Genomic DNA, 115,343 nt, shown 5'->3' with positions numbered 1-115,343 from the left:
GCGCTGCTGGCCCTGCTGCTCGATGGCGTGGTCACCCTCGCCAGCCGTCTCTGGCTGGAACGCGGTTTGCGCCCGTCTTGAGGCTTTGCGAAGGAATTTTTATGAAAAGACTTAGTTTGATTCTGGGCTGCGTGCTGCTCTTCGCAGGGATCGCCCAAGCCGCCGAAAAACCGGTGATTCGCCTCGGCGCCCGAGTATTTACCGAGCAAACCCTGCTCGCGGAAATCACCGCGCAATACCTGCGCAGCAAAGGCTACGACGCGCAGATCACCGGCGGTCTGGGCAGTAACCTGGCCCGCAGCGCCCACGAAACCGGACAACTGGACATGCTCTGGGAGTACACCGGCGTGTCGCTGGTGGCCTACAACCATGTCACCGAGAAACTCGACAGCGCACAGTCCTACGCCCGGGTGAAAGAACTCGACGCGAAAAAAGGCCTGGTCTGGCTGACACCGTCGAAATTCAGCAACACCTACGCCCTCGCCCTGCCGAAAACCGTGGCCGAGGAATATCCGCAGATCCACACCATCAGCCAGTTGAACGAAGTGCTGCGCGCTGAAGCCAAAACTAATCATCTGGTGGCGCTGGACACCGAGTTCGCCAACCGCTCCGACGGTCTGGACGGCATGGTCAAGCTCTACGACATGAACCTGACCCGCAAGAACATCCGGCAGATGGACGCGGGGCTGGTCTACACCGCGCTGCGTAACGGTCAGGTGTTTGCCGGTCTGGTCTACACCACCGACGGTCGCCTCAACGCCTTCGGCCTGAAGCTTTTGGAAGACGACAAGCATTACTTCCCGGACTACACCGCCGCACCGGTCGTGCGTCAGGCCTACCTCGACGCGCACCCGCAACTGGCGGAGCAACTCAAGCCGCTGGCCGAGCTGTTCGACGACGAAACCATGCGCCAGCTCAACGCGCGGGTCGATGTCGATCACGAGAGCCCGTCGAAAGTCGCTGCCGACTTCCTGCGCCAGCATCCACTGAACTAAAGGAGGAAAAGCCATGGAATTCCTGAACGCCTTTTCCCACCTCGACTGGCAGCAGGTGATGCACCTGACCTGGCAGCACATCACCCTGGTCGGCATTGCCGTCAGCCTGGCAATCCTCATCGGCGTGCCGCTGGGCATCCTGATGACACGTTTCCCGAGCCTCGCCGGCCCCTTGCAGGCCAGCGCCACGGTGCTGCTGACCGTTCCGTCGATTGCCCTGTTCGGCCTGCTGCTGCCGTTCTACTCGAAATTCGGCCAGGGCCTCGGCCCGATGCCGGCGATCACCGCCGTGTTCCTTTATTCACTGCTGCCGATCATGCGCAACACCTACCTCGCCCTGACCGGCGTCGAGCCGGGCATTCGCGAAGCCGCTCGCGGCATCGGCATGACCTTCGGCCAGCGCCTGCGCATGGTCGAGTTGCCGATCGCCGTGCCGGTGATCCTCGCCGGCGTACGCACCGCCGTGGTGATGAACATCGGCGTGATGACCATCGCCGCGACTATCGGCGCCGGCGGCCTCGGTGTACTGATCCTCGCTTCCATCAGCCGCAGTGACATGTCGATGCTCATCGTCGGCGCGCTGCTGGTCAGTCTTCTGGCGATCTTCGCCGACCTCATTTTGCAGTGGCTGCAACGTTCGCTGACTCCAAAAGGACTCCTCAAATGATCGAACTTCAAAACCTCAGCAAGACCTTCCAAAGCAACGGCAAAGATGTGAAAGCCGTGGACTCGGTAAGCCTGACCGTCAATGAAGGCGAAATCTGTGTGTTCCTCGGGCCATCGGGCTGCGGCAAAAGCACCACGCTGAAAATGATCAACCGCCTGATCAAACCGACCTCGGGCAAGATCCTGATCAACGGCGAAGACACCACCGACCTCGACGAGGTGACGTTGCGCCGCAACATCGGCTACGTGATCCAGCAGATCGGTCTGTTCCCGAACATGACCATCGAAGAGAACATCGTCGTCGTGCCGAAACTGCTCGGCTGGGACAAACAGAAATGCCATGACCGCGCCCGCGAACTGATGAGCATGATCAAGCTTGAACCCAAGCAGTATCTGCATCGCTACCCGCGTGAGCTGTCCGGCGGCCAGCAGCAACGGATCGGCGTGATCCGTGCGCTGGCGGCGGATGCACCGCTGCTGCTGATGGACGAACCGTTCGGCGCGGTGGACCCGATCAACCGCGAGATGATCCAGAACGAGTTCTTCGAGATGCAACGCGCACTGAACAAGACCGTGATCATGGTCAGCCATGACATCGACGAAGCGATCAAGCTCGGCGACAAGATCGCGATCTTCCGCGCCGGCAAGCTGTTGCAGATCGACCATCCGGACACCCTGCTCGCTCATCCGGCGGACGATTTCGTGAGCAACTTCGTCGGTCAGGACAGCACCCTCAAACGTCTGCTGCTGGTGAAAGCCGAAGACGCGGCGGACAACGCGCCGTCGGTGAGCCCGGAAACCCCGGTGACCGACGCGCTGGAGTTGATGGACGAACATGACCGTCGCTATGTCGTCGTCACTGACGCTGAGAACAAGGCACTGGGTTATGTGCGCCGTCGTGACCTGCACCGTCAGACCGGCACCTGTGCGCAGTTCCTGCGCGAGTTCAACGCCACGGCTGCCTACGACGAGCATTTGCGCATCCTGTTGTCGCGCATGTACGAGTTCAATCGCTCATGGCTGCCAGTGATGGATGCCGAGCGGGTGTTCCTTGGCGAGGTGACTCAGGAGTCAATTGCCGAGTATCTGAGTTCGGGTAAATCCCGAGGGGGCAAGACCAGCATCGTGTCGCCGGCGGAAGTTGCGTTGACGTGAAGAACGGTCTGTAAAAAAGGGCGGTGCTTGTGGATAAGCACCGCCCTTTTTTGTTCAGGAGGAAATGGCCTGATCGGCGGGGATGTACTGGAATGTCGCGTCGGCTGCTGGCGTCTGTGGAAGGGTTATCCGAATCATTGGAATCCAGATACCGGTTTGCGTCTTGAAATCACGCTGATCATATTGTGCACCGGCCTTGCCTGTATCGTTGAGGTAGAACACCGCTTCTATCGGCAAAGTCGCTCCCAGATTCTGCCCCCACTTTTCCAGCCGAAACTCGTTTTGCGTGTTGAACGCGAAGGTTCCACCTTGCCCTTGTGCTTTCACCGCTTCATTGAAAGCAGTCGTCGCGCCCTGATTCAGATAGTCGCGCACATCGAATCCACACAGGGTGTGGTATTTGCTCGGCAGACTGTTGTAATGAGCCAGGTATTGCACAGCCGTATTTATATTCTGCGATTGGCATGGAGCGCTGGTGGGAAACCCAGGGTAAGTCCCGCACCCTTTGTCTGCACGGAGGGTCGTTGCACCGTCCACCGGAAAAAAACACAGGATTTCCGGTTCGATCTTGCCCGCAGGTTTAAAAAAATAAGGATAAAAAATAAAGCCGTTATTATACCCGAAGACTAACTTTCCGAACTTTGCATCCGCACGCAGCCAGGAAAAAGAAACACCGGTAGAGCTTGGGTTAGGATTCCAGAAATGAAACCCTGTGGAGTTCTGGGTCGCTCTCAGCAATACCCCGCTGCACAGGAACGGTGGCGCGCTGGGATTGGCACGACACATGTTTATCTTGTTGTGATAGGCCTCGGTCAAATACCCCGCGATCTCGGGCCCTGTAGCCAGAGTTCCAGTGTCAGCGGATTGAACACCGGAGGTACCTTGATCAGAGTCAACCTTGGGCGAAAGTTCGTGAGTAGCGCACCCTGACAGCAATAATACAAACATCCATAAAATTATTCGCTTCATCTCAATCACCCTCTACAAAACCAAGTTGCCTGCTGCAGACTCGCAACTTCCTTACATGCAGGTAGATGCCTGAAAATTGAAATTTTCAGAACTGACACTTCAACTCATTTCAGCGTGATGGCTGTGCATTCACCCTAATAACAATCACGAAATTAAGCACCTGTCATAAATGACAGTAGGTGACGCTACGGCGATATTTTTTCGGAGTTAAAACGTGCAGGGTTATAGGCGGACTGCGCATGCAATCCACCGGAAAGTGACGACAAGGGGAACATCAGCCTGTCATGCAGGTCGGTTACACCAGTGACTGAGCGGCACCGCACGACGGAAGTGTGCAGAAACGCGACATTTTTTGTTGATCTCAGGCCCCTCACGCCCTAAAGTTCGCGCCGAACGTCCATGCTGGAAACGATCCATCCGGCTCAAGTACTGACGACGAGACAGCAAGGCCAAGGGCACGCCGCTTCCCATGGCCTTTTTGCTTTCGGCGACATGCCTTGGGAAGTAGGCGAACCAAAGTGGGGATACGGAGGACGTTCATTTGCACCCATTGATTAACGACGTTTGCCACTAGGAGTCCCAAGTATGTCGATCCAGGTCGAAGACTATTTCGCGCGCGAAACCTTTCAGAAAATGAAGGCGTTCGCCGACAAACAGGAAACCCCGTTCGTGGTGATCGACACCGCGATGATCGCCCAGGCCTACGATGACCTGCGCGCCGGTTTCGAATTCGCCAAGGTCTACTACGCGGTCAAGGCCAACCCGGCCGTCGAGATCATCGACCTGCTCAAAGAGAAAGGTTCGAGCTTCGACATCGCCTCGATCTATGAGCTGGACAAAGTGCTGAGCCGTGGCGTCAGCCCGGACCAGATCAGCTACGGCAACACCATCAAAAAGTCCAAGGACATTCGCTACTTCTATGAGAAGGGCGTGCGTCTGTTCGCCACCGACTCGGAAGCCGACCTGCGCAACATCGCCAAGGCCGCACCGGGCGCCAAAGTCTATGTGCGCATCCTGACCGAAGGCTCGACCACCGCCGACTGGCCGCTGTCGCGCAAATTCGGCTGCCAGACCGACATGGCCATGGACCTGCTGATCCTCGCCCGCGACCTGGGCCTGGTGCCATACGGCATCTCCTTCCACGTCGGTTCGCAACAGCGTGACATCAGCGTCTGGGACGCCGCCATCGCCAAGGTCAAAGTGATCTTCGAGCGCCTGAAGGAAGAAGACGGCATCCATCTGAAGCTGATCAACATGGGCGGTGGCTTCCCGGCCAACTACATCACCCGCACCAACAGCCTGGAAACCTATGCCGAAGAAATCATCCGCTTCCTCAAGGAAGACTTCGGTGATGACCTGCCGGAAATCATTCTGGAGCCGGGCCGTTCGCTGATCGCCAACGCCGGCATCCTGGTCAGCGAAGTGGTGCTGGTCGCGCGTAAATCCCGCACCGCCGTCGAGCGTTGGGTTTATACCGATGTGGGCAAGTTCTCCGGCCTGATCGAAACCATGGACGAAGCGATCAAGTTCCCGATCTGGACCGAGAAGAAAGGCGAGATGGAAGAAGTCGTGATCGCCGGCCCGACCTGCGACAGCGCCGACATCATGTACGAGAACTACAAGTACGGTTTGCCGCTGAACCTGGCGATCGGTGATCGCCTGTACTGGCTGTCGACCGGTGCGTACACCACCAGTTACAGCGCGGTAGAGTTCAACGGCTTCCCGCCGCTGAAATCGTTTTACGTGTAAATAGTACTGCGGTAAGCAAAAGCCCATGACGTGTCATGGGCTTTTTTGTGGCTGCGATTCAGGTGTCCTGTAACTCGGCGCAACGGCGAGCGTAGGCCTGCGCCAGTACCTGGATTCGCGGATCGGTTGCGCTTGCCAACGTCTGGCTGGCCACGCGCAGGAAATTCAGGTTGCCGCCGGTCAGCGCTTTCTCCAGCCAGGCCAGCGCCTCATCGACGCGCCCCTCAGCCGCCAGTACTGCCGCGTGGCTGAACTGCCCGCGAAAGTCTCCGCCTTCGGCCGAACGTCGATACCAGTCACGGGCCGCTGCCGGATTCGCCGGGCACACTTGCCCCTCTTCCAGATAACGCCCGAGCAGGTTCATCGACTTGGCATGCCCGGACTCTGCCGCGCGCTGATACAGCGCCATGGCCTGAAGATGATCGACCGCAACACCGCGCCCGGTTGCCAGCAGGTTGGCCAGGTTATACATCGCCCAATCCAGCCCGGCATCCGCTGCAACGCGATATTGCTGGGCGGCAATCGCTGCGTCGGCCACACAACCCCATCCGTGCTCATGGCAGCGACCGAGCATGTTACGCGCCATCAGATGACCTTGCCCTGCGGCGATTTCAAACCAGCGCAAGGCCAGCGGCTGATCCTGAGCAATCCCGTGACCATCGATCAGGATCTGCCCAAGCAGCGCCTGCGCTTCCAGCACGCCCTCACCCGCCGCGATCAGAATCGCCTGAGCCGCGCGGGCAGGGCTTTCTTCGAGCATGGCCGTGAGGCGTTCGCCGTCGAGGACTTCCTTGCGGCGCAACCGAAAGTCCGCCACTTATACCTCGACCCAGCGACGCAGCAGGTTGTGATAGGTGCCGGTGAGGCGGATCAGCGAAGGGTGATCGGGCATGTCCTGGGTAAGCTGCTGGATCGCACCGTCCATCTCGAACAGCAACGCGCGTTGGCTGTCCTCGCGCACCAGGCTTTGAGTCCAGAAGAACGAGGCATAGCGCGCACCGCGAGTCACCGCGTTGACCTTGTGCAGGCTGGTGCCGGGGTACAGCACCATATCGCCGGCGGGCAGTTTTACCCGCTGGGTGCCGAAGGTGTCCTGGATTTCCAGCTCGCCGCCGTCGTAGTCCTCCGGCTCGCTGAAAAACAGCGTGGCCGACAGATCAGTGCGTACCCGCTCGATGCTGCCCTTGGGCTGGCGTACGGCATTGTCGATGTGAAAATCGAAACTGCCGCCCGCCGTGTAGCAGTTGAGTAACGGCGGAAATACTTTGTGCGGCAGCGCGGCAGACATGAACAACGGATTTTTCCACAGCCGTTCGAGCATCGCCGCGCCGATTTCCTTGGCCAGCGGATGACCTTCGGGCAGTTGCAGATTGTGCTTGGCCTTGGCCGATTGATAGCCGGCGGTGATCTTGCCATCGGCCCAGTCGGCCTGTTCCAGCGCCTCGCGAATACGCTGCACTTCGTCTTTCTCGAACAGCGCGGGGATGTGCAGGAGCATGGCGACGTCACCAGATGGCAAAAGGATGCCAATGGTATTGATTCTTATTGACTGTGTAAAACCCGCTAGACGAATGAACTGGTAAAAACCGTAAGGTTAAATTGTAAAGAATGTAAATTTGTCGCGAATAGTAATGTTTCGCAATTGATACGAATACCTGTTTACCCTATATTCCGCCGCCTCAAATCCTTGGGGAGGGGAATAAAAATGGCACGTCAACCAGCACAAGTACCGGTCAGTTCACCACGTCTGCTCGCTTCCGCCATCGGCGTGGCGATCACCGCCGGCTCCGCAGGCCACATGGTGTTCGCCGCCGAAAAAACCGACAGCAAAGCCACCGGCAATGCCATCGCCCTGGACGCCACCGCCATCACCGGCGAAGCCCAGGACTCGACCTCCTACCAGGTCGAGAAAGCCTCCTCGCCCAAGTACACCGCGCCGCTGGTCGACACGCCGCGCTCGGTCACCGTTATCCCGCAACAAGTGCTGAAAGACACCGGCGCCCTGAACATGCAGGACGCACTGCGCACCGTGCCGGGCATCACTTTCGGTGCCGGTGAAGGCGGCAACCCGCAGGGCGACCGTCCGTTCATCCGTGGTTTCGACGCCCAGGGCGACACCTACCTCGACGGCGTGCGCGATACCGGCTCCCAGAGCCGCGAAATCTTCGCCGTGGAAAACATCGAAGTCAGCAAGGGCCCGAACTCCGCCATCGGCGGTCGTGGCGCAGCCGGCGGCAGCATCAACCTGGTGAGCAAGAAAGCGCACTTGGGCAACTCGTTCGACGGTGGCTTCACCTGGGGCTCCGACCAGACCCAGCGCTACACGATGGATGGCAACTACCAGTTCAGCGACACCGCTGCCGGCCGTCTGAACCTGATGAGCCACGAGAGCAACGTCGCCGGTCGCGACAAGGTCGACTACGACCGCTGGGGCATCGCGCCATCCCTGGCCTTCGGCCTGGGTACCGACACCCGCGTCAACCTCGATTATTACCATCTCGAAAGCAACGACACGCCGGATTCGGGCATCCCTTACACCATTCCGGCCGGCGGCTCGGCGGCGCGCACCAAGTCCAACCCGGACAAGCCGTACGCCGGCGGCGATCACAGCAATTTCTACGGTCTGGACCGCGACTTCCGCAAGGGCCGCACCGACACCGCGACCTTCGCCATCGAGCATGACCTGAGCGACTCGCTGACGATCAAGAACACCCTGCGTCACGGCACCAGCATGCAGGATTACATCCTGACCCAGCCGGACGACAGCAAGGGCAACGTCAACAACGGCAGCGTCTGGCGTCGTGCGAACACTCGTGTGAGCAACACCGAGACCACCACCAACCAGACCGACCTGTTCGGCAACTTCTACGTTGCCGGCTTCAAGAACAGCTTCTCCACCGGTGTCGAGTACACCCGTGAGGAAAGCAGCAAATCCTCGTACAACGTCAACACCGACACCACGCCGCGCACCTCGGCCGTGACCACCAACTGCAATCCGGCTCTGATCGGCGCTGCCAGCGGCTACAACTGCACCTCGCTGTCGAACCCGAACCCGAACGATCCGTGGAACGGCGCGATCTCGCGCAACTACGCCGGCACCGACACCCAGTCCGATACCTACGCGCTGTATGCGTTCGACACCCTGGAGCTGTCCGAGCAATGGCTGGTGAACATGGGCCTGCGTTACGACCACTTCGAAACCGGCTACAAGACTTACAACAACGCTGGCCGCACCACCTCCAAGGGTGCTGACACCAGCGAGTTCGTCACCGGTCAGTTCGGCATCGTCTACAAACCGGCAGAGAACGGCAGCATCTACGCGTCCTACGCCACCTCCGCCACTCCGCCGGGCAACACCCTGGGTGAAGGTCAGGAAGGCAACCCGCTGGGCGGCACGCCGGATCGCAATGGCAACCTGCTCAAGAGCGACATGGAGCCGGAAACCACCAAGAACTACGAAATCGGTACCAAGTGGGATTTGCTGAACGATCGCCTGTCGCTGACCGCCGACATCTTCCGCACCGAGAAAGAAAACGCGCGTGTCCAGGTCGATACCACCTCGTACGAAAACGCCGGCAAGACCCGTGTACAAGGTATCGAGTTGTCCGCCAGCGGCAAGATCACCGACAAGTGGCAAGTGTTCGCCGGCTACGCCTACATGGACAGCGAACAGGTAGACGGTGGTGACCTGCCGGCCAACAAGGCCAACAACGGTAACGAGCTGCCCAACACGCCGAAAAACAGCGCCAGCCTGTGGACCACTTACCAAGTCACGCCGAAGCTGACCATCGGTGGCGGTGCGTTCTACGTGGATGACGTGTTCGGCAACGTGGCCAACACCACCATGGTCGATTCCTACGTTCGCTACGACGCGATGGCGGCGTACAAGCTGAGCAAGAACGTCGACCTGCAATTGAACGTGCAGAACCTGACCAACGAGACCTACTACGACAAGGCCTTCTCGACCCACTTCGCCAACCAGGCGGCGGGCCGTACGGCATTGCTGAGCACCAACTTCCACTTCTGATCGAAGAGGGAAGTACCGAGCCCCGTTCATTCATTTGAGCGGGGCTTTTGTGCGTAATAAAGAACGTTTCTCGATAAGCCACGGCATAATGCACGCCGTGAACACAACCTCCGAACGGACAAGGCAAGCAACGTGTTGAAGAAAACCCTGTTCCAGTTGCACTGGTTTTTTGGCATCACTGCCGGGCTGGTGCTGGCCCTGATGGGCATCACCGGCGCTGCCTATTCGTTTCAGGACGAAATTCTCAAAGCCCTCAACCCTTCGGTGTTACAGGTCGAGAAGCAGGTCGCCGGCGTGCTGCCGCCCGCCGATCTGGTGGCGCACATCGAAGCGGCCTCGGGCAAGAAAGTCTCGATGCTCTCGGTCGAAACCGAAAGCGGCAGCGCCGGACGCGTCTGGTTCACCCCGCCCAAAGGCGAACGCCGGGGCGAGATGCGCTACTTCGATCCCTACACCGCCGAGTTCAAGGGCGACGCTACCGGCCAGGACTTCTTTGGCCTGATGCTGCAACTGCACCGGTTCCTCGCCATGGGCGATACCGGCCGCAACATCACCGGCGCCTGCACCCTGATGCTGCTGTTCTTCTGCCTGTCCGGCCTGTACCTGCGCTGGCCGCGCCAGTGGCACAGCTGGCGCGTCTGGCTGACTCTCGACTGGAAGAAAAAGGGCCGCAGCTTCAACTGGGATCTGCACTCGGTGTTCGGCACCTGGTGCATGTTGGTGTATCTGCTGCTGGCACTGACCGGACTGTCCTGGTCCTACGAGTGGTACAACAAGGGCCTGACCCGACTGCTTTCCGATGCACCGCAAAACGAGCGCGTGCGCGGCGGTCGTGGCCCGGCCCCTGAAGGTCCGGCGCCGACTGCCGATTACGCCGCCATGTGGCTCAGCATCTACAGTTCCGCAGGTCCCGGCCTCGCCGCCTACAACATCCGCATGCCGCCAGTGGCCGGTCAACCGGCGACCGTGTTCTACCTGCTCGACAGCTCGCCCCATGACCGCGCGCTGAACCAGATCACCCTCGACCCGGCCACCGGCGTGGTCAAGCGCGTCGACCGCTACGCCGACAAAAGCTTCAAGGCGCAATTGCTGACCAGCATTTACGCGCTGCACGTCGGCAGCTATTTCGGTCTGGTCGGGCGGATCATCGTCACCGTCGCGGCCGTCTTGATGCCGCTGTTCTTCATCACCGGCTGGCTGTTGTACCTGGATCGCCGGCGCAAGAAAAAACAGATCAAGGATGCCCGCAAAGGCCTCGACCAACCGGCCGGCGATACACCGGCGTGGCTGATCGGTTTCGCCAGCCAGAGCGGTTTTGCCGAGCAACTGGCGTGGCAGACCGCCGGGCAATTGCAGGCCGCCGGATTGCCGGTGAAGGTGCAGCCGCTGGCGAATGTCAGCGAGCAGGATCTGCGCGAATCGAACAACGCGCTGTTCGTGGTCAGTACCTTCGGCGACGGCGAAGCGCCGGACAGCGCGCGCGGTTTCGAACGCAAGGTATTGAACAACGCCTCGACCCTCGACAGCCTCAACTACGCCGTACTCGGCCTCGGCGATCGGCAGTATCAACACTTCTGCGGTTTTGCCCGACGCTTGCATCAATGGCTCGGCGAACACGGCGGCAAGACCCTGTTCGCCCCGGTCGAAGTCGACAGCGGCGACCCTTACGCCCTGCGTCACTGGCAGACCCAGCTCGGCCTGCTCACCGGGCAAGCACCGGTCGACACCTGGCAGGCACCGAGCTACGAGAACTGGACACTGGTGCGCCGCGAGCTGATGAACCCGGACAGCGCCGGCGCACCGGTCTATCTGCTGGGTCTGACCGCACCGACCTCCCGCAGCTGGCTGGCCGGCGATCTGGTGGAAGTGCTGCCGCGCAATTGCCCGTGGGCCATCGAGCATTTCCTCGATGGCCTCGGCATCCGTGGCGAAACCAGCGTCAAGGTCAACGGCCTGCAAGAGTCGCTGGAAGTGGCCCTCGCCAGCCGCCAGTTGCCCGAGCACCGCGCCCATCTGGTGGGCCTGCACGCCCAGGCGCTGGTCGATGCGATGGTGCCGTTGGCAATGCGCGAATACTCGATCGCCTCGATTGCCGCCGACGGCGTACTGGAGCTGATCGTGCGTCAGGAACAGCATGCCGATGGCAGCCTCGGCATCGGCTCCGGCTGGCTGACCGAGCATGCGCAGATCGGCGGCAGCATCAGCCTGCGGGTCCGCCGCAACAGCGGTTTCCATCTGCCGAGCGCTTCGGTGCCAATGATTCTGCTGGGCAACGGCACCGGCCTTGCCGGGCTGCGCAGCTTGCTCAAGGCACGGATCGCCGACAACCAACAGCGCCACTGGCTGTTGTTTGGCGAACGCAATCGCGAGCACGACTTCCTCTGCCGCGCAGAGCTGGAAGAGTGGTTGATCAACGGTGATCTGGAACGCCTGGATCTGGCGTTCTCGCGTGATCAGGCCGAGAAGATTTACGTGCAGGATCGTCTGCGCGAATCGGCTGGTGAGTTGAAGAAATGGCTGGCGGACGGTGCAGTGATCTACATCTGCGGCAGCCTTCAGGGGATGGCTTCGGGGGTGGATCAGGTGCTCAATGAAGTGCTGGGCGCCGCCGAAGTCGACCGCCTGATCGAACAGGGTCGTTATCGTCGCGACGTTTACTGATTCGCCTTGGGTAACTGTGGGAGCAACCGTGCTCCCACAGGTTCAGCACTGGATTCAGACTGGCTGCAGCTTCTGCTCAAACACCGCCACCCCCTCCAGATCCCGCAACACCACGCTCATCTCCCCGCTCTGCCCCTCGATGTTCACCTCGCCGAAAAACTGAAACCCGGCAAATGGCGAGGCGTTCTGTACCGCCGGCGCCTTCTCGAACACCACTTGCGGTCCAAAGGTCTTGTCCAGCGGATTGGGGCCGAAACTGCCGGCGTTCAACGGTCCTGCGACAAACTCCCAGAACGGTTCGAAATCCTGGAACGCCGCGCGCTCCGGGTGGTAATGATGCGCCGCGCAGTAATGCACGTCCGCCGTCAGGAACACGAAATTGCGCACCTGATGTGCCCGCAGGAACCCGAGCAATTCGGCCACTTCCAGTTCGCGCCCCTTAGCCGGACCAGGGTCGCCGTTGGCCACCGCTTCCCAGCGCGCAACACCAGGACTGACTTCGCCGTCGGGCACGCCGAGACCGATCGGCATGTCGGCGGCAATCACTTTCCACTGGGCTTTCGAGGCCTTCAATCCACGCTTGAGCCAGTTCAGTTGCTCGCGTCCGAGGAACGGTTTTTCCGCCCCGAGATTGTCGTCGTTGGCCCCGCGATAACTGCGCATGTCGAGCACAAACACATCGAGCATCGGCCCATAACTGAGCTTGCGATAAATCCGCCCGCCGCCATCGGCGGCCTGCAAACGCATCGGCGCATATTCGAGCCAGGCCTGACGCGCACGGCCGACCAGGGTGTGGATATTTTTTTCCTGATAACGCTCGTCGAGCTGCTTGCCCGGCGACCAGTTGTTGACCACTTCATGGTCGTCCCACTGCCAGATCTGCGGCACTTCGGCGTTGAAGCGACGGACGTTTTCGTCCATCAGGTTGTAGCGGTAATTGCCGCGATAATCGTCGAGGGTCTGGGCGACCCTGCTCTTGGCTTCCGTGGTGAGGTTGCGCCAGATCCGGCCACCCTCGGTGGTCAGCTGCGCCGGCACCGGGCCGTCGGCGTAGATGGTGTCGCCGCTGTGGATAAAGAAGTCCGGCAGGCGCATGCGCATCGCTTCATAAATGCGCATGCCGCCGATATCGGGGTTGATGCCGAAGCCCTGGCCGACGGTGTCGCCGCTCCAGACGAAGCGGATATTGCGCCGCGCCGTCGGTGCACTGCGCAAGTGGCCGAGCCACGGCTCGCTGGCAACGCCGGTGCGGGCGTCCTTGAAATACACGCGGTAGAAAATCGCCTGATCGGCGGGCAACCCGGTGAGTTCGACGCGGGCGGTGAAATCGCTGCGGGCATCGGCCAGCGCCGAAACCACGCGGCGCGGATGGCGGAACTGGCTGCGGGTGTCCCACTCCACCACCATCTGTGCCGGGCGGTCGGCACGGCTCCAGATCATCGCCCGGTCGCCCTGCAGGTCGCCGGATTGCACGCCGTCAGTGAGTTGCGGTCGATCCTTGACCGACGCGATCACGGCCGGCGCCAGCCCCGGCATCAGCAGTCCGGCGCCGACGGCTTGCATCACGCGCCGGCGACCGGGATTGAAATCGCTCATGGTGTTCTCCCTGAAAAAAGGAAAACTTAAGCACTGCTAGATGAAAAGGGTGTGACATCTCACGCCTTCGCGGGCTCCAGCGCCAGTTCCACGGCTTCCGGCCGCTTGACCAGCGCATACACCACCGCCGTCAGCAGACTGCCCGCGACAATCGCCAGCAGGTACAACAGCGCATGGTTGATCGCATTCGGAATCGCCAGCACGAACAGGCCACCGTGGGGCGCCATCAGTTTGCAGCCGAAGTACATCGACAGCGCACCGGTCAGTGCACCGCCGGCGATGCTCGCCGGGATCACCCGCAACGGGTCTTTCGCGGCAAACGGAATCGCCCCTTCGGAGATGAAGCACAACCCGAGCACCAGCGCCGCTTTACCGGCCTCGCGTTCGGTCTGGGCGAACTTGCGCCGGGCGATGAACGTGGCGATGCCCAGACCGATCGGCGGCACCATGCCGGCGGCCATGGTCGCGGCCATCGGTGCATAACTCTGCGAGGCCAGCAGCCCCACCGAGAACGCATAGGCAGCCTTGTTGATCGGCCCGCCGAGGTCGACGCACATCATGCCGCCCAGCAGCACACCCAGCAGGATCGCGTTGGTGGTGCCCATGCTGTCGAGAAAATGCGTCAGCGCCGCAAGCATCCCGGCCACCGGTTTGCCGACCACGTAAATCATCACCAGCCCGGTGAACAGACTGGCGAACAACGGGATGATCAGAATCGGTTTCAGCGCTTCGAGACTTTGCGGCAGCGCCACATAGCGACTGATCGCCTTGGCCGCATAGCCTGCGATAAACCCGGCAACGATCCCGCCGATGAAACCGGCGCCCAGGGTGCTCGCCAGCAAACCGCCGATCATCCCCGGCGCGAGTCCGGGACGGTCGGCAATCGACCAGGCGATGTAACCGGCCAGCAGCGGCACCATCAATTTGAACGCGGTCTCGCCACCGATCTGCATCAGCGCCGCCGCCAGCGTGCCCTCTTCCTTGAACGCGGTGATGCCGAACACGAACGACAAGGCGATCATCAGCCCGCCCGCCACCACCATCGGCAGCATGAACGACACACCGGTCAGCAGGTGTTTGTAGACGCCGCTTTTTTCCTGCTTGGCCGGGGCCTTGCCGTCGCCGGCAGCGCTTTCCACGACACCTTCGGCCAGGGCTTTTTTCAGCGTGGCTTCGGATTGCTTCAACGCAATCCCGGTGCCGCAGCGGTAGATTTTCTTGCCGGCGAAACGCTCGGTGGCGACTTCAATGTCAGCCGCCAGCAGCACCACGTCAGCCTCGGCAATCGCTGCCGCGCTCAGCGGATTTCGCGCGCCGACCGAGCCCTGGGTTTCGACTTGCAGGTCGTAGCCCAGACGCTTGGCGGCTTGCTGCAAGGCTTCGGCAGCCATGAACGTGTGGGCGACGCCGGTCGGGCAGGCGGTGACGGCAACCAGACGCGGCGCTTGGGCACTGGCAACCACGGGCGGCGTTTCGTCAGCGACGTAAACCTGCGCCTCGACGGCGCCACGCCGCAGCACGTCTTCAACATCCTGCAGGGCTTGCGCCGGCGCAATCCGAAAGACTTTCTTGCCGATGAACCGGGTCATGTCCAATGGTCCCGTGGCCACCAGCAACACCCACTCGGCGGCCTCGATGGTGGCCGCCGACAACTCGCGTTCCGGGTGCGCGGCATCCACCACTTCGACGCTGGTGCTCCAGCCCTGACGCTGGGCCGCGGCATCCAGCAGCCGGGCGCACAGCACACTGGTGACCATGCCGTTCGGGCAGGCCGTGACAATGGCTAACTTCATGACAAACCCTCTTATTGTTCTGTCAGGGGGCGCACGCGCACACCCTGTTCGAGCTGCGTCAGTTGCGCAGCATCGTGAATACCGAATCCGATCTGGGTCACCGCCTGCGCCGCAATCGCGGTGGCCGTGCGCAGGGTCTGTTCCGGCGTGTCGGCGCTGAGCAGACCGTGGAGCATGCCGGCCAGCAGCGAATCGCCGGCACCGACCGTGCTTGCCACGCTGACCTTCGGCGGCGTCGCATGCAGCGCCGAGCCGACGCTGTACCAGTTCACACCCTCTGCGCCATGGGAAATCACCACATGCTCGATGCCCTGGGCGTGCAGCCGATTGGCCGCTTCGACCTGAGACGCGTGGGACACCACTTCACAACCCAGCGCATCGGCCAGTTCTTCGGTGTTCGGCTTGATCAGCCACGGACCGGCCTTGAGCGCCGCGCGCAAGGCATCGCCGCTGGTGTCCAGGGCGACTTTCAGGCCCAACGTTTTCAAGCGCTCGACCAGTTCGCGCAACCACTGTGCAGTGACGCCACGCGGCAAACTGCCGGCGACCACCACCGCGTCATGCCCCGGCGCGATCTGCACCAGTCGATCCAGCAACGCCTGTTGCGCCACCACGCCGACCATCGGCCCCGGGCCGTTGATGTCGGTGATGCGTCCATCCTGTTCCGCGACCTTGATGTTGCTGCGGGTCTCGCCGGGCACCCGGATAAACGCATCGGTGAAACCGCGCTTGGCGAACAGGGTTTCGAACGCTTGCAGATTGTCTTCGCCGAGAAAGCCGCTGACCGTCAGTTGATGACCGAGGTCGGCCAGCACCTGCGCGACGTTGACGCCCTTGCCGGCAGCGTGGGTCTGCATCTCGTCGCTGCGATTGACCTGACCGGCCTCCAGACGTGGCAACTGCACCGTGAGGTCCAGCGCCGGGTTGAGGGTCAGGGTGAGAATCTTGGCCATTACAGGGCCTCCACTAATGCGCGCACTTCGTTGGCGCTGCCCACGGCCAGGGCTTGTTGAGCAAGGGTTTGCGTCTGGGTCAGGCTGAGTTCGCGGATGCGTGCCTTGACCTCGGCGATGCTGCGCCCGGAGACGCTCAGTTCATCCACGCCAAGGCCAACCAGCACCGGCACCGCCAGCGGATCCGCCGCCAGTTCGCCGCACACACCGACCCATTTGCCATGGGCATGGGCCGCGCGCACGGTGATGTCGATCAGTTGCAGCACCGCCGGGTGCAGGCCGTCAGCCTGGGCGGACAGGGTCGGATGACCCCGGTCGATCGCCAGCGTGTACTGAGTCAGGTCGTTGGTGCCGACGCTGAAGAAGTCCACTTCCTTGGCCAGGACCGGCGCCAGCAGTGCGGCGGACGGCACTTCGATCATGATCCCCAGTTGCAGGTCGGCGACCGGGATTTCCAGGCGCAGGCGTTCGGTCATGTCGCGGGCCTGACGCCACTCTTCGACGCTGCCGACCATCGGGAACATGATCCGCAATGGACGGTTGTCTGCAGAACGCAGCAAGGCGCGCAACTGCGCTTCCATGATCTGCGGACGCTGCAAGGTCAGGCGAATCCCGCGCACGCCGAGGAACGGGTTTTCTTCCTTGGCGATCGGCCAGTACGGCAGCGGCTTGTCGCCGCCGACATCGAGGGTGCGCACCACCAGCGGCCGGCCGGCGAGGCCGTCGAGGACGCGGCGGTATTCGGCTTCCTGCGTCGCCTCGTCCGGTGCCTGTGGATGAGCCATGAAAATCAGTTCGGTACGCAGCAGGCCGATGCCTTCGGCGCCCTGCTCCACCGCACTGATTACACCGGCGCTTTCGCCGATGTTGGCGAACACTTCCACGACGTGGCCGTCGGTGGTGTGCGCCGGTTGATGGCGTTGTTCGGCGGCGGCTTTCAAGCGTTGTTCGCGGGTGTCGCGCTCTTCGCTGGCGCGCTGCAGGGTCGCGGCATCCGCGTCCACATGCAGGCGACCGCGCTGACCATCGAGCAGCAACGGCGTGCCCGGTTTCAGCAGCAACACCGCAGCGCCCGCGCCGACCAGCGCCGGAATCCCCAGCGCGCGAGCCACGATGGCGCTGTGAGCGGTGGCGCCGCCACGGGCGGTAAGAATCCCCGCGACCCGCGCCGGATCCAGCCGCGCAACGTCGGACGGGCCGACCTCATCCATCACCAGAATGTACGGTTGCTCGGGCTCGGCGGGCGTCTGCACACCACACAGTTGCGCCAGCACCCGGCGACCGATGTCGCGCAGGTCGGCGGCGCGTTCGGCGAGCAACGCGTCCTGCAACGATTCCTGTTGTTTTGCGGCGGCCTCGATCACGGCCATCCACGCCGCTTCGGCGCTTTCGCCCTGCTTGAGGCGGGTGTCGACTTCGTCGGTGAGTTCCGGGTCGTCGAGCATTTCCTGGTGGGTGATGAAAATCTCGCGGATCGCCTTGGCCTTGCTGCGCTCAATCAGGCCCTGAATGTCCTGACGCACGTCGGCCAGCGCTTGCTTGAGACGTTCGCGCTCGATGGCGGCAGACTCGCCGCGCAACGGGTAATCGATGGCTTGCTGGACCTGAATGTGCGCCGGGCCGATAGCGATTCCAGGGGCGGCAGGGATCGCTTGCAGCAGACTGCCGGAGGCCGGGGCGGTCAGGACTTCTGCAATGTCCGTAATCACTTCGCGCTGTTGACTGACTGCGGGCAACGGTTCGACTTCTTCGCCGAGGCCTTCTTCGATGGCGGCGAGCAAAGCCGGCAAGGCATCGGCGGCAATGCTCGGCTCGGCGATGATTTCCAGCACCTGGCCACGACGGGCGCCGAGGCTCAGCAGTTTGCTCAGGCTTTTCACCGATACGGCGCTGTCCTGACTGTCGACGATGCGCACACGAATCTCGCCGTCAAAACTTTTCGCCAGTTGCGCGAGGATCTTCGCCGGCCGCGCATGCAGACCATGGGCGTTGGCCAGTGCGATACGTGCGCTCGGCCAGTCGGCCGGCAACTCACCGCCAAGCACTTCGAGGACTTTACGGCTGCTGGTGGCGCGGCCCAGTTCATGGCCGCGACCTTCGATCAGCAACGCGCACAAACGCTCGAGCAACGCCTGATGCGCTTCACCGAGGCTGGCCAGACAGAACAGACCGCTGAGCGGCTGGCCGAGGTAACGCATCGGTTTGTCCGGGGTGACGAAGGCCAGGCCCGGACGCTTCACGGTCTGTTCGCTGTGCAGCCACCACAGGCCATCGCCCAGCGGCAGCGCTTCGACTTGCTGCAGCACGCCGGCGAAACCGTTGCTCACGCAATCGGCCTGGCGCAGCAGACGCGCACCACGCCAGACCAGTTCTTCGAAATCGTCGGCGGAGACCCCGAGGCCGATCATCTGCGCATCCAGCGCCAGCTCTTGCGGCGCACCTTGCAGCAGTTTCAGCAGTGCTTCCGGCGAACTGGCGCGGCGCAGGGCCTGGCCCAGATCGGTCTCGCCGAGGGCGCGGGTCAGCAGTTGCAGCAGGCGCAGGTGTTCGTCGGATTTGGCGGCGATGCCGATGGCCAGATAAACGATCTGGCCATCGCCCCAGTCCACGCCGTCAGGGAACTGCATCAGGCGCACGCCGGTGGCGAACACCTGATCACGGGTTTCAGGGGTGCCGTGGGGAATCGCAATACCTTGGCCGAGGAAGGTCGAGCCCTGAGCCTCCCGGGCCTGCAGGCCGGCGAGGTAGCCGTCGGCGACAAGTCCATCGGCGACCAGATGACTGGCCAGCAATTGCAAAGCGGCGGGTTTATCCACAGCCGACTGGCCCATGGATATCTGCTCTACAGTGAGCTCGAGCATGCGATCTCCTTTTTGGCGTCGTTTGACGCCAGGTATTGTTTTGAATGGTTGCAGCTTAGGCGCTGTAGGCCATCCTTTTCAGGAGGCAGTTTTGGCGGTTTCACGGCAGAACCGGCCAAAGGCGTCTAAAACGTAGAAAATACGCTTGCTGAAACGTTTAATCTAGATTGATCGGCACGTTACTCGATAATGTCCCATCCTTGAAGTCCAACTTGTCGGATGCGCTGAGACAATGGTCGCCTGCCTGAATCGGGTAGGATTGGCGAAAATGTCGCGGCAAGCTCGAAAAAACAAGGAAATCCCGGGTTGAAACTCAGTGATATCGCGCGGTTGGCCGGAGTGTCCGTGACCACCGCCAGCTACGTCATCAACGGCAAGGCCGAACAGCAACGCATCAGCAACGCCACCGTCGAGCGGGTGCGGGCGGTGGTCGATCTGCACGGCTTTACCCCCAATCCACAGGCGGCCGGTTTGCGCAGTCGGCATACCCGAACCCTGGGCTTTATCCTGCCGGATCTGGAAAACCCCAGTTACGCGCGGATCGCCAAACTGCTGGAGCAAGGCGCCCGGGCGCGGGGCTATCAGCTGCTGATCGCCAGCTCCGACGATGCGCCGGACAGCGAGCGACAACTGCTGCAACTGTTCCGCGCTCGACGCTGCGATGCGTTGATCGTCGCCAGTTGCCTGCCGGCCGGTGACGACAGTTATCGTCAGTTACAGGCCAAGGGCTTGCCGATCATCGCCATCGACCGGGTGATGGATGCCGAACATTTCTGCTCGGTGGTCAGCGACGACCGCGAAGCCAGCCTGCACCTGACCGAAAGCCTGCTCGACCCGCAGCCGAAGCAGATCGTGCTGCTGGGCGCCCGCCCGGAACTGAGTATCAGCCAGGAACGTGCGGCCGGGTTCAAGCAAGCCCTGGCCGGGTTCAAGGGCGAAGTGCTGATCGAGCACGCCGAATCCTTCAGCCGCGAGTGCGGCAAGCAATTGATGGAAGAACTCCTGCAACGTCTCGGGCATTTGCCGGATGCGCTGGTGACCACGTCCTACGTGCTGCTGCAGGGCGTGTTCGACGCGCTGCATGACTTCCCGCTCAAATCGCGCCCACTGCGTCTCGGCACATTCGGTGACACCCAGTTGCTCGACTTCCTGCCTCTGCCGGTCAACGCCATGGCCCAGCAGCACCAGTTGATCGCCGATAAGGCGCTGGAACTGGCACTCGCAGCCGTCGAGCAATCGGACTACCAGCCTGGCGTGCAAGCCATTGCCCGTACCTTCAAGCAGCGTATTCACCGGGACTGAGCCGTGGAGCTGATCGACAGCCACACCCATCTGGACTTCCCCGACTTCGACGCCGACCGCGCGGCGCTGCTGAGCGAAAGCCGCGCCCTCGGGGTGCGGCGAATGGTGGTACTCGGGGTCTACGAGGGTAACTGGCAACGGGTGTGGGATCTGGTGCAAAGCGATGCCGATCTGTACGCGGCCTTCGGTTTGCACCCGGTCTATCTCGAACAGCATCGGCCGCAAGACTTGCTGGCACTGGGCGACTGGCTGACACGGCTAAAGGGTCATCGGCAGCTGTGCGCGGTCGGTGAAATCGGCCTGGATTACTTCATCGAAACCCTCGACCGCGAACGCCAGCAGGCGCTGTTCGAAGCGCAGCTGCAACTGGCGGCGGATTTCGAATTACCGGCGCTGATCCACGTACGGCGCTGCCATGCAGCGGTGATCGCCACGCTCAAGCGCTTCAAGCTCAAACGCGCCGGCATCATCCACGCCTTTGCTGGCAGCCGTGAAGAGGCGCGGGAATACATCAAGCTCGGTTTCAAACTTGGCCTCGGGGGTGCACCGACCTGGCCGCAGGCGTTGCGCATGCACCGGGTGCTGGCCGACTTGCCGCTGGATTCGGTGGTGCTGGAAACCGACTCACCGGACATGGCGCCCGCCATGTACCCCGGCGTGCGCAATACGCCGGCGCATCTGCCGGCGATCTGCGACTCACTGGCCACTTTGATGAACATCAGTGCGCAACAACTCGCTGCCGCCAGTACCGCCAACAGCTGCGAGGTGTTCGGCTGGTAGTCAGTCGGCGTGGGCCTTGGCCGCGTCGAGAATCAGCGTCAGGTGCTGACGCTGCCGGGTATAACGAATCACCGCGAAGTACACGAAAATCGCGACCAGCGATCCGTTCAACTGCTCGGTGACGCTGAGCAGACCCACCCATTCCATCACCAGGGCCACCAGCAGTGCGGTGCACACCGTCACCAGCGCACTGGCGCGCAGCAGGCCAAGTGAATCGAGCGAACGGAAACGTTTGATCTGCTTGGGGCAACGCAATTCCAGGCTTTTCTGGCAATTCGCACAGGTGAACGCTTCGTGGATCGAAATGGCATTCAGTTGCCAGGGCTTGAGCACCAGCGTGGTCTGGCAGTGGGCGCAGCGGCCCTGAACGCCCAGGGTTGCGACGAACATGTGCGATCTCCTCCAAGTGGTCAATGAGTTGATCTTGGTTCATTGAAGCCGAAAAACCAGCGCCTGGAGGAAAACAGGATTGGGCTTACAGATGCAGGCAAAAAAGTACTACAAGCCATTCCGAAAAAACCTGCCTCACAGGAAGCAGGTCGCTTCAAACCCGGAAGGCGCTGATCAATTGCTTCAACTCAACCACCTGCGCTGACAACGCACGGCTGGCGTCTTCGGTCTGGTGTGCACCTTCTGCGGTGCGCTCGCCGGCTCGGTTGATCTCGACGATGTTCTGGTCGATATCGTGGGCCACGGCGGTCTGCTGCTCGACGGCGGCGGCGATCTGCTGGTTCTGGTCGACGATCATGCCGACAGCGCCGAGGATGTTTTCCAGCGCCTGCTGGACTTTCTCCGACTGCCCCACCGTGCCGTTGGCCATCTGATGGCTGACGCCCATGGCCTTCACTGCCGCGCCGACGCCGCCATGGAGCTTGGCGATCATCTGCTCGATTTCTTCGGTCGATTGCTGAGTGCGCTTGGCCAGCGTGCGGACTTCGTCGGCGACCACGGCAAAACCGCGCCCCTGCTCACCGGCCCGCGCAGCCTCGATCGCGGCGTTGAGCGCCAGCAGATTGGTCTGTTCGGCGATGCTCTTGATCACTTCCAGAACGCGACTGATCGACTGACTGTCGCTGGCCAACTGGTTGATCACCAGCACCGATTGATCGATTTCGCTCGCCAGTGCCGCGATGCTGCCCTGCTGCGATTCCACCAATCCGCGCCCATTGATGGTTTCATCGTTCACGCTGTGGGCGCTGCTGACCGCTGCCGCCGCACTGCGTGCCACCTCCAGCGACGTTGCCGACATCTGGTTCATCGCCGTCGCCACTTGTTCGATCTGTGTGCGTTGCCCGGCGACCGCCTGATTGCTTTGCGCCGAGACGTTTTCCACCTGCCCCGCCTGCCGCTCGACCTCGCCAACGGTGTGGCCGACCCGTTCGATCAGGTCATGGATTTTCCTCACCGTACCGTTGAACACTTCGCCCAACTCGCCGAGTTCATCGCGGCTGTTGGCGTGGAAATTCACCGTCATGTCGCCCGCCGCGACTTTATCCATCATGGCGCCGAGGTTTTTCAGGGTGGCGCGGGTCGAGGCATAGAAGCCACCGTAGAGATAGAAAATCAGCACGAACACCAGCGACAACGCCGCGGCTTGCAGCACCATGTGCGTACGGTTTTGCCCCAGGCGCTGTTGCAATTGGGTGTCGAGGAATTTCAGGGTGGCGTCGTTGAGCTGATAGGTCTGGTCCATCAGCCCGGTGAGCTGGTCGTAAAAACCCTGCCATGGGGCGTCGAGGGTTTCGGCCATCACCACTTGTTCTTCGATCAGGGTGCCGGCCTGTTTCAGCGACGCCTTGCTGGCATCGGCCGGGGCGCTCAGGGAGTCACGGGCGGCTTTGCTCGAACCCAGCGCATCCTGCAATTTCAGGCCATATTCGGCCTGAAGCTTTTCGATCTGCACCAGCAACTCGTCGAAACGGGTGCTCGACGAACTGTTGAGAAAGCCCTGGCCCAATGAATACGAGCCCATCGCCCGACCTTCGCCCAAGGCCTGGGTGACGGCCGGCGTGATCGCGGTGATCAGCTCGCTGAGCTGGCGTATGTCGCTCTGGTTGTCGCGACTCAATCCGGCCTGACTGGCCACGATCTGGCTGAAAATCTGTGCATTGCCGAGCAATTTGCCAATCAGCGCACTTTTGCTTTGCAGAGAGTTTTCCGCCTGCTGGGCCTTGAAAGCGGCGATCATTTCATCGCGCTTGGCCTCGAAGAATTTGATCTGCTCCGGATCCTCGGTCATGGGCGTCAGCCCTTGCAGGCGCGCCAGAACGTTTTGCTCAAGACTGGTGATCTGCGCCTCGACATTGCCGGCCTTTCCGGACTGGCCGAGGGTGACATTGATCTGCACCAGATTGTTGAGGGTTTCCAGATCCCGGCGCAGGGTCAGGCTGCTGCCCAGCAGGTCGAGGCTCTGCAGCTCCACCCGGGTGCCCTGGAATTCGCGGTAGGAATCGCGCACCAGATAGAAATTGGTCACCAGCATCGGCACCAGGAACAGCACGCTGATCAGGCTGAACTTCATGCCGAAGCTCAAGCGGTTCATCAGCGAGACGGCGGGATAGAGCAAGCTCTTCACTGGAAGTCTCCCTTGGTTTTTTCTTGTTTTTATTGGCAGGCGCGGGGCGACAGCAGATAGCCACTATCGGGCGCTATCTCTGTATAGCTCAAATCGAAGGGAGGTTTTGTAACTTAAGGTTAACGAGGGGGATTGCCCCCCTCATTACTCGAACGGCCTACGCCAGCACTGTCCACAGGGCAAATCCGGCATACCACAGCACTGCCGCCCGCAGCAGCAACTCCCACAGGCAGTCGAGGGTGTTGATGCCTTCGGGGCCGACAGCGGCCGGCGGGATTTCCCCGGCCGCGAGCCCGACCCTGTTGATCAGTTGCGCGGCGCTGATGTTCCAGTTCAGCAGCTCGTGCAGCATCACCCGACTGACCGCGACGAAATTGCCGACCAGGGCGAGGCTCGCCGCCAGCAGGCGCACCGGCACCCAGTCGAAGGCATGACGCAGTTGCCCTGCCCGTTCGGCCACTGCCGGGTTCTGGGCGTTTTCCTCCGCCAGCGCCAGCAAGCGGTAACTCAGTGCCGCGACCGGACCGAGCAGGAAGTACCAGAAAATCACCGCAAAAAAGCTCTGGTAAGCCTGCCACAACAGATGCCGCTGCACTTGCTCCAGCAATTGTTCGCCGCTTTCGGCGCAGATGTTCAGATCACGCTTGGCCACATGGGCGGCGGCCTGCAGGTCCTCGCGGCGCCAGGCGTCGCGAAACGGCCCGAGCTCGCCGAGCAGGTCACCCCGCCCCAGGCTGTAAATCACCACCAGCAAATGCACCGGCAATGCCAGCAGACCATAGGCCACCGGCTCCAGCACCAGCAGCAACAAGCCCAGCAATGCCACCGGCAGCAGCACCAGAACAATCAGCACCAGCCACGGCTGTTTGGCCAGCCCACCGGTTTCAAGCTTGTGCAGTTCGCGGATCCATCCGCCATCGCGTTGCACCCGTTGGCGCAGAGCCGAGAACTTCTCGATCCATACCGCCAGCAGTAACACCAGAAAACTCATTGTCCTTCCTCTTGTGCCAGGGCGGCGCGGTAGCGTGCCCAGTCGAATGCGGGTCCGGGGTCGGTCTTGCGTCCGGGGGCGATGTCACTGTGCCCGCAGATGCGCTCGACGGTGATTGCCGGGAACGCCGCCTGTATCTGCCGGGTCAGCACGGTCAACGCCTGGTACTGCGCATCGGTGAACGGCAGATCATCGGTGCCTTCCAGCTCGATGCCTACGGAAAAATCGTTACAGGTTTCCCGTCCCTCGAACACCGAAACGCCGGCATGCCAGGCGCGCTCAAGACAGGAGACAAACTGGGTGACCTTGCCGTCACGTTCGATCAGAAAATGCGCCGACACGCGCAGGTCGGCGATCCCCGCAAAGTAGGGATGTTCCGTGACATCCAGACGATTCTGGAAAAATTCCTGGACCTTGCCGGTGGCGAACTGCGCCGGTGGCAGGCTGATGTTGTGGATGACCAACAGGGAGACTTCGCCCGCCGGGCGCTCATTGAAGTTGGGCGAAGGGCAGACCTGCACCCCGTGACACCACCCGCTTGCGGGATCCAACTGCATACCGATTCCTTCAACGCCGACTGTGTTGGCGACCAGTATGCCGTGATCGGCCCCCGGCGCGCGATCACTTGCCGCGATTGAGCCGCCGCAGATTGCCGAGCACCGACTCCAGCGCCCGGTCGAACAGCAAGGTGTCGTCCAGCGCCCGCACCGCGCCGCGACAAAACGCCAGGGCCAGTTCCGTGCGGTCGCGCTCCAGCACTTTCATGCCGGTGCGGTCGACGAACACGTACTTGCCGGTAGCCTCGATGATCGCCGCCAGCTTGCAGCGCAGAGTGTGTTCTTCGTCCTCCTCGAACGCCACCCAACTGCCCAGACGCAACTGTTCGACCTGGCGCAGACCGACATCGTCGGCTGGCAAGCGCGCTGGCGTGCGTGGCTTGAGACCGTCGTCGGCCATCTGCAGGACAATCGTCTGCGACACTTCGATCATTTCCGGCAGCACGGACTGATCCGGTGCGCCGAACGGTTCGAGCAGCCGCACATGCAGCGCTTCCAGCTCACTGAAAAAACCGCTGGTGGCAAACGGATCGAAGGCCGAAGTGCTCAGGCCGTCGCGCAATGACTTGAGCAACCCCGGCACCAGCGCCAGCAGACGCAGACCGGCTTCGGCGTCGTCGTGGCGCTGCACGCTCCAGATCAATTGCTCCATGGTCTGCACGTCGGCCTGCCATTCGGCGGACTGATCGCCGTGCTTGAGGCAGGTCAGCAGCAACACCTTGCTCCAGGCGTCTTGCACGAACGTCACCACCGACGGTGGCAGGACCTTGCCCAGCAAAGCCTGATTGAGCGCCTGCTCGACCCGCTGACGAGCCAGTTCGGTTTTCGCCCGGCCCTCTTCGGCATCGCGCAAACGCTGTTCAAGCAATTCGCTGCGACGGCGCTCGTCACTGGTGAAGGCGAGGAAGTCCGCCAGCAACTCGGAAAAAATCGCCGGGTCATCGACGAAATCCGTCAGCAGGCGCTGCACCACTTGCTCGATGCGCAGGTACAGGCTGTCGCGCGCATTACCGTCGCACTCGCCCCAGCCCATCGCCGCCTCGGCGATTTCGTTGAGCAGGCGGCGCGCCGGGTGGCTGCTGCGGCTGAAGAAGCTTTTGTCGATCACCGCGACCTTCAACATCGGGATCTGCAACCGGGCAATCAGCGCCTTGAGGGAATCCGGCAGGTTGCGATCATCGAGGATGCAGTCGAAGACCATGGCCACCAGATTGATCACGTCCTCGTCAGCCCCGCCGACAATTCGCGACTTGCCGCTGCGCACGCTGACCCGGGTCAGCAGTTGTTCAAGTTGATGACGCAGATCGAAGTCGTCCTGCACCGCCAGCGCCGGCACGTATTGCTGCAGGTGCGAGAGCAGGCGCAGCAGGTCGCGGGTGGAAATTGGTTGGGCGGGAGCGCTGGGTTCCAGGGTCGGCGCAACGGTACCGCGCACATGCAGCAGCAACTCCTGCAACGCGGCGAAGACCTCCTGCACGCCCGCATCCGTCTGAGGTTTGTCGACGCCCCTGAATTCATTCTGCACGCTGGCCACGGCCTGATCGATGGCACGACGGGCCGGTGCCGGCTTGAGTTCGGGCAACACGCCCGTGGCGATCAGCAGTTGGTTGGCTTCGGCGTAGAGTTGATCGGTATCGGCCAGCACATAGCGCTCGAACAGTTTGAGCAGGATCAGTTTGACCTTGATCTCCACCCCCAGATTGCGCCCGGCCTGCAGGAAGTACTCGCAAAGCATCGCCGGGCCCAGCGGGTTGTATTGATCGCCCAGAGTCTTGCCCAACAGCGCATTGAATCGCGCAGTCAGTTGGTCGAGGGCGAAGCCGTCGCGATTGAGTACGCGGCCGACCATGGTTTCGACCGCGACGCTGCGCTCCATGTCATCAGTGCGCGCCGAGGTGTCCCCATATTGCAAGGCATGAGACAGGACGGTGGGAACGGGATCGAATTGAGTGAGGCCGACAAAGGCTTCGAAGAATTGCTCGAGAAAACCGCGTTCGATGTTCTTGCGCTTGAGGCGCAGGTCGCGCATGGCTTCGAAAAAGATGTTCTGCTCGACGTCGTTACGCGCCCGGTCGGCCATTTCGAACAGGGTGTCGTCGGCGTTATCGAACAGCTCCTGCAAACCGTTGCGCAGGCGCTGGGCAGCCTTGTCGCGAACCTGAAGCAGAATCACAGGCAGGCGGGCGAGCGGCGAGTGAGTCGCCTGATCGGTAGTGGCCTTGTGCAGAGGCACTACATTCCCGTCGTTGTGCATCCAAGCCTCCTGAAACGGTGATTTGCCGACGTCAAAGCTATGGCGTCAAATGCAAGGCGGATTATCTTGCAAAAGATGTCCCCGGCGCCAGAGCCGTCAGGGTTTCCCCTATGCGCCGACACCTTGAAGTGACCACGACAGAAACGGGTTTACTCAAAGAAAATCGACCGGATGCAGCGCTGCGTGGCGGTTCTCGCCTTGGGTTGGCCGACGCCATGCCCCTATAATCGGACCACTTAGTTTGTGGAGCCCGTTATGCCGAATCTACGTCTCGCCGATTTGACCGCCGAAATCGAAGCCAACGTGCGCCGTGCGTTGCTCGAAGACATCGGCAGCGGCGACATCACCGCGCAACTGATCCCGGCCGAACGCCTGGCCAAAGCCACCATCATCACCCGTGACGCCGCCGTCATCAGTGGCACGGCCTGGGTCGATGCGGTGTTCCGCCAGCTCGATCCGCGGGTGGCGGTGCATTGGCAGGTGCGCGATGGCGAACGGGTTTCGCCGAATCAGCCGTTGTTTCATCTGGAAGGCCCTGCCCGCTCGCTACTGACCGGCGAGCGCAGCGCCCTGAACTTCCTGCAATTGCTGTCGGGCGTGGCGACCCGCGCGCAGTACCTGGCGGACTTCGTCGCCGAGACCTCGGTAAAACTGCTCGACACCCGCAAGACCCTGCCGGGCCTGCGTCTGGCGCAGAAATACGCGGTCACCTGCGGCGGTTGCCATAACCATCGCATCGGTCTCTACGACGCGTTCCTGATCAAGGAAAACCACATCGCTGCCAGCGGCGGCATCCCGCAGGCCATTGCCGCTGCGCACAAGATCGCCCCGGGCAAGCCGGTGGAAATCGAAGTGGAAAGTCTGGAAGAGCTGAAGGAGGCGCTGGCCGCCGGTGCCGACATCATCATGCTCGATGAACTGAGCCTCGACGACATGCGCGAAGCCGTGCGCCTGAACGGCGGCAAGGCAAAACTGGAAGCCAGTGGCGGCATCAACGAAAGCACGCTGCTGCCGATCGCACAGACCGGGGTGGATTACATCTCGATCGGCGCGATGACCAAGGACGTGAAGGCCGTGGATCTGTCGATGCGCCTGAGCATCTGAGTCGATCACGCAATAAAAAACGCCAGCCCTTTCGAGGCTGGCGTTTTTGTTTCAGACCACCAGATTGTTCATCTCGCAGTACTCTTCCCACTCGACGCCCAACACTTCGGCCGCTTCCTTGTGCAGTTCCAGGCGCTTGGCCTCGAACTCCTCAGGCGTGCTGGTGTACTTGAGGGTCAATTCCCACGGCTGCAGGCCCTGGGCTTCGGCTTCATCTTCGAACGCCCACTGAATCTGGTCTTTCTGATCATCGGGACTCAGGTCCTTGATCTCTTCCTTCAGATCCGGAACATCCAGGATGTATTTTCTAAGCGCTTCTTCGTGACGTTGCTCTTGAGTTAATTCGGTCATGGCGTTCTCGCTGATCATAGGAATGGAGGATGGATCTGGATCATCAAGGATCTCTCTGACGCGGACTGTCCGGCCTTCGGAACCATTCGGGATCATCTGAAAACTGCTAAGCGATGCTCATGCAGGCACCGAATATAGGACGTTTGCATGACGAATTACACGGCTCTTTACATCTCTCCCACAAAAAGTTGACCTGTGAAACATAAATGCCGGTTCAAAAGGATAAGGGAGAGGTGGTGCCCGAGACAGGAATCGAACCTGCGACCTTCGCGTTACGAGTGCGCTGCTCTACCGGCTGAGCTACACGGGCGGTGGGCTAAACCTAGCACCGGTCTTGCAGGTCGGCAACTTCGCCGAATGACTCGATATTTCACGGACAAAAAAATACCCCGCCGTTTTCACGGCGGGGCATTTTCATTGCGCTGGAGCTGCGGGGTGATTAAACGCCCGAAGCCTTCGCAGCGGCCACGTCTTTGATGGACAGCTTGATACGGCCGCGGTTGTCCACGTCCAGTACCAGCACTTCCACTTCCTGGCCTTCTTTCAGGATGTCGGTCACTTTCTCCACGCGAGCGTCGCTCAGCATCGAGATGTGAACCAGACCGTCCTTGCCCGGCAGGATGTTGACGAATGCGCCGAAGTCGACGATGCGCTCAACCTTGCCGACGTAGATCTTGCCGATCTCGGCCTCTGCGGTGATACCCAGAACGCGCTGACGTGCTGCTTCAGCCGCTTCCTTGGTTTCGCCGAAGATCTTGATCGAACCGTCGTCTTCGATGTCGATCGAAGCCTTGGTCTCTTCGCAGATCGCACGGATGGTCGCGCCACCCTTACCGATAACGTCACGGATCTTGTCGGTGTCGATCTTCATCGCGATCATGGTCGGAGCGTTGGCCGACAGTTCGGTACGCGACTGGCCGATGATCTGGTTCATCTGGCCGAGGATGTTCAGGCGCGCTTCCAGGGCTTGGCCCAGAGCGATTTCCATGATCTCTTCGGTGATGCCCTTGATCTTGATGTCCATCTGCAGCGCGGTCACACCTTTGGCGGTACCGGCTACTTTGAAGTCCATGTCGCCCAGGTGGTCTTCGTCACCCAGGATGTCGGTCAGGACGGCGAACTTCTCGCCTTCTTTAACCAGACCCATGGCGATACCGGCAACCGGTGCCTTCATCGGAACACCAGCGTCCATCAGGGCCAGGGAAGCGCCGCAAACGGAAGCCATCGAGCTCGAACCGTTGGATTCGGTGATTTCCGATACCACACGGATGGTGTACGGGAACACGTCAGCGGCAGGCAGCATGGCCGAAACCGAACGACGGGCCAGACGGCCGTGACCGATTTCGCGACGACCGGCGCCACCCATGCGACCACACTCGCCCACCGAGAACGGAGGGAAGTTGTAGTGCAGCATGAACGGGTCTTTTTTCTCGCCTTCCAGGGTATCCAGCAGTTGCGCGTCACGGGCGGTGCCCAGCGTCGCGACAACCAGAGCCTGGGTTTCGCCACGGGTGAACAGTGCCGAACCGTGAGTCTTCGGCAGAACGCCGACTTCGATGTTCAGCGGACGTACGGTGCGGGTGTCGCGACCGTCGATACGTGGCTTGCCGTTAACGATGTTTTCGCGAACGGTGCGGTATTCGATTTCACCGAAAGCGGCTTTGACGTCGGCAGCCGAAGGCTGGCCTTCCTCACCGGAAAGCTTGGCCACAACCTGGTCACGCAGCTCGCCCAGACGCGCGTAACGGTCGGCCTTGATGGTGATGGTGTAAGCCTGGGAGATCGCTTCGCCGAACTCGGAACGGATAGCGGCGAGCAGCTCGGTGGCTTCTGGAGCAGGTGCCCAGGTCCAGGTTGGCTTGGCAGCTTCGGCAGCCAGTTCTTTAACGGCGTTGATTACGACCTGGAACTCGTCGTGAGCAAACAGTACTGCGCCCAGCATCTGGTCTTCGGTCAGCTCTTTGGCTTCCGATTCAACCATCAGTACGGCGTCCGAAGTACCGGCAACGACCATGTCCAGGCTCGAGGCAGCCTGCTGCTCGTAGGTCGGGTTCAGCAGGTAGCCGGTGCTTTCGTGGAAAGCAACGCGAGCGGCGCCGATCGGGCCGTCGAACGGAATGCCGGAGATCGCCAGGGCAGCCGAGGTACCGATCATCGCAGCGATGTCCGGATCGGTCTTCTTGCTGGTGGAAACGACGGTGCAGACAACCTGCACTTCGTTCATGAAACCTTCCGGGAACAGCGGACGGATCGGACGGTCGATCAGTCGGGAAGTCAGGGTTTCTTTCTCGGAAGGACGGCCTTCACGCTTGAAGAAACCGCCAGGGATCTTACCGGCAGCGTAAGTCTTTTCCTGGTAGTGAACGGACAGAGGGAAGAAGCCCTTGCCCGGATCGGCTTGCTTGGCACCGACTACGGTCACCAATACGCTGACGTCGTCGTCAACGGTGACCAATACTGCGCCGGAGGCCTGACGGGCGATACGGCCAGTCTCGAGGGTAACGGTCGACTGACCGAACTGGAATTTTTTGATTACCGGGTTCACGGTGTCCTACCTTCTTTGTGGCTCTTGGGGGAACTGGTTTCTTGCGAAATTCTTGGGCAATGCCGGGAATCGGCCCGACGCCTGTCCAGGGTAAAACGTGTATCCAGATAAAACTTGAGGCTGGGAGCCTGCCGGACGCCGGCGGAAACCCGCTGACGTCTGACAGACAACCAACCTCATAGCGCAATCGCTGATTAGCGACGCAGACCCAGGCGAGCGATCAGAGCGCTGTAACGGCTCACGTCCTTGCCTTTCAGGTAGTCCAGCAGCTTGCGACGCTGGTTAACCATGCGGATCAGACCACGACGGGAGTGGTGGTCTTTACCGTTGGCCTTGAAGTGACCTTGCAGTTTGTTGATGTTGGCGGTCAGCAGTGCAACTTGCACTTCTGGCGAACCAGTGTCACCAACAGCTTGCTGGTAGTCGGCAACGATTTGAGCTTTTTCTTGAACGTCGAGAGCCATGAGGCAATCCTTTTATCAGGAAACTGTTTCAAAAACAGTTTCAACAGGCCAGGGACAAATCCCTGTATCTATAAATGAGTAGTGACCGTGCCTGTTGACAGCCACACTCGCCGGCCTGTTTTTACACAGACCGGTTTCCGGTCATTCTGACCGAATCAGTCGACGCGGCGCGATGCGCCCGTCTTCGCTCACTTCACCGATACCGATGAAGCGACCGTTGTGATCCTGTACCCGCACCATGCCGAACTTCGGAGCATCCGGGGCACGTACCGGCTGGCCGTTGAGCCAGTAGAACGCGCTCGCTTCCGAGAACTGCAGCAACGGCCAATCCTGCAGGCCGCTGTCCGATGGCATCAGGAAGCGGTCGACCGCTTCGTTGCCGCCTTCGGCATGTACCGCTTCCAGCTCTTCGAGGGTCACGGTCTGCGCCAGGGTGAAAGGCCCGGCCTGGGTACGACGCAGTTCAGCGACGTACGCACCACAACCGAGTTGCTCACCGATATCCTCCACCAGGGTGCGAATATAGGTGCCCTTGCTGCAATCCACCGCGAGTCGCGCAGTATCGCCTTCGAAGGCCAGCAATTCCAAGCGCGCAATAGTAACAGAACGCGGTTCGCGCTCCACTACTTCGCCTGCACGGGCCAACTTGTACAGCGGCTGGCCATCACGCTTGAGAGCGGAGTACATCGGCGGTATCTGACTGATTTGCCCACGAAATTTCGGCAGAACCGCTTCAATGTCGGCCTGACCAACGGTCACCGGGCGCTCCTGCAAAACCTCACCTTCGGCGTCCGCCGTGGTGGTGGTCTTGCCCAGTTGCGCCAGGGTTTCATACCCCTTGTCGGAATCGAGCAGGTACTGCGAGAACTTGGTCGCCTCACCGAAGCACAGCGGCAGCACGCCGGTAGCCAGTGGATCGAGACTGCCGGTATGACCGGCCTTCTCGGCGTTGAGCAGCCAGCGAACCTTCTGCAACGCGGCGTTGGAGGTGAACCCCAACGGCTTGTCGAGCAGGATGATGCCGCTGACGTTACGACGGATACGTTTGACCTGAGCCACCGAGTTACTCCTTGGTGTCTTCGGGTTCTGCCGCAGCCACGTGCTGATTGTCCTCAGCCACGGCGCGCTCGATCAGGGCCGACAGGTGCGCACCCCGCACGACGCTTTCGTCGTAGTGGAAGTGCAATTGCGGCACGCTGCGCAGCTTCATTTCGCGGGCCAGCTGCATGCGCAGGAAACCGGCGGCAGCGTTGAGCACCTTGATGCTTTGCGCGATGTCTTCGGCGTTGTCCTGCCCCATCACGGTAATGAAGATCTTCGCGTGACCGACGTCACGGCTGACTTCCACAGCGGTAATGGTGACCAGGCCGACGCGCGGGTCTTTGACTTCACGACGGATCAGCTGGGCCAGCTCACGCTGCATCTGATCGCCGATACGTTGGGTACGGCTGTATTCTTTTGCCATGATTTGTTACCTGTTACTGCCCTGCGGTGAAACCCGCAAGGTCTGAAAGCGGCAAACGCCCGGCCTGACAAAAGCCAGACCGGGCGTTGCGTTTAGAGTCCTGACGCCGTGCCGCGCACTTGCATGCGGCGGCCCGACGTGGCCCTTGAAGTGCGCGAGTCAGAGGCTGCGAGCAACCTGAACCTTCTCGAAGACTTCGATCTTGTCGCCGACTTTGACGTCGTTGTAGCTCTTCACGCCGATACCGCATTCCATGCCGGCACGTACTTCGGAAGCGTCATCCTTGAAGCGGCGCAGGGATTCCAGCTCGCCTTCGAAGATCACGATGTCTTCACGCAGTACACGGATCGGACGGTTACGGTGCACAACACCTTCGATCACCATGCAACCAGCGATCGCGCCAAACTTCGGCGAACGGAACACGTCACGGACTTCGGCCACACCGAGGATGTTCTCGCGAACGTCGCTACCAAGCATACCGGTCAGGGCTTTCTTGACGTCTTCGATGATGTCGTAGATCACGTTGTAGTAACGCATGTCCAGACCTTCCTGCTCGACGATCTTCCGTGCGCCGGCATCGGCACGCACGTTGAAGCCGAACAGTACAGCGTTGGAAGCCAGTGCCAGGTTGGCGTCGGATTCGGTGATACCACCGACACCGCCACCGACCACGCGCACTTGCACTTCGTCGTTGCCCAGGCCATTCAGAGCGCCCTGCAAGGCTTCCAGCGAACCACGGACGTCGGATTTGAGGACGATGTTGAGCGTCTTCTTCTCTTCCTGGCCCATGCTTTCGAAGATGTTTTCCAGCTTGCCGGCGTGAGCGCGAGCCAGTTTGACTTCGCGGAACTTGCCTTGACGGAACAGAGCCACTTCACGGGCTTTCTTCTCGTCGGCAACCACGCTCATTTCGTCGCCGGCGTCAGGCGTACCGTCCAGGCCGAGGATCTCGACCGGAATGGCCGGACCCGCTTCCTTGATCGGCTTGCCGTTCTCGTCGAGCATGGCGCGCACGCGGCCATAGTTCGAGCCGACCAGCACCATGTCGCCTTGACGCAGCGTACCGTCCTGAACCAGAACGGTGGCTACCGGACCACGGCCCTTGTCGAGGCGCGACTCAACCACGACGCCACGGCCAGGAGCCGAAGGAGTAGCGGTCAGTTCGAGAACTTCGGCTTGCAGCAATACAGCTTCAAGCAGTTCGTCGACGCCGGTACCCATCTTCGCGGAAACCGGAACGAATGGAGTGTCGCCACCCCAGTCTTCAGAGGTCACGCCGTGAGCCGACAGTTCGCTGCGGATGCGATCGAGATCAGCACCCGGCTTGTCGATCTTGTTCACCGCAACCACCAGCGGAACGCCAGCAGCAACAGCGTGCTGAACGGCTTCGATGGTTTGTGGCATCACGCCGTCGTCCGCCGCAACCACCAGGATCACGATGTCGGTCGCCTTGGCACCACGGGCACGCATGGCGGTAAACGCGGCGTGACCAGGGGTGTCGAGGAAGGTGACCATGCCGCGTTCGGTTTCAACGTGGTATGCACCGATGTGCTGGGTGATACCGCCGGCTTCGCCAGCAGCTACCTTGGCACGACGGATGTAGTCGAGCAGCGAGGTCTTACCGTGGTCAACGTGACCCATTACGGTCACGACCGGCGCACGAGGAACCGCTTCACCTTCGAACTTCAGGGACTCGGCCAGGGAATCTTCCAGGGCGGTGTCGCTGACCAGGGTCACTTTGTGGCCCAGTTCTTCTGCGACCAGCTGGGCAGTTTCCTGATCCAGTACCTGGTTGATGGTGGCCGGGGTGCCCAGCTTGAACATGAACTTGATGATTTCGGCAGCCTTGACCGACATCTGCTGGGCGAGATCGCCAACAGTGATGGTTTCGCCGATCTTCACTTCACGCACGACAGGGCCGGTCGGGCTCTGGAAACCGTGGGCGTTGCGTTTCTTCAGCTTGGCCTTGCCGCGACCGCCGCGACGGAAGCCATCGCTTTCTTCGTCGGTAGTGCGTGGCGCCACACGTGGAGCCGGAGCCTTTTCCTTGACCGATGCGCGATGCGGAGCGTTTTTGCGCTCGCCATCACCACCGCCACGACGGTTGTTGTCGTCAGCACGTGGTTTGTCCGGACGGCGCTGTTCGTCACGCTTGCGAGTGTCGGCAGCTGGCGCAGCAGCCACAACCGGCGCGGCTTCGCGCACGGGTTCGGCCACTGGCGCAGGGGCAGCGACGGCTTCGGCAGGAGCGGACGGCGCAGCAGGCTGGCGACGCGCTTCTTCTTCGGCGCGCACGCGGGCTTCTTCTTCAGCCTTCTGACGGGCAGCATTTTCTACTGCGCGACGTTCATCCAGTTCACGCTTGCGCTCGGCTTCGATTTCTTCCGGGCTACGCTGTACGAAAACTTTCTTCTTGCGGACTTCAACGCTGATGCTTTTGCTGCCAGCCACACGCAGGGTGCTGGTGGTTTTACGCTGCAGCGTGATCTTGCGTGGTTCTTCCACTTTCGCCTTGTGGCTGCTTTTCAAGTGGGTCAGCAGGGATTGCTTCTCACTGTCAGTCACATTTTCTTCGGCGGCGGTGTGCGGCAGACCTGCCTCACGCATCTGCTGCAACAGGCGCTCTACCGGTGTTTTGACCTCATCGGCCAGTTGTTTCACCGTGACTTGCGTCATGCACTTCTCTCCTCAGGCCGCGCCTAATTACTCGAACCAGTGGGCTCGGGCGGCCATGATCAACTTGCCGGCACGATCATCGTCAATGCCGTCGATGTCGAGCAGATCGTCAATAGACTGCTCGGCCAGGTCTTCGCGGGTAATTACGCCGCGCACCGCCAGTTCCATCGCCAAATCCTTGTCCATACCCTCAAGCGAGAGCAGGTCTTCGGCCGGATGGGCGTCTGCCAGCTTTTCCTCAGTAGCGATGGCTTTGGTCAACAAGCGATCCTTGGCACGAGCGCGAAGCTCGTTGACGATGTCCTCGTCAAAGCCGTCGATGTTGAGCATTTCTTCCAACGGTACGTAGGCAATCTCTTCCAGGCTGGTGAAGCCTTCGTCTACCAGCACCTGAGCCAGTTCTTCGTCGACTTCCAGCTCGTCGATAAAGTTGCGCAGGATGTCGCCGGTTTCCGCTTGTTGCTTAGCCTGGATGTCCGATTCGGTCATCACGTTCAGGGTCCAGCCAGTCAGCTGGCTCGCCAGACGCACGTTCTGACCACCACGACCGATGGCCTGAGCCAGATTGTCTGCGCCAACGGCGATGTCCATGGCATGGGCATCTTCGTCAACGATGATGGCCGCCACTTCTGCCGGCGACATGGCATTGATCACGAACTGCGCCGGGTTGTCGTCCCACAGGACGATATCGACACGCTCGCCACCCAACTCGCCCGACACGGCCTGGACGCGCGAACCGCGCATACCGATGCACGCGCCCTGCGGGTCGATGCGTTTGTCCTTGGAGCGGACAGCGATCTTGGCACGCGAACCCGGATCACGGGAGGCGGCCATCACTTCGATCAGGCCTTCAGCGATTTCCGGCACTTCGATACGGAACAGCTCGATCAGCATTTCCGGCGCGGTACGCGACAGGATCAGCTGAGGGCCGCGGTTCTCGGTGCGGATTTCCTTGAGCAGCGCACGCAGACGCACGCCAACACGGAAGGTTTCGCGAGAGATGATGTCTTCACGGGCCAGCAACGCTTCAGCGTTATTACCCAGGTCGACGATCACGTTGTCGCGGGTCACTTTCTTCACGGTGCCGGAGATGATTTCTCCCAGGCGCTCGCGATAAGCGTCAACCACTTGAGCGCGCTCGGCTTCGCGCACTTTCTGCACGATGACCTGCTTGGCGGTCTGCGCAGCGATGCGGCCGAACTCGATGGACTCGATCTTTTCTTCAACGACGTCGCCAACCTTGGCGCCAGGGTGCGTTTCAGCAACCTTGCTCGGCCAGGTTTCGATGGCCGGATCATCAAGATCATTCTCTTCGACGACCGTCCAGCGACGGAAAGTTTCGTAAGAACCGGTGTGGCGGTTGATTTCCACACGCAGATCAACTTCGTCTTCAAAACGCTTTTTGGTAGCAGTGGCCAGAGCCAGCTCCAGCGCTTCAAAAATTACGCTTGCCGGTACACCCTTTTCATTGGATACCGACTCAACAACCAGCAGTACTTCTTTGCTCATCGTACGCCTCGCCTTTCGCAAGCCATTGGATCCGCGGGATCCGCGTCTCAGTCAAAACTGGGAATAATGTTGGCCTTGTCGATCATATCGATCGGCAACAGGAACTCATGGTCATCTACCTGCACCACGACGTCCTGTTCTTCTACACCGCGCAGAAGGCCCTGAAAGTTGCGTCGACCTTCAAAAGGCGAGCGCAGCTTGATCTTCACTTGTTCACCGACATATTTGGCAAACTGCTCAAGAGTGAACAGTGGGCGTTCCATGCCTGGCGAGGAAACTTCAAGGGTGTATTCAACGGAGATCGGATCTTCAACATCCAGCACACCGCTGATCTGACGGCTGACGATGGCACAATCGTCCACCAGTACGCCGCCTTCCTTATCGATATAAACGCGCAACATTGAGTGGCGACCTTGAGCCGAAAACTCAATACCCCAGCATTCATAGCCTAGGGCCACGACCACCGGGGCCAGCAAGGCCTGCAACTCTTCTAGCTTGCTCGACACCTGAACCCCCTCGTGCATGTATGTGCATGCTATGCAAAATAAAAAAATGGGCGAAACGCCCATCCTTGAAACGCCGTCGAACAGCGGCGTTGAAAGTGTCCAGCTAACAAAAAGCCCCTTAAAAGGGGCTCCTTAAACTGGTTGCGGGGGCCGGATTTGAACCGACGACCTTCGGGTTATGAGCCCGACGAGCTACCAGACTGCTCCACCCCGCGACAAAGCTGGGGCGGAAGTATACGACCGATCCCTTTTAGGGTCAATGTAACCTTCCACCTGCAAGAAAGCCCGCAACAGCGGGCTCTCCTGACTAATTGGTACCGAGAAGGGGACTCGAACCCCTACACCCTATGGGCACAACCACCTCAAGGTTGCGTGTCTACCAATTCCACCACCTCGGCAATACTACGTTTGAAACCCTTCTTACTTCTGCTCTTGAGCTGGAGGTACGTCAGTCGCTGGAGTAGCCGACTTTTGCTCTTGAAGCACCGGGACATCATCAGAAGCCGGTTGTTGCTTTGGAACTTCCAACACTGCCGGGTTTGGCAAACCTGCTTGAGTCAGCTGATGAGCCTTCTCTTTAGCAAAGTATCCTAACCCCAAGCTGGTTATGAAGAAACCGGCGGCAAGTATAGCAGTAAACTTACTAAGAAAGGTAGAGGAACCTTGGCTTCCGAACACAGTATTTGAAGCACCTGCTCCGAAAGACGCGCCAGCGTCCGCACCTTTACCCTGCTGCAGCAAAACCAGAGCAACTACGCCCAATGCACCCAGCAGATGAAAAACGACTACGACTGTTTCCAGCATTTTTTCAGTTTCCCGCGGCGCGACAAATCGCACCGAACTCATCTGCATTCAGGGAAGCTCCACCAATGAGCCCCCCATCGATATCCGGCATGCCGAACAGTTCGACCGCATTGGCCGCCTTCACGCTGCCGCCGTATAGAAGCCGCACACCTCGTGCCACTTCAGAATTCTCTGCCGCCAACTGCTCGCGAATGGCTTTATGCACATCCTGAGCCTGTTGCGGCGTTGCAGTCAGCCCGGTACCAATCGCCCAGACCGGCTCGTAAGCGATCACTGCGTTGGCAAAAGCACCGACACCCAGCTCCTCGATGATACTGCCCAGCTGACGCCCGACAACCTCAAGAGTCTTTCCGGCTTCGCGCTGCTCCAGGGTCTCCCCTACACACAACACCGGAATCAAGCCACATGCCTGTGCCGCTGCGAACTTGCGATTCAGCATTCCGTCTCGCTCACCCATGATCTGGCGGCGTTCGGAGTGCCCGACAAGCACCAGGGAACAACCTGCATCCACCAACTGACTCGGCGCAATCTCGCCTGTCAACGCACCTTGCATGGACTCCACCGCAGAATTCTGCGCACCGACCGAGATCGATTTGCCTTTCAAGCCATCAATCACTTGATTGATATACAAGCAAGGCGGGAATACCGCGACATCAACACCGCTTGGCAAGGCCAGATGACGAAGGCCGTTGATCAGCTCAGCGACGCTGGCGCGGGTACCGTGCATCTTCCAGTTACCAGCTACCATAGGGCGACGCATGCTGTACCTCGTCGGTCAAAGTGGGCGCAGATGTTACCCAACACAATCATGGCTGGCAAGCCGAATCAGGCAGAAACTTCAGTTACCAGTTTTGCCAGTTCTTCGGCATAGCCACGAACCTGGATTTCGTCCTCGCCTTCGACCATCACACGTACCAGAGGCTCTGTCCCGGACTTGCGCAAAAGCACACGCCCGCGCCCCGCCATAGCCTGGGTTACGCGTGCGCTCGCCTCCTTGACAGCCGGGTGCTCCAGCGGGCTGTCGCCACCGCCGAAGCGCACGTTGATCAGCACTTGAGGACACTTACGCAGGGCCTGACGAGTTTGCGCCAGACCTTCGTTGCGTGTTTTCAATGCCATCAGCACCTGCAACGCCGCAATGATCGCATCGCCAGTCGTCGTGTGGTTGAAGCAAACGACATGTCCGGAGTTCTCGCCCCCGACCAGCCAATCGCGCTCCAGCAATTCGGCAATCACATAGCGGTCGCCGACATTTGCACGCAAAAAAGGAATACCCAGATCCGCCAGAGCCAACTCCAGACCCAGATTGCTCATCAGCGTACCGACCACACCGCCCTGCAATTTGCCTCGCTCATGCAGATCGCGCGCGATGATGAAAATCAGCTCGTCACCATCGACTATCGCCCCGGTGTGGTCGACCATCAGCACCCGATCACCATCACCATCGAAGGCGATACCCAGATCCGCATGCTCGGACAACACCGCCGCCTGCAATTGCCCCATGTGCGTGGAGCCACAGTTGTCATTGATGTTCAGACCGTTCGGCTGAGCCGACAGAACGACGACCTCGGCACCCAGCTCACGGAAAACACTCGGCGCAACTTTATAGGTGGCACCGTGCGCGCAGTCGATGACAATCTTCAGTCCGGAAAAACTGGTGCCGGTCGGCACAGAGCTCTTGCAAAACTCGATATAGCGACCGGACGCATCATTGATTCGCGACACCTTGCCAATCTTGCTCGACTCCACAACAGTCATTGGCGTATCGAGCAATTCCTCGATCATCAGTTCCAGCTCATCGGGCAGCTTGGTGCCCTTGCCGGAGAAAAACTTGATGCCGTTATCGTCATGCGGATTGTGTGATGCACTGATCACGATTCCGGCCTCAGCCTGGAATGTACGCGACAGGTAGGCGATGGCCGGAGTCGGCATCGGACCGAGCAGCATTACATCGGCGCCCGCAGATGTCAGACCAGCCTCAAGTGCCGATTCGAACATGTAGCCGGAAATCCGCGTGTCCTTGCCGACCAGCACCTTGCAGGCACCCATCTTGCGAAAGGCCATACCGGCAGCCCAGCCGAGCTTAAGCATGAAGTCCGGAGTAATCGGGTATTCCCCGACGCGACCACGAATCCCGTCGGTACCAAAATATTTCTTGCTCATAAGTGCTCCATCATTCTTATTCGGCTGATTCCACGGCTGCGAGCATTCGCACCACGTCCACCGTTTCCGCCACATCATGGACGCGCAATATACGCGCGCCTTTCACCGATGCCAGTGCAGCCAGTGCCAAACCGCCATACAGACGCTCACCCACGGGGCGATTCAATGCATGGCCGATCATGCTTTTGCGCGAAACGCCCACCAATAGCGGCCGCCCCAACGCATGCAGGGCTTCCATATGCTTGAACAAGCTTAAATTGTGCTGCAGGGTTTTGGCGAAGCCGAAGCCCGGATCAAGAATGATCCGCTCGGCCGGAATGCCTGCCTCCTCGCACTGAGCCATGCGTTCGGCAAGAAATTCGCCCACTTCCCGGGTGACATCCTGATAACGCGGATCATCCTGCATATCGCCAGGCTCGCCGAGCATGTGCATCAGGCACACGGGCAATCCCGTGGCCGCCGCCGCATCAAGCGCGCCATCCCGCCGTAGCGAACGAACGTCGTTGATCAAGCCAGCACCCAAACGCGCTGTTTCGCGCATGACCGCCGGAGTGGACGTATCGACCGATATGACCACATCCAGTTCGCGATTGATAAGCTCGACGACGGGAGCGACACGTTCCAGCTCCTCCAACGGAGAAACCGCCCGCGCGCCCGGGCGGGTCGACTCGCCGCCCACATCGATCAGCGTTGCACCCGCCGCAACCATGGCTTCGGCATGACGCAAGGCCGCGTCGAGCTGGCTGTATCGGCCACCGTCGGAAAAAGAATCAGGAGTGACATTGAGAATGCCCATGACATGCGTCCGGGCCAAATCAAGAACCCGGTTGCCGCAAGGCAACCGGGTCAGGGACTGTACAGAAGTCATTTCAAACCTTAAACGTCGGCAGCCGGACCGCCAATCGGTGTTTCCGGACGCTCACCCTGAATGACAGGCGGTGTGCCAGTACCGGTGCCGCCCGACCAATCGCGAGGCTCGCGAGGTGTACGACCAGCCATGATGTCGTCGATCTGCTCGGCATCGATCGTCTCGTACTTCATCAGTGCATCCGCCATGGCATCGAGCTTGTCGCGGTTGTCCGTGAGGATCTGTTTGGCCGTGCCGTAGCACTGATCGATGATGCTGCGTACTTCAGAGTCGATCAGCTTGGCTGTCTCACCGGAGAAGCTGGCATTCTGACCGCCACCGCCGCGACCGAGGAATACTTCCCCCTCTTCTTCGGCGTACATCAACGGACCGAGTTTTTCCGACAGACCCCACTTGGTCACCATGTTCCGCGCAATCTGACTCGCACGCATGATGTCGTTGGAAGCACCAGTCGTCACACCGTCAAAGCCCAAAGTCATCTCTTCAGCAATACGGCCGCCGTACAGCGAGCAGATCTGACTGATCAGCGCACGCTTGGACAGGCTGTAACGATCTTCTTCCGGCAGAAACATGGTCACACCCAACGCACGACCGCGGGGGATGATCGACACCTTGTAGACAGGATCATGCTCGGGCACGACGCGACCGACAATGGCGTGGCCTGCTTCGTGATAAGCGGTGTTCTGCTTTTCCTTCTCGGACATGACCATGGATTTGCGCTCGGCGCCCATCATGATCTTGTCTTTGGCCAGTTCGAATTCTTTCATTTCGACGATGCGCTTGCCGGCACGGGCAGCAAACAGCGAAGCCTCGTTGACCAGGTTCGCCAGGTCGGCGCCGGAGAAACCCGGAGTACCACGTGCGATAACAGCCGGAGCAACGTCATCACCCATTGGCACTTTACGCATGTGAACCTTGAGGATCTGCTCGCGACCACGGATGTCCGGCAAGCCGACCACCACCTGACGGTCGAAACGACCCGGACGCAGCAAAGCAGGGTCCAGCACGTCAGGACGGTTGGTCGCGGCGATGACGATGATGCCGTCATTCATTTCGAAACCGTCCATCTCGACCAGCAACTGGTTGAGAGTCTGTTCGCGCTCGTCGTGACCGCCGCCCATACCGGCGCCACGATGGCGACCAACGGCGTCGATCTCGTCGATGAAGATGATGCATGGTGCGTGTTTCTTGGCCTGTTCGAACATGTCACGAACGCGGCTGGCACCGACACCGACGAACATTTCGACGAAGTCGGAACCGGAAATGGTGAAGAACGGCACCTTGGCTTCACCGGCAATCGCCTTGGCCAGCAAGGTTTTACCGGTACCCGGAGGACCAACCATCAGCACGCCGCGAGGAATGCGGCCGCCCAGGCGCTGGAACTTGCCCGGATCACGGAGGAACTCGACCAGTTCACCCACTTCTTCCTTGGCTTCGTCGCAACCGGCAACGTCAGCCAGTGTGGTTTTCACCTGATCTTCGGACAGCAGACGCGCCTTGCTCTTGCCGAAGCTCATCGGCCCGCCCTTGCCGCCAGCGCCGCCCTGCATCTGGCGCATGAAGAACATGAACACCGCGATGATCACCAGGATCGGGAAGCTGGCTACCAGAAGCTGGGTCCAGATACTTTGCTGCTCAGGCTGCTTGCCTTCGACCACGACGTGGTTGTCGACCAGGTCGCCGATCAAGCCATTGTCCTGGATTGCCGGACGAATGGTCTTGAAGCTGTCGCCATCGTTGCGCTTGCCGGTAATCACGTAGCCGTCGACGGCCACGCGCTCGACCTTGCCATCCTTGACCTGCTGGATGAAGTCGGAATAGTTGAGGGTCTGCGGCTCGTTAGGGCTGGAGAAGTTGTTCATCACCGTCACCAAGACTGCCGCGATGATCAACCACAGGATCAGATTCTTTGCCATATCGTTCAATTAACTACCCTCTGAAGCAAGCTCCGCTACTGGCGCGCGCTTCGCATGATATTCACCGGCCTAACTTACTACATTACCTACAGCTCTGGCAGGCGCCGTCTGTAACCCTTTGTGAAACACTTTCTACACAATATTCGCTTATGCGCGCGGGGCGAAATACGAAAAACCTATCACCCCGCCAAAAAACCTCGTTTTACTCGCTACGACCGCGGTAGCCCCATGCCAGCATATATTGCTCACGAGAGCTGCCACGAGAGGAGTCCGGCTTGATCATCTGGATCTTGTCGAACTTCTTGCGAGCATCCTTCAGGTAGACATCGAACCCTTCGCCCTGAAAAATCTTGATCACGAAATTGCCACCCGGCTTGAGTATCCGTTCCGCCAGATCAAGCGCCAGCTCGCAAAGGAACATGGCTTTTGGCATGTCCACTTCAGGCGTACCACTCATATTGGGGGCCATATCGGAAATCACAAGGTCCACCTGCGAATTACCCACAGCCTCAAGGATCTGAGCGAGCACTGCATCCTCGGTGAAGTCACCCTGGATGAAAGTCACGTCCGGGATGCTGTCCATTTCCAGGATGTCCGAGGCGATCAGTCGCCCCTGACCACCGATCAGCCGGCTGGTGACCTGCGACCAGCCGCCAGGCGCCGCGCCCAGGTCGACGACGTTCATGCCCGGACGGATCAGTTTGTATTTCTCCTGGATCTCCAGAAGCTTGTAACTCGCACGCGAGCGGTAGCCATCCTTCTGCGCTTGCTTCACATAGGGATCATTGACATGTCTTTTCAGCCAACCAAGGCTTGTCTTGGAACGCGCCATTGGGCACCTCGTTGATTAGGGTCGTGATTAATTGGGCGGATCCACGAGCCCTCGGGTAAAATGGCCGCCATTTTACAGAATCCAGACGAAAGGGTCAGATTATGCCGCTCACTCCAGAGCAGAAGAAACAGTACAAATCCATTGGTCACCACCTGAAACCAGTTCTGACTGTGGCTGACAACGGTTTGACTGAGGGTGTTTTAGCCGAACTCGAACGCGCATTGGCAGATCACGAACTGATCAAGATCAAGCTCAACATCCTCGATCGCGAGGCGCGCCTGGCGTCCGTTGCAGAGCTGTGCAAGACCGGCAAGGCCGATCTGGTTCAAGTCATCGGCAAGATGGCACTGATTTACCGCAAGAACTTCAGCGTCAACAAGCAACTGTCGAACGTCCATCGCTTCAAGTGATGGCAAGGGTCAAGGGTGTGCTTCGCGCACCCTGCCACTCCATCCCGGCACCGGCTGCAATACCAGCACCAACCCGGAAAAACCCAACACAAGAAAGCTGAACACCTGCCAGCGATGCGCATCCGGCCAGCCGACACGCACTGCGACAAACATCGCACACGCATACAACGCCATCAGCAACACCTGCCCGCGAAAATCCCGCCATAGACTGGCAAGGCCCTCGGCCTGTACCAGCACCAAAGCCTGAAATATCACGCACGCGACGGCAAAACCCACTACCGCCACTTCAAACGTACTTGCAACCTCATCGATCAGCAGCGGAGCCAGGCCAATCTGACCCAGCACCGGCCGCAGACCGAGGTGTACCAGCCACAGGCCGCCGACCCACAACATCTGGGCCAGTTGCCAGAGCATCGCGCCCGCACGCAACGGGCGCCCACCCTCAGATGTGACGGACTTCGACAATCTCGTACTCGATATCGCCACCTGGCGTTTTCACGACGACCGTATCGCCCTCTTCCTTGGCAATCAAGGCGCGGGCGATTGGCGAACCTACCGAAATCTTGCCGAGCTTGATGTCCGCTTCGTCCTCACCCACGATCTGGTAAGTGACGCTTTCATCAGTCTCGACGTTGGCGATTTCGACGGTGGTGCCGAAAATCACTTTGCCGGTGTGCGGAATGGTCGTCACATCAATGATCACCGCGTTCTGCAGGCGACCTTCGATGTCACGGATCCGCGCTTCGACCATGCCCTGCTGTTCGCGGGCGGCATGGTATTCAGCGTTTTCCTTCAAGTCACCCAACTCGCGGGCCGTACCGATGTCCTGGCTGAGCTTCGGACGAACGACCTTGGTCAGGTGAGCATGCTCTTCTTCCAGGGCCTTGGAGCCCTGGACGGTCATTGGGTATTTATTCATGCCTTCAATCCTGCGTGTAGATCCTGCAAGCGGCGTACGGTCTTCTCGGGACCGAACTTCAGCGCTTCACAGATAGCTTCGCCAGCAGCAATGGTGGTGGTGCAGTAAATCTTGTGCTGCAAGGCGTTACGGCGAATGGAATAGGAATCGGCGATCGATTGACGACCTTCGGTGGTGTTGATGATCAGAGTGACTTCGTCATTCTTGATCATGTCGACCACATGCGGACGCCCCTCGGTCACCTTGTTCACGCGACGCACTTTCAGGCCTGCGGCTTCGATCAGCTTGGCAGTGCCGGCGGTGGCGACGACTTCGAAGCCCAAGTTGATCAGATCACGGGCCACGCCTGCAACCAGTGGCTTGTCATCATCGCGGACGCTGATGAACGCGGTACCGCCGGTCGGCAGCACTTCGCTGGCGCCCATCTGGGCTTTGGCGAAGGCTTCGCCGAAGGTGTCGCCGACGCCCATCACTTCACCGGTGGACTTCATCTCAGGGCCGAGGATCGGGTCAACGCCAGGGAATTTGGCGAACGGGAACACCGCCTCTTTCACGCTGTAGAAGTTCGGAATGATTTCCTTGGTGAAGCCGATTTCCTTCAGGGTTTTACCGGCCATCACGCGAGCCGCGACCATTGCCAGGGAAATACCGATGCACTTGGACACGAAAGGTACGGTACGGGAAGCACGCGGGTTGACTTCGATGACGTAGATGTCTTCGCCTTGCAGCGCCAACTGAACGTTCATCAGGCCGACCACGCCCAGTTCCAGGGCCATTTTCTTGACCTGTTCACGCATTTCGTCCTGGATGTGCGCCGGCAGCGAATACGGCGGCAGCGAGCACGCGGAGTCACCGGAGTGAACGCCCGCCTGTTCGATGTGCTGCATGATCGCGCCGATCACGACGTCCTTGCCGTCGCAGACCGCATCCACGTCCATCTCGATGGCGCAGTTGAGGAAGTGGTCGAGCAGCACCGGGCTGTCGTTCGACACTTGCACCGCGTCACGCAGGTAACGCTTGAGCTCTTCTTCCTTGTAGACGATTTCCATCGCCCGACCGCCCAGTACGTAGGACGGACGCACCACCAGCGGGTAACCGATCTTCGCAGCGGCGCGAACAGCTTCGTCTTCGCTGCGCACGGTGGCGTTTGGCGGCTGACGCAGGTTCAGGCGCTCGACCATTTGCTGGAAGCGCTCACGGTCTTCGGCGCGGTCGATGGCATCAGGGCTGGTGCCGATGATCGGCACGCCGGCTGCTTCCAGGGCGCGAGCCAGCTTCAGAGGCGTCTGGCCGCCGTACTGGACGATCACGCCTTTCGGCTTCTCGACGCGGCAGATTTCCAGCACGTCTTCCAGGGTCACCGGCTCGAAGTACAGACGGTCGGAAGTGTCGTAGTCAGTGGAAACGGTTTCCGGGTTGCAGTTGACCATGATGGTCTCGTAACCGTCATCGCGCAGCGCCAGTGCCGCGTGAACGCAGCAGTAGTCGAACTCGATGCCCTGACCGATACGGTTCGGGCCACCGCCGAGGATGATGATCTTGTCGCGACCGGACGGCGCGGCTTCGCACTCTTCCTCGTAGGTCGAGTACAGGTAGGCGGTGTCGGTGGCGAACTCGGCCGCGCAAGTGTCGACGCGCTTGTAGACCGGGAACACTTCCAGCTTGTGGCGGTGAGTACGCAGGTTCTTCTCGGTGACGCCCAGCAGCTTGGCCAGACGCTGGTCGGAGAAACCTTTACGCTTGAGCTTGTACATCAGATCGCGGTCGATAGCGGACAGACCGAGGGTCTTGACCTTCTCTTCGTCCTTGATCAGATCTTCGATCTGCACCAGGAACCACGGATCGATCATGTTCATGCCGAAGATTTCTTCGACGGTCATGCCGGCGCGGAAGGCGTCCGCCACGTACCAGATACGCTCGGCGCCCGGCACGGTCAGCTCGCGCTTGAGCACGCTCATGCTTTCCGGGTTGCTCAGATCGACCTTCTCGTCCAGACCGCAAACGCCCACTTCCAGACCGCGCAGGGCTTTCTGCAGGGATTCCTGGAAGGTACGGCCGATGGCCATGACTTCACCGACCGACTTCATCTGAGTGGTCAGGCGCGCGTCAGCGTTGGCGAACTTCTCGAAAGCGAAGCGCGGCAGCTTGGTCACGACGTAGTCGATGGACGGCTCGAAGGACGCCGGGGTACGGCCGCCGGTGATGTCGTTCTGCAATTCGTCGAGGGTGTAACCGACGGCCAGCTTGGCCGCGATCTTGGCGATCGGGAAACCGGTGGCTTTCGAGGCCAGAGCCGACGAGCGGGATACACGCGGGTTCATCTCGATCACGACCATGCGGCCGGTGTCCGGGCAGATACCGAACTGAACGTTGGAACCACCGGTCTCGACGCCGATCTCACGCAGTACCGCCAGCGAGGCGTTACGCAGGATCTGGTATTCCTTGTCGGTCAGGGTCTGAGCTGGAGCAACGGTGATAGAGTCACCGGTGTGCACGCCCATCGGGTCGAAGTTTTCGATCGAGCAGACGATGATGCAGTTGTCCTTTTTGTCGCGGACAACTTCCATTTCATATTCTTTCCAGCCGATCAGCGATTCGTCGATCAGCAGCTCTTTGGTTGGCGACAGGTCCAGACCACGGGCGCAGATTTCTTCGAACTCTTCACGGTTGTAAGCGATACCGCCACCAGTGCCGCCCATGGTGAAGGACGGACGGATGATGCACGGGAAGCCCAAGCGCTCGAGCACCGCGTTGGCTTCTTCCATGCTGTGGGCGATACCCGAACGCGGGCATTCCAGGCCGATGGCTTTCATCGCCTTGTCGAAACGCGAGCGGTCTTCAGCCTTGTCGATGGTGTCGGCATTGGCACCGATCATCTCTACGCCGAACTTCTCCAGAACGCCTTCGCGCTCCAGGTCCAGGGCACAGTTCAGAGCAGTCTGGCCGCCCATGGTTGGCAGCACGGCATCCGGACGCTCTTTTTCGATGATCTTGGCAACGGTCTGCCACTTGATCGGCTCGATGTAGGTGGCGTCGGCCATGTCCGGGTCGGTCATGATGGTGGCCGGGTTGGAGTTCACCAGGATGACGCGGTAACCCTCTTCGCGCAGGGCTTTACAGGCCTGGGCGCCGGAGTAGTCGAATTCGCAGGCCTGGCCGATAACGATCGGGCCAGCGCCGAGAATCAGGATGCTTTTAATGTCTGTACGTTTTGGCATGGGTTTGTCACTCAAATCCGCAGGTCAGTCGGCAAGCCGTCTTGATCGATTTCTGAAGTCCCGAGGGGGCCGCCGGTTCCGGGGCCGCCCTCGAGGGGCTTCTCGCTACAGTCTCAAGGCGAGCGCTTAGCGTCGCTTGGCCATCTCGTTGATGAAGCGGTCAAACAGGGGGGCCACATCGTTCGGGCCCGGGCTCGCTTCAGGGTGACCCTGGAAGCTGAACGCGCTCTTGTCGGTACGCTCGATGCCTTGCAGGGTGCCGTCGAACAGCGATTTATGGATCGCGCGGACGTTGGCTGGCAGGGTCGCTTCGTCAACCGCAAAACCGTGGTTCTGGCTGGTGATCATCACGACGCCAGTGTCCAGATCCTGAACCGGGTGGTTGGCACCGTGGTGGCCGTGGCCCATTTTCAGGGTCTTGGCGCCGGAGGCCAAGGCCAGCAGCTGGTGACCGAGGCAGATGCCGAAGACCGGAATTTCGGTTTCCAGCACTTCCTTGATGGCCTTGATCGCGTAGTCACAAGGCTCCGGGTCACCAGGGCCGTTGGACAGGAACACGCCGTCCGGCTTGAGAGCCAGTACGTCGGCAGCCGGGGTTTGCGCCGGAACCACGGTCACGCGGCAACCGCGCTCGACCAGCATGCGCAGGATGTTTACCTTGACGCCGTAGTCGTAGGCAACCACGTGATATGGCAGCTCGGAGGCTTCGATGGTCGCGTGGCTGTCGGTTTTCAGATCCCAGACAGTGGAGCGCCATTCGTATTGGGTCTTGGTGCTGACGACTTTCGCCAGGTCCATGCCCTTCAGGCCCGGGAAGCCTTGCGCAGCGGCGATGGCCGCCTCTTCGGAAATGTTGTCGCCGGCCATGATGCAGCCGTTCTGTGCGCCTTTTTCACGCAGGATGCGGGTCAGGCGGCGGGTGTCGATGCCGGCGATCGCCACAACGTTGTTGGCTTTCAGGTAATCGGACAGGGACATCGTGTTACGCCAGTTGCTCGCAACCAGCGGCAGGTCACGGATGACCAGACCAGCGGACCAGACGCGGTCGGACTCGGCGTCTTCCGGCGTCGTGCCGGTGTTGCCGATGTGCGGGTAAGTCAGGGTAACGATCTGCTGGGCGTAGGAAGGATCGGTAAGGATTTCCTGATAGCCGGTCATTGCGGTGTTGAACACCACCTCACCAACGGTCTGACCGTCGGCTCCAATGGCTTCGCCGCGAAAAATGCTGCCATCAGCAAGGGCGAGTATGGCTGGCTTAGTCAAGAAGACCTCCCGTAAATAACGCATGAAAGGGCAATCGCAGGTTGTAAAAAAGCGGAGTGACGTATGGACACGTCACCCCGCTTCTTCACTGAATTATTCTGCGCGCTTTTAGTGGACACACTAAAGCTGTAGCTTACAGAAAAAGGGATTTTTGGTCTACCGCCAATGAGCCTGAAAGGCCGGAGAATGCGACAGGGCGTCGCTCAGCGGATTGAAACCGGCACAAACAGGGCGTTTGCGCCGGATTCATAACATCTCAATGCAGGTCGAGCACGTCCTGCATGTCGTACAAACCAGGCTCGCGAGCATCCAGCCACAACGCCGCACGCACCGCGCCCTTGGCAAACGTCATGCGACTCGAAGCCTTGTGCGTGATCTCCAGACGTTCGCCTTCGCAGGCAAACAACACCGTGTGATCGCCCACTACATCACCACCGCGAACAGTGGCGAAGCCGATGGTCTCACGCTCACGGGCACCGGTGTGGCCTTCACGACCATAGACCGCAACCTTCTGCAGATCACGATCCAGCGCATTGGCGATCACTTCACCCATGCGCAGGGCCGTGCCCGATGGCGCATCGATCTTGTGGCGGTGATGGGCCTCAATGATTTCGATGTCCGCATCTTCCGCCAACACCCGTGCCGCCATGTCGAGCAGCTTCAGCGAAAGGTTGACGCCGACACTGAAGTTGGCGGCGAACACGATCGGAATATCCTTGCCCGCCTCGGCCAGCAACTGCTTCTGCGCAGCATCCAGCCCGGTCGTGCCGATCACCATCGCCTTGCCCGCCTTGCGGCAGAAGGCCAGGTTTTTCAGCATCACTTCCGGCAAGGTGAAGTCGATCAACACATCGAACTCTTCCGCCACCGACTCCAGATTCCCGGACAGCGGCACGCCGATTCGACCGAGCGAAGCCAGCTCACCGGCATCCACACCGATCAGCGTACTGCCAGGGCGGACAATCGCAGCCGTCAAACCGGTCAGCGGCGCGCGCTGCTGCACCGCCTCGACCAGAATCTTGCCCATGCGCCCGGCAGCGCCCATCACAGCTATACGTCGCATGCCGACTCCTTACAGATCGCCGAAGAAGCGTTTCACACCGTCGAACCAACCGGTGGTTTTCGGGGAGTGGCTGTTGTCGTCCGCCAGGGAACTGCGGAACTCTTCCAGCAATTCACGCTGACGACGGTTCAGATTGACCGGCGTCTCGACGGCCACACGACACATCAGGTCGCCCGCACCACCGCCACGCACTGGCGCCACGCCCTTGCCGCGTACGCGGAACTGCTTGCCGGTCTGCGTCCCTTCCGGAATCTTCAGTTTGACGCGACCGTCGAGGGTCGGAATTTCCAGCTCGCCGCCCAGGGCCGCGTCGACAAAGCTGATCGGCACTTCGCAGAACAGGTGCTTGCCGTCACGCTGGAAGATGTCGTGTTCGCGGACGTTGATCACCACGTACAGGTCGCCGGTCGGACCACCCTGAGTGCCCGCCTCGCCTTCGCCGGAGAGACGAATGCGGTCACCGGTATCGACACCGGCCGGCACTTTGACGGAAAGGGTTTTGTACTCTTCGACGCGACCGTCGCCGTGGCAGGAATCGCACGGATCGGAAATGATCTTGCCCTGGCCATGACAGCGCGGGCAGGTCTGCTGCACCGAGAAGAAGCCTTGCTGCATACGCACCTGACCGATGCCGCCGCAAGTCGGGCAAGTCGATGGCGACGAGCCTTTCTTGGCGCCCGAACCGTCGCATGGTTTGCAATTGACCAGCGTAGGAACGCGGATATTCACGGTCGTACCGCGTACCGCTTCTTCCAGGTTCAGCTCGAGGGTGTAACGCAAATCGCTGCCGCGCTGAGCGCCGCCACGGGAACCGCCGCGACCGCCACCGAAGAAGTCACTGAAGACATCACCGAAGATGTCGGAGAAGTTCTGACCGCCGAAGCCTGCACCGCCGCCACCCATGCTCGGGTCGACGCCGGCATGACCGTACTGATCGTACGCTGCACGCTTGCTGGAATCGGACAGCACTTCGTAGGCTTCGTTGGCCTCCTTGAACAGATCTTCCGACGCCTTGTCACCGGGATTACGGTCCGGGTGGTGCTTCATCGCCAGACGGCGATAGGCCTTTTTCAGGTCTGCTTCGCTTGAGCCGCGCTCAACACCCAACACTTCGTAATAGTCACGCTTAGCCATAAGTTCTTCATACTCTTGAGGACGTTCGGCAAATCCCTCCTGAGCTTCGCCAAACTCGTTGAGCCCCAATACAGGCCCGGACCCAACTCACGTCAATTCAACGATCCTGGTCTTTGGTTCATGCGGTATTTGCGGCGCGAAAAGCAGGAGCATTCCCGGCCATACCGCCAGCACCCGAACCTTGTCGCATGCTGTAAAAATTCGCGTATTCCAGATACGCCAACGCGGGAGCAAGCTCCCGCGCGGCGACATCCTACCAGTCACCGCCGCAAGGCAGTCAACCGGGCGACCAACAACTTACTTGTGGTCTTTGACTTCTTCGAACTCGGCATCGACAACATCGTCAGCCTTTTCAGCTTTCTCGTCGTGCGGTGCCGCGCCTTCAGGCTGAGCCTGTTCGGCGTACATCTTCTGGGCAACCGGCGCAGAGACTTTCGACAGCTCTTCAACCTTGGCGTCGATGGCAGCCTTGTCGTCGCCTTTGACGGCAGCTTCCAGGGCAACCACGGCCGCTTCGATTGCAGTCTTCTCTTCTGCAGTCACTTTGTCGCCAGCGTCAGCGATCATCTTGCGAGTCGAGTGAACCAGTGCATCACCCTGGTTACGGGCAGCGGCCAGCTCTTCGAACTTGCGGTCCTCCTCGGCGTTCAGCTCGGCGTCGCGCACCATTTTCTGGATTTCTTCATCCGACAGACCAGAGTTGGCCTTGATGGTGATCTTCTGCTCTTTGCCAGTCGCCTTGTCCTTCGCACCTACGTGCAGGATGCCGTTGGCGTCGATGTCGAAGGTCACTTCGATCTGCGGAACGCCACGTGGAGCTGGTGGAATGTCGGCCAGATCGAACTTGCCCAGGGACTTGTTCTGTGCGGCTTGCTTGCGCTCGCCTTGCAGGACGTGAATGGTCACGGCGCCCTGGTTGTCGTCGGCGGTCGAGAACACTTGCGATTTCTTGGTAGGAATCGTGGTGTTTTTCTCGATCAGCGCGGTCATCACGCCACCCATGGTTTCGATACCCAGGGTCAGCGGGCTGACGTCAAGCAGCAGAACGTCTTTCACGTCACCGGCCAGAACGGCGCCCTGGATCGCAGCACCCATGGCAACAGCTTCGTCCGGGTTCACGTCTTTACGTGCTTCTTTACCGAAGAAATCGGTAACTGCCTTCTGCACCAGTGGCATACGAGTCTGACCACCAACCAGAATGACGTCGTCAATTTTGCTGACGTCGATACCGGCGTCCTTCAGAGCAATACGGCATGGCTCGATGGTACGGTTCACCAGATCTTCGACCAGCGACTCGAGCTTGGCACGAGAGATCTTCACGTTCAGGTGCTTAGGACCAGTCGCGTCTGCTGTGATGTACGGCAGGTTGACGTCGGTCGACTGCGAAGAAGACAGCTCGATCTTGGCTTTCTCAGCGGCTTCTTTCAGACGCTGCAAGGCCAGAGGATCGTTCTTCAGGTCCATGCCGGACTCTTTCTTGAACTCGTCGACGAGGTAGTCGATCAGGCGCATGTCGAAGTCTTCACCACCCAGGAAGGTGTCACCGTTGGTGGCCAGCACTTCGAACTGGTGCTCGCCGTCAACTTCAGCGATTTCGATCACGGAAACGTCGAAAGTACCACCACCCAGGTCGTAAACGATCACGGTGTGATCGCCCTTGGCCTTGTCCATGCCATAAGCCAGAGCGGCTGCGGTTGGTTCGTTGATGATACGTTTTACGTCCAGACCGGCGATGCGACCAGCATCTTTAGTCGCCTGACGCTGACTGTCGTTGAAGTAGGCCGGAACGGTGATCACCGCTTCGGTCACCGCTTCGCCGAGGTAGTCTTCGGCGGTCTTCTTCATCTTTTTCAGGACTTCGGCGCTGATTTGCGGCGGAGCCATCTGCTTGCCGGAAGCCTCGACCCAGGCGTCACCGTTGTTGGCCTTGACGATCTTGTAAGGCACCAGCTTGATGTCTTTCTGTACGACTTCTTCGTCGAAGCGGCGGCCAATCAGGCGCTTCACTGCGAACAGTGTGTTGTGCGGGTTGGTCACAGCCTGACGCTTGGCGGACTGACCTACCAGAATTTCACCATCATTGGCGTAAGCAATGATCGACGGCGTTGTACGCGCGCCTTCGGCGTTCTCAATAACTTTGGCCACGCCGTTTTCCAGCACGGAGACGCAGGAGTTGGTAGTCCCCAGGTCGATACCGATAATTTTGCCCATGTTCACTCTCCCGAAACTTTGGATTTTTTTGCCGCAGCAGTGGTGGCTAACTGCGGTAATACTTAAACGCTTGACTTCTAAATGGGGGCCTTGCGGCTAATTTCAAGCCTTCTCGTCAATCGAAGGCGAAACTGGCGCCGGCGCCTTGCTGACCACGACCATCGCCGGACGCAGCAGGCGACCGTTGAGCTGGTAGCCCTTCTGGAACACCTTCAGAATGCTGTTCGGCTCCAGGACATCACTTTCCTGCATGGCCATTGCCTGATGTTCCACGGCGTTGAACGGTTCGCCTTCCTGCGGGCTGACAGCTACAAGCTGATAACGCGTGAGGGTGTCGTGAAACATTTTCAGGGTCAGCTCGATGCCTTCGCGCATCGGACGGATGCTTTCGTCATCCGGGCTCGACAGCTCGAGGCCGCGCTCCAGGCTGTCGACGATCGGCAGCAGGTCGCCGGCGAATTTTTCCAGCGCAAACTTGTGCGCCTTTTCGACATCCTGCTCGGCACGGCGGCGGACGTTCTGCAGATCGGCAGCTACGCGCAGCGATTGATCCTGCGCGGCGGCCAATTGCTCTTCGAGCACTTGTACACGGGTCGCCAGGTCATCACCCGAAGTCTCGGGCGCCTGATTGGCTTCTGGGTTTTGCGTATCTACTGTCTGTTCGTCAGCCATAGAATTCTCCTTTCAATATCGTCCGCGAGTTCGATTCGCGCTTCTGCCCCGGTATATGGGGCCGCAAAATCAGGCTTCAAGGGCTGACAACGATTAACCCTACAAAAAAGTGCTGCATTGGCATTCTTGCGCGCGACAAGCATTTGATCGGATCTTCTCCATTGAGCTGAGCGAGGGCATTGTCAGCCCGAAACAAAACACTGTATAAATAACCAGACCTGAAGCCTGGGAGCGGCCTTTATGCTGGTGCACCTGTCCGTACACAACTACGCCATCGTTGAACATCTCGATCTCGAACTCGATCGCGGCATGAGCGTGATTACCGGGGAAACCGGCGCCGGCAAATCGATCATGCTCGACGCCCTGGGCCTGACGCTCGGTGATCGCGCCGACAGCGGCGTGGTGCGACCGGGCGCCGACAAGGCCGATATCCTGGCGACCTTCGATCTGGCGGATATTCCCGAGGCCAGTGCCTGGCTGGCGGAACGCGACCTGGAAACCGACGGTCCGTGCATCCTGCGCCGGGTCATCACGTCCGAAGGTCGCTCACGCGGCTATATAAATGGCACGCCCTGCCCGCTCGGTGACCTCAAGGCACTCGGCGAGCTGCTGATCGATATCCACAGCCAGCACGAACACCAATCCCTGCTCAAGACCGACACCCACCGGCGCCTGCTCGACGAATACGCCGGGGCCACCGATCTGGCACGCCAGGTTCACCTGGCCGCCCAGCGCTGGCGCCAGACCCGTCAGGAGCTGGAACGCCTGTCCAATTCCGGCGACGAACAGCGTGCACGCCATCAATTGCTCAGCTACCAGCTCGAGGAGCTGGAAAACCTCGGCCTCGGCGAAAACGAACTGGAAGAACTGGAGCAGGAACACAAGAACCTGACCAATGCCGAAACCCTGCTCGGCATCTGCCGACAAGTGGTCGAGCAATGCAGCGAAAGCGACTCCGGCAACGTGCTGAATGCCCTGACGGCCAGCCTCAATCGACTGTCGAGCGTGAACAATTCGGTCGGCGCGCTGGGTGAAGCGAGCAGCTTGCTGACCAGTGCGCAGATCCAGGTCGAAGAAGCCGTCGGCGAACTCAATCGCTTTCTCGACAATTTCGATGCCGACCCGGCGCGCCTGCAATATCTGGAAGAACGTCTGGACTCCATTTACACACTGGCACGCAAACACCGCATTCAGCCGACTGAAGTGGCGGAGATGCAACAGAAGCTGCTCGACGAAATCGAAGCCCTCGACGCCAACGATGAATCCATCGAACGCCTCGCCGAGGAACTTGCATCCTATGCCCGCCATTATCAGGAAAAGGCCCAGGAGCTGAGCGAGCTGCGTCATCAGGCAGCCGGCAGCCTGGCAAGCGCGGTGGAGCAGGAGATTCAACGCCTGGGCATGCCCGGCGGTCGCTTCACCATCGAATTGCGCGCCAACAACAGCAGCGAACTGCAACCCAATGGCCTGGAACAGGTCGAGCTGCTGGTCAGCGCCAACCCGGGCCAACCGTTGAAGGCCCTGGCCAAAGTGGCGTCCGGCGGTGAGCTGTCACGGATCAGTCTGGCCATCCAGGTGATTACCGCCCAGACCTCTCGCGTACCGACATTGGTATTCGACGAAGTGGACGTGGGGATTGGCGGTCCAACGGCTGAAATCGTCGGCCAGTTGCTGCGTCGCCTCGGGGATCGCGGACAGGTACTGACGGTTACGCACTTGCCGCAAGTCGCGGCTCAGGGGCATCAGCATCTGTTCGTGCACAAGGTGCGAGGCGAGCAGGCCACTCACACGGCTGTTTCGAAGCTGAGCAAGAATGACCGTATAGAAGAAGTCGCACGCATGCTTGGCGGCATCGATCTGACCAAAGAGTCTTTGGCGCACGCGAAAAAGATGGTCGTCACCGCAAAGGTTTAAGCACGCCAGAAAGCACGAAGGCGACCCTTGGGTCGCCTTCGCTCGTTTCGCGAACCTGAAATTCGCGCGACATGCTTACTTTTTGTTGCGTACGTACAGTACGAGATTGTGATCAACCATCTCGTAACCGTGCTTCTCGACGATCGCCTTCTGAAGCTTTTCGATTTCTTCGTCGAAGAATTCGATGACTTCGCCCGACTCCACGTTAACCATATGGTCGTGGTGGCCACCGTCGGCCAATTCGAATACCGCGTGGCCGCCGTCGAAGTTGTGACGGACCACGAGGCCAGCCGCTTCGAACTGGGTCAGAACACGGTAGACCGTGGCCAGACCGACGTCCTCGCCAGCTTCCATCAACGCCTTGTAGACGTCCTCGGCACTCATGTGACGCTGCTCTGTAGAGTCGAGCATTTGCAGGATCTTGACCCGTGGCAGGGTCACTTTGAGGCCGGCTTTGCGTAGTTCGCTATTTTCAACCATGGTCAGCTTTCTCGCGATGCTGCTTCGCAGCTTCTCTTAATGCGGGTATGATCGGCGTTTACGTTGTCCCAGCCAAGATAGTGGAAGTCGCCCACCGATGCAAAACACCAAGCTCTTGCTAACCAGTTTCACCTTTGTGGGACTGCTCGCACTCGCCGGTTGTTCATTCCCCGGGGTTTACAAAATCGACATCCAGCAGGGCAATGTCGTCACGCAGGACATGATAGACCAGTTACGCCCGGGAATGACCCGGCCGCAAGTACGGTTTATCATGGGCAACCCTCTGCTTGCCGACACGTTCCACGCCAACCGCTGGGATTATCTGTACAGCCTGCAACCTGGTGGCGGTGAACGCCAGCAGGAACGCATGAGTGTCATTTTCGACTCGAATGACCGCCTTGTCAGTCTGTCCGGTGACTTCATGCCGGGCGTCAGCCGTGATGAAGCGATTCTCGGCAAGGATAGCGGCACCAGCGTGACCGCTCCTGCTGAAAACGCCGAGCAGCCGAAACCGGAAAAACCGGCCAAGCCTGGCTCCTTGCTGGATCAGATCCAGAAGGACGTCGATGGCGTGGAAACCGTTCCGGTTCCAACGCCAGAACCGCTGGACACCTCGCCGCAATAATTTGCGACGCAATAAAAAACCCGGAAATTCCGGGTTTTTTATTGCCTGCCGTTCGACCACCCTACTTGTTTCGCGCCTTGGCTTCGGCAGCCTTGGCGGCACGCAGACGGCGCACCTCTTTCGGATCAGCCAACAACGGTCGATAGATCTCGATGCGATCGCCTTCCTGAACCCGCCGGGCATCAGGGTCAGCGATCACTTTGCCAAAGATCCCCAAAGGACAACTCTTCAGATCCAGCTCCGGAAATTCAGCATCAATACCGGACGCCATCAGCGCCGCACGCACCGTCGTACCCTCAGCAACACTGATTACACGCAAAACCTGACGATCAACCGCCGCATACACCACTTCGACTTCGATCACCGGCTCAACCATGCATCTGCTTGGCACGCTGGCAGAACGCGTCCACCAGCGTATTGGCCGCCTGATTGAACAAAGGACCGAGCGTCGCGCGGACCAGCGGCCCGGCGTAGTCGAAGGACAGATCCAGACTGATCTTGCAGGCCTTCTCGTTCAGCGCCTTGAATACCCAGACGCCGTGCAGCTGATTGAACGGTCCCTCCTCCAGGTTCATCTCGATCGACTGCCCCGGCACCAGCGTATTTCGTGTCACGAAGTGCTGACTGAGGCCGCCCTTGGCCACGCCGACACTGGCGCGCATGTGCTCAGGCGAGCTTTCCAGGACTTCAGCAGACGAGCACCACGGCAGAAATTCCGGGTAACGTGCCACATCATTGACGAGGTCGTAGAGAAATTGCGCCGGATAAGGCAGCAGCGCCGATCGTTGAATATGTGTCGTCATGTAAGCGTCACTTCCAGAGCTGGGCGGCAAACACTACAAGAATGCCGATGGGCGCCACATAGCGCATCAAAAACAGAGACAGGGCGAACAGCGCCGGGCTGCGAATCGACAATTCATCACGTACCGCCTCACGCCCCATCACCCAACCGGCAAACAGCACAAAGCACAGCCCACCGAGCGGCAACATGATGCGCGAGGTGAAGAAGTCGATCACGCCAAAGAAGTCCAGGCCACCGGCCGCACCCCACTGGTAGAGATGGAACACCCCACCATCGTTCACGAAAAATTTGGCTTCCTTCCAGATATTGAAGGAAAACACCGTGCCCAGGCCAACGAACCAGCAGGTGAACGCCAACCAGAATGTCACCCAGGCACGGCTGATTTTAGTCCGCTCGACCAGATAGGCGACCATTGGCTCCAGCAGGGAAATCGCCGAGCTCCAGGCCGCAATGGCCACAAGAACGAAGAACACCACGCCCATCAACTGGCCGAACAGCACGTTACCGAAAGCAAATGGCAGGCTGACGAACATCAGCCCCGGGCCTTCACTCGGGTTCAAACCACCGGCGAACACAATCGGAAACAAGGCCAGACCGGCCACCAGCGAAACAAAGGTATCTAGCAGCGCCACACCGACGACCGTGCCCGACAGCGAGGCTTCCTTGGTCATGTAGGCGCCGTAGATCATGATCGAGCCCACGCCCACGCTCAGGGAGAAGAACGCGTGGCCCATGGCCGGCAGCAAGCCGTCGAGGACTTTTTCCGGGTGGAAGTCGAACATGAAATGCACGCCTTCCATGAAATGCCCGGTGGTCATGCTGTAACCCAGCAGCACCAGCACCATCACGAACAGCAGCGGCATCATGATCCGCAGGCTGCGCTCGAGCCCGGCGACCACACCCTTGGCAATCACCACCGCCGACAACAGCATGAAAACCGTGTGCCACAGCGTGATACGCCACGGGTCGGCGATGACATTACCGAAGTAGGCTCCAACCTGATCAGCCGTCGCGCCCTGGAAGTCTCCGCGCCCCATATCAATGATGTAATCCAGCGACCAGCCGCCGACCACACTGTAGAAAGACAGGATCAGCAGCGCCGTGATCATCCCGGCGAACGCGCCCCACGACCACTTGCCCGAGTGCCCGGCTTCCCGCGCCAGCACCTTCAGGGCATTCGCCGGACTCTGGCGGGCACGGCGGCCGATCAGGGTTTCGGCGAGCATTACCGGGATGCCGATCAGCGCGATACACGCAAGAAACATCAGCACGAAGGCGCCGCCACCGTAGACCCCAACCATGTAGGGGAATTTCCAGATGCTGCCCAATCCCACGGCCGAACCGGTCGCGGCGAATATGAAAACCCAGCGGCTAGCCCAACTGCCGTGGACAGAAACCTTGTCTGTCGACATCGTTTATCACGCCCAAGCGTTAGAAAAAGAGGCCGCATTGTCCGGGATTCACTCAACCTGCTCAAGCACGCAGCATCACCGTAGCCGACAGCCGTTTATCTCCATATAATGCCGCCCCTATGGCTAAACAGAAGAAACACCCAACAGGGACCATCGCGCAAAACAAAAAGGCGCGACACGATTACTTCATCGAGCACAAGTTCGAGGCTGGTCTGGTCCTGGCCGGCTGGGAAGTAAAAAGTCTGCGGGCAAGCAAGCTGCAACTGGTCGACAGTTACGTGTTGCTCAAGGATGGCGAGGCCTGGTTGCTCGGCAGCCACATCACGCCTCTGATGACCGCCAGCACCCACGTCATTGCCGACCCGGTGCGTACCCGCAAGTTGCTGCTCAACCGCCGCGAGCTGGACAAGCTCGCCGCCGCCGTGCAGCAGAAGGGTTACGCCTGCGTGTGCCTGTCCTGGTACTGGAGCAAGCACATGGTCAAGTGCGAGATCGCGCTGGGCAAGGGCAAGAAGGAATACGACAAGCGTGATACCGAACGCGAACGCGACGCCGGTCGCGAGTTGCAGCGTGCGGTGCGCAACAAGGGCAAGGAAGACTGATTCCTCTGCCTGAATGACCGTTCCCGCGCCCGGCACGGGGGCGGTCTTTTTTACATCCCTTTGCGTCGCTCGGCGCGAGCCATGCGCTGCACTTCCTGGCGCACTTCTTCCAGCACTTCCTGCACATACAGAATGTGTCGGCTGGACACCTCACGCGCCTGTTCCGCGCGCCCCTCGATAATCGCCAGATACAACTCCCGATGCTGGGTGATCAGCATGTCGCGGGTTTCTGTGCGCTGCTTGTACATGCCACCGATGTTGGTCACGACGTTGCGCTTGAGCAGATCGAACAGCCCGCGAATGGTGTGCAGCAACACCGCGTTATGACTGGCTTCGGCAATCGCCAGGTGGAATTTCGCATCCGCCGCGCCCTCTTCCGCCCGGCTCACTTCGTCATGACGCGAATAGCAGTCCTGTAACTCTTCAAACGCAGCCGTCAGCCGTTCACGATCCACATCCGTGGCGCGCAATGCTGCGTAATAGGCACACGATGCCTCCAGCGTGTGGCGAAATTCCAGCAGATCACGTTGCGCCTCGGGATTGCTTTCCAGCAATTGCAGCAGCGGATCGCTGAACGTCGAACCGAGGCTTTCCACGACATAGTTGCCGCCGCCCTGCTTGCTGACCAGCAACCCCTTGGCCGCAAGCTTCTGAATCGCCTCGCGCAACGAGGGCCGGGAAACGCCGAACTGTTCCGCCAGTGTCCGCTCGGCTGGCAGGCGCTCGCCGGACTTCAGCGTGCCCTCGAGAATCATCCCTTCCAGTCGCTCGACAATGTCGTCAGACAAACGGCGCTGACGTATCTGATCAAACCCCATCACTCAACTCTCCACCATCCCGACCACTCGCCGGGCTCTCTATTCTGGCCTATCGACGCTGCGCCGACACCTGCCAGATGACGCCAATTCAACCGGTGCAATCCGACTCGCCGTCCGGTTGTTCGACAAAAGTTTTAGGGCGGCAAATTGACACACCGACATCAAGGCTTTTACCCTAGCCGACAGCACTTGTAAATTGGTCTTACCAATTAACCAAGTACGCTGACAGTGCCTGACCAACAACAATTAGGGGCCACCCCATATGCAAACCTGGCAACAGCTCTACAGCCCGCTCGGCAGTCTCGGCGTGTCCGCACTCGCGGCCGTCATCCCCATCGTTTTCTTCTTCCTCGCCCTGGCGGTGTTCCGCCTCAAAGGTCATGTGGCCGGCAGCATCACGCTCGCCCTGGCCATCGCCGTGGCGATCTTCGCGTTCCAGATGCCGGTCGACATGGCGTTCGCCGCTGCCGGATATGGCTTCGCCTATGGTCTGTGGCCGATTGCCTGGATCATTGTGGCAGCGGTGTTCCTGTACAAACTGACGGTCAAGAGCGGTCAGTTCGAGGTCATCCGCAGCTCGGTGCTGTCGATCACTGACGACCAACGCCTGCAGGTGCTGCTGATCGGTTTTTGCTTCGGTGCATTCCTGGAAGGTGCCGCCGGTTTCGGTGCACCAGTGGCGATTACCGCTGCGCTGCTGGTTGGCCTGGGTTTCAACCCGCTGTACGCCGCCGGCCTGTGCCTGATTGCCAACACCGCGCCGGTTGCGTTCGGCGCACTGGGGATTCCGATCATCGTGGCCGGGCAAGTCACCGGCATCGACGCGTTCAAGATCGGCGCCATGACCGGTCGCCAACTGCCGTTGCTGTCGCTGTTCGTGCCGTTCTGGCTGGTGTTCATGATGGACGGCCTGCGCGGTGTGCGTGAAACCTGGCCGGCGGCGCTGGTCGCAGGCTTGAGCTTTGCCGTCACCCAATACTTCACGTCGAACTTCATCGGCCCGGAACTGCCGGACATCACATCGGCCCTGGCCAGCCTGATTTCGCTGACCCTGTTCCTGAAGGTCTGGCAACCGAAACGTGCCGCCGGCCAGCACATCGTCGGCGCCGTATCCGCTTCGGTGGTCAGCGCCAGCGTCGGCGGTTTCGGCCAGAAGCGCACCACCGTCGCTTCGCCTTACAGCCTCGGGGAAATTTTCAAGGCGTGGTCGCCGTTCCTGATCCTCACCGTGCTGGTGACTATCTGGACCCTCAAGCCATTCAAGGCCATGTTCGCCGCCGGCGGTTCGATGTACGCCTGGGTGTTCAACTTCGCGATTCCGCACCTCGATCAACTGGTGATCAAGACTGCACCGATCGTGGCCGCCCCGACCGCGATCCCGGCCGTGTTCAAACTCGATCCGATTTCCGCGACCGGCACGGCGATTTTCTTCTCCGCACTGATCTCGATGCTGGTGCTGAAGATCAACTTCAAAACTGGTCTGACCACTTTGAAAGAGACCTTCTACGAACTGCGCTGGCCGATCCTGTCGATCGGCATGGTGCTGGCGTTTGCCTTCGTCACCAACTATTCCGGCATGTCCTCGACCATGGCCCTGGTGTTGGCGGCAACCGGCGCGGCATTCCCGTTCTTCTCGCCGTTCCTCGGCTGGCTTGGCGTGTTCCTGACCGGTTCCGATACCTCGTCCAACGCCCTGTTCAGTTCGCTGCAAGCGACCACCGCACACCAGATCGGGGTCAACGACACCTTGCTGGTGGCCGCCAATACCAGCGGCGGCGTGACCGGCAAGATGATCTCGCCACAATCGATCGCCGTGGCCTGCGCAGCAACCGGCCTGGTGGGCAAGGAATCCGATCTGTTCCGCTTCACCCTCAAGCACAGCCTATTCTTTGCAACGATTGTCGGCCTCATCACTTTGGCTCAGGCCTACTGGTTCACCGGCATGCTGGTGCATTAAGCCGACAAGCAACATGGAAAAAACCGACACCGGTTCGTGATTCCGGTGTCAGCAATTCACAACCCGGTCTGTAAGGCTGCTGAAAGCAACGCGCTCTATATTCGGCAGCCTCAACAGACGGATAACCGGGCCCACCCGGAGACACGCCTGATGAGCGAGCTTTTTTACAACGCTGTGCCCAACGCCACTCGCGTCGCACCGCCACTGCCCGAACCCCGGCAATACCCCAGCGAGAAACCGTCGCGGGTCTACCTGTTCGGCACGTGCGTGGTCGACCTGTTCTATCCGGAAGCCGGGATGGACGCGATCCACTTGCTGGAGCGCGAAGGCATCCGGGTCGACTACCCGCAAGGGCAGAGCTGCTGCGGACAACCGGCCTACACCTCGGGTTACACCGAGCAGGCACGGACGGTGGCGCGCTCGCAACTGGCGCTGTTTGCCGGGGACTATCCGGTGGTGGTGCCGTCGGGTTCGTGCGCCGGAATGATCCGCGAGCATTACGCCGACTTGTTCAAGGACGAGCCGGAAACGTTGAAACAGATTCAGGCCCTCGCGGCCCGTACCTATGAGCTGGCCGAGTTTCTGCTGTTCGTCTGCAAGGTGCAGCTCAAGGACAGCGGCGAGCCGGTGAAAGTGGCGCTGCACACCTCGTGTTCGGCGCGACGGGAAATGAACACCCACTTGCACGGGCGCGAGTTGTTGGCGCAGTTGAGCAACGTGGAACGGGTCAATCACGACCATGAAAGCGAATGCTGTGGCTTCGGTGGGACATTCAGCGTCCGTATGCCAGACATTTCCGGCGCGATGGTGGCTGACAAGACCCGGGCGTTGAAGGAATCCGGCGCGCATCAGGTACTCAGTGCCGATTGCGGCTGTCTGATGAACATCAACGGCTCGCTGGAAAAACAGCAGGAAGCACTGCGCGGGCAACACCTGGCGAGTTTTCTCTGGCAACGAACCGGAGGTGCGCGATGAGCACTTCCACGATTATTCCTACGGTTGCCGTAGAAGAAGATTTCCGCACCCGGGCACACAATGCCCTGGGCGACTCGCAGTTACGGAACAACTTCCGCACTGCAATGGATTCATTGATGACCAAGCGGGCAGCGGCTTTCAGCGATGCCCACGAAAGAGAACACTTGCGTGCCCTGGGCAACTCGATCAGGGCGCGTGCGCTCTCCAAGTTGCCCGACCTGCTCGAGCAACTGGAACAGAACCTGACCCGCAACGGTGTGACAGTGCACTGGGCGGAAACGGTGGACGAGGCCAATGGCATCGTTCTTTCGATCATCCGCGCTCACGAGGCGCGGCAAGTGATCAAGGGCAAATCGATGGTCAGCGAAGAGATGGAGATGAACCATTTCCTCGAGGCTCGGGACATTGAATGTCTGGAGTCCGACATGGGGGAGTACATCGTCCAGCTCGACCACGAGAAGCCTTCTCACATAATCATGCCGGCAATCCACAAGAATGCCGGTCAGGTCGCGTCCTTGTTCCACGACAAACTTGGCGTGGAATACACCAAGGACGTTGACCAACTCATTCAGATCGGTCGCAGGGTCCTGCGGCAGAAGTTCTTCGAAGCGGACATCGGCGTCTCCGGTGTCAACTTCGCCGTGGCCGAAACCGGTACCCTGCTGCTGGTGGAAAACGAAGGCAACGGCCGCATGACCACCACCGTGCCGCCGGTGCACATCGCCGTTACCGGTATCGAAAAAGTCGTGGAAAACCTGCGCGACGTAGTGCCGCTGCTGTCATTGCTGACCCGCTCGGCGCTGGGCATTCCGATCACCACCTACGTCAACATGATCTCCGGCCCGCGCAAAGAACACGAACTCGACGGCCCGCAGGAAGTGCATCTGGTACTGCTCGACAACGGTCGCAGCCAGGCCTTCGCCGACAGCGAACTGCGCCAGACGCTGAACTGCATCCGCTGCGGCGCCTGCATGAATCATTGCCCGGTCTACACCCGCGTCGGCGGCCATACCTACGGCGAGGTTTACCCCGGCCCGATCGGCAAAATCATTACTCCGCACATGGTCGGCCTGGCGAAAGTCCCGGATCACCCGAGCGCTTCTTCGTTGTGCGGAGCCTGCGGTGAAGTGTGTCCGGTAAAAATTCCTATTCCCGCACTGCTGCGCCGCCTACGCGAAGAGAACGTCAAAGCCCCCGACAGTCCTCATCAAGTGATGCGCGGCCAGGGCAGCAAGTATTCGCGCAAGGAACGTCTCATCTGGAACGCCTGGGCGAAGCTCAACAGTTCGCCGACCCTGTATCGACTGTTTGCGTTTTTTGCCACGCGACTGCGCGCCCTGGCGCCGAACAACGTCGGCCCGTGGACGCAGAATCACAGCGCGCCGAAACCCGCCGCCCGCTCATTGCATGACATGGCTCGCGAACACCTGGCCAAACAAGGAGACCGTTGATGAGCGCCAAGCAAAATATCCTCGGCAAGTTGCGTAAAAGTCTGACCGGCACCACGCCGATTGCCGACAACTTTGACGTCGATCTGGTGACCCAGCCTTACACCTACAGCGCCGAACAACGGATCCCGCAACTGCGCAAACTGATGGAAGCGGTGCACACCGAAATCCACCTGACATCCGCTGATGGGTGGCCGGCGCTGCTGGCGCAACTGCTGCGCGACCGCCAGTTGCCGAGCCTGCTGATCGCACCGACTACGCCTCACGGGCAGCGCATCACACAACACTGGGCGAACAATCCTGATCTGCCGGCGCTGAAATCCTACGACCGGCCGATGGAAGAATGGAAAGCCGAGCTGTTCAACGACACCCCGGCCAGCCTGACCGGCACCCTCGGCGCCATCGCCGCTACCGGCAGCCTGATTCTCTGGCCGACCCGCGAAGAACCACGGCTGATGAGCCTGGTGCCGCCGGTGCATTTCGCCCTGCTCAAGGCCAGCCAGATTCGTGACAACTTCTATCAGGTGCAGCAGGAATTCGAGTGGGCCCAAGGCATGCCGACCAATGCATTGCTGGTGTCCGGCCCGTCGAAAACCGCCGACATCGAACAAGTCCTGGCCTACGGCGCCCACGGCCCGAAAGACCTGGTGGTGTTGATCCTGGAGGACCAATGACCTTACCGGCGACTTTCCTGCGCGATGCGCAGCAATTGATTCCTGCCGAACGGCGTTTCGACGATCCGCTGTCGACCCTGGCTTTCGGCACCGATGCCAGCTTCTACCGGTTGATTCCGCAACTGGTGATCCGCGTCGAATCCGAAGATGAAGTGGTAGCGCTGCTGAAACTGGCCCAGCGCGATCAGGTCCCGGTGACCTTCCGCGCCGCCGGCACCAGCCTGTCCGGCCAGGCGATCAGCGATTCGGTGCTGATCGTGCTTGGGGATAACTGGAACGCGCGTGAAATCCGCGGACAAGGCACACAAATTCGCCTGCAACCGGGGGTGATCGGTGCCCAGGCCAACGCATGGCTGGCGCCATTCGGACGCAAGATCGGCCCGGATCCGGCGTCGATCAACGCCTGCAAGATCGGCGGCATCGTCGCCAACAACGCCAGCGGGATGTGCTGCGGCACTGCGCAAAACACCTATCACACGCTGGCCGGGATTCGTCTGGTGCTGGCCGACGGCACGCGACTCGACACCGAAGATGCCACCAGCGTCGAGGCGTTTCGAGTCAGCCACGGTGAATTGCTGGAACGTCTGGCGAGCTTGGGCCGCGAGACCCGCGCCAATGCCGAACTGGCCGCGCGAATCCGCCACAAATACCGACTGAAAAATACCACCGGCCTGTCGCTCAACGCCCTGGTGGATTTCGATGAGCCTGTGGATATCTTGAGCCACTTGCTGGTGGGTTCCGAAGGCACCCTCGGCTTCATCAGCGCGGTGACCTACGACACGGTGATCGACCACCCGAACAAGGCCTCGGCGCTGATCGTATTCCCGGATGTGGAAACCTGCTGCAACGCCGTCACCGTGCTGAAAAGCCAACCGGTGTCCGCCGTGGAACTGCTCGACCGCCGCAGCCTGCGCTCGGTGCAGGACAAACCCGGGATGCCGGCTTTCGTACAGCAGCTGTCGAACAATGCCTGCGCGCTGTTGATCGAATCCCGCGCCGCCTCTTCCACTTTGCTGCAGGAACAACTGGCGCAGATCATGGCCTCGCTCAGCGCCTTTCCGGTGGAAAAGCAGGTCGACTTCACCGAGGACCCGGTCGAGAACGCCCGCCTCTGGGCAATCCGCAAAGACACCTTCCCTGCCGTCGGCGCGGTGCGCAAAACCGGCACCACGGTGATCATCGAAGACGTGACCTTCCCGGTCGAGCAACTGGCCATCGGCGTAAACCGCTTGATCGAGTTGTTCGACAAACACTCCTACGACGAAGCGATCCTTTTCGGACACGCGCTGGAGGGCAATCTGCACTTCGTCTTCACCCAAGGCTTCAACAGCACGGAAGAAGTCGCACGCTATCAGGCGTTCATGGACGACGTGGCGCAACTGGTGGCCGTGGAGTTCGGCGGTTCGCTGAAGGCCGAACACGGCACCGGGCGCAACATGGCGCCCTTCGTCGAACTGGAATGGGGCAGTGACGCCTATCAATTGATGTGGCAACTCAAACGCCTGCTCGACCCCAACGGCATTCTCAATCCGGACGTGGTGCTCAGCGAAGACCCGCAGATCCACCTCAAGCACCTGAAACCGCTGCCGGCGGCCGACGAGATTGTGGATAAATGCATCGAGTGCGGTTTCTGCGAGCCGGTCTGCCCCTCAAAAGGTCTGACCCTGAGCCCGCGCCAGCGCATCGTGATCTGGCGCGACATCCAGGCGCGAAAGCGCGCCGGTATCGACACCACCGAACTGGAAAAAGCCTACGAGTACCAGGGCATCGATACCTGCGCGGCGACCGGCTTGTGTGCGCAACGCTGCCCTGTAGGAATCAACACCGGCGAGCTGGTGAAAAAGCTGCGCGGCCGTCACGCGACACATACGAAAACCGCCAACCTGATCGAAGGAAATTTCGCCACCACCCTGCAAGGTGCACGTTTCACACTGCATGTGGCCAACGGTGCGCGGACGTTGTTGGGGGCACCGCGCCTGGCGAAGCTTTCAGCGACCCTGACGCGGCTGTCCAAAGGTCAAGTGCCGCTGTGGACCCACGCGATGCCGCAGCCGGAAAAAGCCATTCGCTTCAGCCCGGCCGTGTCGGACGAGCGCCCGCGCGTTGTGTATCTGGCGGCCTGCGTCTCGCGTGTGATGGGGCCGGCGGCGGGCGACAAGGAGCAGATGTCGCTGTACGACAAAACCCGTGGTCTGCTGGAAAAGGCCGGTTATCAAGTGGTGTTCCCGGACAATCTGGACAACCTCTGCTGCGGCCAGCCCTTCGCGTCCAAAGGCTATGCCGAGCAGGCCGAGCACAAGCGTCAGGAGCTGATCGGCGCGCTGCTCCAGGCCAGTCGCGGCGGGCTCGATCCGATCTATTGCGACACCAGCCCCTGCACGCTGCGGCTGGTGCAGGATGTGGGAAATGTTCGCCTGGATCTGTATGACCCTGTGCGCTTCATCCGTACGCACCTGATGGATCGGCTCGACTTCACCCCGCAGGAAGCACCGATTGCCGTTCACGTGACCTGCAGCACTCAGCATCTGGGGGAAAGCCAGGCGCTGATCGACCTGGCGCGCAAATGCAGCAAGAACGTGGTGATTCCGGAAGGCATTCACTGCTGCGGTTTCGCCGGCGACAAGGGTTTCACCACGCCGGAGCTCAACAACCACTCCCTGCGAACGCTCAAGGACGCGGTGCAACAATGCAGCGAGGGGATTTCCACCAGCCGCACCTGTGAGATCGGTCTGACGCAACATGGTGGAATCGACTACCACGGTCTGGTGTATCTGGTGGACCGGGTAACCCGAGCCAAAGCCCCCGCAACCGCCCTCTGAAGAAAAATAGAACCCTTGTGAGCGACCGCAGTCCACAGAACAGGCCCCGAACAATCGGGGCTTGTCCTCCATTCGGTTGCCCGTCCTGACGGCCAGCGAAGTCTGGATCCCTCAGTTCAAGGAGATTCATATGAAACGTTCTGTACTGTTAGGTCTGTTCGTTACTGCCTCGATGATGGCGTCGGCTTCGTTCGCTGCCGACAAGCCCGCTGACTTGTGTGATGCCAATCTGCAAACCATCAACAACGCCAAGGCGCAGGCAATGGCCTCACCCGACCTGAGTCAACGGGTAGAAGCCAGCGTGCAAAAAGCCCAGGCACTCAAGGCCCAGGGCAAGATCGACGAATGCGTGGCTGAAACCCAGCAAACCATTCTGGAAATCCGTAAAACCAGCGGAACCAACAACTGATCGAAGCTCAGGCCAACCTTCGGGTTGGCCTTGTGAGCCGTTTGGCGTACACTGCGCAGGCTTGTTGCTCATAAGCCACACAGAGCGCCAGGCTCGGGGCCGTTTAGGATTCGACGCCGGTTGCGAAACTCTAGGTGCATGCCGACTTGGTAACAGAAGTCGTAAATCCACTGTTGCAACTACTTATAGTTGCCAATGACGACCAATACGGTGCTGCTCTCGCTGCTTAATTGCAGCTGACATGCACTCCTGGCACCTTCGGGTCCAGCAATCATCAGGGGATGTCTGTAAACCCAAAATGATTGTCATATAGAACAGAATCGCCGTGCAGTACGTTGTGGACGAAGCGGCTAAAACTTACACAACTCGCCCAAAGCACCCTGCCCGTCGGGTCGCTGAGGGTTAACTTAATAGACACGGCTACGCATGTAGTACCGACAGCGGAGTACTGGCGGACGGGGGTTCAAATCCCCCCGGCTCCACCAGATGATCAATCAAAGACGTCCACGGACGTCTTTTTTTGTGTCTGCGATTCAGTGCTGATTTTATGAATTTCAGAGCAGCACCTGTTTTTTCGGCCAAAGAGGCGTTTTACGCAGGAACGTAAAAATAGCTCAACGGCACCAATCGCTTGGCCTCTGGATCGGTAGCCGGATTTTGACCACTTCAAGACCGTCTTAGGCTATTGGCGGGGTAGTCATCTCATGCCAGCCACTTTTCGCATTGAACGCTATTACTACTGACATCATCGAAAACGGCCTCTGTAATTGACGTCAGCAGGTAAATGGTTTTGTGATGGCCTGAGCAGCGTCACTCACTCCAAACCTCAGCAGACAACGGCAACTCATTCAACTCGGCTCGGGCCTCACGCCATTTTGGAAAATGCTCCCCAAGAATGGAAATAAAGCGCTCATTGTGGGTGGGTTCGAGTAAGTGAACTATTTCGTGAACGATCACGTATTCCAGCAGGTCTTTCGGCTTCTTCACCAACTCGGTGTTCAGTCGAATGTTCCCTGCTTGATGGTTGCAACTGCCCCATTTGGTCTTCATCCGCTGCAGGTAATAACCAACCACTTTCACCTTCAGCTTACACTCCCACTTCCTGATCAATGCAGGCACAACGGCGTGCAGTTGCAGCTTATGCCATTCGTGCATCACTTCTGCGCGTTTTTTTGCATCGCTGCCTGGGCGAACAGTCAAGGTAATGCGTTTGTGGTCGAGCACCACCGATGGTTTCACATCCTGATGGCTAACCACCATCAGGTATCGACGACCCCAGATATAGTGGCTTTCTCTTCCCACAAACTCACGCGGCGCCTCACGCGCCTGCGCTTCCAGTTTGCTCTGCTGCTCGCGAATCCAGCCCAGCCGGGAAATAGCGTAAGCCCGAGCGACTTCAATCCGTGTATTTGTTGGCGCGACTAACGTTACCCGCCCCTCGGGCGGGTGCACACTCAGGTGGACATTCTTGATGTCCTTCCTGGTCACCGAAATTGAAATATCGCCCAGCTCAATAATCTCGTTCATCAATAACCCTGTTGGTTCTTGATGATCTCGAATATCGCCGAAGTCGCTACACGGTCACGCCCCATCAAAGGGAACAGCGCATTAAGAACCTGCGCCTCCCGCGCAGAGTCGCCTCGCCAGGACGAAGGGGCCGATCCGCGCATCGCAAGATCAATATCCAAAGCCAGTTTCACCTTTGCCTCTTCATCTATCGGGCACTGGAAGGTTGTCGTTGCAATGCTGTCCAGATTGTTGAACAACACGATGGCTTCCCGACGCCCGCTCAGTGCAGTTGGAGAGTTTCCTCGACCCTTCTGCGCCAGCTGTTTGACCAGCGCCTCCGCCTTGCGCAGGAACGCCTCGTAAGCGGCTGCATCTTCACGGCTCTGCTTGATCAAATCCTCGAGCAGCCTCGACATACCCTCGTAGAACTTCGGGTCTGTCAGTTGCTCTCGAATGATGGTCTTACGTACGTTGTTGATAATGCCCTCAGCAATCGCCCCCTTGGAGAGGTTGCCTTTGGCGTTGAGCTTTTTGGCAATGGCATCGTGAACGCCAGTCTGAACGATCAATTCAACCAGTGAGAAATTATCAACTGTGCTCATCGAGTCGGCGTGGTCTGCCTGAATATAAGTATTGAGTAAATGCCGCATGTCCGATTCGAATGGCTTGATATCCAACTCTTCACCGGAATGTTTCTTGATCGCCTCACGCACGTCTGCATAGAACTGCACCTCAGTCTGCAGCCTCCCTGCTTCAGTAGCCGAGTAACCCGCTTCGGTGAGGTTCTGCGCCAAGTCGGCAAACGCCCGCACAAATGAAGCCACCGCCTTATAGAACGACACCCGCAGTACTTCAGTCTCATTCAGCCCATTGGCGTTAGCGGCTGCACCACAGAAGTAATGAATAAACTGCTCAACCTCCCGAGGCGGCGCCACGGGGGCGCACAGGTAACTCAACGCCTCGCGGGCGGCGTCCAGCTGTTTCTTGCCCTCAACCAGCCAGTTCTTGAGCTCGATATTGTTGCTGCCTCCACTGCCTGCGTCGACATCCAGCTCGTCAGAGGTGTACACCGAGATAGCGTCTTGTACATCTCCGAACAGCTCTTTGAAGTCGACGATATAACCAAAATCCTTGTCATCGCCGTCGAGGCGGTTGGTACGGCAAATGGCCTGGAACAGGTTATGGTCACGCAGTTCGTTATCCAGATAGATATACGAGCAGCTCGGTGCATCAAAACCGGTCAACAGCTTACTCACTACGATGAGTAATTTCAGGTTGGCCGGTTCTTCAATAAAACGGCGCTTGGTCTCTTCTTCATAAGCAGTGGTGGTCTGGCCCGGCTTCAGAACGTACCGAGTATAAGTATCGAACTTGTAACGCTCATCGCTTTGCGCCGGTTCGCGGGAAATCGCATTGTGGTTCGGCTCATAGGACGTGATGATCCCGCAGTGAATACCGAACGAGGTGTTCTGAAACAAGCGCAAGTAGTGGCACGCATCGTAGATACTTGCCGCCACCAGGATAGCTGTGCCCCGGTCATTGTTCAGCCTTGGTTTCAGACCGAAGTCCTCGATGATGCTGGCAATGATGCGCTGCTTTCGCTCACCGGCACTCATCAGCGCTTCCATGGTTGCCCAGCGCTTCCGCAGGATCGACTTCTGGTAGTTATTCAAGGCTTTGGTTCTTTGCTCGAACCAGGCATCAATACCCTTTCGCGAAATCAAACGCTGTGGCACATCGCGCGCTTCATACTTCAGGTCCAGCACCACTTTGTCCGCCACGGCTTCGTGGAACTTGTAGGTGTGGATGTAAGTACCGAATACATCGCGCGTAGTCTGTTTGTCCTTGCGCAGCAGCGGTGTACCGGTAAAGCCGATAAACAGTGCATTGGCCAGCCACTGCTTCATTTGCTTGTTCATGTCACCACCTTGGGTGCGGTGACATTCATCCACGAATACATAGAAGCGCCCATGCATGGGCGGCGGCGGTACGCTGAGATCCGGTTCAAACTTGTGCAACAGTGCACAGAGCAGGCGCGGCGAGGGAGCGGAAAGCTTTTGCACAAAATCGGCACGGGAGGTAATACGTGGCGAGGGCGAGTCGTTACCGATTACTCCGGCATTACGCATCACCCCGGATATTTGCTTGTCCAGCTCATCGCGATCGGTGATGACCAGAATGCGTGCCTCAGGATCATGCTCCAGCAACCACTTGGCGATCAGCACCATCAGAATGCTCTTGCCACTGCCCTGGGTATGCCAGATAACCCCACCCTCTTTACGACTAACCCGCTCTTGCGCGGCCTTCACTGCGGCGTATTGATGAGGGCGCGGCACCTTCTTGATGCCTGCATCGAAGATGATGAAGTTACGAATCAGATCGAGTAAACGAGACTTCTCGCACATCTGCGCCAGTGGGACGTCCAGCAAGTAACCAGACAGTGGCACGTCTGCACCCGTTAGCACTTGGTAGCGAGCAGGCATCTCCCGCAGAGCATTCAACTCTTCAGCCCCAGCAATCAGGGAAGACTCCTTCCACTCGACAAAAAACTCGGCGCGGGTAGTCGTGGTGCCGTAGCGCAAGCCTTGGGAGTCACTACCGGCGAAAACCAACTGCACTGTACTGAAGAAACCCTGGTTGAAGATTTCCTCCTGGTTGGTGATCAGTTGGTTAATACCATCGCCCACTTCTACCGAACTACGCTTGAGCTCAATCACACCGATGGCGATACCGTTCAGATAAATCACCAAATCAGGGCGGCGCTCATGACCGCCGCGCAAGGTCACTTCTTCAGCAATGGCGAAGTCATTATCCTCAGGGTGCTCCCAATCAATCAGATGCACCGTTTCGTGGGCCTGCCCAATGGCTACCTGTACCGGCACGCCGTAACGCAGCAGTTGGTAGGTACGCAAATTAGCCTGATACAGCGTGATGCCCGTGGAATCAGCAGCAGTCATCAGCTTTTGCAACGCTGCTGATATTTGCGCATCGGAGTAGCCCCGCTGCTTCAGGTTTGCCTGCAGCAGATCGACTTCAATGTTGCGATTTTGCCCACGTTTGCTCCACTCACCCAAATAGTTGTAGCCAAGACAATCAGGCCGCGACGTGTCCGTAAACAAGGCCACAATGCGATTCTGGGTGCGACGTTCGGAGCGAGGTTGTTGAATCATCAGGTGCATCCTGCAATGTTTACTCGGATTCGTGTTTGCTGACGAGACTGTTGAGCAACACGTAATTCATTTGTTCGGAATGGGCTCGAATGGCGTCGGCATCCCAGGATTCTGTTTCCATCATCAGATACTGTTTAACGCTATCGATGCTGTTGTTTTTATAAAACTCTTTCTTGGCCGAAGGCATGAAATTGCTCAAGCGAGAGTTCTTGCTGTGGCTGATCAGGCATAGATTGCCAAACGAATTGAGCCTTTCAGCGTCGAGCCGAGCCTGACCGTCCAATGGATTCTGCGGGTAGAAATGCTCAACAGAACTACGGAAGGTGAACTCGTAGGATTTAACCGGCTCTTTTGCCCTGTGTTCAAGCCAAAGCAGGTAGTCCAGAAAGTTGAACACTAAGTTGTTTTCGATGTTGCCGAACGTCAGCCGGGACTCAATCGTCTCTGCCGCAATACTTTCACGACGTGTCTGACAGACGCCCCGGTTGGTATAAGTCATCGCAAAGTAGTCCAGGCCTACGTCTGGAGCCAGAAAGCGATCAAAGACAAACGCCTTGGCGACCGACTCCATGTGCTGCAGGTAAGCCGGAGCCTCAATCTGTTCAACATAAAACAGGTGAAACAGCGCCGCATTGAGCCAATGCTTGTAAACCAGCGTTGGCGTAGAAACATGAAACGCTGACAGCAGCATCAGGATGCGGCGGTTGATGCCCTCGTTGCCATCCTCCTCGCCGAAGGTATTTACATAACTCCCGCGACCCACCCGGCTACGTTCTCCGCCTTCACTCCATTTGAAACGTTTGAGGCTCCAGCCATCAGCGCCCTTGATGAACTCACGCTTGATTACATACTGGTCAAACAGATACTTGCAGCGCAGCAGACTAAAGGTAAAACGCTTCACCGCGGCTACAGGATCTGGCTGCTTGAGCACATAAGCTTCAAAGGTATCGAGCAGACGCTTGTCATCCAATGGGATGTCGGCTTTCGTATCGACACGCAGTACGTGCAACAGGAAGTTCGGGAAGTTGATAACCGTGTTGAAACGCTCTGGCGCGTCCTCACTTGACTCATCCTGCTTCACCGCAACCGGCGCCTTAGCAATGATCTGATCAAGCGTTAAGCGGGTTTCCTGCTTGGCCGCTACCTCTTGCGAACTGTGCAGCGCAGCCCGCAGCGCATCAAAGTCAGCAAGCTCAAACCGTCCCCAGTCCTTGTCGCCAAAAATGCTGCCACGTTGACCTGGCGTGAAGCCCATTTGCACATAGCGCTCCATGTTCGCGCAGGCTTCCCAAACGGCATGCAGGCAGTTCTGGCTCTGCTCGCAGCCCTGCAACTCCTTCATCATCCGCGCCTTGAGCACCTCGTGCTTTTCGAGCTGCTCACCGCGGTTATTCATGATCTCGAAGTAATGGTTCAGATCGGTATCCGCCGGGACCTTCACCCGCATGATTTGCACGTAGCGGAACAGGTAGTCGTAGAACTGTTGAAGCGAAACGCTGTTCTCTTTCAGCTTTTGCGGCAAAAGTTTCTGGATGAGGCGGTAGCCATTGAGGATGCCTGTATTGATCTGCTTCTCCGCCAACACCTCGGCAGGGTCGTCGTTGAATTTCCCTTCGAAGACGGCGGAAAAGGTGGCTCGCGAATGCTCACGGCTATCGAAGTGGATACTCAGGTTCGAGTACCAGGCAAGGTCAACCAACCGCGTGTTCTTCAAGTACGAAGTCAGTAGCGAGAGGGTCGTCAGGCGCTGTTGGCCGTCAATGGTTTCAAACAACGGTGTTTTACTATCCGGTCGCTCATACACCACCAAGGTGCCAATGTAGTAATTGCGCGCTTTATCGTCCTTCTTCGGCAAGTAATCGATCACGTCCTGAATCAGCTGCGTGATTTCGCCCTCCTCCCAGGCGTAATTACGTTGATACATCGGGATGACGTACTCATCCCGACTACTGAGCAGCGCCTTGATGGAGAGCTGACTGATTTCGCTACTCATAATATTTCATCGCCTTGAACAGAGCTTCGATCTCGCCGGTTCTGGTTGACTTCTGGCCGCTCAATACCGGCAGGCTGCAGTTAATAAAGTCCGCAGGACGTGTGGCGTCTTTGATCAACCGGAACAGATTGTTCTCCAACACGTGGTTATCCATGCTGGCCAGCTGCACCACCTGCATCTTCAAGCGCAGGCTGTAGGCCCAGATGAAAATCTTCTCGATGGCACGGGAGATTTCTGCCTGACCGAACTTGTCGATGTAGTAAATCAACAGGCAATCGAACATCGCCCGTACGTAACAATCGCCGGTGCGGGTTCTTGCCGGATAGCTATTGAGGGTATCCATGATGGTTTTCGCATAGCCATCAAGCCCTTCAGCACCCACCAGTTCATGCCCGTTCCAGGACTCGGCGCTGATCCGCACCACCTTGCCCTGATAATGGCTGATCAGCTCAAAGAAGCGTCGGCCATTGATGATGATCTGATCCAGATGGAAGGGAAAACAAAGCTCGCGCGAGTCGATCTTGCGCTCGTACTGTCCGTTGTAGTTATCGACAAAATGGTGGGCGATACGTAGCTGCTCTACATAGGGGTAGCCGGCCACTGTGTCGATATTCACGCCCTTGAACAAGTCGCTGTCTTCCTTGCTGAAGTAACGCGCCGAAACCCCTTTCGACCAGTTACGGATGCGGTACAGGTATTGCGAGAACAGCGTGGCCAACTCATCGGTATCTGCGTTTTCCCAATGTGCCACTGTGGCTGCTTTCAACTGCTCGTCACCCGGGCTGAACTCACGCAGATGGTAAGCCTTGAGCAAGTCATGAGGCTCCAGATCCCGGCCCCGCGCATTTTGCGAGTCGAAAAACTGGAAGGCTTCCGATACATCGTTAAGCGTCACGGCAACGACTTGGCAATTGTTCAGTAAGAAATCGATATGCGCCTCGGTAAAGTCCGGACGGGAAACGATGCGGGCCACCTCAAGGTAATTGCTGTGGATGTTCTTCTGCGAGATCTCGCTGGTAAAACCGGGGTTCACCATCGCTCGCTCAAGCTCGAGCAGACGTTCGCGCAAGTCTTTGCGTTCGAGCTTTTTTTCCTTATTCCGCTGGATCAGCGCACGGGCCGCCAGCAGCAGGCTGATGGTCCGCTGCTGGCCGTCGACGATGTTCTTTGTCTCACCATTCTGGTGAAACACGATGGTGCCCAAACGGTAAGCCGACTTGTCCTTATGGATGGCGATATCGGAGAACAATTGATTGATGTTCTTGCCGGTCCACTTGTAGGGGCGCTGGTACTGGGGAATATCCAGCGCCGAATCCATGAGCAGCTCGTGAACGCTGATGATCTTGCTGGATAGCTCAGTAGCCTGCAGCAGTTGAGGCGCATCCATGCTCATTTTGGTCATAGCAGTCGGGTTTTTCCGGTTAGCAGTTCTTGCATCACGCCTTGCTTGAGGCTGCGGGTTTTGGTTAGGCGTTGCTCAAGAGCGGCAAGCTCGGCATCCATATCGGATAGTACAGCGGCGATGGCGATTTGTTCGGGGTAGGGTGGTATTTCAACCTCAAATGAATGCACGTCATTTCGGTTCAGTGTTGGAACTCCTGATCCAGTAGCAAACCGTTCGAAGTTAATTTCCGTGTAAAGGTAAAAAACATAGCGAGGATCGTTGCCCTTGAAAGAGGTGACCCAAAGTGCGGTGTTGTGCGGCCAGAAGGGACCATCAACAAATGTCACGCTCCCAATGGTGCCGGAACGCCCTGTAATCACACCAGGCCCCTGCACTTGGGCTTGAGCGTGGTAGTTCATCACTCCATTGGAATACACAACAGGATATGGTCCAGGCCGAAGGCTCGGATTGGGTAAGTCAAAACCACGTTGCAATGGTGCAATGTCGCCAATCCGCTTCATCTCCCACTCGCTGTGGAAACCGGGAAGACGGATTTGGCCGGTGAGGAGTTGTTGCACGGCGGCCTGTTTGAGGTCGCGCTTCTTGGCGAGAAGCCGCTCCAATGCACCTATTAGCGCATCCACATCACTCAACGCAGTAGCGATGGCGCGTTGTTCGTGCGGAGGAGGAACAGGGAGTCGATACTTTGAAATCTGCGGAGCGGTCAGTTGCGGAACGCCAGTACTCTCATTTGCAAATTTGACGCTATTGTTAATAACTTGTGCGAAGTAAAAACCAGCCATCTCGCACTTTGGCATTAACACAAGAACTCGACCGATTGCGGTGTAAGGGTGATTGCGGAAATTCGCCTTACCAACCATACCGCGAGCTGTAACCGTAATAGAATTAGCCGGATGATCGGAATAGGAACAATAGCCATAGAGGCCGCTGCTCGTCAGTGCGTTTGAATAAATCGGAAAGGGGTGGATGGAGCTCTGAAAAGAATGAGAGCGCTTCGGGTCAAAATCGGCCCCTGCTGTAATATCGAACAAATCGCTGAAAGTAGATACATCCCAATCCTCCGGGATGCCGCCAAACTCCGTCTTTTTGTAGCCCGGCTTCACTGCCATACAGCCCCCATCTTTTTCAGATGTTCGTCCACACGACTGGCAAGGGTTGCCACTTCATCGGTGAGTTGTGGCAATGGGGTGGCGTAACGCTCGCTCAGCTCGCGGATGCGTCCGGTCAAAGTCTGAGAGACTCGGTCGAGTTCGCCCTGTACGGCAACGGCCAGGGTCGCGACCCACTTATCATCCACCACCAAATTTTTGATCTCGCCCTCGCTAAGCAGCGGGTATTTCGCGTGGATCTTGTCCTCGAGGGCTTCTTGTGCCTTCTTGAGCCTGGCCTTGAGGCTGCTTTGCTGATCAATCAACGTGTCGTATTCGGCCAGTACCTTGAACTCATCCTCATAATCCAGATCCATGCCAATCTCGCGTTGACGTGTCTTGATCGCTTTACCGGTGACCTTCTGCTTGTCACCATCCCCTTCAACCACTTCGCTAAGCGAGCCATCCTCCCCGCTGTGCTCTTCAAGCATTTCGCCCATACGCTGCTCGACGGCGGCAAGCTGGGCTTCAAGGTCTTCAATAACGCTACTCTCGACCATGAAATAACGGGCAATCAGAATCTCGACCGGAATTAGGTCGGACTTGAAGCGGCGCTTGCCCAGACAGTAGTCATGCTTCTCAGCCCAACCCAACTTGTTGTTCTTATCCTTTACCTTGAGGATTTCGCGCACTTGAGCTCCGGCTTTCCAGCCGTCGGCGCTGATCAGGTAGCAGTCGTCCTGCATGGTCTCGGCCCAGTAGTCCATCAGGTGCTGATAGATGTCGTAATGGTCGAGCAAAGGCGCTTTGGCGAAGGCACTGAGCAGGTCTTCGGACAGTGTGGCAATCAGCTCCTTGGGGTGGCTGTTGACTGCAAAGTTTTTCAGCTGGGGGGTGCTGTCCACCAGCCATTGGTTGAACAGCTTATCCACTCCAGCCTTGAAGGCATTGAACTGCGGATGGCCGAAAATGACCGATTTCACCTCAGGGCTGACCAGCTCAAAGTAACCGGGATGGCTGGCCGGCTTGAACAACGCCGTGCGCAGCGCTGGCATCACCTGCCAGTAGCTGTCGAACGCATCGATATCACGCTCGGGAATACCACCGCGCAAATGGCCGTCGATGTCCTGAATATCCTCAGGCTCGGTGCTGTCGATATAGCGCGGCAGGTTGAGGTTGAAGTCGTTCTTCGGATCGCTGATTTCGTCGAGGGTCACCATGCGGGCATAGCGCGGGTCGCTTTCATCCAGTCGGATAAAGGTATCGACGATCTTGTGCACATCCTGATCGCGCAGGCGATTCTTCGGGCCGTCTTTGATGAAGCCCTTGGCGGCATCGATCATGAAAATGCCTTTGCGCGCACTGGCGTTCTCCTTGTCCAGTACCAGGATGCAAGCGGGTATGCCTGTGCCGAAAAACAGGTTGGCCGGCAGGCCGATAATGGCTTTGAGATAACCGGAGCGTACCAGTTGCTCACGGATCACTGCTTCGGCATTGCCGCGAAACAGCACGCCGTGGGGCAGAATACAGGCGCCTTTGCCCGTACTTTTCAGTGAGCGGATGATGTGCAGCAAAAAGGCATAGTCACCCTGCTTGGCTGGCGGCTCCCCCCAGGCAAAGCGCTGATAAGGATCATTGGCTGGCGTCAGTCCGACGCTCCAGCTCTTGACGGAAAACGGCGGGTTGGCCACTACGTAGTCATAGGTACGCAGTTGCTCGCCGTCCTTGAACTTGGGCGTGGACAGTGTGTTGCCCTGCAGAATGTTGGCGGTCGGGAAGTCGTGCAGGATCATGTTCATGCGGGCGAGTCCCGCAGTGGTCACGTCCATCTCCTGCCCTTCCAGGGTAATGTGCTTACCCGCCTGGTCGGCCACTTTCAGCAACAGGGAGCCTGAGCCGCAAGTCGGGTCGTAGACACTGGTTTTGGCCACCGTATTGGCCGGGCTGATGCCGATGACTTGGGCGATGACACGGCTGACCTCGGACGGGGTATAGAACTGCCCTTTGCTCTTGCCGCTTTCGCTGGCGAAGTGGCGCATCAGATATTCGTAGGCGTCGCCAAGAATGTCGTCGTTATCGGCGCGGTTCTTTGAGAAATCCAGCTCGGGTTTCTCGAATATGGCCACCAGGTTGGTCAGGCGCTGCACCATCGCATCGCCTTCGCCCAGCTTGTTTGGGTCGTTGAAGTCGGGGAAGTCACTACGCGCAAGCCGGCTGTTGGCATCGATCAACGGCTGGATGATCTGTGTGTTGATCTTGTCGCCAATATTGGCTTTGCCCTTGAGGGCGATCATGTCTTTAAAGCTGGCGCCCGCCGGGATGTTGACCGGTGGCGCGAAGTCATCCGAATTACCGTACTTATCGGAGATGTACTTGATGAACAGCATGAAAAGGACGTAGTCCTTGTACTGGCTGGCATCCATCCCGCCGCGCAACTCGTCGCACGAGGCCCAGAGGGAGGAGTAGAGATCGGATTTTTTGATAGCCATTGGCAATCCTGACTGGGGTAAAGAATAAATGCGCAGGCGCCGCAGTTACGAGCCAACCCGTGGCGCCGGCGTAAGAAAGGGGTCGACAGATGTTTGTTGCGAAGCGGAGCTTTACCTGCGGTTAATGGGTGAACCTTATCTACTTCGGTTTCGTCGGGCCAGTATTTCGCCCTTATTTCTAGTCTTCATCTACGACAACAGGTCAATCGTCCGGAAGATCGCAGTAAGAGGTGGCGGACTTGGATGCCGCGAACAGTCAGCCGCTGAGCTTCCTGCGTCAATACTGGACGTGTGCACAGGTAAGCAATCCGCTCACATTCAGATTGCACTTTGCAACCAGGCAAGTATTACTTCGCCATTTTTTGACCATTTACGAAGCTGAAGATGAACTGACCTGTACCCATAATTGGCATATCGCCCAGTACTGTTTTTCTCAGGCTGGCTCAGCACGCTTTCAGCACCCCATCAAAATCCGAAGCCTGAAGCTCCGAAGTGCCACTCAACATATCTCGCGCCAACGCTCTCCGTTTACTCAGCAACTCATCCAGTGTCGCCTCAAATGTCGGCATCGCCGCATCACGAACTGTCGGATAGTAAACATACACATCCTTCTCCTGCCCAATCCGATAAGCCCGATCCGTCGCTTGATCTTCCTTGGCCGGGTTCCAGCAACGCGTGAAGTGAATGACGTGGTTGGCGGCCTGCACGTTCACCCCGAATCCAACAGCGATAGTGGACAGGATAATGACGGCGAAACCTGGCAGCTCCTGAAATTGGTCGATCAGCCTCTGCCGACTATTGGCGCTCTGACTGCTGGTACTGGTATCGCCATTGATCACAGTCGCCCGAAACCCGAAATGCTGCTGAATCGCGTGCTGCAATTCACGCTGAATATCACGCAGCTCGGTAAAGACGATGACCTTGTCGCCGTTGCCGGCCCTTTTGATGGACTCGAGCGTCTGCATCAACCATTGCAGCTTCGGCGAGTTGTCACGCAACCGCGTATCTGGCTGAACGTTGTAAGGATGGGCACAAATCAGCTTGAGCTTGTGCAGCAACCCAAGCATGCCAGAGGTCTTTTGATCGAGCTGTTCTTCGATCTGCTGCTTCTGGCTGTATGCCGATATTTCGGACAGGTACAGATTCCGCTGCAAAGCATGCATGCCAAGTGAACGACATGCTGCGTCTTCGATTTTGGCAGGCAGATCCTTGGCAATGTCTTGCTTGGTACGGCGCAACGTCTGCGGATCGATAAGCCCACGCAGGCGATCCAGGGCAACCGTGTCACGCTCCAGCGCAGCTTCGATTGGGCGCTGATATTCGCGACCGAACTGGTTCAACCCGCCCAGGAATCCTGGCTGAATGAAGTCAAACAGACACCAGAGATCGATCAGGGTGTTCTCAACAGGCGTACCGGTGCACGCCACTCGAAATCTTGCCGGAATGGCTTTGATCGCCTGAGTCACCAGTGCAGCAGGGTTCTTCAGCTTCTGAGCCTCGTCACACACGACGATGGACCATTGCTGGCGCGCCAGAGAGAACTCCTGATCACGTAGTGTTTCGTAAGTCGTCAGGACTATTCGAGCGTCGCCCATCCAACCTGGACGCAGCAAGTTCTTGATGCCTTTGGCTTTCAAGTCCGCAGGGATTTCTTCTTTCTTGAACTTCACTGCACTCAAGGCTGAGCCATACAGCTTCAACACAGGCAGTGCGTCAGCAAAGAAGAACCGGTGAAGCTCTCGCTCCCAGTTATCGAGCAATGAGACCGGAGCGACGATCAGTGTTGGCTGATCCTGTGGGTACTGCTCCAGGTACCAGACGAGAAAGGTGAGCAGTTGGATCGTTTTCCCAAGCCCCATGTCATCAGCGAGCAAGCAACCCGACACGTCCGAAGGGGACAAGCGGAACAAATGCTGCAACCACGCCACACCTTGAAGCTGATGCTCGCGCAGGACGACTTCTGGCTTAAGCAGGCCAGGCAACTCTGGCGTTGCATCCAATGCGGCGCGTAACGCTGCTTGACGCACTTGAATGTAGGTCGGCTCATCAATGTTATGGCCGATTTGGAGTACGGCGCGCCCAACTTTTTCCAGTTGCTCAACCTGGCTGGTCTCGACAGGTGCAATCTTCTTCGACCAAGCATCAAAAAGTTGCTCGGCAGCGGCAATCGAGAGTGGCGTTTCGGACTCTGGCAAAAAGACCGTTTCATCACCGGCCGCGCGAGCTTCGTCCAGCCGCTGCTCAAACGCTTCAAATTGAGTGCGGTCGGAGGGATCCCAACGCCCAAGGATTTCTGCGTCGATGCCAAGTGCCGCTACATCCTTAGGCAACCAGTTCTCGGTCGCCTCTTTTACCAGGAAAGGCGAAGTGATTCTTTCCGCTTCCCCAATGCCAGTCACACGGTCGCCGTAGAGGGACAGGTCGAGGACAGAGTCAAACTCGATACCAGCCGCCTCGTTTTGCCAACGTTTAAGCAGGTCATTGATACCTGCCAACTGGCGCAAATCAAAATCGCTGAGTTCAAGCTCATAGCCCTGCCAGAAGCCAGCAGGCATGCCAGCGGCCACCTTCAGTTGCAACTGATTGACGAGCGGCGCGAGTTCATGGGCCGCTTTGAACTCAATCTCGATGGGGGCTTGCGGTGTTGGCGAGATCGGCTCGAGCGTGAGTTTTACCTGCTCGATGCGCTGCCCTGCTCCATCCAGCTTGGCCTCCAGATGAAAGCGGTGAAAGAAAATACCAGCCTCGGCAAGCTCGTCTTCATATGTCTCGGCATCCAGCACGTGGGCGGCACTTTCGCCGAGTGTGCTGTAGGGGTTACGGACGAATGAAAGGGCATTGTCGCCAGCGACCCGACGTCCGGGTAACGAGCGTACATAGTCCAACACTGATTTGACTTCAGGCTCAATCAGGACGTGGGTCAGCGATCCATCATCACCAGTTACCCGATATCGATCCTGAACCTGCTTGGCACCGTCAAAACTCTCAAGCCAGTTGTCCGGCTGGCCTTCGAAGCTTGGTTGCAGCTCGATAACCGGTGTGTCGCCCAAGGTCGACTTTCGCGGGTTAAGTCGAAGTTTTTCGGGTTTGATAACGACGGTCTTGTCCAGAAAGCCATCCATGCCAGCACCAGCCTTGCGCGCCAGCTTCCTGATGCTGGCCCAGCCGATCTGGTTGGTTACCTCACCTGGCTCATTTTGCTGTGCCAGGTAAAGCTGTCGTACTGCACCGGTCAGTTTCCAAGACGCCTCAAGCAGAATCTCCGTGTTTCCCTGATACTGAACGATGGCCCCCGTTCGCTGCACCTGCACATTGGCATTGGACTGCGGATCACGCCACCCACTGATAGAGACTTTGAAATCCCCGGAGGCAAGGCTGCCTTGACTGCTCAATTGAGGGATGAGGGCCGTCTGTGGCGGCAATCCCAGTAGCGGCAAGCTTGTTACGTGCTCTGGATCATCCAGCAGTCGGTAGAGCTCATCCCATGTCAACAGCCAGCGATCACTCAGTTGGGAGACGAACTCCTCCTCTTCCAGCTGATCAAGATAACTCGCTAACGACCAGGATTCCGTGCTCTCCGCCAAGCTTAGGGGATAACAGATGCCCTGCTCCTCAATGGAAAAATCCGGCTCAAAATTTTCAACTGCCAAATTCGGTTGCAGGCCAATGCCTTTCAGGAAGCGCTTAAACATTACTCTCTCCAGAACCGAAGTGGCTGGTGATTCTCCGCCTTAAAGCCCAATCGCCGTAGAGCGATGATGGCAGCCTGATCGTTTTCCTCCAGCTGAATATGGATTGCGCCGCCCTGTGCGCGCCGATCATGTAGCGTATGTTTTACTGACTTCATGGATTCACGAACCTGATAGTCAAACGACAGTAGTCTCGGCGTGGCAGGCTCTAAGTCTTGGCTTTGAATACGAATGCCCAGTCGCTCCAGAGTGTCATCGAACTTACTCAGCCAGCCCTCAACGCGATCTGGGCGGCTCGGTGCCGGGAAGTGACGCATCCACTCCACCACACGATTGCGCTGCTTAATTTCGGTAGCGAGCTCAAGATGGGACTTGTCTGGATCAAAGGGTGATTTGTCTGCCTGATATACATAGCAGGCACCCATTCCCGAAAACTCAACGAAAAAGTAGTTGCCGATCTGCATGACTACAGCATTGTTATGACCAGCTGCGCCTATCAGCCGGCCTAGGCGTCCTTTGTTCTTCTCGCGGAAATGGACAAAGTCTCGACCGTTGTTATTCCATGCATCCGAACCCATGACGATTCGGGTGTAGCTCATCTGGTTGGCAAACCGCAGCCAGTAGAAAAGGCGTGACTGATCAACGTCATCATCGCCCTTCAGCAGGTTGAAGAAGTGTTCCAGGTCCTCCTTCGCAAACCACGCCACGACCATCGCACAAACATCTTTTTCAACATACTGCAGCCAGCTGTTTTGCCTCGAGCGGATTTGTGGGCTGCCCCAATTGTCGAGCGCGAGCTGCTTGAGCAGCGACGATGGCTTCTCCCGATAAGCTGCCAAGTGGTAACGCGACAGGCATGCACTCAGAATGTCGTTCATGTACCGCGGGTGCTGCCGGCCGATGTCGACCAGGTTGGCCAAGCGCTCAGAAAACTCGGCATCATCCAGCATGAAAATACGAGAAATCAGTACGCTGAAGATCCTGCGCCATAGCCAACTGTTGTCAGGGATCTGCGCAATCGTCTGCAATGCCGAAAGGTCACTGATCTCGCCCTTGAACATCTGGTCACCCAGCTTGGCACCTGCCTGCTCGGAGAAAAGCTCCTGATGTTGCTGAACGATCTGCACCCACTCCTTCTCGCGCTTCTGCTGATCCCTGACGCATTCGAAACCGAGCTGAACGTCTTCGCGCAACAGGCACCAATTGGCGTTCTGAGCAGGCGTAGCGGCGTCATACCCAAAGTAGCTGAAACACAGCGCCAGCCAATCCCGGCGGCTCAGCCTTCGATTTTCGATACGCTGATGGACTTCTTCGTGCACCCGGGCGTAAAGCTGCTCATCGTCCAGTATCGGCCCGACTCGCTCACTCTTGTCTGAAAGGCCGGCGAAGACCAAGCGCCATTCCGAGGTGTTGAGTGGCAATACATTGCGAAACTTGCTTATCGCAGCACGACGCTTTTCTTCGGGTGGCGGCAAAGCCTTTTCAGCGCGCTCGAATCGCTCGTAAAGATCGACTCCCGCAGCTACCAGACGGGGGAATCGCTCCAACAGTTCAGGGGCCTGTCCCGTGCGATGTGCTGACAGACTGTGGCTAATTGCGGCGGAAAGCCTAGCGATTGAGCTGGTCATCGATTCATCGCCAACTGACATTTTTCCAGATCAGTGTTAGAGAAGACCGGCACATCTGGCTTGAGATTGCCTTCCTTCTCCTTTAAGCCGAAGAACTGCATACGCAACTCCACTCGCCGGCTTTCTTCCTTGGTGTCCTTTGCATTGTTGAAAGACACTCCACCCGCCAGAAACATCGATCTGATTTGCTGCTGGTGCTCCGGCGACAATCCGACCTGGAGCGGGCTGCGACTATCGAGAAGGCTGCACATCACCCATTCCGAACGCTGCAATGAAAGGTGCAAGTTGTAAAGGTAGGAACCGTCGGTGTCGGTCGATCCCTCGATCACAACCTGTTTGAACCACTTACGTCCCTCTTCACTGTTAGCTGCATCCAGAATCATCGGCACGACCTCCTGCAGTGCCGATTGGCCGTCATTGCTCAGCGCATACTGGTTATGCCCAAAGCGGCCAGAATCGCCAAAGCTGATCCGGTTGTCTTTGCAGTCCACGATGATGGTCTTAGTGGCAGTCTTCGCCTTGAGGCTCAGGTGCTCGCAAATCTGACTGATGTCCTTGCTACGCTGCTTCTCCCCCTGTTCCGCTTGGTTGATACGCTGCGTCACAGAACTCAAAGCCGCCACCATGACCACGAGAAACAGAATCATCATTGCGGTCATCAAATCCGCGAAAGAGATCCAGAAAGGCTTCTCTCCCTCGTCTTTTGAACGGGTAGCCGAAGGCATTTGCTTACCAAACATCGACTAGCCTCCGTTACCGCTTGATGCGTTCCATGATGTCGCCGAAGTCTTCTAGACTTTCCTTGACCCCTTCCACTCCACCAGCAAGGCTCTTGACTGCTTTGTCGAGCTCGGTATCAAGGCTTCCCAGGGTTTGTCTCAATACCCGATCCATGCCATCACCAAATTCCTTGAAGCCGTTACCCAGCACACCACTGATGTTTTCAAGGTATTCATACACTTCACGGTTAAGCGCCTGCATCCGCTCGCTCTGAACCTTCAGGTCCTGGAGATATTGGCTGCGACCGCTGGCTTCCCCTTGGGCACTGGCAACCACCCCTTCTATGACCGCGAGCGTTTTCGCTAACGCTTCACGATTGTTCCGGTAGTCCGCAACAACGGTATTCAGCTCACGCGATGCCTGCGCAAGCTCAGCCCCTGCGCCCTGAACTGTACCCATCAGTCCCGCAGTCGACTCACTGGCTCGTGCAACGCTTTGTCCAGCAGTTTCAAACCGCTCAGAAGCCGCCCGCATCTTGTCTGCACCCAGCTGCATACTTTGCAGATGCTGCTCAGTCTGGGCACTCAACGCATTGACGGTGTCCTGGGCCGATTTCTGTTGCTCGGAAACTGTTTGCAGCAACGCCTTGACCTGCTCATCGAGGCCACCAACCAGGTCGCGGGTACCTTGGTGCAGATCAGCCTGTGCGGCACGGGTGGATTGATCCATCTGCTGCTGACCATGCTCCAATTGCTTGAAGACTGCCGAGAGCTGCTCACCCAGCACCTCAACGGAACCCGCAATCTTGGCCATGGTTTCCTGTTGGCCTTGGCCGATACTCTGCTTTATCGACTCGACAAAAGTCTGGAGATTCTCAGCCATTGCCTGTTGGCGAGCCTCGCTTTGAGCGAACAGCTTCTCCATTTGCTCCGCCATTCGAGCACCAGCCCCCTCCCCTTCGTTGCCGATGCGGGCAACCGAAGCCTGAAGATTGGCGAGCATCTCGTTCATTCCCGCTTGCATGGCGTTTTGTCCGGCCTGCATGTCGGACAGAAGCTGGGCAATCATGGTCGCACTGCTTTGATTCGATGATTCGCTATTCGACCGCATATCCTGAATCAGCGTCGAGAATCCTTGCTGCATCGACTGCATGGCAGCAACAGACTGGCCCATCAACTCGTGCAGGCCATTGAACTGTTGGCCGAACGTACCTTCCAGCTTGTTCATGAAAGCAACCAGAACATCCTGAAGCAGGTTCTGGACCTGCCCGGACTGATCGCCACTGGCGGCCTGCACCGCCCCCGCGATAGCTTCAAGTGGCGACTTGAGGCTGTTCTCGATTGCGCCGCTCACCTGATCGGCCAACAGCTGCCCAGAGTCACGGTACGTCGTCGACAAGGTATCTGCCAATTTGAGGCTTTCACGGACCTGAGTATCAACGAGGTTCTGCAGCATTTCCCGCAGATCGGTAACCAGGCTGTCCTTCAACTGACGGGTTTGTACCGAGCTTTCAGCGCTTGATCGCACCAGCTCGGCCAGGTATTCCTCACCGACACCACTGTCGAAGAGACCGTCGATGGTTTCGTTGAAGGACTCAAGGAGCCTATAGCATTGGCCTAGACGCCACTTTTCAGTGATCGTTACCCCTATAGAGGCCATGATTGAAATAAAGGAGCCGATGAACGCAAACAACACGTCCTTGAGCAACTTATCGACGCTGGCATTTACCTGCTCAGGGGTGCTTGGATCAAAATGCTGTAGGCCTAGCATCAAGCCGAAGAATGTACCGACAATACCGATGCCGGTCAGAATACCAGGCAGGTGTTTATAAAACTCGGTTCCCAGCGGGGTATCAACCACACCCTGAGGTGAGAAAAAATGCGCCGCCCCTGCGGTGGCGCGCGACCTGACAAGTACCTGCTCCCCTTCCAGAAACTCAAACTGGTCATGCAGCGTTTCGGCGTACTCGCGCCAAGAGTGCTCAAGCTTGCTTCCGGTAAACAGTCGATCCAATTCAGATCGGCGCTGAGGCGGGGCGAGCGCTTTCACACCATGCACGCGTTTAGTCAGCCTTTTCAGCTGGCTGCTAAGTTTGAAGGATCTCCAAAAATAACGGACGAAGTACCAAGCACATAAAATAAAAACGAAGCCAACTACTGTTATTGGTGCGATCAACTGCTCGGAGCTTGCTGCACCCCATAGATGCAACAGCGTGGAAAAATCCATACCTTCCGCCTTCAATTAAGCAATTTTTTAATGTTCGGGACGCCAGCAACACCCACATTGATGCGTCAATCGCCAATCCGCTGACGATCGATAACAGCACCTTGCACGGCACGCGTTTTTCAGGGCACAACAAATTCGGAATGGAAGCGCGGTAGTTTCACTACGACTGATCAGAAACCTTCCGTGGACAAGCGTTAGAAAATCATGTCCTTATGCCATCACCTTAGCCTGAGCCTTGACCTTCGTAAAGCTGGACGCGATCAATGGGGCCCTGATCTGAGAGACCCTAAAGGCTTGTTAGTGCTCCGCGAACACTGTAATGAGACACCAAATCCGCTCTACCCCATCTGCGACTTGATCAGTGTTGAAAACTAGCCCCTGAAGCTGCCATCGCCAAGGCTCGACGTGCGCACAGGTCAACAATTAAAGCAGGTCTCCCTGACAACTCTGCGTCAGAATCGTAGGCTCGCTGAAACGACTGCTACTACACGGATATCCTCCCTCCCTTTAAACCGATAAGCCAAAGCCTTGGTATTCCAAAATTAGACCATTAACCCAGATTACCAAGGTCCGTAACCAGGGCCACTTTTCCTGACAGTTTATTGCTCATGTTTGAAAGTCAATCTGCGTTGAGAGGTTTATCGATGCACCTCTCTAAAGCTGCGAATTACACAGAAAAACCACACAAAAGCTATTTCTGTATCCACTGAACTGGACAATTCCCCGCTGCAATGTGGACGAAAGGATAGGCTGGCAGTTTGCCACCCAGCCTGACATGCTAAGCCCCTGTGGATCGCGCCCTCGCACGGAGCTCTCGCCCTTGAAACCCCAGCACTTCAGCTTCACCACCCAATCCTTCAACAGCACTGCCACGACCGCCAACGTGTTTATCCACGGTTACTCCGCGGGTCACAACTTCACCGACCGGGCGCTGCTGGTCAGCCAGATTCCGCCGACCCTGAATACCGACATCAACCTGCTGATGTTCTGGGAGTCCAGCCACTTCGGTTCAATCGGCAAGCTTTCGCGCAATGTCATCTTCGGCGCCTCGCGCCTGCACCCCGCAGCATCGCTGGCGGCGTTTGCCGGGGACAGGGCCGTGCATTTCGCGATGTCCCGCAAACGCGCGAATCTCGTTGGCGAAGCCCTGCTCGATGAGCTGGGGGACTACCTACTGGAGCACTATCCCTACGTCACCCACGTAAATCTTGTCGGCCACTCTTTGGGCGGACGAGTGGTGATCAGCGCGCTGCGCAAACTGGCCCAAAACCGCGATGCGTGCGACCTGGTTATCAATGACGTGCTGTTGATGGCTGCGGCTGTGGAAGTGTCGGCGAAAGAAGCGCAGGCGTTGAACGCCACCGCGAAACGTGTAATTAACGCCTACTCCAAGTCGGACGGTGTATTGCTGCTCAATGCCGATGAAAAGTGCCTGGGGCGGCATGAAGTCAAGCCCTTCGATAACGTTGAAATGACCAAATTCGGCCACCTGGATTACTGGCCGAAACTGCATGACGTGCTCATGCGCACGCAGTTTGCCGGCTTCAACGGCCAACAACTCGGCCAGCCCCAGTTGCAAGACCCAGTGCTCAACGACGTCCTGCTGTATGGCCTGCTCCAAGGCGTCCCGCAAGAGGTACTGGCCCAAGGCATCAAACACCTGAAAACCAGCAGTTGGACCAGCATCGACGAGCAACAGCCGCTGCACTCCTTCATCCGCGAAATGCAGCACCTGGGTGGCCACTGCATGGTGAATTTCGTGCGGGGCCGGGGCATTGCATACGCCGCGTTGCTGGACATGCTGGTGGAGCACTTCGACTTGGGCAACGACCGACAACGTTGCGGCGCCGTCGTGGAATTAGAGGCGCTGTTGGTTCGGCAAGTGTTCGACAACGCGTTCCCGGAAGGCCATGCCTTCAGCAGTTCGACTATTGCCGCAGTGAAGGCCATGCCTGCGGACACCTATTTCAGCCATGTCGACGCACTGGCTGAACGCTTGACCCTGGCCTCCTACGTCAAGGCATCAGCCTCTGCTCCAGAGGTGGAAACCTCCCAAACGATGACAGTCACCGGCGGGACGCTCAACATCACGCAACTGGCAAGCTGGAACATGCTGTCGGCGTTGCCCGAATTACTGGGCAAGCAGATAGCCGGCCGCTGGGTGACTAATTTCAAGACCGCGCTGAAACCCGGCTACTCGGCTTTAGTACCCGCAGTGGCTGTGGTGTTTTTTGCGCGGGTTCACTGGGGGAGCGAGCGTGGGTTCAGACACCGCTGAGGCATCCACCGCACCAAGCGCAACCAATGTCAGACAGGAAGACACCATGACTGCAGCCGAAGACCTTCCCGAAGGTCTCTATCTCAAACTCATCGAACATGTCGGCGCGCTGCTCAGCGCCCTGGGCCGCGGCGCTGACGATGCCAGCCTCGCCTCTGCCCAGGCGGATGCGCAAAACAAGCTCAAGGAGATCGAGCAGGCGCTGACCAAGGCCATCCTCGAGCTGAAGGAAAACGCCGAGCACAAGACTTTCACCGTGGCCTTCTACGGCGAAACCAACGCGGGCAAGTCGACCCTGATCGAAACCTTGCGCATCCTGCTCAAGGAAAGCACCAAGCAGGCCCAGCGCCAGCGCTTCCTCGACCTGCAACAGCAGTCGGGCCTGAGTGAGGCCGCGCTACAGGCGCTGGAAGGGGAAATCGCCTCGTTGACCTCGCGCCTGGCCCAGGCCGAGGCAGAGGTGCTCGCCGCCGACGCCCGCCACGACCAACGCCAGGTCGAGCAACAGTTGCAGGAAGAGGCCCTGCGCGCACGTATCGAAGAACAGAAACGCAACGCAAACCTGTTCCAGCGCATCCTCAACTTGCTGCGCAAGCTTCCCGAGGAAATCGCGCTGGTGCAGTTGCAGGCTGGCGCGTCGGTACTGCCCGTGCAGCGTGACGCCGAATTGACCACGCTGCGCCGGCAAAGCGAGCAACTTCAAGGGCAGCTCGGCGAGCAGAACCAGCGCCACGCCACCGCTCTCGACAGCCTGCAGCAGTTGGCCGCCTTCGAAGACGGCCGCATCATCGGCGATGGCCGCGCCGACTTCACCCGAGAAACCCAGGCCTACACCTTTGAAAGCGCTGGGCAGCAGTTCCAACTGCTCGATGTGCCCGGTATCGAGGGCGATGAAAGCAAGGTCAGCGAGCAGATCAACAAGGCGGTGAAGCGTGCCCACGCGGTGTTCTACGTCACCTCCAAAGCAGCGCCACCGCAGACAGGCGACGCCGGGCGGCCTGGCACGCTGGAGAAGATCAAGGCGCAACTGGATGCGCAGACGGAAGTGTGGACGCTATACAACAAGCGCATCACCAACCCCATCGCTCTCGACAAACCAAACCTGGTAAGTGCCGACGAACAAACCAGCCTGGACAACCTCGACCAGGTCATGGCCGGTCAGCTCAAGGGCCACTATCGCCGCAGCATGACCCTGTGTGCACTGCCCGCGTTTTACGCCGCTGCCGAATGCCTGGTACCGCGCTCAACGGCGGCGGCCAGCCGCAAGAAGTTCCTCGATGCCATGCCTGCGGACGACCTACTGACGAAGTCTGGCATCAAGCAGTTCTACCGGCACCTCACCCATGACCTGGTGACGGACGTGAAGGCCAAGATCCGCCGTTCGAACATGAACAAGGTGCAGTTGGCCGTCACCCACGTGTGCGGGGAAATCGCGGTCATCCAGCACAAACAGTTCGCGCCACTGGCCAAGAAGCTCAAAGAAGAAGCCGAGAGCGCTTGCGAGCAATTGCAGATCGCCTTCAAGTCGCTCAACAGCCGACTGGCCAACGAGGGCGAAAAGGCTATCGGTCAATTCGAAGAGAACGTGCGTAGCCGCCTTTACAAGCGCATTGAAACCAACATCAGCAACGATGATTTCAAATCCGAGCTCCAACGGGTATTCGAGAGTGAGCAAGCCTCCCTGCAAGAAAAACTGCCTGCGGTGCTCGACAAGCAAGTCGAGCGGTTCCAGAACCAGGTCAGCGATATCGTGCAGCGCTTCGAAGCTCATGCCAAAGACCTGCTCGACGGCTACTCGCAAATCGGCAAGACCCGCTTGGCCAGCGACTTCAACCTGAATGTGAACATCGATAACGGCATCAACGTAGTGGGTCTGCTCGCCACCCTGGCTGGCGGCGTGGCGTTGTTCTGGAACCCGGTAGGCTGGGTGATGATGAGCATTGGCGTGGCTACGCTGCTTATCAGCTTCGCCAAGTCGGTGTGGGGCTTCTTTGACGACGACTACAAGAAAGGCCAACAACGCAAGGCCACCGACAAGAACCTCGATCAAGCCTGCCAGGCCATCCGCGAAGGTTTCCAGAAAACCCTCAAGCAAGCGCTGCCGCCGCTGGAAGACAAGATCCAGCACATTGACAGCGTTCTGCATCAACCCGCCCGCCAGGCCACGTATATCCAGCGCAAGCTCGAAGCCGCGCATCTGGGCCTGCAAAAACTTGCCAGCGACCTCAACGCATAAGGAACTGCAACATGCATTCGACCCTTGAAAGCTTTCAACACCAGAACAACCAGGCGCTGGCACTGCTGGGCAAGCTGCAGACGTTTCTCGAACAAGGTGCCGCGCTGGGCGTCAATATCGACCCCAGCCTGTTGAGCAAGCTCGAACACGCAAGCCAGAACCTGGCCACCGAAAAGCTCAAGATCGCCCTGATCGGCGGCTTTTCCGAAGGCAAGACTTCCATCGCCGCCGCGTGGATGGAGCGCCTGGACAAGGCCAGCATGAATATCAGCCAGCAGGAGTCGTCCAACGAAGTGAAGGTCTACGACGTAGACAACAACTTCGTGCTTATCGACACCCCCGGGCTGTTCGGTTTCAAAGAGCAGTACAACGCCGACATCGATGCCATGGAGAAGTACAAGGACATCACCCGCAAGTACGTCAGCGAAGCGCACTTGGTGCTGTATGTGATGAACTCCACCAACCCGATCAAGGATAGCCACAAGGACGACCTGAACTGGCTGTTCCGCACCCTTGACTTGCTGCCGCGCACGGTGTTCGTGCTTAGCCGCTTCGACGAAGTGGCCGATGTTGAAGATGAAGACAGCTATGCCCAGCACTTGCAGGTAAAACGCAGCAACGTTGAAGCCCGTCTGCGCGAGAGCATCGCTGCCACCGACGCGGAAGTAGCAGCCTTGAGCATTGTTGCGGTCGCGGCCAACCCTTTCGACATGGGCACCGACTACTGGCTCGAACGCCTGACCAAGTTCAAGACACTGTCGCACATCGGCAACCTGCAGCAGGCCACTGCCGGGAAGATCCAGGCCAGTGGCGGACCGGTGAAAATCGTCGAGCAGGCGCGCAAGAGCGTCATCCTCGACGTCCTGCACAAGGAGTTGCCTGTAGCGGTGGAGAACGACCAGCGTCTGGGTGATGAAGTGGAGCGCCTGAGTGGAGTCAACCGTGCCCTCACTCGCCAACTCAGTGGCGCCGAGGGCCAGATAAGCGAAGTACGCACAGGCCTGCGCGAGTTCGTTGCGCGTTACTTTGCCGGGCTGATCCTGCGCACCAAGGGCCTGACCCAGGAAACCTTCCAGGAATTCTTCGAGCATGAAATAGGTCGCGACGGCGTTATGGTCAACACTCGCCTGAAGAACGAGTTTGATCGCCAGCTCAATGGTGTCAGCCAGGAGCTTTCCCGCATGCGCCTTAGCTTCGACTCGGAGATAGACCACTTCAATAGCACCGTGATCGACCTGGGCAAGCAGGGCTTGAACTACGTGGTCAAGGGCAAGTTCATCAACAACGGCAGCATCCTGGCTGCCCGTGATGGCATCGTCAGCGCGGCCAAGACGTTCGGTGTGGATCTGGGCAAAACCCTCAAGTTCCAGCCGTGGGGTGCGGTGAATCTGGCCAAGAACCTCAATGGCATTCTTTCGGTGGCTGGCTTGGCACTGGAGGCCTGGGACAGCTACGAGCGCAAGAAGCGCGAAGATCAGTTCCGCCTGGCGCTTGTCGAGATGGAGAACAACTTCAACGATCAGCGTGAAGAACTGCTGGCCCTTATCGACGCCCCAAGCTTCGAGGCCCAGTTCTTCCCGGACTATGCCTCATTGCAAAGCAATGCCGAAGACGTGCGCAATGCTATCCAGAGCCAGAACACGCTGCGTGAACAGTTCCAGCAATGGCGCCAAAGCGGGGAGTTGATCGAGGCCGAGTTCACCCGAATCGAAGGGTAAAAGGCGCGCGACCCAGCCCACCCCCAAAAAACAGCGCAATATCTGTGGGGGCGGGCTTGCCCGCGGCCACCGGCGCAGCCGGTGACATACACCGCGACGCCTTCTTCGCGGGGAAACCCGCTCCTACAGGCGTTGCGTTTATTGCTGGAGAGAGCTTATGGCTTGGCCTGCTCCGGTGTGATCCAGCGCACTTCGATACGCCGCTGCTGAGCATCCTCCGGTGCAATACCGGGGATAGGCTGTGAGTCTCCATAACCCGCCACCACTACTCGCCTTGCCGTGGCCGCATCGAGGTTGCCGATAATCAACTTGCGCGCCTCACGCGCGCGGGCGGCCGAGAGCGTGAAGTTGTCATCGTAGACCGTGCAATTGGCCTCGAAGTTGGTAACCGGGCGCAACACCGGCAGGTTGTCGGTATGGCCCTCGATGTACACCTGGGCGCCCTGGAACTGCCCCAGGAACTTCGTTACCGCCACCTCAATGCTATTGAAGGCTTCCCGGGACTGCTCAGTAATACAGGCACTACCACGGCCAAACACGCCATCACGCAGCGTCAGTTTCTGCGCGCCCAGGTCTAGCGCCACCAGGCTGGCGCCGTCAGTACTGTTCAGCGAGTCGCGCAACGCACCCAGCAACTGCTCCACCTTCTGCCGCTGGCTGGCACTGCTCTTGGCCTGCTCCTGCTGGTGCTTGATGTCCGAATAGCTCTTCTGCAACACCGCCATCACCAACAGCAGCATCACCACCGCCATTACCCCAGCCATCAGGTCGGCAATGGACACCCATTCATTCGGTTTGTCTTTCATCGCCCGTTACCTTCAATCGACCGTTTTTTGCTGCAACACCACCGGCTGCGGGCGGTCGAGAACATGAAGCTGCTCGATGATCTGACGCAACGACTGGGTGATCTCGGTGCCGGTACTGTGCTGCTGGTTGCGCTCGGCAAGGTTGCCCAGTGCTTCCAGGTGCTGCTGAATACCCTGAAGGTTACGGCCGATCATCTCCACCCGCGCCGCCAGTGCATCCACCGCAGGTTGCAGCGGGCTGCTTTGCTGCATGGCACTGAGCTGCCCGACCAGCGCCTTGATTTCATTGGCTGCCAGCTCGGCCTGTTTCGTCACCTCGTCGTAACGGCCATCGAGAGAGACCATGCGCCGGCCGCTTTCGGAAACCGCCTTGAGTCCCGAGGTGATCCGCTCTTGCAGCACTTCCACCAGGTGCGTCATGCCTTGCACTTTTTCCTGCAAGGTGTAGCTGGAACTCTCGAACGTGCTAAGCGCCGTGGCCTGCATCTTCAGCGAGCGCTCATTGGAGGACTTCATGTCATCCATGATCTCGCCGACGCTCTGCGACAGGTTGTTCACCGCAATGGAGATACCTTGCGTGGCGTCAGACAGGCTGGCAGACATTTGCTCCATATTGCCGGTGAAGCTGCTACCCATCAGCCCGATTGTCTCGCCCAAGTCCTGTTTCAGATGCCCCAGCACACCTGCGACACCTTCCTTGAAGTCGGCAATGGCTTGCTGCAGGTCACCGGCAGATTCACCGATGGTGCTCGCCGCGCTGGCCATCTGTTCGGCAGCGCCCGAAATTGCCGCCAGATTGCGTGCGTTGCTGTCGATCAAATGCTCCATGGCCTGGCGCGTAGCACGAGCGTCTTCGAGCTGCGCCTGGTTCTGCTCGCCATGCTGTTCCAACTGGGTATCGATGCCGCCCAGCGCCGTCAGCACTTGCTCGCTGGTGCCGTTCAAGGCTTGCAGCATTGGCAACACGGTGGCCAAGGTCTTGCCGGTGGCTTGCTGGGCTTGCAGCAGGTCTTTTCGAACCTTGCTGCCGGCTTGGGCTTCCAGTAGCAGGGCTTGCCCTGCCTGGCGCGTAGCACGAGCGTCTTCGAGCTGCGCCTGGTTCTGCTCGCCATGCTGTTGCAACCGGGTATCGATGCCGCCCAGCGCCGTCAGCACTTGCTCGCTGTTACCGTTCAAGGCTTGCAGTATTGGCAACGCGGTGGCCAAGGTCTTGCCGCTGGCTTGCTGGGCCTGCAGGAGATCTTGTCGAACCTTGCTGCCGGCCTGGGCTTCCTGCAGCAGGGCTTGCCCTGCCTGGTTGGCGGTCGCTTGCAGCTCTTGCAGCTTTTGCAACTGCTGGCTGCCCGCCTGCTGGCCCTTGAGCAGCGACTGGGTGCCGGCCTGCTGCTCCTGCAACAGAGCCTGCAAGGTCTGGTTACCGGTTTGCTGCTCTTGCAACAACGTTTGCAGGGTCTGGTTGCCCGCTTGTTGATCCTGCAGCGACACCTTCAACGGCTCCAGCAACGCGTCGATGCTGGAGCGGTTTTTGGTCAGTGCCTGTTGGGTCGTGGCGGTGTGGTGCTTGAACTGGCGGCTCTGCAAGTCCAGCAACTGGCGCTGGCTCTCGTTCTGGGCAGCCATGTTCTGGTCGAGGCGGGCCAAGGTGTCGAGCAGCGTCATTTGCGCCTGCTGGCGTTCCTCCTGGCGCTGCTGGCGGCTGCTGTCGAAGACATGCTTCATCTGCTTGGCGCACCAACGCAGGCGGCGTTCCTCGTAGCCGTTGCGTGCGGCGTAAAGCTTGAGCAACAGGAACGCCAGAATGCCCCAGGTCGAGGTTTTGAACTTGGTGCCCAGACCTTCCATCATGCCCATGAGGTTCTTCATGGCATCGTCCATGCCGCCACCGGCATTGGCGTCCACCAGAATGGTCGATGCCTTGTTCAGGGCGATGCCTAGGCCCAGAAAGGTGCCCAGCAAACCCAGGATCAACAGGATCCCAGGCATGTACTCGACCATCCGCTCGCCAGGGCTGGCCACCGCAGCGCTGATTTCATGCAGTGAGCCGTGCTCTACGTCCAGCTCGTCCTGGCCACCTCCCTTCCACCGGCTGGCCCAGGTCTGCTCACGTGCGCCGCGCTTCAACGCCACCACGGTCAGCAGCGAAAGCAGGCCGATCAGCCCGGCGAACAACAGCTGCAGCGGGTCGGCAGAAGGCAGCAGGAACGTCAGGATTTCTTGAAAACTCACGCAGACACCTCAACCAGGCGGGCAGCACGTTCACGGCTGGCTTCTTCGAAGATGTTGGCAAAGTCGATGATCAGGCTCTGCTCGTCTTCGGTGAGCTCCTCCCACAACTTGCCGTGTTGCGCACAGTCGATGATGATCATGCCCACCTGCTGGCTGTCCTCAAGCAGGTACGCGTCGTCGGCGAAATCTTCCGGCCCCTTTTCCAGCACCTGCAGGAAGCCCTCGGCGGCGAAAACATAGTTGCGCATTTCCTGGTTGCGTTTGCGCAGCTCGTCCATCTTCGCCTTCAGGCCTGGCAAGCGAGCCTGAATGTCGGCCAGGGCGGCCTTGTCTTCGGCAGAAGGCTCACCGAGGTTCATGCTGATTTTCAGCTGACGCTCCTGCACCTGAAGCTTGGCCACCGATTCGCTGAGGGTTTTCCAGTCCTTCTCCTGCTGCTCGAGGTTGCAACCCCAGGCCATGATCAGCTCTTCGAACACGAACGGAATCAGCTTCTTGCCGAAGCGAACCTCAATCACCTCATCCAGGCGCACCGCCTGGGCGTCGCTGATTTGCGGCTTGGCCTTGAGCAGCTCGGAGGCCACTTCAACCAGGAACAGGTCGTCGCGGTTCAAGGCTTCCAGATCCTGGGCGCGAATCAGCCGCTGTTCGGTTTCCTTGAGCAGCTTCTGCGAGGCACGCAGGCGCAGGTAGTGGTCGAAATCGGCAATGCGGTTGTTCTCCAGCACTTGCTGGATCCGCGTGCTCAACTGCGCGTACTGGGTTATCAGAGTGGCCAGGTCGAGGGCGCGGCGGGCGTCGCCGCGTACATCTTCACGGGCTTCGCGCAACACTTCCTCGTGAGTGGCCGCCTGCTCCATCTCCGCATCGTTCAGCTGGATGTCGCGCAGTGTCTTAGCCTTGGCGATGGCCCACTCGACAGCCGCCTTGACCTTCTTCGCCAACTCGCTCTTTTCCCAGTTCAGCAGGGCTTCCAGCGCCTTGTCGAACGCGCGAATGGCCAGGGCCACCCAGGGGAAGGTCGGCAGCGCAACGGTGGCCCACTCCGCGGCCACCTTGAGCGCGGGCCGGACCACATTGGCGATGAATGGCTTGACCTTGCTCCACACCTCGGTGACCTTGCCCACGAACGATTCGGCTTTGGTAGCCATCCAGTCCAAGGCATCCCTGGCTTTTTCGCGCACGGCTTCGTACGTGGAGCGCACTGTCTCTACAACGGTTGAACCCACGCTTTTGATAGCGCTCCAGCAGTCCGATAGAAAGCCCATGAATCAGTCCTCTTGATGGCGTCAGTCGATACCCAGCATGGCCTTGGCCCGCTTGGCATCCTTGATGGCGTGGTTGGCGTGGGTGGCGACCTGCCGCTGGGCGGTCTGCACTTCGTCGATGGCCAGTTGAATGTGGCTCAGTTGCAGGGTGGCCGGGCTGCCCTGTTGTTCCGCGGCAAGCAGCGCCTTGGGCAACGCCAAGCGCATGCAAGTACGTATTTCGCGCCCTGACAGCCCTTCCGATTGCAAGGCCGCTTCGGTCAGCAGCAAGTCACGAGGCGAATCCAGCGGGATCTGCTCCACCAGAAAACGCGACCACAGTTGCTCGCGGGCGGCCAGGTCCGGAAGGCCGAACTCGATGTGGTAGCCGATCCGGCTGCGGAACGCTTCGTCGTAGTTGCCCGCGAAGTTGGTGGCGAACACCACGATGCCCTCGTACCGCTCAAGCTCGACCAGCAAGGTCGAGCGCATGGCGTTGACTTCGTTGTCGACCCCTTGAGTAACCGACGACAAGCGCTTGCCGAGTAGCGTATCGGCCTCATCGAAGAACAGCAGCGCACCGGTCTCCCTCGCCTGGGCGAAGGCGGCCTGGATATTGCGCGCTGTTTCGCCCATGAACTTGCTTTCCAGCTCGGCAATGCCCAGTGCCATGAACGGCAGGCCCAACTGGCCGGCCAGCGCCTCGGCGCACAGTGTCTTGCCTGTGCCCGGTGGGCCGTAAAAGTTGAGGATGGCGGTCATGCCCATGGGGTCGACCGCAGCGAAACCCCAGTCCTGGTAGATGGTGCGATGAAAACGCAGACGCGCCAGGCACTCGTCCAGTTGCAGGCGTGTCTTGGCCGACAGCACCAGGTCATTGTTCAGGGTGAAGCGCGTAGGCCTTATGGTGAAGCTTGGGTCGTTGCGAGCGGGGTCCAACACGCGAGGTGGCGCCGCGTTAGCGCCGGAAGCGTTATCGTGCATGGGGAAAACCTGCGGGAAATGGGCGCGGGAACATCATTGGGTGGCATCCATGCGTAGAAGAGGTAGGGCACAAAAAGCAGGGCGACGTACCCGTCTGAGTCTTCATCCAGAAGGCCCAAGGGTGGCATTTTGATTTCAAAATGCTATCGAGCCTACTAGGATCAAAAGACATTTTCCACCTCGACCAAAGTCACGAGCAGGCCTGCCCTTCTACCCTTTCGAAAATCTCAACCCCTCATTCCCCCTGCTCAGGCGTCAGGGTGGGCGGGGCGGTGGTCAGAATGTGTCGTAGCGGGGGGGGTTATGGGAACGTCACTTCAAGCACACGCTGACGTCGAGTGAACTTCGCTCCTGTCTGCAGGCGTCCTAGGAAATTTCCCGCAACCCGCGTCGACTTTCATGAACTGGTTCAAGATGCTTCCAAACGCTAGTCTTCGCGCTCCGCTGCAACCCGGCAGATGGTTTACCAAAGGGATTCGCCGGGAGCCTGAAACCATGGAGCCTCGTCATGAAAAAAGACACCCCAAGCCTGCCTGATCAAACACCGCCTCACGAGTCCGAATCGAAAGAACCCGCTGTGCTTGCCCAGCCTCAGGAATACGTGAGAAAGCCGCGTCGCACCCTGCCTTTCAACGAGATTTTTTCCGTGCGCACCGACGTGGACACGGCCACCCTGCTGACCCATGCCTGCGAAACGCTGGCGGCGCTCAACATGATGACGGCGAACATCGCCGATGATTTCACAGGCTCTCAGCGCAGCCGGTTGCTGGCGATCCGGCAGCTGTCGATCATGACCGAAATGCTGGTCAATCGGGCCGTGGAGAACCTTGATCCGGTGAATCTGGTGCCCCGTACGACGGCGCCTGTCGTGCACTGAAAACGACCGCTCGTCGGTGACGCAAGTCGTTCATCGACATGAACTTTTCTTCACCCCGGCGGCGGTGATGGCCGTGTACATTGGCCTCGCTCATTCAAGAAACTACGGTTCGCCCGCGCTCCTGCGGGCTTTTTTTCGCCCGCAATTTGGCGGCGATTTGTGTTTTCCTGCCTGCCGGGCAATTCTGGTGATCAATCCCGAGACCCGGAGCACCCGATGCCGCTGCTGACCCTGCCCTGTCAACGCCTCACGCTCGCGGTACTCGACCCGGATCAGGCGCCGCTGGAAAGCGCGTTCTACCAGCGCAACCTGCGCCACCTCGCGCCGTGGTCACCGATTCGCACCACCGACTATTTCTCCACCGAGCAGATCCGCCGGCGCCTTGAAATACAGGCCAGCGCCTTCGAAGCCGGGCTGGCGGTGCATATGGCGTTGCTGACCCCGGACGGCGAGCAGATGATCGGCGCCTGCAATTTCAGCGGGATCATTCGCGGTGCGTTTCAGGCGTGTTATCTGGGTTATCACATCGACGAGGCGCATCAGGGCAAGGGTTTGATGCAGGAAGCGCTGGAGGCGGCCATCGCCTATATGTTCGACACTCAGAACCTGCACCGGATCATGGCCAACTACATTCCCGGCAATGAACGCAGTGCCCGGTTGTTGGAGCGCCTTGGCTTTGAACGTGAAGGCTATGCCAAGGCGTACCTGAACATTGCCGGGCGCTGGCAGGATCATGTGCTGACGGCGCGGGTCAATCCGCGTTTCGAAACGTCGGAGCAACGCTGGTCGCGACCGCTGTCCTGACGTTCACAAATTATTAAGGAATGGCCGCGTAAGCTCGGGTTTCCGCTCACTTCCGGTTGCCTGAACCCATGTCGCGTGCCGCCTCTTCCCTGCTTCTGCTTGCCGCCCTGCTGTTCTTTTTCGCCCTCGGCAGCCATCAACTGCAAGGTTCCACCGAGGCCCGGGTTGCGGGCATTGCGATGGAAATGCACCTGGACAACGACTGGGTGACGCCGCGTCTGTTCGGCGAGCCCTTCCTGGAAAAACCGCCCCTGAGCCTGTGGCTGGACGCCGGCGCCCTGCGGGTTTTCGGTGCCTCGCCCTGGGCGGTGCGACTGGCGTCGGCGGTGGCCGGGTTGCTCAGCGTGATGCTGCTGTACGCCATGTTGCGCCGCTTCGAACGCCCGAAAACCATCGCCTGGACGGCGGGGATTCTGCTGGCGACCATGGCCAGTTACTGGAGCAACGTGCGCGGGGTCGGCGAGGATGCTCTGCTTGCCCTCGGCGTGACCATGGTGTTGCTGGCGTTTTTTCAGGCGCAGCGAGCATCGAGCCCGGGTAACTCGTTGCTGTTTGTAGTCGGGATCGCCATCGCCACGCTGAGCAAAGGCGTGCTCGGGCTGGCGATGCCGGGGGTGGTGATTTTCGCTTTTCTGTTGGCCGACAACCTGATGGACAAGCGCTTAAAGCTGACGGACTGGCTGCGTCCGGGTTTGCTGACCCTTGTCGGGCTAATCCCGCTGATGATCTGGCTCGCCGTGCTCTATCAGCGCGGCGGCGTCCAGGCCGTCAGCGAAGTGTTGCTGACCAACAGCGTCGGACGCTTCAGCGGATCGTTCGTCGAAGCCGGCCACTACGAGCCGTTTTACTACTACCTCGCCAAACTGCCGCAGGCGTTTCTGCCCTGGAACATTCTGGTGTATCTGGGGTTGTGGCATTTTCGCAAGGAGCTGAAGGCCAATCGTTACCTGCTGTTTTTCAGCCTGTGGATAATCGCGCAATTCATCCTGCTGACCCTGGCCTCAAGCAAACGCACGGTGTACCTGATGTCGATGACACCCGCAGCGGCAGTGATCGCGGCGGAATATGCAGGCGTGCTGTTCGAAAGGTTGAAGGATCACAGGAACGGTTTTGTCGGACGAATCGCCCGTCACCGCCAGACAGTGGCGGCGGGGATACTGGCGGTGGTCATCGCCAGCTACCTTGGCGCCGCGCAATGGGCACTGCCGAACGCCGATAAACACCTGTCGTTCCTGCCGCTGACCGAACACATTCAGGCCCTGCAGGCGAGCGGCAATCAGGTCGCACTGTTTCAAGCCAACGAACGGGTCGGCGGCGCCAGCGTGTTCTATACCCGGAGCGTCCTCAAGGGCCTGGACACCGATGCGCAGCTACGGGAATTTCTCAGTGCATCGCCCTCGCACATCGCCGTGATGTCGGGAGACAGCGAACCCGCCGCACCGCTGAAAGTCCACAAGACCATGATGGTCGGGCGCCAGGCGTATTACTTCGTCGGCTATTGAAACCACAACAGCACAAACAAAAAACCCGCCGGTGATGGCGGGTTTTTCATTTCAGCGGCGAGACCTTAGAGAGAAACCTCAGGCTGTGCGCCGAACACCTTCCGCTCTCGCTTACTCAACACCGGCAACTCCAGACGAGCCCGCCCGTAAAACGCCAGCGCCGTCAGCAAACACGCCAACCACACGAAGATCCCGGCCCAGAACGTGTGGGACATGTAGTGCCAGCCCTGTAGGACCCGCGTAGTGCCGTAGACAAAACCGAGCAGCAACGAGCCCCACAACAACGCGCTGGAGAAGCGCCACTGATAACGACGCGCCACGAAATACAGCGCCAGCATGGTGAAGCCACCGGAAGCATGGCCACCCGGCCAGCAACGCCCTTCACCCGCTTCGTGGAACAGCTGGAAATTGTTGTACCACTCGATGTGCGGCATCTTTCCGCCGTACAGCGTGGTCTCGATCGGGCAGTAGACGCTGGTGTGTGCCTTGAGGAAATGGATCACCCCGGTGCAGACCGCGAAAGCCACCACCACAAACAGAAAATCCCTACGATGATCGGCGGCAAAGCGCAGTACCGGTGCGACTTTGCAGCGCTCGAGAAACCCGCCCAAGCGCGGATGCTTCTGCGGTTTCAGCAGCGGCCAGACAAACGACAACACCGCGCCGATCAAGGCGATTTCCGCAGTCCAGTTCGGAATGATCCGCGCCCACTTGTGGGTCAGCTTTTCGAAGAAGTGGATCTTGTCGAGCGGGAACGTGTGGGTCAGCGGATCGAACAGCAGATTGCTGAAGGCGATGTCGATATTGGTCATGTCGAACATCAGAAAAACCACGGCTGCGCAGAGCAGCGGGATACCGAAGTTGTAAGCATAAAAGCGTGATTTCATCGGGTGGTCACCGTGCGCCAGTCGGAGGCTTCAATGAAGCCGAGCATCTGTGGGGCCGCCGGGCTGGCGGCGGAAACGAACAGCGATGCGCCGTACCCGAGGGTCGAGGCCGGCACCTTGAGGTCTTTTTCCAGCTGCGCCATGCATTCGCTGTGGGTCACCAGAATCAGGTTGCGTCCCGGGACCTTGTGCGCGAGCGCATCCTGCAACATCCGGCCCTTGCAACTGATCAGCCAGTCTTCGCCGGTCGCCGCCTTGTTGAACATGTAGCCGGCGGTCTGCACGGTGCGCATCATCGGGCTGTTGTAGACGTCGGCCTTGTCCAGGCCCAACTGCTCGAACTGCGCGCCGACGCTCACCGCGACACTGCGCGAGCGATCGGTGATGCCATCGTGGCCGCTCAGGCAAGCGGCTTTCGAGTGGTCGCAGCGCTCGACGTGGCGCACCAGCACGATGATGTCGCCTTTGTTCCAGCCCTCCTTCAGCGCCTGCGCCCCGGCCACATTGCCGTGGGCAAGGTCAGGCACCGCCGCCGGGGCCAGCAGCCAAAGGGTCAAAGGGATCACAAGCACCGAGGCCGCCAAGACCACCCAGGTGTTTCGAAAACGGGCCAGACCGCTCAGATCAATCGAGCGCTTGACGCCGAACAGACTCAGTCGCAATTCCACAAAAAGCCGCCATCACTTGTCATTCGATACGGCGAGGTTAGAGAGCACGGCGTGGGCAGCCAGTGAAACCCATGTGAAAAAAGTCTTGGAGGCGCTTGTTACAAATTCCGTAGGACAAAATCCTTTCAGCTCTCGGACTTGCGGCCGATACAGTCCTGCTTACACCCTTGCTGGCTCAAAAAAACAACAATCTTCCAGCCTGACCGACGATCAAGACGCACAACGTTTTTCTGGAGGATTTTTGATGAATAGCTGGTTCGGCAACATCAGCGTGAACCTGAAACTGGGGCTCGGATTCGGCCTCGTCCTAGCCCTGACCTGCATTCTGGCGCTCACTGGCTGGACCAGCCTGGGCGGCCTGATTGACCGCAGCAACTGGATGAGCGACATCACCCAGCTCAACGCTGGCCTGACCAAACTGCGCGTGGTGCGCCTGCAATACATGCTGACCAACGGCGACGAAACCGCCGCGCAGAACGTGCAGACCACCCTCGACGGTTTCGCCGCCCAACAGCAGAAGCTGATCAGCAGCTTCAAGAGCCCGGAAAACGTCAAACTGCTCAAGGAGCAGGCGGCGACCATCGCCGAATACCAGACGTCCCTGAACAAAATGCGTAACGCCTACCGCACCGGCAACACGGCGCGCGACTCGATGGCCACCAGTGCCGCGACGGCCTACGGCCTGATCGAAGCGCTGAGCAACCGCGTCCAGCAAATGCCGTTGAGCGATGAGCGTTTCGAGCAGTTCCAGGCCGTCACCGCCGCCAAGGAAGCCTTTATCCTGGCGCGCTACGAAGTGCGCGGCTACACCGCCACCGCCAACGCCGAGACCGAGCAGAAAGCCGTCGGCCAACTGGACGTGGCCATCGCCAGCCTCAAGCCACTGAACATGCATTTCGCCAGCACCCAACAGGACGCCCTGCGTCAGCTGGAAACCGCACTGACCAACTACCGCAGCGCCTTGCAGGCCTTCAAGAACGCCAACACCGATGCGGTGCAGGCGCGCAAGGAAATGACCGATCAGGGCACGACCATCGTGAGCCTGAGCGAGCAGCTGTATCAGATCCAGCTCGATCGCCGTGATGCAGAAAGCGCCCAGGCCCGCACCCTGCAACTGATCAGCACCCTGCTGGCGTTGCTGGTGGGCATCATCGCTGCCTTCATCATCACCCGTCAGATCACCCGTCCGCTGCAGGAAACCATGGCCGTGGTCGACCGCATCGCCAGCGGCGACCTGAGCCAGAACGTGATCGTCACCCGCCGCGACGAACTCGGCGTGTTGCAACAAGGCATCGCGCGCATGGGCGTGACCCTGCGCGACCTGATCAGCGGCATCCGCGACGGCGTGACCCAGATCGCCAGCGCCGCCGAAGAACTGTCGGCCGTGACCGAACAGACCAGCGCCGGCGTGAACAGCCAGAAGGTCGAGACCGATCAGGTGGCCACCGCCATGCACGAAATGACTGCCACCGTGCAGGAAGTCGCGCGCAACGCCGAAGAAGCCTCGCAAGCCGCAGCCGCCGCTGACGGCGAAGCCCGCGAAGGCGACAAGGTGGTAAACGAAGCCATCGCCCAGATCGAGCGTCTGGCCAGCGAAGTGGTGCGTTCCACCGAAGCCATGAGCGTGCTGCAACAGGAAAGCGACAAGATCGGCAGCGTCATGGACGTGATCAAGGCTGTGGCCGAACAGACCAACCTGCTGGCCCTCAACGCTGCCATCGAAGCGGCCCGTGCCGGTGAGGCCGGTCGCGGGTTTGCCGTGGTCGCCGATGAAGTCCGTGGCCTGGCCCAGCGCACGCAGAAATCCACCGAAGAAATCGAAGGCCTGGTGGCCGGTCTGCAGAACGGCACGCAGCAAGTGGCCGCCGTGATGAACAACAGCCGCGCCCTGACCGACAGCAGCGTCGCCCTGACCCGCAAGGCCGGCGACTCGCTGGAAAACATCACCCGCACGGTGTCGAACATCCAGTCGATGAACCAGCAGATCGCCGCAGCCGCCGAACAGCAGAGCGCCGTGGCCGAGGAAATCAGCCGCAGCATCATCAACGTCCGCGACGTGTCGGAACAGACGGCGGCGGCGAGTGATGAGACCGCCAAGTCCAGCGTTGAACTGGCGCGATTGGGTGGGCAGTTGCAGCAGATGGTGAGCCATTTCCGCGTGTAAACCCTGCACACGAAAGCCGATGTACAAAGAAGGGCAGCTGAAAAGCTGCCCTTCTTTTTTGCCCGGAAATTGCCAACTTCAGGAAGTGGATGACGCGTTCTGAAACGCAATTACACACGCTTGATCAGAGGTGTTTAAGGACACGCCGTGATACGTCCCGAAGCCCACAAAACCTTGCGCCGTTGCCTACGGCTACGCCAGAATCCGCCGGCTTGTGCGCCTTGGGCTGGCTGCGTAATTTGATTGCGTCACTGATTTCCAGTGATCGAACTTAGCGGTTCGGCATGCGTTCACGGTTGTACACGTCCGATCCAGTCAGGCATTCGCCTGCACTTGATGGTGGCTGTGCGCATGGCATCTTCGGATGCGCCGGGTTGTGATGCTTACCGGGCCGCTAACTTGCGCACAGCTGCCTCCCTTTTGCTCAGCGGCGAAATGGGCGCAGCCTCATCAGAGGTAAGCATCTATGTTCAAGGTAACGCCAAACCCACCGCTCACCGAACCCACAACCCTCCCGGATCCGGCATCCCCCTACGAATGCCCCGGTTCGAAACGCTTCAACGAAGCCGCCGAACGCGCCCTCGATTATCACCTGGGCCCACTCAGCGCCCACATCATGGCCGCGCCCTACAAACCCAACACCCTCTACCAGGCTCACCCCGAAGCCGACACCGAATCCCTGCTGGTGGACGCCAGCGAATCCCTCGGCTCCGCCACCGTCATGCTCAACAATCATGTGGCGCTGGTCGAGGGCAGCCACCGCAAGACCCTGCAAGGCATCGCCCAGATCGTGATGATCGCCGAACTGGCCGTTAACCGGGCACTGGACAAGGTTGTGCCGACGGATTGATGCGGGAGGTGGCGAGTGCGGTGCACTCGCCGCTTCTTCTTGATCGTTCAATGACAAAGCCCGCAGGACGCGGGCTTTGTCACAAAGACTTAAGGCTTGTCTCGCTCAAATTCTCCAAGGGTTGATCACCTCAACCCCCAACGTCGCGCAAGCGTCAGCCATTTACTTTATTCGCGGATTCAAATTACCTTTCAGAGCGCTCATCCGCCCACGGCGGCCTCGATCAAGAGGATTCAGTCATGCAATCGCTCGGCTTCACCTCCGTCCCACCGCTGCTCAAGTACCTGCGCCATGCCGAACATCTGGGCCTGGCCATCGAGCCTGCGTTGGCGGCGGCCGGGTTGCAGGCGCAGCAGTTGAGCGACAACAGCCTGCGCCTGCCGGGTGAAACCCATGAGCGGTTGCTCGATTACTTTTGCGAACACTCGGGCGATCCGCTGTTCGGCCTCAACGCGGCGAATTTCGTCCTGCCCAACTCGTGGAGCGTGCTGGGTTACATCACCATGAATTGCGCGACATTGGGCGATGCCATGAGCCGCATCATGCCGTTCGAAAAACTGGTGGGCGACATGGGCGTCAGCCGCGCCGAGGTTCACGACAGCCAAGTACACCTGATCTGGAGCTGCCGCTTTGAGCGCCCGCGGATTCGCCGACATCTGGTGGAAAACGTGCTTGGCTCCTGGCTGCAATACGCGCGCTGGATCGCCGATACCCGACTGTCGCCGGCCGCGGTGTGGCTGGAGCACTCGATCCCGGCGGACACGACGCTGGCGCAGTACGAACAGTTTTTCGAATGCCCGGTACTGTTCGATCAGGCGTATTCCGCGTTGATCGTGCCGTTGCCGTATTTGCAGTTGCCGTTGCGCCAGGCCGATGCACATTTGCTGCGCACGCTGGAAGAACACGCGCAGAGTTTGATGGCGACGCTGGAGGATGCTTCGCTGGAGCAGCGGGTGAAAAGCACCCTGCGCCAGTTGCTCAAGGAAGGCCTGCCGCGCAAGGAACAAGTGGCAGAACATCTCGCCGTGTCGGTACGCACGCTGCAACGCCAGTTGCATCAGGCCGGCACGTCGTATCAGCAGATTCTCGATGAACTGCGCCAGGAACTGGCCGAGCATTACCTGCTCAACAGCACCCTGCCGATTCAGGACATCGCCCAGTATCTGGGCTTCAGCGAATCACGCTCCTTTCACCGCGCCTTCAAGAGCCGACGCGGGATGCCGCCCGGTGAGTTTCGGCACATTCACCGGGTCTCGAACGACGGCTAGAGGCTGATCGCGTTGGTAAACACCAGACGATTGCCGAACGGATCGGCGATGGTCATGTCCTGGCTGCCCCACGGCATGGCCTGAATCTGTGGATGCGAAAACGTGTATTCCTTGGCCAGCAACTGCTGCTGAAACGCCTCCAGCTCATCGGTCTCGATCCGCAGGGCCGAACCCGGTGTCGCATCGCCGTGGTGTTCGGACAGATGCAGCACACACTCGCCGCGCGACACTTGCAGGTACAACGGGAAACCGGGTTCGAAACGATGCTGCCAGTCGATCTTGAAGCCGAGGAAGTCGACGTAGAACTCCACGGCTTTGGCTTCATCGAAAATCCGCAGGATCGGGGTGGTTTTGCCGAAGCTCATGGGTTGCTCCCTGACTGATTGGCCCCAGAGTGTAGCCGGGGTGGATGTCAGCAATTCGGCTTGGTGATGGCTTTCTTTAATTGCAATGTGCCATCACCGTGACGCAGTCAGCAAAATTCAATGAAAGCCGTCGCGCAGATCGCCCTGGCGCGCCAGGAAACGCCCTGGTCTTTGGCCATTGGCCTGACCGTCGCGGTAACTCAACACGCCATTGATCCACACGCCATCAATGCCTTGGGCGGCACGTTGCGGGTCGTTGAAATCCGCCACGTCGCGCACGGTCGCCGGGTCGAACAACACCAGGTCCGCCCAGTGGCCTTCACGAATCTCGCCCCTTTCCTTCAAGCCGAAACGCGCGGCCGACAGACCAGTCATCTTGTGCACAGCGGTGTGCAGCGGAAACAGCCCGACATCACGACTGAAATGTCCGAGCACCCGTGGGAAAGCCCCCCACAGACGCGGGTGCGGGAATGGGTCTTCCGGCAGGCCATCGGAGCCGACCATCGACAGCGGATGAGCGAGGATCCGGCGCACGTCGTTCTCGTCCATGCCGTAATACACCGCGCCCGCCGGTTGCAGGCGTTTGGCGGCGTCGAGCAACGACAGGTTCCATTCGGCGGCGATGTCCATCAGGTCGCGACCGCCCATATCCGGATGCGGCGTCGACCAAGTGATGGTGATGCGGTGAGCGTCGGTGACCTGCTTCAGATCCAGCGTCGAAGAACTCGCCGCATACGGGTAGCAATCGCAGCCGACCGGGTGGGTTTTCGCCGCCTCCTCCAGCGAGGCGAGCAACTGCGGACTACGGCCCCAGTTACCGGCGCCGGCACATTTGAGGTGGGAAATGATCACCGGCGACTGGGCGTGGCGGCCGATGCGGAAGGCCTCGTCCATCGCCTCCAGCACCGGTTCGAATTCACTGCGCAGGTGGGTGGTGTACACCGCGCCGAACGCATTCAATTCCTCGGTCAGTTGCATGACTTCATCGGTGGATGCCGAGAACGCGCTCGCATAGGCCAGACCTGTGGATAAACCAAGGGCGCCCGCCTCCAGGCTTTCACGCAACTGCTCGCGCATGGCGGTGATTTCAGCGTCAGTCGCGGTGCGAAACAGATCATCAAGATGATTGCTGCGCAGCGCCGTATGCCCGACCAGCGCCGCCACGTTCAGCGTGGTGTTGGCCGCTTCCACCGCTGCGCGGTAGTCGCTGAAACGCGGATAGACGAACGCTGCCGCCGAGCCGAGCAAGTTCATCGGATCCGGCGGATCGCCGCGCAAGCTGACCGGCGCCGCACTGATCCCGCAGTTGCCGACAATCACCGTGGTCACGCCCTGGCTGAGCTTGGGCAGCATCTGCGGCTGACGGATCACCACGGTGTCGTCGTGGGTGTGCACGTCGATGAAACCCGGCGCCAGCACACGGCCGGCGGCGTCGATTTCCTCGCTGGCGCGGGCATCGCCCAAGTCGCCGATCTGCGCGATGCGGCCGTCGAGGATCGCCACGTCGGCGGCGTAACCGGGGCTGTTGCTGCCGTCGATGACCAGGGCGTTGCGAATCAGGGTGTCGTACAGCATGTCAGTCTCCCAGCGGCAGGTGATCGTCGCCGCCACGGTATTCGTCGAGGGCGAGTTTGATCCGCCGCAGACGTTCTTGATTGTCTTCAGGATTGGCCAGTGCCAGCTCGGTGGCCAGCACGTCGATGGCCAGCAGCATGCCGTAGCGCGCCGCCGTCGGTTTGTAGATGAACGAGGTCTCGGCGCCTTGCAGCGGCAGGACGATGTCGGCCAGTTCCGCCAGCGGCGAGTCGGCGCGGGTGATGGCGAGAATCCGTGCGCCGTAGTTGCGCGCCAGCGCTACGGTCTCCAGCAACTCCGGGGTGATGCCGGTCAGCGAACAGACGATCACCACCTGCTCGGCGCTGAGGCTGGCGGCGGTGACACGCATCATCACCGCGTCGTGGCACACCGCAATCGGGTAGCCGAGGCGCACCAGCCGCACTTGCAACTCATCGCTGCACAGGGTCGAGCAACCGCCGATGCCAAAGGCGTGGATCATCCGCGCCTGGCCCAGCAGTTTCACCGCATCGGCGAAGCGCGATTCGTCGAACGCCGCCAGATGCTGGCGCAGTGTGGTTTCGATATCGCCGACGATCTGCCCGTAAAACGCCGACTGCTCGGGCGTGCCCGCCGGGTCGAGGAAACGGCTGCCAACGCCGCTGGCCTGGGCCAGTTGCAGGCGCAGGTCGCGCAGGTCGCGACAACCGACGGTGCGGGCGAAGCGCGACAGCGTGGCGGTGCTGACTTCGGCCCGCAGCGCCAGGTCTTCGAGGCTGGCGGAGGCGGCAAATCCTACGTCGTCGAGCATCAGACGGGCGATGCGTCCTTCACCGGCGCTGAAGGAATCCTGACGGGCGCGGATCTGATAAAGGATGTCCATGGCGGATAACTCCGACTACAGCAGGTAAGAAAGACCGACGGTCAGGGCGAAAGCGACAATCGAGATCAGGGTTTCCAGCACCGTCCAGGTCTTGAACGTCTGGGCCACGGTCATGTTGAAGTATTCCTTGATCAACCAGAAGCCGCCGTCGTTGACGTGGGAAAAGATAACCGAGCCCGCGCCGGTCGCCAGCACCAGCAGTTCCGGGTGTGGATAACCCAGACCGATGGCCACTGGCGCCACCACGCCGGAAGCCGTGGTCATCGCGACCGTGGCCGAACCGGTGGCGATGCGCATCAACGCGGCGAACAGCCAACCCATGATCAGCGGCGACAGGTGAAATTCGTGGGCCAGGCCGACGATCTGATCGGTGACGCCGGCGTCCACCAGAATCCGGTTCAGACCGCCACCGGCGCCCACCAGCAAGGTGATGCTGGCGGTCGGTGCCAGGCATTCGTTGGTGAATTTGAGGATCGATTCGCGGTTGAAACCCTGGGCAATGCCGAGGGTCCAGAAACTTAACAGCGTCGCCAGCAACAGCGCGATCACCGAGTTGCCGATGAACAACAGGAACTGATTGAAAGCGCTGCCCGGGGTGGAAATCAGGTTGGCCCAGCCGCCGATCAGCATCAGCACCACCGGCAACAGAATGGTCGCCATGGTGATGCCGAAACCCGGCAGGCTGTCGCGGGGTTCGCGTTCGAGAAATTGTTTTTCCAGCGGGTTATCCGCCGGCAACTGAATGCGCGGCACGATGAATTTGGCGTACAGGGGGCCGGCAATGATCGCCGTCGGAATGCCGATGGCAATTGCGTACAGCAAGGTCTGCCCGACCGACGCCTGATAGGCCTGCACCGCCAGCATCGCCGCCGGGTGCGGCGGCACCAGCGCATGCACCACCGACAGCCCGGCGACCATCGGCAGACCAACCATCAGAATCGACACGCCCACCCGCCGCGCCACGGTAAAGGCAATCGGCACCAGCAACACGAAACCGACTTCGAAAAACAGCGGCAGCCCCACCAGAAATGCAATGCACACCATCGCCCAGTGCGCGTTCTTCTCGCCAAAGCGCTCGATCAACGTGCGCGCCATCTGCTCGGCCCCGCCGGACTCGGCCATCATCTTGCCGAGCATCGTCCCCAGCGCCACCACCAGCGCAATGTGCCCCAGCGTCTTGCCCACCCCGGCCTCATA

The 115,343-nt window shown here is 59.2% G+C and carries 88 protein-coding genes, 3 tRNA genes, 1 other RNA gene and 2 pseudogenes (1 of these 94 running past the window's edge); 31 read left to right on the top strand and 63 right to left on the bottom strand.

Annotated elements, in window-relative coordinates; translation table 11 throughout:
- The 4 genes in view from CAG25_RS10195 to CAG25_RS10180 are tightly spaced (at most 20 nt apart) and all read left to right on the top strand, a layout consistent with a single transcriptional unit that may run on beyond the window.
- A protein-coding gene (locus tag CAG25_RS10195) for an ABC transporter permease (RefSeq protein ID WP_172829515.1) crosses the window boundary here: on the top strand, positions 1 to 81 show its 3' end. Its footprint begins 609 nt before the window's first position; only the last 81 of its 690 coding nucleotides appear in the window; its start codon lies off the left edge, out of view; it ends in the stop codon at positions 79 to 81.
- Between the two features lie 20 nt (positions 82 to 101).
- A complete protein-coding gene (locus CAG25_RS10190; protein ID WP_085611312.1) occupies positions 102 to 995 on the top strand; it encodes a glycine betaine ABC transporter substrate-binding protein in 894 nt (297 codons plus the stop codon).
- A 13-nt stretch (positions 996 to 1,008) separates the two neighbouring features.
- Positions 1,009 to 1,662: an ABC transporter permease gene (locus CAG25_RS10185; protein ID WP_007953690.1), complete on the top strand. Its 654-nt coding sequence runs from the start codon at positions 1,009 to 1,011 to the stop codon at positions 1,660 to 1,662.
- Complete coding sequence (locus CAG25_RS10180; protein ID WP_085611311.1) at positions 1,659 to 2,816, top strand: betaine/proline/choline family ABC transporter ATP-binding protein; 1,158 nt, start codon at positions 1,659 to 1,661, stop codon at positions 2,814 to 2,816. Before CAG25_RS10185 ends, CAG25_RS10180 begins: the two co-directional genes overlap by 4 nt.
- Before the next feature lie 54 nt (positions 2,817 to 2,870).
- Here the strand turns inward: CAG25_RS10180 and CAG25_RS10175 are convergent, their stop codons facing one another.
- On the bottom strand, positions 2,871 to 3,785 hold the full coding sequence (locus CAG25_RS10175) for a hypothetical protein (protein WP_085611310.1): 915 nt from the start codon (positions 3,783 to 3,785) through the stop codon (positions 2,871 to 2,873).
- A gap of 585 nt (positions 3,786 to 4,370) precedes the next feature.
- On the opposite strand from CAG25_RS10175, the gene CAG25_RS10170 reads away from it, so the two are divergent.
- The gene (locus CAG25_RS10170; RefSeq protein ID WP_039769212.1) at positions 4,371 to 5,534 is read left to right on the top strand and encodes a type III PLP-dependent enzyme; all 1,164 of its coding nucleotides are present in this window, start codon (positions 4,371 to 4,373) and stop codon (positions 5,532 to 5,534) included.
- 58 nt (positions 5,535 to 5,592) lie between these two features.
- Here the strand turns inward: CAG25_RS10170 and CAG25_RS10165 are convergent, their stop codons facing one another.
- Complete coding sequence (locus CAG25_RS10165; RefSeq protein WP_256575335.1) at positions 5,593 to 6,351, bottom strand: tetratricopeptide repeat protein; 759 nt, start codon at positions 6,349 to 6,351, stop codon at positions 5,593 to 5,595.
- Entirely contained in the window at positions 6,352 to 7,032 is a 681-nt protein-coding gene (locus CAG25_RS10160; protein WP_039769208.1) for a Fe2+-dependent dioxygenase, read from the bottom strand.
- A gap of 207 nt (positions 7,033 to 7,239) precedes the next feature.
- Here CAG25_RS10160 and CAG25_RS10155 point away from each other — a divergent pair, with 207 nt between their 5' ends.
- Both CAG25_RS10155 and CAG25_RS10150 read left to right on the top strand, forming a co-directional pair.
- A complete protein-coding gene (locus CAG25_RS10155) occupies positions 7,240 to 9,561 on the top strand; it encodes a TonB-dependent siderophore receptor (RefSeq protein WP_085611309.1) in 2,322 nt (773 codons plus the stop codon).
- A 132-nt stretch (positions 9,562 to 9,693) separates the two neighbouring features.
- The gene (locus tag CAG25_RS10150) at positions 9,694 to 12,222 is read left to right on the top strand and encodes a sulfite reductase flavoprotein subunit alpha (protein ID WP_085611308.1); all 2,529 of its coding nucleotides are present in this window, start codon (positions 9,694 to 9,696) and stop codon (positions 12,220 to 12,222) included.
- A 54-nt stretch (positions 12,223 to 12,276) separates the two neighbouring features.
- Here CAG25_RS10150 and CAG25_RS10145 read toward each other — a convergent pair whose 3' ends face one another.
- The 4 genes from CAG25_RS10145 to ptsP are packed head-to-tail and all read right to left on the bottom strand — an operon-like array spanning position 12,277 to position 19,425.
- Entirely contained in the window at positions 12,277 to 13,818 is a 1,542-nt protein-coding gene (locus CAG25_RS10145) for an alkaline phosphatase (protein WP_085611307.1), read from the bottom strand.
- Between the two features lie 59 nt (positions 13,819 to 13,877).
- Positions 13,878 to 15,611 (bottom strand): PTS fructose-like transporter subunit IIB, encoded by a 1,734-nt coding sequence (locus tag CAG25_RS10140; protein ID WP_085611306.1) that lies wholly within the window; start codon positions 15,609 to 15,611, stop codon positions 13,878 to 13,880.
- An 11-nt stretch (positions 15,612 to 15,622) separates the two neighbouring features.
- Positions 15,623 to 16,564 carry a 1-phosphofructokinase gene (pfkB, locus tag CAG25_RS10135; RefSeq protein ID WP_085611305.1) on the bottom strand — a complete coding sequence of 314 codons (942 nt, stop codon included), beginning with the start codon at positions 16,562 to 16,564 and terminating at the stop codon, positions 15,623 to 15,625.
- Positions 16,564 to 19,425: a phosphoenolpyruvate--protein phosphotransferase gene (ptsP, locus tag CAG25_RS10130; protein ID WP_085611304.1), complete on the bottom strand. Its 2,862-nt coding sequence runs from the start codon at positions 19,423 to 19,425 to the stop codon at positions 16,564 to 16,566. Before ptsP ends, pfkB begins: the two co-directional genes overlap by 1 nt.
- 306 nt (positions 19,426 to 19,731) lie before the next feature.
- Between ptsP and cra the strand changes: the two genes are divergently transcribed.
- Both cra and CAG25_RS10120 read left to right on the top strand, forming a co-directional pair.
- The gene (gene cra, locus CAG25_RS10125) at positions 19,732 to 20,727 is read left to right on the top strand and encodes a catabolite repressor/activator (protein ID WP_085611303.1); all 996 of its coding nucleotides are present in this window, start codon (positions 19,732 to 19,734) and stop codon (positions 20,725 to 20,727) included.
- 3 nt (positions 20,728 to 20,730) lie between these two features.
- Positions 20,731 to 21,507, top strand: coding sequence for a TatD family hydrolase (locus tag CAG25_RS10120; RefSeq protein ID WP_085611302.1), 777 nt, complete (start codon positions 20,731 to 20,733; stop codon positions 21,505 to 21,507).
- On the opposite strand, the gene CAG25_RS10115 is transcribed toward CAG25_RS10120, so the two are convergent.
- The 6 genes and pseudogenes from CAG25_RS10115 to CAG25_RS10095 all read right to left on the bottom strand — a co-directional run bounded on the left by CAG25_RS10115 (position 21,508) and on the right by CAG25_RS10095 (position 27,884).
- Positions 21,508 to 21,897: a hypothetical protein gene (locus CAG25_RS10115; protein ID WP_085611301.1), complete on the bottom strand. Its 390-nt coding sequence runs from the start codon at positions 21,895 to 21,897 to the stop codon at positions 21,508 to 21,510. It abuts the gene before it with no gap.
- Between the two features lie 154 nt (positions 21,898 to 22,051).
- Entirely contained in the window at positions 22,052 to 22,756 is a 705-nt protein-coding gene (locus tag CAG25_RS29110) for a methyl-accepting chemotaxis protein (protein WP_371857714.1), read from the bottom strand.
- 153 nt (positions 22,757 to 22,909) lie between these two features.
- Positions 22,910 to 23,113, bottom strand: a pseudogene (locus tag CAG25_RS29105) (HAMP domain-containing protein); the annotation flags it as partial.
- 1,126 nt (positions 23,114 to 24,239) lie between these two features.
- Entirely contained in the window at positions 24,240 to 25,073 is an 834-nt protein-coding gene (ampE, locus tag CAG25_RS10105) for a regulatory signaling modulator protein AmpE (RefSeq protein WP_039769185.1), read from the bottom strand.
- The gene (gene ampD / locus CAG25_RS10100) at positions 25,070 to 25,630 is read right to left on the bottom strand and encodes a 1,6-anhydro-N-acetylmuramyl-L-alanine amidase AmpD (protein ID WP_011332414.1); all 561 of its coding nucleotides are present in this window, start codon (positions 25,628 to 25,630) and stop codon (positions 25,070 to 25,072) included. The genes ampE and ampD overlap by 4 nt, the downstream gene beginning before the upstream one ends.
- A gap of 64 nt (positions 25,631 to 25,694) precedes the next feature.
- Positions 25,695 to 27,884 carry a DUF1631 domain-containing protein gene (locus CAG25_RS10095; protein WP_085611299.1) on the bottom strand — a complete coding sequence of 730 codons (2,190 nt, stop codon included), beginning with the start codon at positions 27,882 to 27,884 and terminating at the stop codon, positions 25,695 to 25,697.
- A gap of 255 nt (positions 27,885 to 28,139) precedes the next feature.
- On the opposite strand from CAG25_RS10095, the gene nadC reads away from it, so the two are divergent.
- The gene (nadC, locus tag CAG25_RS10090) at positions 28,140 to 28,988 is read left to right on the top strand and encodes a carboxylating nicotinate-nucleotide diphosphorylase (protein ID WP_007953729.1); all 849 of its coding nucleotides are present in this window, start codon (positions 28,140 to 28,142) and stop codon (positions 28,986 to 28,988) included.
- 51 nt (positions 28,989 to 29,039) lie between these two features.
- On the opposite strand, the gene CAG25_RS10085 is transcribed toward nadC, so the two are convergent.
- The 17 genes from CAG25_RS10085 to rlmE all read right to left on the bottom strand — a co-directional run bounded on the left by CAG25_RS10085 (position 29,040) and on the right by rlmE (position 45,087).
- Positions 29,040 to 29,339 carry a DUF6388 family protein gene (locus CAG25_RS10085; protein ID WP_039769697.1) on the bottom strand — a complete coding sequence of 100 codons (300 nt, stop codon included), beginning with the start codon at positions 29,337 to 29,339 and terminating at the stop codon, positions 29,040 to 29,042.
- Positions 29,340 to 29,573: 234 nt separating this feature from the next.
- Positions 29,574 to 29,649, bottom strand: a tRNA-Thr gene (locus CAG25_RS10080).
- A 129-nt stretch (positions 29,650 to 29,778) separates the two neighbouring features.
- Positions 29,779 to 31,884, bottom strand: coding sequence for a polyribonucleotide nucleotidyltransferase (gene pnp, locus CAG25_RS10075; RefSeq protein ID WP_011332410.1), 2,106 nt, complete (start codon positions 31,882 to 31,884; stop codon positions 29,779 to 29,781).
- Positions 31,885 to 32,078: 194 nt separating this feature from the next.
- Positions 32,079 to 32,348: a 30S ribosomal protein S15 gene (gene rpsO / locus CAG25_RS10070; protein ID WP_011332409.1), complete on the bottom strand. Its 270-nt coding sequence runs from the start codon at positions 32,346 to 32,348 to the stop codon at positions 32,079 to 32,081.
- Positions 32,349 to 32,489: 141 nt separating this feature from the next.
- The gene (gene truB, locus CAG25_RS10065; RefSeq protein ID WP_007953739.1) at positions 32,490 to 33,407 is read right to left on the bottom strand and encodes a tRNA pseudouridine(55) synthase TruB; all 918 of its coding nucleotides are present in this window, start codon (positions 33,405 to 33,407) and stop codon (positions 32,490 to 32,492) included.
- A 4-nt stretch (positions 33,408 to 33,411) separates the two neighbouring features.
- Positions 33,412 to 33,813: a 30S ribosome-binding factor RbfA gene (rbfA, locus tag CAG25_RS10060; protein WP_007953741.1), complete on the bottom strand. Its 402-nt coding sequence runs from the start codon at positions 33,811 to 33,813 to the stop codon at positions 33,412 to 33,414.
- A 159-nt stretch (positions 33,814 to 33,972) separates the two neighbouring features.
- A complete protein-coding gene (gene infB, locus CAG25_RS10055) occupies positions 33,973 to 36,489 on the bottom strand; it encodes a translation initiation factor IF-2 (RefSeq protein ID WP_064593340.1) in 2,517 nt (838 codons plus the stop codon).
- A 27-nt stretch (positions 36,490 to 36,516) separates the two neighbouring features.
- A complete protein-coding gene (nusA, locus tag CAG25_RS10050) occupies positions 36,517 to 37,998 on the bottom strand; it encodes a transcription termination factor NusA (protein ID WP_003221546.1) in 1,482 nt (493 codons plus the stop codon).
- A 47-nt stretch (positions 37,999 to 38,045) separates the two neighbouring features.
- Complete coding sequence (gene rimP, locus CAG25_RS10045; RefSeq protein ID WP_039769696.1) at positions 38,046 to 38,504, bottom strand: ribosome maturation factor RimP; 459 nt, start codon at positions 38,502 to 38,504, stop codon at positions 38,046 to 38,048.
- A 138-nt stretch (positions 38,505 to 38,642) separates the two neighbouring features.
- Positions 38,643 to 38,719, bottom strand: a tRNA-Met gene (locus tag CAG25_RS10040).
- Positions 38,720 to 38,816: 97 nt separating this feature from the next.
- Positions 38,817 to 38,902, bottom strand: a tRNA-Leu gene (locus tag CAG25_RS10035).
- Positions 38,903 to 38,924: 22 nt separating this feature from the next.
- Complete coding sequence (gene secG, locus CAG25_RS10030) at positions 38,925 to 39,308, bottom strand: preprotein translocase subunit SecG (RefSeq protein WP_011332406.1); 384 nt, start codon at positions 39,306 to 39,308, stop codon at positions 38,925 to 38,927.
- Positions 39,309 to 39,312: 4 nt separating this feature from the next.
- On the bottom strand, positions 39,313 to 40,068 hold the full coding sequence (gene tpiA, locus CAG25_RS10025) for a triose-phosphate isomerase (protein WP_007953744.1): 756 nt from the start codon (positions 40,066 to 40,068) through the stop codon (positions 39,313 to 39,315).
- Positions 40,069 to 40,133: 65 nt separating this feature from the next.
- Positions 40,134 to 41,471 carry a phosphoglucosamine mutase gene (gene glmM, locus CAG25_RS10020; protein WP_085611298.1) on the bottom strand — a complete coding sequence of 446 codons (1,338 nt, stop codon included), beginning with the start codon at positions 41,469 to 41,471 and terminating at the stop codon, positions 40,134 to 40,136.
- 16 nt (positions 41,472 to 41,487) lie between these two features.
- Entirely contained in the window at positions 41,488 to 42,339 is an 852-nt protein-coding gene (folP, locus tag CAG25_RS10015; protein WP_074691907.1) for a dihydropteroate synthase, read from the bottom strand.
- Between the two features lie 8 nt (positions 42,340 to 42,347).
- The gene (gene ftsH / locus CAG25_RS10010; protein WP_011332403.1) at positions 42,348 to 44,255 is read right to left on the bottom strand and encodes an ATP-dependent zinc metalloprotease FtsH; all 1,908 of its coding nucleotides are present in this window, start codon (positions 44,253 to 44,255) and stop codon (positions 42,348 to 42,350) included.
- 202 nt (positions 44,256 to 44,457) lie between these two features.
- The gene (gene rlmE, locus CAG25_RS10005) at positions 44,458 to 45,087 is read right to left on the bottom strand and encodes a 23S rRNA (uridine(2552)-2'-O)-methyltransferase RlmE (protein ID WP_007953751.1); all 630 of its coding nucleotides are present in this window, start codon (positions 45,085 to 45,087) and stop codon (positions 44,458 to 44,460) included.
- Between the two features lie 101 nt (positions 45,088 to 45,188).
- Here rlmE and CAG25_RS10000 point away from each other — a divergent pair, with 101 nt between their 5' ends.
- The gene (locus tag CAG25_RS10000; protein ID WP_007953753.1) at positions 45,189 to 45,497 is read left to right on the top strand and encodes a YhbY family RNA-binding protein; all 309 of its coding nucleotides are present in this window, start codon (positions 45,189 to 45,191) and stop codon (positions 45,495 to 45,497) included.
- 9 nt (positions 45,498 to 45,506) lie between these two features.
- On the opposite strand, the gene CAG25_RS09995 is transcribed toward CAG25_RS10000, so the two are convergent.
- The 8 genes from CAG25_RS09995 to grpE form a co-directional block, all read right to left on the bottom strand.
- Entirely contained in the window at positions 45,507 to 45,911 is a 405-nt protein-coding gene (locus CAG25_RS09995) for an MFS transporter (protein WP_085611297.1), read from the bottom strand.
- Positions 45,912 to 45,939: 28 nt separating this feature from the next.
- Complete coding sequence (greA, locus tag CAG25_RS09990) at positions 45,940 to 46,416, bottom strand: transcription elongation factor GreA (RefSeq protein WP_007953757.1); 477 nt, start codon at positions 46,414 to 46,416, stop codon at positions 45,940 to 45,942.
- Positions 46,413 to 49,634, bottom strand: a complete 3,222-nt coding sequence (carB, locus tag CAG25_RS09985; protein ID WP_039769162.1) for a carbamoyl-phosphate synthase large subunit — start codon at positions 49,632 to 49,634, stop codon at positions 46,413 to 46,415. Before carB ends, greA begins: the two co-directional genes overlap by 4 nt.
- Before the next feature lie 126 nt (positions 49,635 to 49,760).
- A complete protein-coding gene (gene carA / locus CAG25_RS09980; protein WP_064593337.1) occupies positions 49,761 to 50,897 on the bottom strand; it encodes a glutamine-hydrolyzing carbamoyl-phosphate synthase small subunit in 1,137 nt (378 codons plus the stop codon).
- A gap of 256 nt (positions 50,898 to 51,153) precedes the next feature.
- Positions 51,154 to 51,960, bottom strand: coding sequence for a 4-hydroxy-tetrahydrodipicolinate reductase (dapB, locus tag CAG25_RS09975; RefSeq protein ID WP_007953764.1), 807 nt, complete (start codon positions 51,958 to 51,960; stop codon positions 51,154 to 51,156).
- Between the two features lie 9 nt (positions 51,961 to 51,969).
- The gene (gene dnaJ / locus CAG25_RS09970) at positions 51,970 to 53,094 is read right to left on the bottom strand and encodes a molecular chaperone DnaJ (protein WP_039769159.1); all 1,125 of its coding nucleotides are present in this window, start codon (positions 53,092 to 53,094) and stop codon (positions 51,970 to 51,972) included.
- Between the two features lie 297 nt (positions 53,095 to 53,391).
- Complete coding sequence (gene dnaK, locus CAG25_RS09965; protein ID WP_064593336.1) at positions 53,392 to 55,305, bottom strand: molecular chaperone DnaK; 1,914 nt, start codon at positions 55,303 to 55,305, stop codon at positions 53,392 to 53,394.
- A gap of 102 nt (positions 55,306 to 55,407) precedes the next feature.
- Positions 55,408 to 55,977, bottom strand: coding sequence for a nucleotide exchange factor GrpE (gene grpE / locus CAG25_RS09960; RefSeq protein WP_039769154.1), 570 nt, complete (start codon positions 55,975 to 55,977; stop codon positions 55,408 to 55,410).
- Positions 55,978 to 56,217: 240 nt separating this feature from the next.
- Here grpE and recN point away from each other — a divergent pair, with 240 nt between their 5' ends.
- Positions 56,218 to 57,891 (top strand): DNA repair protein RecN, encoded by a 1,674-nt coding sequence (gene recN, locus CAG25_RS09955; protein WP_085611296.1) that lies wholly within the window; start codon positions 56,218 to 56,220, stop codon positions 57,889 to 57,891.
- A gap of 75 nt (positions 57,892 to 57,966) precedes the next feature.
- Here the strand turns inward: recN and fur are convergent, their stop codons facing one another.
- On the bottom strand, positions 57,967 to 58,371 hold the full coding sequence (gene fur / locus CAG25_RS09950) for a ferric iron uptake transcriptional regulator (RefSeq protein WP_039769149.1): 405 nt from the start codon (positions 58,369 to 58,371) through the stop codon (positions 57,967 to 57,969).
- Positions 58,372 to 58,468: 97 nt separating this feature from the next.
- Here fur and CAG25_RS09945 point away from each other — a divergent pair, with 97 nt between their 5' ends.
- On the top strand, positions 58,469 to 58,996 hold the full coding sequence (locus CAG25_RS09945) for an outer membrane protein assembly factor BamE (RefSeq protein ID WP_074691914.1): 528 nt from the start codon (positions 58,469 to 58,471) through the stop codon (positions 58,994 to 58,996).
- Between the two features lie 61 nt (positions 58,997 to 59,057).
- On the opposite strand, the gene CAG25_RS09940 is transcribed toward CAG25_RS09945, so the two are convergent.
- From CAG25_RS09940 to CAG25_RS09930, 3 genes are read right to left on the bottom strand one after another with little or no spacing between them, the layout of a single operon-like run.
- Positions 59,058 to 59,372: an RnfH family protein gene (locus CAG25_RS09940; protein ID WP_085611295.1), complete on the bottom strand. Its 315-nt coding sequence runs from the start codon at positions 59,370 to 59,372 to the stop codon at positions 59,058 to 59,060.
- Positions 59,365 to 59,799, bottom strand: coding sequence for a type II toxin-antitoxin system RatA family toxin (locus CAG25_RS09935; protein ID WP_003221509.1), 435 nt, complete (start codon positions 59,797 to 59,799; stop codon positions 59,365 to 59,367). The genes CAG25_RS09940 and CAG25_RS09935 overlap by 8 nt, the downstream gene beginning before the upstream one ends.
- A gap of 7 nt (positions 59,800 to 59,806) precedes the next feature.
- The gene (locus tag CAG25_RS09930; RefSeq protein WP_039769144.1) at positions 59,807 to 61,210 is read right to left on the bottom strand and encodes a sodium-dependent transporter; all 1,404 of its coding nucleotides are present in this window, start codon (positions 61,208 to 61,210) and stop codon (positions 59,807 to 59,809) included.
- Between the two features lie 119 nt (positions 61,211 to 61,329).
- Here CAG25_RS09930 and smpB point away from each other — a divergent pair, with 119 nt between their 5' ends.
- A complete protein-coding gene (gene smpB, locus CAG25_RS09925) occupies positions 61,330 to 61,812 on the top strand; it encodes an SsrA-binding protein SmpB (RefSeq protein WP_007953781.1) in 483 nt (160 codons plus the stop codon).
- 50 nt (positions 61,813 to 61,862) lie between these two features.
- Here the strand turns inward: smpB and CAG25_RS09920 are convergent, their stop codons facing one another.
- Positions 61,863 to 62,630 carry an FCD domain-containing protein gene (locus tag CAG25_RS09920; protein WP_039769141.1) on the bottom strand — a complete coding sequence of 256 codons (768 nt, stop codon included), beginning with the start codon at positions 62,628 to 62,630 and terminating at the stop codon, positions 61,863 to 61,865.
- A gap of 262 nt (positions 62,631 to 62,892) precedes the next feature.
- Here CAG25_RS09920 and CAG25_RS09915 point away from each other — a divergent pair, with 262 nt between their 5' ends.
- The 7 genes from CAG25_RS09915 (at position 62,893) to ssrA (ending at position 71,397) form a co-directional block, all read left to right on the top strand.
- Positions 62,893 to 64,587, top strand: a complete 1,695-nt coding sequence (locus CAG25_RS09915; protein WP_085611294.1) for a lactate permease LctP family transporter — start codon at positions 62,893 to 62,895, stop codon at positions 64,585 to 64,587.
- A gap of 150 nt (positions 64,588 to 64,737) precedes the next feature.
- Entirely contained in the window at positions 64,738 to 65,562 is an 825-nt protein-coding gene (locus tag CAG25_RS09910; RefSeq protein WP_085611293.1) for a (Fe-S)-binding protein, read from the top strand.
- Entirely contained in the window at positions 65,559 to 67,013 is a 1,455-nt protein-coding gene (locus CAG25_RS09905; RefSeq protein ID WP_085611292.1) for a LutB/LldF family L-lactate oxidation iron-sulfur protein, read from the top strand. The genes CAG25_RS09910 and CAG25_RS09905 overlap by 4 nt, the downstream gene beginning before the upstream one ends.
- Positions 67,013 to 67,684: a lactate utilization protein C gene (locus CAG25_RS09900; RefSeq protein WP_011332385.1), complete on the top strand. Its 672-nt coding sequence runs from the start codon at positions 67,013 to 67,015 to the stop codon at positions 67,682 to 67,684. Before CAG25_RS09905 ends, CAG25_RS09900 begins: the two co-directional genes overlap by 1 nt.
- The gene (locus tag CAG25_RS09895) at positions 67,681 to 70,503 is read left to right on the top strand and encodes an FAD-binding and (Fe-S)-binding domain-containing protein (protein ID WP_085611291.1); all 2,823 of its coding nucleotides are present in this window, start codon (positions 67,681 to 67,683) and stop codon (positions 70,501 to 70,503) included. Before CAG25_RS09900 ends, CAG25_RS09895 begins: the two co-directional genes overlap by 4 nt.
- 130 nt (positions 70,504 to 70,633) lie before the next feature.
- Entirely contained in the window at positions 70,634 to 70,912 is a 279-nt protein-coding gene (locus CAG25_RS09890; RefSeq protein ID WP_011332383.1) for a hypothetical protein, read from the top strand.
- Between the two features lie 95 nt (positions 70,913 to 71,007).
- Positions 71,008 to 71,397: a transfer-messenger RNA gene (ssrA, locus tag CAG25_RS09885) on the top strand.
- Between the two features lie 325 nt (positions 71,398 to 71,722).
- On the opposite strand, the gene CAG25_RS09880 is transcribed toward ssrA, so the two are convergent.
- The 10 genes from CAG25_RS09880 to zorA1 form a co-directional block, all read right to left on the bottom strand.
- Positions 71,723 to 72,439, bottom strand: a complete 717-nt coding sequence (locus CAG25_RS09880; protein ID WP_085611290.1) for a M48 family metallopeptidase — start codon at positions 72,437 to 72,439, stop codon at positions 71,723 to 71,725.
- Positions 72,439 to 75,591 (bottom strand): type I restriction endonuclease subunit R, encoded by a 3,153-nt coding sequence (locus CAG25_RS09875; protein WP_085611289.1) that lies wholly within the window; start codon positions 75,589 to 75,591, stop codon positions 72,439 to 72,441. Before CAG25_RS09875 ends, CAG25_RS09880 begins: the two co-directional genes overlap by 1 nt.
- Positions 75,592 to 75,610: 19 nt before the next feature.
- Complete coding sequence (locus tag CAG25_RS09870; protein WP_085611288.1) at positions 75,611 to 77,584, bottom strand: DUF262 domain-containing protein; 1,974 nt, start codon at positions 77,582 to 77,584, stop codon at positions 75,611 to 75,613.
- The gene (locus tag CAG25_RS09865; RefSeq protein WP_256575334.1) at positions 77,577 to 78,971 is read right to left on the bottom strand and encodes a DUF262 domain-containing protein; all 1,395 of its coding nucleotides are present in this window, start codon (positions 78,969 to 78,971) and stop codon (positions 77,577 to 77,579) included. The genes CAG25_RS09870 and CAG25_RS09865 overlap by 8 nt, the downstream gene beginning before the upstream one ends.
- Before the next feature lie 11 nt (positions 78,972 to 78,982).
- Positions 78,983 to 80,098, bottom strand: coding sequence for a restriction endonuclease subunit S (locus CAG25_RS09860; RefSeq protein WP_085611286.1), 1,116 nt, complete (start codon positions 80,096 to 80,098; stop codon positions 78,983 to 78,985).
- On the bottom strand, positions 80,089 to 82,566 hold the full coding sequence (locus CAG25_RS09855; RefSeq protein ID WP_085611285.1) for a type I restriction-modification system subunit M: 2,478 nt from the start codon (positions 82,564 to 82,566) through the stop codon (positions 80,089 to 80,091). The genes CAG25_RS09860 and CAG25_RS09855 overlap by 10 nt, the downstream gene beginning before the upstream one ends.
- Before the next feature lie 443 nt (positions 82,567 to 83,009).
- The gene (gene zorD, locus CAG25_RS09850) at positions 83,010 to 86,258 is read right to left on the bottom strand and encodes a type I Zorya anti-phage system protein ZorD (RefSeq protein ID WP_085611284.1); all 3,249 of its coding nucleotides are present in this window, start codon (positions 86,256 to 86,258) and stop codon (positions 83,010 to 83,012) included.
- On the bottom strand, positions 86,258 to 87,883 hold the full coding sequence (zorC, locus tag CAG25_RS09845) for a type I Zorya anti-phage system protein ZorC (RefSeq protein WP_085611283.1): 1,626 nt from the start codon (positions 87,881 to 87,883) through the stop codon (positions 86,258 to 86,260). Before zorC ends, zorD begins: the two co-directional genes overlap by 1 nt.
- Complete coding sequence (gene zorB1, locus CAG25_RS09840) at positions 87,880 to 88,623, bottom strand: type I Zorya anti-phage system protein ZorB1 (RefSeq protein WP_085611282.1); 744 nt, start codon at positions 88,621 to 88,623, stop codon at positions 87,880 to 87,882. The genes zorC and zorB1 overlap by 4 nt, the downstream gene beginning before the upstream one ends.
- 13 nt (positions 88,624 to 88,636) lie before the next feature.
- The gene (gene zorA1, locus CAG25_RS09835) at positions 88,637 to 90,829 is read right to left on the bottom strand and encodes a type I Zorya anti-phage system protein ZorA1 (protein WP_085611281.1); all 2,193 of its coding nucleotides are present in this window, start codon (positions 90,827 to 90,829) and stop codon (positions 88,637 to 88,639) included.
- A gap of 883 nt (positions 90,830 to 91,712) precedes the next feature.
- Here zorA1 and CAG25_RS09830 point away from each other — a divergent pair.
- From CAG25_RS09830 to CAG25_RS09820, 3 genes are read left to right on the top strand one after another with little or no spacing between them, the layout of a single operon-like run.
- A complete protein-coding gene (locus CAG25_RS09830; protein ID WP_256575333.1) occupies positions 91,713 to 93,107 on the top strand; it encodes a DUF726 domain-containing protein in 1,395 nt (464 codons plus the stop codon).
- Between the two features lie 46 nt (positions 93,108 to 93,153).
- Entirely contained in the window at positions 93,154 to 95,343 is a 2,190-nt protein-coding gene (locus tag CAG25_RS09825; RefSeq protein WP_085611279.1) for a hypothetical protein, read from the top strand.
- 11 nt (positions 95,344 to 95,354) lie between these two features.
- Positions 95,355 to 97,061, top strand: coding sequence for a LeoA/HP0731 family dynamin-like GTPase (locus tag CAG25_RS09820; RefSeq protein ID WP_085611278.1), 1,707 nt, complete (start codon positions 95,355 to 95,357; stop codon positions 97,059 to 97,061).
- A gap of 155 nt (positions 97,062 to 97,216) precedes the next feature.
- Here CAG25_RS09820 and CAG25_RS09810 read toward each other — a convergent pair whose 3' ends face one another.
- The 4 genes from CAG25_RS09810 to CAG25_RS09795 form a co-directional block, all read right to left on the bottom strand.
- Positions 97,217 to 97,867, bottom strand: a complete 651-nt coding sequence (locus CAG25_RS09810) for an OmpA family protein (RefSeq protein ID WP_085611276.1) — start codon at positions 97,865 to 97,867, stop codon at positions 97,217 to 97,219.
- A 12-nt stretch (positions 97,868 to 97,879) separates the two neighbouring features.
- On the bottom strand, positions 97,880 to 100,093 hold the full coding sequence (locus CAG25_RS09805) for a hypothetical protein (RefSeq protein WP_085611275.1): 2,214 nt from the start codon (positions 100,091 to 100,093) through the stop codon (positions 97,880 to 97,882).
- Positions 100,090 to 101,244 (bottom strand): hypothetical protein, encoded by a 1,155-nt coding sequence (locus CAG25_RS09800; RefSeq protein ID WP_085611274.1) that lies wholly within the window; start codon positions 101,242 to 101,244, stop codon positions 100,090 to 100,092. The genes CAG25_RS09805 and CAG25_RS09800 overlap by 4 nt, the downstream gene beginning before the upstream one ends.
- A gap of 138 nt (positions 101,245 to 101,382) precedes the next feature.
- On the bottom strand, positions 101,383 to 102,324 hold the full coding sequence (locus tag CAG25_RS09795; protein ID WP_085611273.1) for an ATP-binding protein: 942 nt from the start codon (positions 102,322 to 102,324) through the stop codon (positions 101,383 to 101,385).
- Between the two features lie 508 nt (positions 102,325 to 102,832).
- Here CAG25_RS09795 and CAG25_RS09790 point away from each other — a divergent pair.
- From CAG25_RS09790 to CAG25_RS09780, 3 genes are all read left to right on the top strand, one after another.
- Positions 102,833 to 103,201, top strand: coding sequence for a DUF6124 family protein (locus tag CAG25_RS09790; protein ID WP_011332370.1), 369 nt, complete (start codon positions 102,833 to 102,835; stop codon positions 103,199 to 103,201).
- A gap of 216 nt (positions 103,202 to 103,417) precedes the next feature.
- The gene (gene rimJ / locus CAG25_RS09785; protein WP_085611272.1) at positions 103,418 to 104,005 is read left to right on the top strand and encodes a ribosomal protein S5-alanine N-acetyltransferase; all 588 of its coding nucleotides are present in this window, start codon (positions 103,418 to 103,420) and stop codon (positions 104,003 to 104,005) included.
- A gap of 68 nt (positions 104,006 to 104,073) precedes the next feature.
- A complete protein-coding gene (locus tag CAG25_RS09780) occupies positions 104,074 to 105,507 on the top strand; it encodes a glycosyltransferase family 39 protein (RefSeq protein WP_085611271.1) in 1,434 nt (477 codons plus the stop codon).
- Positions 105,508 to 105,572: 65 nt separating this feature from the next.
- On the opposite strand, the gene CAG25_RS09775 is transcribed toward CAG25_RS09780, so the two are convergent.
- Both CAG25_RS09775 and CAG25_RS09770 read right to left on the bottom strand, forming a co-directional pair.
- Positions 105,573 to 106,394 carry a phosphatase PAP2 family protein gene (locus tag CAG25_RS09775; RefSeq protein WP_085611270.1) on the bottom strand — a complete coding sequence of 274 codons (822 nt, stop codon included), beginning with the start codon at positions 106,392 to 106,394 and terminating at the stop codon, positions 105,573 to 105,575.
- Positions 106,391 to 107,062: a histidine phosphatase family protein gene (locus CAG25_RS09770; protein WP_085611269.1), complete on the bottom strand. Its 672-nt coding sequence runs from the start codon at positions 107,060 to 107,062 to the stop codon at positions 106,391 to 106,393. Before CAG25_RS09770 ends, CAG25_RS09775 begins: the two co-directional genes overlap by 4 nt.
- A 244-nt stretch (positions 107,063 to 107,306) precedes the next feature.
- Between CAG25_RS09770 and CAG25_RS29100 the strand changes: the two are divergent.
- The 4 genes and pseudogenes from CAG25_RS29100 to CAG25_RS09755 form a co-directional block, all read left to right on the top strand.
- A pseudogene (locus CAG25_RS29100) lies at positions 107,307 to 108,320 on the top strand (methyl-accepting chemotaxis protein); the annotation flags it as partial.
- A gap of 42 nt (positions 108,321 to 108,362) precedes the next feature.
- On the top strand, positions 108,363 to 109,226 hold the full coding sequence (locus tag CAG25_RS29095) for a methyl-accepting chemotaxis protein (protein WP_371857340.1): 864 nt from the start codon (positions 108,363 to 108,365) through the stop codon (positions 109,224 to 109,226).
- A 466-nt stretch (positions 109,227 to 109,692) separates the two neighbouring features.
- Positions 109,693 to 110,076, top strand: coding sequence for a DUF6124 family protein (locus tag CAG25_RS09760; RefSeq protein ID WP_011332363.1), 384 nt, complete (start codon positions 109,693 to 109,695; stop codon positions 110,074 to 110,076).
- Positions 110,077 to 110,315: 239 nt separating this feature from the next.
- Positions 110,316 to 111,344, top strand: coding sequence for an AraC family transcriptional regulator (locus CAG25_RS09755; protein ID WP_085611267.1), 1,029 nt, complete (start codon positions 110,316 to 110,318; stop codon positions 111,342 to 111,344).
- On the opposite strand, the gene CAG25_RS09750 is transcribed toward CAG25_RS09755, so the two are convergent.
- The 4 genes from CAG25_RS09750 to CAG25_RS09735 form a co-directional block, all read right to left on the bottom strand.
- Entirely contained in the window at positions 111,341 to 111,709 is a 369-nt protein-coding gene (locus tag CAG25_RS09750) for a glyoxalase superfamily protein (protein ID WP_064593313.1), read from the bottom strand. The two genes, CAG25_RS09755 and CAG25_RS09750, sit on opposite strands and share 4 nt — an antisense overlap.
- Positions 111,710 to 111,826: 117 nt before the next feature.
- Entirely contained in the window at positions 111,827 to 113,284 is a 1,458-nt protein-coding gene (locus CAG25_RS09745) for a D-aminoacylase (protein ID WP_085611266.1), read from the bottom strand.
- A 1-nt stretch (position 113,285) separates the two neighbouring features.
- Positions 113,286 to 114,146, bottom strand: a complete 861-nt coding sequence (locus CAG25_RS09740; protein ID WP_085611265.1) for a MurR/RpiR family transcriptional regulator — start codon at positions 114,144 to 114,146, stop codon at positions 113,286 to 113,288.
- Positions 114,147 to 114,161: 15 nt separating this feature from the next.
- Positions 114,162 to 115,343 (bottom strand): gluconate:H+ symporter (locus CAG25_RS09735; RefSeq protein WP_085690982.1); only part of this gene is annotated, 1,182 nt, incomplete at its 5' end.

Origin of the sequence: Pseudomonas sp. B16(2017), from assembly GCF_002113205.1 — a bacterium.
Taxonomy (GTDB): Bacteria; Pseudomonadota; Gammaproteobacteria; order Pseudomonadales; family Pseudomonadaceae; genus Aquipseudomonas; species Aquipseudomonas pharyngis.
The sequence above is the reverse complement of the archived record's forward strand: the minus strand, read 5'-3'. Positions and strand labels throughout refer to the sequence as shown.

What these genes read in the sequence shown, in the direction of transcription:
- CAG25_RS10190 (WP_085611312.1), top strand. Translation starts at nt 102, where the DNA reads ATGAAAAGACTTAGTTTGATTCTGGGCTGCGTGCTGCTCTTCGCAGGG.
- CAG25_RS10185 (WP_007953690.1), top strand. Translation starts at nt 1,009, where the DNA reads ATGGAATTCCTGAACGCCTTTTCCCACCTCGACTGGCAGCAGGTGATG.
- CAG25_RS10180 (WP_085611311.1), top strand. Translation starts at nt 1,659, where the DNA reads ATGATCGAACTTCAAAACCTCAGCAAGACCTTCCAAAGCAACGGCAAA.
- CAG25_RS10175 (WP_085611310.1), bottom strand. Translation starts at nt 3,785, where the DNA reads ATGAAGCGAATAATTTTATGGATGTTTGTATTATTGCTGTCAGGGTGC.
- CAG25_RS10170 (WP_039769212.1), top strand. Translation starts at nt 4,371, where the DNA reads ATGTCGATCCAGGTCGAAGACTATTTCGCGCGCGAAACCTTTCAGAAA.
- CAG25_RS10160 (WP_039769208.1), bottom strand. Translation starts at nt 7,032, where the DNA reads ATGCTCCTGCACATCCCCGCGCTGTTCGAGAAAGACGAAGTGCAGCGT.
- CAG25_RS10155 (WP_085611309.1), top strand. Translation starts at nt 7,240, where the DNA reads ATGGCACGTCAACCAGCACAAGTACCGGTCAGTTCACCACGTCTGCTC.
- CAG25_RS10145 (WP_085611307.1), bottom strand. Translation starts at nt 13,818, where the DNA reads ATGAGCGATTTCAATCCCGGTCGCCGGCGCGTGATGCAAGCCGTCGGC.
- CAG25_RS10140 (WP_085611306.1), bottom strand. Translation starts at nt 15,611, where the DNA reads ATGAAGTTAGCCATTGTCACGGCCTGCCCGAACGGCATGGTCACCAGT.
- pfkB (WP_085611305.1), bottom strand. Translation starts at nt 16,564, where the DNA reads ATGGCCAAGATTCTCACCCTGACCCTCAACCCGGCGCTGGACCTCACG.
- ptsP (WP_085611304.1), bottom strand. Translation starts at nt 19,425, where the DNA reads ATGCTCGAGCTCACTGTAGAGCAGATATCCATGGGCCAGTCGGCTGTG.
- CAG25_RS10115 (WP_085611301.1), bottom strand. Translation starts at nt 21,897, where the DNA reads ATGTTCGTCGCAACCCTGGGCGTTCAGGGCCGCTGCGCCCACTGCCAG.
- CAG25_RS29110 (WP_371857714.1), bottom strand. Translation starts at nt 22,756, where the DNA reads ATGTCGGCAACGTCGCTGGAGGTGGCACGCAGTGCGGCGGCAGCGGTC.
- ampE (WP_039769185.1), bottom strand. Translation starts at nt 25,073, where the DNA reads ATGAGTTTTCTGGTGTTACTGCTGGCGGTATGGATCGAGAAGTTCTCG.
- ampD (WP_011332414.1), bottom strand. Translation starts at nt 25,630, where the DNA reads ATGCAGTTGGATCCCGCAAGCGGGTGGTGTCACGGGGTGCAGGTCTGC.
- CAG25_RS10095 (WP_085611299.1), bottom strand. Translation starts at nt 27,884, where the DNA reads ATGCACAACGACGGGAATGTAGTGCCTCTGCACAAGGCCACTACCGAT.
- nadC (WP_007953729.1), top strand. Translation starts at nt 28,140, where the DNA reads ATGCCGAATCTACGTCTCGCCGATTTGACCGCCGAAATCGAAGCCAAC.
- CAG25_RS10085 (WP_039769697.1), bottom strand. Translation starts at nt 29,339, where the DNA reads ATGACCGAATTAACTCAAGAGCAACGTCACGAAGAAGCGCTTAGAAAA.
- rpsO (WP_011332409.1), bottom strand. Translation starts at nt 32,348, where the DNA reads ATGGCTCTCGACGTTCAAGAAAAAGCTCAAATCGTTGCCGACTACCAG.
- rbfA (WP_007953741.1), bottom strand. Translation starts at nt 33,813, where the DNA reads ATGGCAAAAGAATACAGCCGTACCCAACGTATCGGCGATCAGATGCAG.
- infB (WP_064593340.1), bottom strand. Translation starts at nt 36,489, where the DNA reads ATGACGCAAGTCACGGTGAAACAACTGGCCGATGAGGTCAAAACACCG.
- nusA (WP_003221546.1), bottom strand. Translation starts at nt 37,998, where the DNA reads ATGAGCAAAGAAGTACTGCTGGTTGTTGAGTCGGTATCCAATGAAAAG.
- secG (WP_011332406.1), bottom strand. Translation starts at nt 39,308, where the DNA reads ATGCTGGAAACAGTCGTAGTCGTTTTTCATCTGCTGGGTGCATTGGGC.
- tpiA (WP_007953744.1), bottom strand. Translation starts at nt 40,068, where the DNA reads ATGCGTCGCCCTATGGTAGCTGGTAACTGGAAGATGCACGGTACCCGC.
- glmM (WP_085611298.1), bottom strand. Translation starts at nt 41,471, where the DNA reads ATGAGCAAGAAATATTTTGGTACCGACGGGATTCGTGGTCGCGTCGGG.
- folP (WP_074691907.1), bottom strand. Translation starts at nt 42,339, where the DNA reads ATGACTTCTGTACAGTCCCTGACCCGGTTGCCTTGCGGCAACCGGGTT.
- ftsH (WP_011332403.1), bottom strand. Translation starts at nt 44,255, where the DNA reads ATGGCAAAGAATCTGATCCTGTGGTTGATCATCGCGGCAGTCTTGGTG.
- rlmE (WP_007953751.1), bottom strand. Translation starts at nt 45,087, where the DNA reads ATGGCGCGTTCCAAGACAAGCCTTGGTTGGCTGAAAAGACATGTCAAT.
- CAG25_RS10000 (WP_007953753.1), top strand. Translation starts at nt 45,189, where the DNA reads ATGCCGCTCACTCCAGAGCAGAAGAAACAGTACAAATCCATTGGTCAC.
- CAG25_RS09995 (WP_085611297.1), bottom strand. Translation starts at nt 45,911, where the DNA reads ATGCTCTGGCAACTGGCCCAGATGTTGTGGGTCGGCGGCCTGTGGCTG.
- greA (WP_007953757.1), bottom strand. Translation starts at nt 46,416, where the DNA reads ATGAATAAATACCCAATGACCGTCCAGGGCTCCAAGGCCCTGGAAGAA.
- carB (WP_039769162.1), bottom strand. Translation starts at nt 49,634, where the DNA reads ATGCCAAAACGTACAGACATTAAAAGCATCCTGATTCTCGGCGCTGGC.
- dapB (WP_007953764.1), bottom strand. Translation starts at nt 51,960, where the DNA reads ATGCGACGTATAGCTGTGATGGGCGCTGCCGGGCGCATGGGCAAGATT.
- dnaJ (WP_039769159.1), bottom strand. Translation starts at nt 53,094, where the DNA reads ATGGCTAAGCGTGACTATTACGAAGTGTTGGGTGTTGAGCGCGGCTCA.
- dnaK (WP_064593336.1), bottom strand. Translation starts at nt 55,305, where the DNA reads ATGGGCAAAATTATCGGTATCGACCTGGGGACTACCAACTCCTGCGTC.
- grpE (WP_039769154.1), bottom strand. Translation starts at nt 55,977, where the DNA reads ATGGCTGACGAACAGACAGTAGATACGCAAAACCCAGAAGCCAATCAG.
- recN (WP_085611296.1), top strand. Translation starts at nt 56,218, where the DNA reads ATGCTGGTGCACCTGTCCGTACACAACTACGCCATCGTTGAACATCTC.
- fur (WP_039769149.1), bottom strand. Translation starts at nt 58,371, where the DNA reads ATGGTTGAAAATAGCGAACTACGCAAAGCCGGCCTCAAAGTGACCCTG.
- CAG25_RS09945 (WP_074691914.1), top strand. Translation starts at nt 58,469, where the DNA reads ATGCAAAACACCAAGCTCTTGCTAACCAGTTTCACCTTTGTGGGACTG.
- CAG25_RS09940 (WP_085611295.1), bottom strand. Translation starts at nt 59,372, where the DNA reads ATGGTTGAGCCGGTGATCGAAGTCGAAGTGGTGTATGCGGCGGTTGAT.
- CAG25_RS09935 (WP_003221509.1), bottom strand. Translation starts at nt 59,799, where the DNA reads ATGACGACACATATTCAACGATCGGCGCTGCTGCCTTATCCGGCGCAA.
- CAG25_RS09930 (WP_039769144.1), bottom strand. Translation starts at nt 61,210, where the DNA reads ATGTCGACAGACAAGGTTTCTGTCCACGGCAGTTGGGCTAGCCGCTGG.
- smpB (WP_007953781.1), top strand. Translation starts at nt 61,330, where the DNA reads ATGGCTAAACAGAAGAAACACCCAACAGGGACCATCGCGCAAAACAAA.
- CAG25_RS09920 (WP_039769141.1), bottom strand. Translation starts at nt 62,630, where the DNA reads ATGGGGTTTGATCAGATACGTCAGCGCCGTTTGTCTGACGACATTGTC.
- CAG25_RS09915 (WP_085611294.1), top strand. Translation starts at nt 62,893, where the DNA reads ATGCAAACCTGGCAACAGCTCTACAGCCCGCTCGGCAGTCTCGGCGTG.
- CAG25_RS09910 (WP_085611293.1), top strand. Translation starts at nt 64,738, where the DNA reads ATGAGCGAGCTTTTTTACAACGCTGTGCCCAACGCCACTCGCGTCGCA.
- CAG25_RS09905 (WP_085611292.1), top strand. Translation starts at nt 65,559, where the DNA reads ATGAGCACTTCCACGATTATTCCTACGGTTGCCGTAGAAGAAGATTTC.
- CAG25_RS09900 (WP_011332385.1), top strand. Translation starts at nt 67,013, where the DNA reads ATGAGCGCCAAGCAAAATATCCTCGGCAAGTTGCGTAAAAGTCTGACC.
- CAG25_RS09895 (WP_085611291.1), top strand. Translation starts at nt 67,681, where the DNA reads ATGACCTTACCGGCGACTTTCCTGCGCGATGCGCAGCAATTGATTCCT.
- CAG25_RS09890 (WP_011332383.1), top strand. Translation starts at nt 70,634, where the DNA reads ATGAAACGTTCTGTACTGTTAGGTCTGTTCGTTACTGCCTCGATGATG.
- CAG25_RS09880 (WP_085611290.1), bottom strand. Translation starts at nt 72,439, where the DNA reads ATGAACGAGATTATTGAGCTGGGCGATATTTCAATTTCGGTGACCAGG.
- CAG25_RS09875 (WP_085611289.1), bottom strand. Translation starts at nt 75,591, where the DNA reads ATGATTCAACAACCTCGCTCCGAACGTCGCACCCAGAATCGCATTGTG.
- CAG25_RS09870 (WP_085611288.1), bottom strand. Translation starts at nt 77,584, where the DNA reads ATGAGTAGCGAAATCAGTCAGCTCTCCATCAAGGCGCTGCTCAGTAGT.
- CAG25_RS09865 (WP_256575334.1), bottom strand. Translation starts at nt 78,971, where the DNA reads ATGGATGCGCCTCAACTGCTGCAGGCTACTGAGCTATCCAGCAAGATC.
- CAG25_RS09860 (WP_085611286.1), bottom strand. Translation starts at nt 80,098, where the DNA reads ATGGCAGTGAAGCCGGGCTACAAAAAGACGGAGTTTGGCGGCATCCCG.
- CAG25_RS09855 (WP_085611285.1), bottom strand. Translation starts at nt 82,566, where the DNA reads ATGGCTATCAAAAAATCCGATCTCTACTCCTCCCTCTGGGCCTCGTGC.
- zorD (WP_085611284.1), bottom strand. Translation starts at nt 86,258, where the DNA reads ATGTTTAAGCGCTTCCTGAAAGGCATTGGCCTGCAACCGAATTTGGCA.
- zorC (WP_085611283.1), bottom strand. Translation starts at nt 87,883, where the DNA reads ATGACCAGCTCAATCGCTAGGCTTTCCGCCGCAATTAGCCACAGTCTG.
- zorB1 (WP_085611282.1), bottom strand. Translation starts at nt 88,623, where the DNA reads ATGTTTGGTAAGCAAATGCCTTCGGCTACCCGTTCAAAAGACGAGGGA.
- zorA1 (WP_085611281.1), bottom strand. Translation starts at nt 90,829, where the DNA reads ATGGATTTTTCCACGCTGTTGCATCTATGGGGTGCAGCAAGCTCCGAG.
- CAG25_RS09825 (WP_085611279.1), top strand. Translation starts at nt 93,154, where the DNA reads ATGACTGCAGCCGAAGACCTTCCCGAAGGTCTCTATCTCAAACTCATC.
- CAG25_RS09820 (WP_085611278.1), top strand. Translation starts at nt 95,355, where the DNA reads ATGCATTCGACCCTTGAAAGCTTTCAACACCAGAACAACCAGGCGCTG.
- CAG25_RS09810 (WP_085611276.1), bottom strand. Translation starts at nt 97,867, where the DNA reads ATGAAAGACAAACCGAATGAATGGGTGTCCATTGCCGACCTGATGGCT.
- CAG25_RS09800 (WP_085611274.1), bottom strand. Translation starts at nt 101,244, where the DNA reads ATGGCTACCAAAGCCGAATCGTTCGTGGGCAAGGTCACCGAGGTGTGG.
- CAG25_RS09795 (WP_085611273.1), bottom strand. Translation starts at nt 102,324, where the DNA reads ATGCACGATAACGCTTCCGGCGCTAACGCGGCGCCACCTCGCGTGTTG.
- CAG25_RS09790 (WP_011332370.1), top strand. Translation starts at nt 102,833, where the DNA reads ATGAAAAAAGACACCCCAAGCCTGCCTGATCAAACACCGCCTCACGAG.
- rimJ (WP_085611272.1), top strand. Translation starts at nt 103,418, where the DNA reads ATGCCGCTGCTGACCCTGCCCTGTCAACGCCTCACGCTCGCGGTACTC.
- CAG25_RS09780 (WP_085611271.1), top strand. Translation starts at nt 104,074, where the DNA reads ATGTCGCGTGCCGCCTCTTCCCTGCTTCTGCTTGCCGCCCTGCTGTTC.
- CAG25_RS09775 (WP_085611270.1), bottom strand. Translation starts at nt 106,394, where the DNA reads ATGAAATCACGCTTTTATGCTTACAACTTCGGTATCCCGCTGCTCTGC.
- CAG25_RS29095 (WP_371857340.1), top strand. Translation starts at nt 108,363, where the DNA reads ATGGGCGTGACCCTGCGCGACCTGATCAGCGGCATCCGCGACGGCGTG.
- CAG25_RS09760 (WP_011332363.1), top strand. Translation starts at nt 109,693, where the DNA reads ATGTTCAAGGTAACGCCAAACCCACCGCTCACCGAACCCACAACCCTC.
- CAG25_RS09755 (WP_085611267.1), top strand. Translation starts at nt 110,316, where the DNA reads ATGCAATCGCTCGGCTTCACCTCCGTCCCACCGCTGCTCAAGTACCTG.
- CAG25_RS09750 (WP_064593313.1), bottom strand. Translation starts at nt 111,709, where the DNA reads ATGAGCTTCGGCAAAACCACCCCGATCCTGCGGATTTTCGATGAAGCC.
- CAG25_RS09745 (WP_085611266.1), bottom strand. Translation starts at nt 113,284, where the DNA reads ATGCTGTACGACACCCTGATTCGCAACGCCCTGGTCATCGACGGCAGC.
- CAG25_RS09740 (WP_085611265.1), bottom strand. Translation starts at nt 114,146, where the DNA reads ATGGACATCCTTTATCAGATCCGCGCCCGTCAGGATTCCTTCAGCGCC.